The sequence below is a fragment of the Nonomuraea sp. NPDC049141 genome (assembly GCF_040648415.1).
Classification (GTDB): domain Bacteria; phylum Actinomycetota; class Actinomycetes; order Streptosporangiales; family Streptosporangiaceae; genus Nonomuraea.
This window is the reverse complement of sequence record NZ_JBEZDR010000019.1, coordinates 114,289-224,934: the sequence shown is the minus strand read 5'-3', so window position 1 is coordinate 224,934 and position 110,646 is coordinate 114,289. Positions and strand designations below refer to the sequence as shown.

116 protein-coding genes, 1 pseudogene and 1 riboswitch (2 of these 118 cut by a window edge) are annotated in these 110,646 nt (G+C 70.7%); of the genes and pseudogenes, 61 read left to right on the top strand and 56 right to left on the bottom strand.

The features are described 5' to 3' along the window. Positions 1-2,038: the 5' portion of a PQQ-binding-like beta-propeller repeat protein gene (locus AB0B91_RS44875; protein ID WP_358334236.1), read on the bottom strand. Its footprint begins 86 nt before the window's first position; only the first 2,038 of its 2,124 coding nucleotides appear in the window; the start codon lies at positions 2,036-2,038; its stop codon lies off the left edge, out of view. Positions 2,039-2,191: 153 nt separating this feature from the next. Between AB0B91_RS44875 and AB0B91_RS44870 the strand changes: the two genes are divergently transcribed. After that, entirely contained in the window at positions 2,192-3,091 is a 900-nt protein-coding gene (locus AB0B91_RS44870) for a ThuA domain-containing protein (protein WP_358334233.1), read from the top strand. Here the strand turns inward: AB0B91_RS44870 and aroQ are convergent, their stop codons facing one another. The 13 genes from aroQ to AB0B91_RS44805 all read right to left on the bottom strand — a co-directional run bounded on the left by aroQ (position 3,092) and on the right by AB0B91_RS44805 (position 14,728). After that, positions 3,092-3,547, bottom strand: a complete 456-nt coding sequence (aroQ, locus tag AB0B91_RS44865; RefSeq protein ID WP_358334229.1) for a type II 3-dehydroquinate dehydratase — start codon at positions 3,545-3,547, stop codon at positions 3,092-3,094. Between the two features lie 24 nt (positions 3,548-3,571). Continuing rightward, positions 3,572-4,864, bottom strand: coding sequence for an AAA family ATPase (locus AB0B91_RS44860; protein WP_358334226.1), 1,293 nt, complete (start codon positions 4,862-4,864; stop codon positions 3,572-3,574). Then, entirely contained in the window at positions 4,855-6,282 is a 1,428-nt protein-coding gene (locus AB0B91_RS44855; RefSeq protein ID WP_358334223.1) for a hypothetical protein, read from the bottom strand. The genes AB0B91_RS44860 and AB0B91_RS44855 overlap by 10 nt, the downstream gene beginning before the upstream one ends. Then, positions 6,279-7,379, bottom strand: coding sequence for a hypothetical protein (locus AB0B91_RS44850; RefSeq protein WP_358334220.1), 1,101 nt, complete (start codon positions 7,377-7,379; stop codon positions 6,279-6,281). Before AB0B91_RS44850 ends, AB0B91_RS44855 begins: the two co-directional genes overlap by 4 nt. Before the next feature lie 39 nt (positions 7,380-7,418). Then, entirely contained in the window at positions 7,419-8,225 is an 807-nt protein-coding gene (locus AB0B91_RS44845) for a hypothetical protein (RefSeq protein WP_358334217.1), read from the bottom strand. Between the two features lie 98 nt (positions 8,226-8,323). Beyond that, positions 8,324-9,010, bottom strand: a complete 687-nt coding sequence (locus tag AB0B91_RS44840) for a methyltransferase domain-containing protein (protein ID WP_358334215.1) — start codon at positions 9,008-9,010, stop codon at positions 8,324-8,326. A gap of 56 nt (positions 9,011-9,066) precedes the next feature. Next, entirely contained in the window at positions 9,067-9,654 is a 588-nt protein-coding gene (locus AB0B91_RS44835; protein WP_358334212.1) for a hypothetical protein, read from the bottom strand. Beyond that, positions 9,651-10,538 (bottom strand): PASTA domain-containing protein, encoded by an 888-nt coding sequence (locus tag AB0B91_RS44830; protein ID WP_358334209.1) that lies wholly within the window; start codon positions 10,536-10,538, stop codon positions 9,651-9,653. Before AB0B91_RS44830 ends, AB0B91_RS44835 begins: the two co-directional genes overlap by 4 nt. A gap of 118 nt (positions 10,539-10,656) precedes the next feature. After that, positions 10,657-11,418, bottom strand: a complete 762-nt coding sequence (locus AB0B91_RS44825; protein ID WP_358334206.1) for a class I SAM-dependent methyltransferase — start codon at positions 11,416-11,418, stop codon at positions 10,657-10,659. 109 nt (positions 11,419-11,527) lie between these two features. Beyond that, positions 11,528-11,956, bottom strand: a complete 429-nt coding sequence (locus AB0B91_RS44820) for a hypothetical protein (RefSeq protein ID WP_358334203.1) — start codon at positions 11,954-11,956, stop codon at positions 11,528-11,530. A 347-nt stretch (positions 11,957-12,303) separates the two neighbouring features. Continuing rightward, complete coding sequence (fmdA, locus tag AB0B91_RS44815) at positions 12,304-13,551, bottom strand: formamidase (protein WP_358334200.1); 1,248 nt, start codon at positions 13,549-13,551, stop codon at positions 12,304-12,306. Positions 13,552-13,633: 82 nt separating this feature from the next. Further along, on the bottom strand, positions 13,634-14,299 hold the full coding sequence (locus AB0B91_RS44810; RefSeq protein ID WP_358334197.1) for an AmiS/UreI family transporter: 666 nt from the start codon (positions 14,297-14,299) through the stop codon (positions 13,634-13,636). 153 nt (positions 14,300-14,452) lie between these two features. Further along, positions 14,453-14,728, bottom strand: a complete 276-nt coding sequence (locus AB0B91_RS44805; RefSeq protein ID WP_358334195.1) for a zinc ribbon domain-containing protein — start codon at positions 14,726-14,728, stop codon at positions 14,453-14,455. A gap of 364 nt (positions 14,729-15,092) precedes the next feature. Here AB0B91_RS44805 and AB0B91_RS44800 point away from each other — a divergent pair, with 364 nt between their 5' ends. Continuing rightward, on the top strand, positions 15,093-15,521 hold the full coding sequence (locus AB0B91_RS44800) for a hypothetical protein (protein ID WP_358334192.1): 429 nt from the start codon (positions 15,093-15,095) through the stop codon (positions 15,519-15,521). After that, positions 15,518-16,123 carry a TetR family transcriptional regulator gene (locus AB0B91_RS44795; RefSeq protein ID WP_358334189.1) on the top strand — a complete coding sequence of 202 codons (606 nt, stop codon included), beginning with the start codon at positions 15,518-15,520 and terminating at the stop codon, positions 16,121-16,123. Before AB0B91_RS44800 ends, AB0B91_RS44795 begins: the two co-directional genes overlap by 4 nt. On the opposite strand, the gene AB0B91_RS44790 is transcribed toward AB0B91_RS44795, so the two are convergent. From AB0B91_RS44790 to AB0B91_RS44770, 5 genes are read right to left on the bottom strand one after another with little or no spacing between them, the layout of a single operon-like run. Further along, positions 16,077-16,898 (bottom strand): ABC transporter permease, encoded by an 822-nt coding sequence (locus tag AB0B91_RS44790; RefSeq protein ID WP_358334186.1) that lies wholly within the window; start codon positions 16,896-16,898, stop codon positions 16,077-16,079. The two genes, AB0B91_RS44795 and AB0B91_RS44790, sit on opposite strands and share 47 nt — an antisense overlap. After that, on the bottom strand, positions 16,895-17,614 hold the full coding sequence (locus tag AB0B91_RS44785; protein ID WP_358334183.1) for an ABC transporter ATP-binding protein: 720 nt from the start codon (positions 17,612-17,614) through the stop codon (positions 16,895-16,897). Before AB0B91_RS44785 ends, AB0B91_RS44790 begins: the two co-directional genes overlap by 4 nt. 43 nt (positions 17,615-17,657) lie before the next feature. Continuing rightward, the gene (locus AB0B91_RS44780; protein WP_358334180.1) at positions 17,658-18,692 is read right to left on the bottom strand and encodes a phosphotransferase family protein; all 1,035 of its coding nucleotides are present in this window, start codon (positions 18,690-18,692) and stop codon (positions 17,658-17,660) included. Continuing rightward, positions 18,689-19,879, bottom strand: coding sequence for an acyl-CoA dehydrogenase family protein (locus AB0B91_RS44775; protein ID WP_358334177.1), 1,191 nt, complete (start codon positions 19,877-19,879; stop codon positions 18,689-18,691). The genes AB0B91_RS44780 and AB0B91_RS44775 overlap by 4 nt, the downstream gene beginning before the upstream one ends. A gap of 50 nt (positions 19,880-19,929) precedes the next feature. Continuing rightward, on the bottom strand, positions 19,930-20,523 hold the full coding sequence (locus tag AB0B91_RS44770) for a hypothetical protein (RefSeq protein ID WP_358334175.1): 594 nt from the start codon (positions 20,521-20,523) through the stop codon (positions 19,930-19,932). A 270-nt stretch (positions 20,524-20,793) separates the two neighbouring features. On the opposite strand from AB0B91_RS44770, the gene AB0B91_RS44765 reads away from it, so the two are divergent. The 4 genes from AB0B91_RS44765 to AB0B91_RS44750 all read left to right on the top strand — a co-directional run bounded on the left by AB0B91_RS44765 (position 20,794) and on the right by AB0B91_RS44750 (position 26,298). Next, positions 20,794-21,072 (top strand): CATRA system-associated protein, encoded by a 279-nt coding sequence (locus AB0B91_RS44765; RefSeq protein WP_358334172.1) that lies wholly within the window; start codon positions 20,794-20,796, stop codon positions 21,070-21,072. Further along, positions 21,059-22,228 (top strand): CATRA conflict system CASPASE/TPR repeat-associated protein, encoded by a 1,170-nt coding sequence (locus AB0B91_RS44760; RefSeq protein ID WP_358334169.1) that lies wholly within the window; start codon positions 21,059-21,061, stop codon positions 22,226-22,228. Before AB0B91_RS44765 ends, AB0B91_RS44760 begins: the two co-directional genes overlap by 14 nt. After that, entirely contained in the window at positions 22,225-25,887 is a 3,663-nt protein-coding gene (locus tag AB0B91_RS44755; RefSeq protein ID WP_358334167.1) for a CHAT domain-containing protein, read from the top strand. Before AB0B91_RS44760 ends, AB0B91_RS44755 begins: the two co-directional genes overlap by 4 nt. Before the next feature lie 69 nt (positions 25,888-25,956). Then, positions 25,957-26,298: a DUF6285 domain-containing protein gene (locus tag AB0B91_RS44750; RefSeq protein ID WP_358334164.1), complete on the top strand. Its 342-nt coding sequence runs from the start codon at positions 25,957-25,959 to the stop codon at positions 26,296-26,298. Between the two features lie 112 nt (positions 26,299-26,410). Here the strand turns inward: AB0B91_RS44750 and mctP (AB0B91_RS44745) are convergent, their stop codons facing one another. From mctP (AB0B91_RS44745) to AB0B91_RS44720, 6 genes are all read right to left on the bottom strand, one after another. After that, the gene (mctP, locus tag AB0B91_RS44745; RefSeq protein ID WP_358334161.1) at positions 26,411-28,021 is read right to left on the bottom strand and encodes a monocarboxylate uptake permease MctP; all 1,611 of its coding nucleotides are present in this window, start codon (positions 28,019-28,021) and stop codon (positions 26,411-26,413) included. Further along, complete coding sequence (locus AB0B91_RS44740) at positions 28,018-28,227, bottom strand: DUF3311 domain-containing protein (protein WP_358334158.1); 210 nt, start codon at positions 28,225-28,227, stop codon at positions 28,018-28,020. Before AB0B91_RS44740 ends, mctP (AB0B91_RS44745) begins: the two co-directional genes overlap by 4 nt. A gap of 140 nt (positions 28,228-28,367) precedes the next feature. Then, the gene (mctP, locus tag AB0B91_RS44735; protein ID WP_358334155.1) at positions 28,368-29,978 is read right to left on the bottom strand and encodes a monocarboxylate uptake permease MctP; all 1,611 of its coding nucleotides are present in this window, start codon (positions 29,976-29,978) and stop codon (positions 28,368-28,370) included. Then, complete coding sequence (locus tag AB0B91_RS44730) at positions 29,975-30,184, bottom strand: DUF3311 domain-containing protein (RefSeq protein WP_358334152.1); 210 nt, start codon at positions 30,182-30,184, stop codon at positions 29,975-29,977. Before AB0B91_RS44730 ends, mctP (AB0B91_RS44735) begins: the two co-directional genes overlap by 4 nt. A gap of 61 nt (positions 30,185-30,245) precedes the next feature. Beyond that, positions 30,246-30,938 carry a carboxymuconolactone decarboxylase family protein gene (locus AB0B91_RS44725; RefSeq protein ID WP_358334149.1) on the bottom strand — a complete coding sequence of 231 codons (693 nt, stop codon included), beginning with the start codon at positions 30,936-30,938 and terminating at the stop codon, positions 30,246-30,248. Next, positions 30,938-31,486 carry a VOC family protein gene (locus AB0B91_RS44720; protein ID WP_358014274.1) on the bottom strand — a complete coding sequence of 183 codons (549 nt, stop codon included), beginning with the start codon at positions 31,484-31,486 and terminating at the stop codon, positions 30,938-30,940. The genes AB0B91_RS44725 and AB0B91_RS44720 overlap by 1 nt, the downstream gene beginning before the upstream one ends. 77 nt (positions 31,487-31,563) lie before the next feature. Between AB0B91_RS44720 and AB0B91_RS44715 the strand changes: the two genes are divergently transcribed. Further along, the gene (locus AB0B91_RS44715; RefSeq protein ID WP_358334145.1) at positions 31,564-32,454 is read left to right on the top strand and encodes an SDR family oxidoreductase; all 891 of its coding nucleotides are present in this window, start codon (positions 31,564-31,566) and stop codon (positions 32,452-32,454) included. Here AB0B91_RS44715 and AB0B91_RS44710 read toward each other — a convergent pair. The 3 genes from AB0B91_RS44710 to AB0B91_RS44700 all read right to left on the bottom strand — a co-directional run bounded on the left by AB0B91_RS44710 (position 32,445) and on the right by AB0B91_RS44700 (position 36,446). Continuing rightward, on the bottom strand, positions 32,445-33,386 hold the full coding sequence (locus AB0B91_RS44710; RefSeq protein WP_358334142.1) for a WYL domain-containing protein: 942 nt from the start codon (positions 33,384-33,386) through the stop codon (positions 32,445-32,447). The genes AB0B91_RS44715 and AB0B91_RS44710 overlap by 10 nt on opposite strands. Next, complete coding sequence (locus AB0B91_RS44705; RefSeq protein WP_358334140.1) at positions 33,368-34,915, bottom strand: CocE/NonD family hydrolase; 1,548 nt, start codon at positions 34,913-34,915, stop codon at positions 33,368-33,370. Before AB0B91_RS44705 ends, AB0B91_RS44710 begins: the two co-directional genes overlap by 19 nt. Before the next feature lie 82 nt (positions 34,916-34,997). Beyond that, a complete protein-coding gene (locus AB0B91_RS44700) occupies positions 34,998-36,446 on the bottom strand; it encodes a glycosyltransferase family 39 protein (protein WP_358334138.1) in 1,449 nt (482 codons plus the stop codon). 294 nt (positions 36,447-36,740) lie between these two features. Between AB0B91_RS44700 and AB0B91_RS44695 the strand changes: the two genes are divergently transcribed. The 4 genes from AB0B91_RS44695 to AB0B91_RS44680 all read left to right on the top strand — a co-directional run bounded on the left by AB0B91_RS44695 (position 36,741) and on the right by AB0B91_RS44680 (position 41,849). Beyond that, on the top strand, positions 36,741-38,870 hold the full coding sequence (locus tag AB0B91_RS44695) for an anthranilate synthase component I (protein WP_358334136.1): 2,130 nt from the start codon (positions 36,741-36,743) through the stop codon (positions 38,868-38,870). Between the two features lie 89 nt (positions 38,871-38,959). Next, positions 38,960-40,117 (top strand): amidohydrolase family protein, encoded by a 1,158-nt coding sequence (locus tag AB0B91_RS44690; protein ID WP_358334133.1) that lies wholly within the window; start codon positions 38,960-38,962, stop codon positions 40,115-40,117. Positions 40,118-40,236: 119 nt separating this feature from the next. Beyond that, positions 40,237-41,067, top strand: coding sequence for an ATP-binding cassette domain-containing protein (locus AB0B91_RS44685; RefSeq protein ID WP_358334130.1), 831 nt, complete (start codon positions 40,237-40,239; stop codon positions 41,065-41,067). Next, positions 41,067-41,849: an ABC transporter permease gene (locus tag AB0B91_RS44680; protein ID WP_358334127.1), complete on the top strand. Its 783-nt coding sequence runs from the start codon at positions 41,067-41,069 to the stop codon at positions 41,847-41,849. Before AB0B91_RS44685 ends, AB0B91_RS44680 begins: the two co-directional genes overlap by 1 nt. On the opposite strand, the gene AB0B91_RS44675 is transcribed toward AB0B91_RS44680, so the two are convergent. Together AB0B91_RS44675 and AB0B91_RS44670 are read right to left on the bottom strand one after the other, a co-directional pair. Beyond that, a complete protein-coding gene (locus tag AB0B91_RS44675) occupies positions 41,846-42,340 on the bottom strand; it encodes a MarR family transcriptional regulator (protein WP_358334124.1) in 495 nt (164 codons plus the stop codon). The genes AB0B91_RS44680 and AB0B91_RS44675 overlap by 4 nt on opposite strands. Before the next feature lie 13 nt (positions 42,341-42,353). Beyond that, on the bottom strand, positions 42,354-42,704 hold the full coding sequence (locus tag AB0B91_RS44670) for a DoxX family protein (protein WP_358334121.1): 351 nt from the start codon (positions 42,702-42,704) through the stop codon (positions 42,354-42,356). Positions 42,705-42,858: 154 nt separating this feature from the next. Here AB0B91_RS44670 and thyX point away from each other — a divergent pair, with 154 nt between their 5' ends. Then, positions 42,859-43,641, top strand: a complete 783-nt coding sequence (gene thyX / locus AB0B91_RS44665; RefSeq protein ID WP_358334118.1) for an FAD-dependent thymidylate synthase — start codon at positions 42,859-42,861, stop codon at positions 43,639-43,641. 17 nt (positions 43,642-43,658) lie between these two features. On the opposite strand, the gene AB0B91_RS44660 is transcribed toward thyX, so the two are convergent. Together AB0B91_RS44660 and AB0B91_RS44655 are read right to left on the bottom strand one after the other, a co-directional pair. Beyond that, positions 43,659-43,967 (bottom strand): hypothetical protein, encoded by a 309-nt coding sequence (locus tag AB0B91_RS44660; protein ID WP_358334115.1) that lies wholly within the window; start codon positions 43,965-43,967, stop codon positions 43,659-43,661. Positions 43,968-43,970: 3 nt separating this feature from the next. Next, positions 43,971-45,050 carry an exo-alpha-sialidase gene (locus AB0B91_RS44655; protein WP_358334112.1) on the bottom strand — a complete coding sequence of 360 codons (1,080 nt, stop codon included), beginning with the start codon at positions 45,048-45,050 and terminating at the stop codon, positions 43,971-43,973. A gap of 170 nt (positions 45,051-45,220) precedes the next feature. On the opposite strand from AB0B91_RS44655, the gene AB0B91_RS44650 reads away from it, so the two are divergent. Further along, a complete protein-coding gene (locus AB0B91_RS44650; protein WP_358334109.1) occupies positions 45,221-45,499 on the top strand; it encodes a hypothetical protein in 279 nt (92 codons plus the stop codon). Here AB0B91_RS44650 and AB0B91_RS44645 read toward each other — a convergent pair. Further along, positions 45,422-45,991, bottom strand: coding sequence for a MarR family transcriptional regulator (locus AB0B91_RS44645; RefSeq protein ID WP_358334106.1), 570 nt, complete (start codon positions 45,989-45,991; stop codon positions 45,422-45,424). The two genes, AB0B91_RS44650 and AB0B91_RS44645, sit on opposite strands and share 78 nt — an antisense overlap. Before the next feature lie 139 nt (positions 45,992-46,130). On the opposite strand from AB0B91_RS44645, the gene AB0B91_RS44640 reads away from it, so the two are divergent. Next, positions 46,131-46,925 (top strand): helix-turn-helix transcriptional regulator, encoded by a 795-nt coding sequence (locus AB0B91_RS44640; RefSeq protein ID WP_358334103.1) that lies wholly within the window; start codon positions 46,131-46,133, stop codon positions 46,923-46,925. On the opposite strand, the gene AB0B91_RS44635 is transcribed toward AB0B91_RS44640, so the two are convergent. Next, positions 46,922-48,040, bottom strand: a complete 1,119-nt coding sequence (locus tag AB0B91_RS44635) for a globin domain-containing protein (protein ID WP_358334100.1) — start codon at positions 48,038-48,040, stop codon at positions 46,922-46,924. The genes AB0B91_RS44640 and AB0B91_RS44635 overlap by 4 nt on opposite strands. A gap of 323 nt (positions 48,041-48,363) precedes the next feature. Further along, positions 48,364-48,858 carry a CAP domain-containing protein gene (locus AB0B91_RS44630; protein ID WP_358334097.1) on the bottom strand — a complete coding sequence of 165 codons (495 nt, stop codon included), beginning with the start codon at positions 48,856-48,858 and terminating at the stop codon, positions 48,364-48,366. A gap of 502 nt (positions 48,859-49,360) precedes the next feature. Between AB0B91_RS44630 and AB0B91_RS44625 the strand changes: the two genes are divergently transcribed. The 9 genes from AB0B91_RS44625 to AB0B91_RS44585 all read left to right on the top strand — a co-directional run bounded on the left by AB0B91_RS44625 (position 49,361) and on the right by AB0B91_RS44585 (position 57,242). After that, positions 49,361-50,965, top strand: a complete 1,605-nt coding sequence (locus AB0B91_RS44625) for an ATP-binding protein (protein ID WP_358334094.1) — start codon at positions 49,361-49,363, stop codon at positions 50,963-50,965. A gap of 14 nt (positions 50,966-50,979) precedes the next feature. Then, positions 50,980-51,378 carry a roadblock/LC7 domain-containing protein gene (locus tag AB0B91_RS44620; protein ID WP_214634373.1) on the top strand — a complete coding sequence of 133 codons (399 nt, stop codon included), beginning with the start codon at positions 50,980-50,982 and terminating at the stop codon, positions 51,376-51,378. Further along, positions 51,375-51,731, top strand: coding sequence for a DUF742 domain-containing protein (locus AB0B91_RS44615; RefSeq protein WP_358334091.1), 357 nt, complete (start codon positions 51,375-51,377; stop codon positions 51,729-51,731). Before AB0B91_RS44620 ends, AB0B91_RS44615 begins: the two co-directional genes overlap by 4 nt. Beyond that, positions 51,709-52,305: an ATP/GTP-binding protein gene (locus AB0B91_RS44610; RefSeq protein ID WP_358334088.1), complete on the top strand. Its 597-nt coding sequence runs from the start codon at positions 51,709-51,711 to the stop codon at positions 52,303-52,305. The genes AB0B91_RS44615 and AB0B91_RS44610 overlap by 23 nt, the downstream gene beginning before the upstream one ends. Then, positions 52,302-53,498, top strand: a complete 1,197-nt coding sequence (locus AB0B91_RS44605; RefSeq protein ID WP_358334084.1) for a cytochrome P450 — start codon at positions 52,302-52,304, stop codon at positions 53,496-53,498. Before AB0B91_RS44610 ends, AB0B91_RS44605 begins: the two co-directional genes overlap by 4 nt. Continuing rightward, positions 53,495-54,718, top strand: coding sequence for a cytochrome P450 (locus AB0B91_RS44600; protein WP_358334081.1), 1,224 nt, complete (start codon positions 53,495-53,497; stop codon positions 54,716-54,718). The genes AB0B91_RS44605 and AB0B91_RS44600 overlap by 4 nt, the downstream gene beginning before the upstream one ends. Before the next feature lie 128 nt (positions 54,719-54,846). Further along, positions 54,847-55,533 (top strand): gamma-glutamyl-gamma-aminobutyrate hydrolase family protein, encoded by a 687-nt coding sequence (locus AB0B91_RS44595; RefSeq protein WP_358334078.1) that lies wholly within the window; start codon positions 54,847-54,849, stop codon positions 55,531-55,533. 9 nt (positions 55,534-55,542) lie between these two features. Next, positions 55,543-56,451, top strand: coding sequence for an alpha/beta hydrolase (locus AB0B91_RS44590; protein ID WP_358334075.1), 909 nt, complete (start codon positions 55,543-55,545; stop codon positions 56,449-56,451). Beyond that, complete coding sequence (locus tag AB0B91_RS44585; RefSeq protein WP_358334072.1) at positions 56,451-57,242, top strand: enoyl-CoA hydratase/isomerase family protein; 792 nt, start codon at positions 56,451-56,453, stop codon at positions 57,240-57,242. The genes AB0B91_RS44590 and AB0B91_RS44585 overlap by 1 nt, the downstream gene beginning before the upstream one ends. Here AB0B91_RS44585 and AB0B91_RS44580 read toward each other — a convergent pair. Both AB0B91_RS44580 and AB0B91_RS44575 read right to left on the bottom strand, forming a co-directional pair. Beyond that, positions 57,239-58,420 carry an acyl-CoA dehydrogenase family protein gene (locus AB0B91_RS44580; RefSeq protein WP_358334069.1) on the bottom strand — a complete coding sequence of 394 codons (1,182 nt, stop codon included), beginning with the start codon at positions 58,418-58,420 and terminating at the stop codon, positions 57,239-57,241. The two genes, AB0B91_RS44585 and AB0B91_RS44580, sit on opposite strands and share 4 nt — an antisense overlap. Positions 58,421-58,446: 26 nt before the next feature. Continuing rightward, positions 58,447-59,037, bottom strand: coding sequence for an SAM-dependent methyltransferase (locus tag AB0B91_RS44575; RefSeq protein ID WP_358334066.1), 591 nt, complete (start codon positions 59,035-59,037; stop codon positions 58,447-58,449). A 130-nt stretch (positions 59,038-59,167) separates the two neighbouring features. On the opposite strand from AB0B91_RS44575, the gene AB0B91_RS44570 reads away from it, so the two are divergent. The 5 genes from AB0B91_RS44570 (at position 59,168) to AB0B91_RS44550 (ending at position 63,702) form a co-directional block, all read left to right on the top strand. Beyond that, on the top strand, positions 59,168-60,844 hold the full coding sequence (locus AB0B91_RS44570) for a histidine kinase (protein WP_358334063.1): 1,677 nt from the start codon (positions 59,168-59,170) through the stop codon (positions 60,842-60,844). Further along, entirely contained in the window at positions 60,841-61,527 is a 687-nt protein-coding gene (locus AB0B91_RS44565) for a response regulator transcription factor (RefSeq protein ID WP_358334060.1), read from the top strand. The genes AB0B91_RS44570 and AB0B91_RS44565 overlap by 4 nt, the downstream gene beginning before the upstream one ends. A gap of 402 nt (positions 61,528-61,929) precedes the next feature. Continuing rightward, complete coding sequence (locus AB0B91_RS44560; RefSeq protein ID WP_358334057.1) at positions 61,930-62,517, top strand: phosphoribosylanthranilate isomerase; 588 nt, start codon at positions 61,930-61,932, stop codon at positions 62,515-62,517. A gap of 72 nt (positions 62,518-62,589) precedes the next feature. Continuing rightward, complete coding sequence (locus AB0B91_RS44555) at positions 62,590-62,817, top strand: hypothetical protein (RefSeq protein ID WP_358334054.1); 228 nt, start codon at positions 62,590-62,592, stop codon at positions 62,815-62,817. A 168-nt stretch (positions 62,818-62,985) separates the two neighbouring features. After that, positions 62,986-63,702: a GNAT family N-acetyltransferase gene (locus AB0B91_RS44550; RefSeq protein ID WP_358334051.1), complete on the top strand. Its 717-nt coding sequence runs from the start codon at positions 62,986-62,988 to the stop codon at positions 63,700-63,702. 451 nt (positions 63,703-64,153) lie between these two features. On the opposite strand, the gene AB0B91_RS44545 is transcribed toward AB0B91_RS44550, so the two are convergent. Further along, on the bottom strand, positions 64,154-65,512 hold the full coding sequence (locus AB0B91_RS44545; protein WP_358334048.1) for an MFS transporter: 1,359 nt from the start codon (positions 65,510-65,512) through the stop codon (positions 64,154-64,156). A 132-nt stretch (positions 65,513-65,644) separates the two neighbouring features. Between AB0B91_RS44545 and AB0B91_RS44540 the strand changes: the two genes are divergently transcribed. The 8 genes from AB0B91_RS44540 (at position 65,645) to AB0B91_RS44505 (ending at position 75,699) form a co-directional block, all read left to right on the top strand. Further along, the gene (locus AB0B91_RS44540) at positions 65,645-66,226 is read left to right on the top strand and encodes a CDP-alcohol phosphatidyltransferase family protein (RefSeq protein WP_219539338.1); all 582 of its coding nucleotides are present in this window, start codon (positions 65,645-65,647) and stop codon (positions 66,224-66,226) included. Positions 66,227-66,230: 4 nt separating this feature from the next. Further along, on the top strand, positions 66,231-68,735 hold the full coding sequence (locus tag AB0B91_RS44535) for a mannose-1-phosphate guanyltransferase (RefSeq protein WP_358334045.1): 2,505 nt from the start codon (positions 66,231-66,233) through the stop codon (positions 68,733-68,735). 273 nt (positions 68,736-69,008) lie between these two features. After that, positions 69,009-69,521, top strand: a complete 513-nt coding sequence (locus tag AB0B91_RS44530) for an FHA domain-containing protein (RefSeq protein ID WP_358334042.1) — start codon at positions 69,009-69,011, stop codon at positions 69,519-69,521. A gap of 64 nt (positions 69,522-69,585) precedes the next feature. Further along, entirely contained in the window at positions 69,586-70,248 is a 663-nt protein-coding gene (locus AB0B91_RS44525) for a MerR family transcriptional regulator (RefSeq protein ID WP_358334039.1), read from the top strand. A 109-nt stretch (positions 70,249-70,357) separates the two neighbouring features. Next, positions 70,358-70,828: a bifunctional nuclease family protein gene (locus AB0B91_RS44520; RefSeq protein ID WP_214634355.1), complete on the top strand. Its 471-nt coding sequence runs from the start codon at positions 70,358-70,360 to the stop codon at positions 70,826-70,828. Positions 70,829-70,976: 148 nt separating this feature from the next. Then, complete coding sequence (locus AB0B91_RS44515; RefSeq protein ID WP_219539342.1) at positions 70,977-71,597, top strand: MerR family transcriptional regulator; 621 nt, start codon at positions 70,977-70,979, stop codon at positions 71,595-71,597. 34 nt (positions 71,598-71,631) lie between these two features. Continuing rightward, a riboswitch (glycine riboswitch) is annotated at positions 71,632-71,726 on the top strand. Positions 71,727-71,881: 155 nt separating this feature from the next. Then, a complete protein-coding gene (gene gcvP / locus AB0B91_RS44510; RefSeq protein ID WP_358334036.1) occupies positions 71,882-74,719 on the top strand; it encodes an aminomethyl-transferring glycine dehydrogenase in 2,838 nt (945 codons plus the stop codon). Between the two features lie 182 nt (positions 74,720-74,901). Continuing rightward, complete coding sequence (locus tag AB0B91_RS44505; RefSeq protein WP_358334033.1) at positions 74,902-75,699, top strand: tetratricopeptide repeat protein; 798 nt, start codon at positions 74,902-74,904, stop codon at positions 75,697-75,699. A 104-nt stretch (positions 75,700-75,803) separates the two neighbouring features. Here the strand turns inward: AB0B91_RS44505 and AB0B91_RS44500 are convergent, their stop codons facing one another. Next, complete coding sequence (locus tag AB0B91_RS44500) at positions 75,804-76,151, bottom strand: hypothetical protein (protein WP_358334030.1); 348 nt, start codon at positions 76,149-76,151, stop codon at positions 75,804-75,806. An 81-nt stretch (positions 76,152-76,232) separates the two neighbouring features. On the opposite strand from AB0B91_RS44500, the gene AB0B91_RS44495 reads away from it, so the two are divergent. After that, positions 76,233-76,823, top strand: coding sequence for an alpha/beta family hydrolase (locus AB0B91_RS44495; protein WP_358334027.1), 591 nt, complete (start codon positions 76,233-76,235; stop codon positions 76,821-76,823). 68 nt (positions 76,824-76,891) lie between these two features. Here AB0B91_RS44495 and AB0B91_RS44490 read toward each other — a convergent pair whose 3' ends face one another. Together AB0B91_RS44490 and AB0B91_RS44485 are read right to left on the bottom strand one after the other, a co-directional pair. Beyond that, on the bottom strand, positions 76,892-77,089 hold the full coding sequence (locus AB0B91_RS44490) for a DUF5999 family protein (protein WP_214634349.1): 198 nt from the start codon (positions 77,087-77,089) through the stop codon (positions 76,892-76,894). Positions 77,090-77,291: 202 nt separating this feature from the next. Continuing rightward, complete coding sequence (locus AB0B91_RS44485) at positions 77,292-77,852, bottom strand: TetR/AcrR family transcriptional regulator C-terminal domain-containing protein (protein ID WP_358334024.1); 561 nt, start codon at positions 77,850-77,852, stop codon at positions 77,292-77,294. 113 nt (positions 77,853-77,965) lie between these two features. Here AB0B91_RS44485 and AB0B91_RS44480 point away from each other — a divergent pair, with 113 nt between their 5' ends. Then, entirely contained in the window at positions 77,966-78,364 is a 399-nt protein-coding gene (locus AB0B91_RS44480; RefSeq protein ID WP_358334021.1) for a hypothetical protein, read from the top strand. 60 nt (positions 78,365-78,424) lie between these two features. On the opposite strand, the gene AB0B91_RS44475 is transcribed toward AB0B91_RS44480, so the two are convergent. From AB0B91_RS44475 to AB0B91_RS44465, 3 genes are all read right to left on the bottom strand, one after another. Further along, a complete protein-coding gene (locus AB0B91_RS44475; protein WP_358334018.1) occupies positions 78,425-79,738 on the bottom strand; it encodes a sigma-70 family RNA polymerase sigma factor in 1,314 nt (437 codons plus the stop codon). 172 nt (positions 79,739-79,910) lie between these two features. Then, complete coding sequence (locus tag AB0B91_RS44470) at positions 79,911-80,291, bottom strand: hypothetical protein (protein ID WP_358334015.1); 381 nt, start codon at positions 80,289-80,291, stop codon at positions 79,911-79,913. A gap of 46 nt (positions 80,292-80,337) precedes the next feature. Then, on the bottom strand, positions 80,338-81,474 hold the full coding sequence (locus tag AB0B91_RS44465) for an AMP-binding protein (protein ID WP_358334013.1): 1,137 nt from the start codon (positions 81,472-81,474) through the stop codon (positions 80,338-80,340). Positions 81,475-81,522: 48 nt separating this feature from the next. Here AB0B91_RS44465 and AB0B91_RS44460 point away from each other — a divergent pair, with 48 nt between their 5' ends. The 3 genes from AB0B91_RS44460 to AB0B91_RS44450 all read left to right on the top strand — a co-directional run bounded on the left by AB0B91_RS44460 (position 81,523) and on the right by AB0B91_RS44450 (position 85,088). Then, positions 81,523-82,467: an o-succinylbenzoate synthase gene (locus AB0B91_RS44460; RefSeq protein ID WP_358334010.1), complete on the top strand. Its 945-nt coding sequence runs from the start codon at positions 81,523-81,525 to the stop codon at positions 82,465-82,467. Next, the gene (menD, locus tag AB0B91_RS44455; RefSeq protein WP_358334007.1) at positions 82,464-84,122 is read left to right on the top strand and encodes a 2-succinyl-5-enolpyruvyl-6-hydroxy-3-cyclohexene-1-carboxylic-acid synthase; all 1,659 of its coding nucleotides are present in this window, start codon (positions 82,464-82,466) and stop codon (positions 84,120-84,122) included. Before AB0B91_RS44460 ends, menD begins: the two co-directional genes overlap by 4 nt. A gap of 264 nt (positions 84,123-84,386) precedes the next feature. After that, a complete protein-coding gene (locus AB0B91_RS44450; RefSeq protein WP_358334005.1) occupies positions 84,387-85,088 on the top strand; it encodes a GAF domain-containing protein in 702 nt (233 codons plus the stop codon). Positions 85,089-85,180: 92 nt separating this feature from the next. On the opposite strand, the gene AB0B91_RS44445 is transcribed toward AB0B91_RS44450, so the two are convergent. Further along, positions 85,181-85,387: a hypothetical protein gene (locus AB0B91_RS44445; RefSeq protein ID WP_358334002.1), complete on the bottom strand. Its 207-nt coding sequence runs from the start codon at positions 85,385-85,387 to the stop codon at positions 85,181-85,183. Here AB0B91_RS44445 and AB0B91_RS44440 point away from each other — a divergent pair. Beyond that, positions 85,376-85,783 (top strand): hypothetical protein, encoded by a 408-nt coding sequence (locus AB0B91_RS44440; RefSeq protein ID WP_358333999.1) that lies wholly within the window; start codon positions 85,376-85,378, stop codon positions 85,781-85,783. The two genes, AB0B91_RS44445 and AB0B91_RS44440, sit on opposite strands and share 12 nt — an antisense overlap. Before the next feature lie 145 nt (positions 85,784-85,928). Here the strand turns inward: AB0B91_RS44440 and AB0B91_RS44435 are convergent, their stop codons facing one another. Together AB0B91_RS44435 and AB0B91_RS44430 are read right to left on the bottom strand one after the other, a co-directional pair. Further along, complete coding sequence (locus AB0B91_RS44435; protein WP_358333996.1) at positions 85,929-86,249, bottom strand: hypothetical protein; 321 nt, start codon at positions 86,247-86,249, stop codon at positions 85,929-85,931. 56 nt (positions 86,250-86,305) lie between these two features. Further along, a pseudogene (locus AB0B91_RS44430) lies at positions 86,306-86,458 on the bottom strand (IS3 family transposase); the annotation flags it as partial. Here AB0B91_RS44430 and AB0B91_RS44425 point away from each other — a divergent pair. Continuing rightward, complete coding sequence (locus tag AB0B91_RS44425; protein WP_358333993.1) at positions 86,394-86,726, top strand: hypothetical protein; 333 nt, start codon at positions 86,394-86,396, stop codon at positions 86,724-86,726. The pseudogene AB0B91_RS44430 and the gene AB0B91_RS44425 sit on opposite strands and share 65 nt — an antisense overlap. A gap of 262 nt (positions 86,727-86,988) precedes the next feature. Here the strand turns inward: AB0B91_RS44425 and AB0B91_RS44420 are convergent, their stop codons facing one another. From AB0B91_RS44420 to AB0B91_RS44400, 5 genes are all read right to left on the bottom strand, one after another. Then, the gene (locus AB0B91_RS44420) at positions 86,989-88,416 is read right to left on the bottom strand and encodes a WGR domain-containing protein (protein ID WP_358333990.1); all 1,428 of its coding nucleotides are present in this window, start codon (positions 88,414-88,416) and stop codon (positions 86,989-86,991) included. Positions 88,417-88,658: 242 nt separating this feature from the next. After that, positions 88,659-89,018 carry an STAS domain-containing protein gene (locus tag AB0B91_RS44415; protein ID WP_358333987.1) on the bottom strand — a complete coding sequence of 120 codons (360 nt, stop codon included), beginning with the start codon at positions 89,016-89,018 and terminating at the stop codon, positions 88,659-88,661. 484 nt (positions 89,019-89,502) lie between these two features. Beyond that, positions 89,503-90,087 carry a TetR family transcriptional regulator gene (locus AB0B91_RS44410; protein WP_358333984.1) on the bottom strand — a complete coding sequence of 195 codons (585 nt, stop codon included), beginning with the start codon at positions 90,085-90,087 and terminating at the stop codon, positions 89,503-89,505. Between the two features lie 13 nt (positions 90,088-90,100). After that, the gene (locus AB0B91_RS44405) at positions 90,101-91,090 is read right to left on the bottom strand and encodes an aldo/keto reductase (protein WP_358333982.1); all 990 of its coding nucleotides are present in this window, start codon (positions 91,088-91,090) and stop codon (positions 90,101-90,103) included. Between the two features lie 32 nt (positions 91,091-91,122). Beyond that, positions 91,123-91,488 carry a DUF6355 family natural product biosynthesis protein gene (locus AB0B91_RS44400; protein ID WP_358333979.1) on the bottom strand — a complete coding sequence of 122 codons (366 nt, stop codon included), beginning with the start codon at positions 91,486-91,488 and terminating at the stop codon, positions 91,123-91,125. Between the two features lie 118 nt (positions 91,489-91,606). Here AB0B91_RS44400 and AB0B91_RS44395 point away from each other — a divergent pair, with 118 nt between their 5' ends. Continuing rightward, positions 91,607-92,254 carry a DedA family protein gene (locus AB0B91_RS44395; RefSeq protein ID WP_358333976.1) on the top strand — a complete coding sequence of 216 codons (648 nt, stop codon included), beginning with the start codon at positions 91,607-91,609 and terminating at the stop codon, positions 92,252-92,254. On the opposite strand, the gene AB0B91_RS44390 is transcribed toward AB0B91_RS44395, so the two are convergent. Beyond that, on the bottom strand, positions 92,198-92,938 hold the full coding sequence (locus AB0B91_RS44390; protein ID WP_358333973.1) for a GntR family transcriptional regulator: 741 nt from the start codon (positions 92,936-92,938) through the stop codon (positions 92,198-92,200). The genes AB0B91_RS44395 and AB0B91_RS44390 overlap by 57 nt on opposite strands. A gap of 160 nt (positions 92,939-93,098) precedes the next feature. On the opposite strand from AB0B91_RS44390, the gene AB0B91_RS44385 reads away from it, so the two are divergent. The 4 genes from AB0B91_RS44385 (at position 93,099) to AB0B91_RS44370 (ending at position 96,472) form a co-directional block, all read left to right on the top strand. Continuing rightward, on the top strand, positions 93,099-93,851 hold the full coding sequence (locus AB0B91_RS44385) for an HAD family hydrolase (protein ID WP_358333970.1): 753 nt from the start codon (positions 93,099-93,101) through the stop codon (positions 93,849-93,851). Then, on the top strand, positions 93,842-94,612 hold the full coding sequence (locus tag AB0B91_RS44380; protein WP_358333967.1) for an inositol monophosphatase family protein: 771 nt from the start codon (positions 93,842-93,844) through the stop codon (positions 94,610-94,612). Before AB0B91_RS44385 ends, AB0B91_RS44380 begins: the two co-directional genes overlap by 10 nt. Before the next feature lie 193 nt (positions 94,613-94,805). Further along, positions 94,806-95,636, top strand: coding sequence for a helix-turn-helix transcriptional regulator (locus tag AB0B91_RS44375; RefSeq protein ID WP_358333965.1), 831 nt, complete (start codon positions 94,806-94,808; stop codon positions 95,634-95,636). A gap of 38 nt (positions 95,637-95,674) precedes the next feature. After that, positions 95,675-96,472 carry an SAM-dependent methyltransferase gene (locus AB0B91_RS44370; RefSeq protein WP_358333963.1) on the top strand — a complete coding sequence of 266 codons (798 nt, stop codon included), beginning with the start codon at positions 95,675-95,677 and terminating at the stop codon, positions 96,470-96,472. A 14-nt stretch (positions 96,473-96,486) separates the two neighbouring features. On the opposite strand, the gene AB0B91_RS44365 is transcribed toward AB0B91_RS44370, so the two are convergent. After that, positions 96,487-97,140, bottom strand: a complete 654-nt coding sequence (locus tag AB0B91_RS44365) for a GntR family transcriptional regulator (RefSeq protein ID WP_358333961.1) — start codon at positions 97,138-97,140, stop codon at positions 96,487-96,489. A gap of 68 nt (positions 97,141-97,208) precedes the next feature. On the opposite strand from AB0B91_RS44365, the gene AB0B91_RS44360 reads away from it, so the two are divergent. The 4 genes from AB0B91_RS44360 to AB0B91_RS44345 are packed head-to-tail and all read left to right on the top strand — an operon-like array spanning position 97,209 to position 100,840. Continuing rightward, the gene (locus AB0B91_RS44360) at positions 97,209-98,396 is read left to right on the top strand and encodes a CoA transferase (protein WP_358333958.1); all 1,188 of its coding nucleotides are present in this window, start codon (positions 97,209-97,211) and stop codon (positions 98,394-98,396) included. Continuing rightward, complete coding sequence (locus tag AB0B91_RS44355; protein WP_358333955.1) at positions 98,393-99,220, top strand: CoA ester lyase; 828 nt, start codon at positions 98,393-98,395, stop codon at positions 99,218-99,220. Before AB0B91_RS44360 ends, AB0B91_RS44355 begins: the two co-directional genes overlap by 4 nt. Positions 99,221-99,248: 28 nt before the next feature. Then, on the top strand, positions 99,249-100,586 hold the full coding sequence (locus tag AB0B91_RS44350; protein WP_358333952.1) for a TRAP transporter large permease subunit: 1,338 nt from the start codon (positions 99,249-99,251) through the stop codon (positions 100,584-100,586). Positions 100,587-100,603: 17 nt separating this feature from the next. After that, positions 100,604-100,840 carry a hypothetical protein gene (locus AB0B91_RS44345; protein WP_358333949.1) on the top strand — a complete coding sequence of 79 codons (237 nt, stop codon included), beginning with the start codon at positions 100,604-100,606 and terminating at the stop codon, positions 100,838-100,840. Here the strand turns inward: AB0B91_RS44345 and AB0B91_RS44340 are convergent. Next, positions 100,837-101,478 carry a TetR/AcrR family transcriptional regulator gene (locus tag AB0B91_RS44340; protein WP_358333946.1) on the bottom strand — a complete coding sequence of 214 codons (642 nt, stop codon included), beginning with the start codon at positions 101,476-101,478 and terminating at the stop codon, positions 100,837-100,839. The two genes, AB0B91_RS44345 and AB0B91_RS44340, sit on opposite strands and share 4 nt — an antisense overlap. Before the next feature lie 178 nt (positions 101,479-101,656). On the opposite strand from AB0B91_RS44340, the gene AB0B91_RS44335 reads away from it, so the two are divergent. The 7 genes from AB0B91_RS44335 (at position 101,657) to AB0B91_RS44305 (ending at position 107,126) form a co-directional block, all read left to right on the top strand. Beyond that, a complete protein-coding gene (locus AB0B91_RS44335) occupies positions 101,657-102,640 on the top strand; it encodes a sugar ABC transporter substrate-binding protein (protein ID WP_358333943.1) in 984 nt (327 codons plus the stop codon). Further along, a complete protein-coding gene (locus tag AB0B91_RS44330) occupies positions 102,637-103,680 on the top strand; it encodes an ABC transporter permease (protein ID WP_358333940.1) in 1,044 nt (347 codons plus the stop codon). The genes AB0B91_RS44335 and AB0B91_RS44330 overlap by 4 nt, the downstream gene beginning before the upstream one ends. Continuing rightward, positions 103,677-104,432 carry an ATP-binding cassette domain-containing protein gene (locus tag AB0B91_RS44325; RefSeq protein WP_358333937.1) on the top strand — a complete coding sequence of 252 codons (756 nt, stop codon included), beginning with the start codon at positions 103,677-103,679 and terminating at the stop codon, positions 104,430-104,432. Before AB0B91_RS44330 ends, AB0B91_RS44325 begins: the two co-directional genes overlap by 4 nt. Before the next feature lie 192 nt (positions 104,433-104,624). After that, positions 104,625-105,233, top strand: a complete 609-nt coding sequence (locus AB0B91_RS44320; protein ID WP_358333935.1) for an NYN domain-containing protein — start codon at positions 104,625-104,627, stop codon at positions 105,231-105,233. Positions 105,234-105,243: 10 nt separating this feature from the next. Further along, a complete protein-coding gene (locus tag AB0B91_RS44315) occupies positions 105,244-105,528 on the top strand; it encodes an alpha/beta hydrolase fold domain-containing protein (protein ID WP_358333932.1) in 285 nt (94 codons plus the stop codon). A gap of 582 nt (positions 105,529-106,110) precedes the next feature. Beyond that, positions 106,111-106,851: an alpha/beta hydrolase gene (locus tag AB0B91_RS44310; protein ID WP_358333929.1), complete on the top strand. Its 741-nt coding sequence runs from the start codon at positions 106,111-106,113 to the stop codon at positions 106,849-106,851. Beyond that, positions 106,848-107,126 carry an alpha/beta hydrolase gene (locus AB0B91_RS44305; protein WP_358333926.1) on the top strand — a complete coding sequence of 93 codons (279 nt, stop codon included), beginning with the start codon at positions 106,848-106,850 and terminating at the stop codon, positions 107,124-107,126. Before AB0B91_RS44310 ends, AB0B91_RS44305 begins: the two co-directional genes overlap by 4 nt. Positions 107,127-107,146: 20 nt before the next feature. Here the strand turns inward: AB0B91_RS44305 and AB0B91_RS44300 are convergent, their stop codons facing one another. Beyond that, on the bottom strand, positions 107,147-109,870 hold the full coding sequence (locus AB0B91_RS44300) for a BTAD domain-containing putative transcriptional regulator (RefSeq protein ID WP_358333923.1): 2,724 nt from the start codon (positions 109,868-109,870) through the stop codon (positions 107,147-107,149). Between the two features lie 81 nt (positions 109,871-109,951). On the opposite strand from AB0B91_RS44300, the gene AB0B91_RS44295 reads away from it, so the two are divergent. Further along, on the top strand, positions 109,952-110,646 hold the 5' portion of the coding sequence (locus AB0B91_RS44295; RefSeq protein ID WP_358333920.1) for a M23 family metallopeptidase. Its footprint extends 223 nt past the window's final position; only the first 695 of its 918 coding nucleotides appear in the window; it begins with the start codon at positions 109,952-109,954; its stop codon lies beyond the right edge, outside the window.

Genomic DNA, 110,646 nt, shown 5'->3' with positions numbered 1-110,646 from the left:
ACGACTGCCCCGGCATCAGCACGCCGCTGTCGAACTCGTACTCGAAGAAGGAGACGGCGGCGTGCGCGAAAGCGTTGTCCGCCGGATTGGTGAACGTGACGGCCGTCCCCTTGGGCACCCGCAGGTGCTGCGGCGACATGGCGTTCTGGGCGACGGTGTTCTCGGCCGGGCCCGGCCGCTGGTTTGCCGCGTCCCAGACGCGGCCCAGCGTGACCGTCGTGCCGGCGACGGCGGCGGTCCTGATGTCGTTGCGTTTCTTGGGCGGTACGGGCGCCGCCGCGGGTGCCACCTTGCCGCCGAGCTTGAACGCCCACAGGTGGTCACCGCGCGGGATGTCCGGGTACGGCAGCCCGTTTCCGCCCGCCAGGACCGCGATGTACTGCTCGCCGGCGATCTCGTAGCTGATCGGGCTGGTGTGCACCCCGGCGCCGCACTGGAAGCTCCACAGGATCTTCCCGTCGGTGTCGTCCATCGCGTGCAGCACCCCGTCGGGGCCGCCCTGGAACATCACCCGCCCGGCCGTGGTGAGGATGCCGTTGCCGTGCGCGAGTGACCACTCCCTGTCGAGGGTCCACACCGGCTTGTTGGTACGGGGATCGACGGCCGCGATGCCCCCCGCGAAGTACTCGCCCAGCGGGCGCGAGGTGTTGACCCGGCCGTCGCGGCTGTTGGAGAAGCCGGAGTTGATCAGCCCGTAGCCGACGTAGATCCAGCCCGTGTGCGGGTTGAACGACAGGTGCGCCCAGTCGGCGCCGCCGCCCGCGCCGGGAAAGATGATGGTCGCCCGGTCCCAGTGCGGCGTGTAGAGGCCGCCCCAGGCGTAGAACGGCACCGGCCTGGTCGCCTTGCCGAACTCCGGCGCCTGCGTGATGAACGGCTCACCGCCGGGGAACGGCTGCGTCGGCGCGGTCTTCTGGCGTAAGTCCTGGGGCACCGGCCGCTCCGTCACGCCGTGGACCGGCTCACCCGTCGCCCGGTCGAGGAAGTAGAACATGCCGGCCTTGCTGCCGTAGACCACGACCTTGCGCTTGTCGCGGCCGATCCGCACGTCCACGAGCACCGGCGCCATGACGTTGTCCAGGTCCCAGATGTCGTGGTGCACCGACTGGAAGTGCCACGCGCGCTTGCCGGTCTTGGCGTCGATGGCCACGATCGAGTTGGCGAACAGGTTGTCGCCACCCCGGCTCGAACCGTCCAGCCGGGGGTAGGAGCCGCCGAAGGTCCAGTAGACCAGCCCGAGGTCCGGGTCGATCGCGGGGTGGATCCACGGCACCGCGCCGCCGGTCTTCCAGGACTCGCCCTCCCAGGTGTCGTTGCCGAACTGGCCCTCGCCCGGACACGCCCAGAACGTCCACGCCACCTCGCCCGTGGCCGCCTTCAGGGCGTAGGCGCGGCCCCGGGCGCCGCCGGTGCTGCCCTGCATGCCGACGTAGATCAGCCCGTCCCAGTAGACGACCGCTCCGGCCAGGGTGCCGGTCAGGCCGCCGCACTGCCCGTTCTGGGGATCGCAGCCGCCGGTGTCGCCGCCGCCCTCGTCCTCGGTGATGAGCTGCCGCTGCCACACCACCTGGCCGCTCTCCTTGGCCAGGGCGTAGACGATGTTGGCGCCGGAGGTGGAGAAGACCAGGCCCTCGCCGAGGGCGACCCCGCGCATGTTCGTCTGCTTGGTGCCGAGGTTCGTCTTCCACTTCAGCGCTCCGGTCCTGCCGTCCACGGCGAAGACGTTCTGCTGGGTGGTCTGGACGTACAGGATGCCGTCCTGCACGACGCAGGTGCTCTGCTGGGGCGCGGCGGTGCTGCCGCCCTCCAGGTTGACGTGCCAGGCGCCGCCGAGGCGGTCCAGGTTGCGCGCGGTGATCTTCTTGAGCGGCGAGTGGTTGTGGTTGCCGAGGTTGCCACAGACCTTGGGGAAGTCGCTGCCCGCGCTGCCCAGGGCGGGGGACTGCTGTTCCGGGACGGGAGCGGGAGCGTCCGTACGAGCGGGCACGGCCAGTGCCGCGGCCGCGCCGATGAGGAAGTTACGTCGTTCCACTGGCACCACGCCTTCTTGTGGTCCACTAGATGGACCTATAGATCCGCTTAACGGACGCACAATAAGCCGGTGCGGCGGTGAAGACAAGACCTTGCCGGGTCTCGGACCGCTGGCTACGCTGTGGAACGATCGATCCACCTGGTGGACCCGGAGGTGCCCGTGAGACCCTCGACGCTCGTGACCGCCGCCCTGCTGCTGGCGGTCGGCTTACCCGCTTCAGCCGCCACCTCCGACGATCCCGCCCCCGCCGGCGGTGTGTGCCGGGGCACCGACGCCCGCTGCTACCACGACTGGGGCAACTTCGACCCGGCCAAGGGCTACCGCCTGCTCGTCTACACGCGCACGGCCGGCCCCCGCCACGCCCACCTCGGCACCGTGCTCGGGCCGGGTCTCAACCCGCCGCTCAACGACGACAACGTGGCCGTGAAGGCGGTGCTCAAGCTGGGCCAGGACAACGGCTTCGCGGTCGACTACACCGAGGACGTCACCCAGCTCGCCTCAGCCCAGAGCCTGCTGAAGTACAACGCGGTGATGTTCCTCAGCACGACCAGGGACGCGCTCGACGACGCCGCCCAGACCGCGCTGCGCCAGTACGTCAGGGCGGGCGGCGGCTTCGTCGGCGTGCACAACGCCTTCGGCACCGAGTACAACTGGCCCTGGTACGAAGGGCTGCTCGGCGAGTCCAACTTCTACGACCACGGCCCCGATCAGCCCGCCACCGTACGCACGGTCGATCGGCGCGACGCCTCGACCCAGGGTCTTCCGCCGGCCTGGACGTTCAGCGACGAGTGGTACAACCTCGTCCCGGCCCCCACCCGCGTCCGCGTCCTGGCCCAGGTCGACGAGAGCACCATGCTCAAGGGCACCCGCGGCAACCTCGGCCACCCCGGGCACGGCAGGGACCACCCGGTCTCCTGGTGCCAGTACTACGACGGCGGCCGGTCGTGGGTCACCACGCTCGGCCACGAGGTGCAGGCGTGGACCGGCGACCAGCGCTTCCTCGGCCACCTGACCGGCGGCGTCAAGTCGGCGATGGGCATGGCGCCCTTCTGCCGCTGATCACTTCTGGGTGGCGGCGTGGTGGAGGCCGCGCAGCGCCAGCACGTAGCCGTACACGCCGAACCCGACCACGATGCTCCGCGCGACCGGCGAGATGTAGGAGTGGTGCCGGAACGGCTCGCGCGCGTGCACGTTGGAGATGTGCAGCTCGATCACCGGCAGCTCCACGCCCTCGATGGCGTCGTGCAGGGCGACGGACGTGTGCGTGTAGGCGCCGGGATTGAACACCGCGCCGACGCACCGCCCGGCCTTGACCTCGGCCCCGGCCTCGTGGATCCAGTCGATGAGCTGCCCCTCGTGGTTCGACTGCCGGAACCGGAGGTCGAGGCCGAGCTCGGCGGCCTCCTCGCCGCACAGCTGCTCGACGTCGGCCAGCGTCGTGGTGCCGTACACCTCCGGCTTGCGGGTGCCGAGCAGGTTGAGGTTCGGGCCGTTGAGAACGTAGACGGATGTCACACATGCCTCACTTCATGGTCGTCGCTACACCCGGTGGCGGGCCAGGTGCTCCAGGACCGACTGGTTGGCCTCCCAGCCGTCGGGGAACTTCACCGGCACGCCCAGCCGTACCGGCTCCGCCGACGGATGGGCGTCGAGCAGCTCGGCGATGCCCGCCCTGGCCACCACCACGCACGCGTGCCGGTGCCGCGAGGCCAGCACGCACAGCCGCCCCGACTCCAGGTGGAACGCGGTGGCGTCCCGGCGGCCCGACAGCGGGTGCAGCACGATCGTCACGTCGTACTCGCGGCCCTGCAGCCGGTTGGCGGTGTCGACGGTGATGTCCGGCGGCAGTCCCGCGTTCCTGATCGCCGCCACCTGGTCGCGGTGCGCCGCGCCGACCGCGATCCGGTCGGCGGTCACCGGCCGCTCACCCTGCTCCGAGCCCGCCACCGCGCCGCGCTGCAGCAGCCGCTCGGCCAGCAGCGCCACCGCCTGCACGGCCTCGCCGTCGGTGCGCACCGTGTGGCGGTTGGGCAGCTCCAGCAGCGCCCAGCCGGAGCGGGCCGCCTCCTCCAGCGCCCGGTCGTGCACGGTGCCCATGCCGCCGGTGGCCAGCTCCAGCCGACGCTCGCCGGCCCCGGTGCCCGACCGGAACCCGGTGAACGGGTAGAACGCCCGCGACACCACCGGCGCGGCCGAGGCGGGCAGCCGCCACGACACCGGCAGCCGGTGCACCGGCAGGTCGGGATTGTGCCGCAGCAGCACCGAGACCGCGCTCTGCAGCGGGTCCCACGACAGGCCGGACCAGCGGTCGCCGTCCACGATCGAGAACGGGTCGAGCTGCCCGGGGTCGCCCACGAACAGCGCCCGCTCGAACAGCCCGGCGATGCGCAGCAGCTTGTCCGAGCGCATCTGGTACGCCTCGTCCACGATCGCCCACGGCCAGGTGCGGCCGGAGATCCACGCCCACTTGTCCGACGTGGCGATCATGATGTCGGGGTCGCCGAGATCCTGGATCCTCGTGCCGACCGTGACGCCGGGCAGCTCCAGCAGGCGCAGCGGCGGCACGTAGCCGCTCGCCGACAGCCGTCCGACCGTCAGATGGGGATGCCGCTCCGAGATCCGCGCCACCAGGTCGTCGACCTGCTCGTTGGTCTGGGCGACGATCATCAGCGGCTCGCCGGTCTCGGCCAGGTGGGCGGCGGCCCGGACCACGAGCGTGGACTTGCCCGCCCCCGGCGGGGAGTCGACCACCACACCGCGGTTCTTCGGCAGGTCGGCGAGCACGTTCCTGATGACCTGCTCCGGACTGGCCTCGTCCGCGGTCACGACCATTCCTCCCGGGCGTCCTCGTCGGTGGGGCGGTATTCCTGCGGCGGGCCGCCGTGCGTCCACGGCGTCGCCTCCGCGTCGGGCAGGCTCGGCGCGCCCTGGAAGTCGTCGGTGAGCGAGGTGTAGCAGACCCGCTCGCCCACCTCGGGCACCGCGCCGGGAGTGGGCGTCTTGCCGCGGCCCATGCCCTTGGTGATCTTCAGGGTGACCAGGCCGTCGCTCGCCTCCACCAGCTGGGCGCCCTGGCCGCGCCGCTGCGGGGTGCCGAGCGCGGTGCCGGGCGGCAGGCGTACGGGATCGTCGGTCTTGACCACCACGAGCGGGCGCAGCTTGCGCGAGCGGCCCTCGCCCTCGAAGTTCTCCGGCTCGGTCTCCATGACCTCGCCCGCGAACGCCTCGCCGGTCAGCCGGTACTCGGCCATGACCAGCGGGTCGTCATAGGCCCGCTGCACCTCGTAGGCGGCCTGGGCGCGTTCCATGCGGGCCAGCCGCGCGGCGGCGGCGATCGCGCCGTCATGCCTGGCCTGCGGCGGCCCGCCGTCCTCGATCTGCGCGGCCAGGCCGCTGAACGAGGCGCGGTCCTGCTCCCACCGCTGCGCCACGCTGGCCCCCTCGGGCAGGCCGCCGAGCAGGTCGATCGCCTGCCACATGAGCCGCCAGGTGGGTTCGAGCTGGGTGCGCAGGGCCTCGGTGACGCGTTCGGCCGAGCCCTTCTCGATCGCCGGCGCCAGCACCTCGGCGTCGAACCCCGGATCGGTGACCGGTCCCGCCGGCGGCCAGATCAGCGGATCCTCCGCGTCGTCGCTCGGCCCGTCGGTGATCCAGGCGAGCAGCGCGGCCAGGTTCGCGTCCTCGAGGCCGCTCTGCCCGCTCGCCCAGTGCCGGCCCAGCTCCTCGCTCGCGGCGAGCGTCAGCGACGACCCCGGATATCCGGCCCGCTCGGCGAACCAGGTCAGCCACCTGCCGAGCAGCGGAACCCCCGTGGGCACCGGGTAGGGCCCGTCGGCCCGGCGGAACCGGGTGGACCTGCCGAGCAGCCGGGTGAACGCCACACCCGCCTGGTTCGGCACGATCAGCTGCGGCGCGTCGAGCGCCCGCTCGTACGGATCGGCGTTCTTCCGCTCCACCGTCTCCATCTCGCTCAGGAAACTCTGGATGTACGGCAGCAGCAGCCCGGCCAGCTCGGCGGCCCAGGCGAAGCGCAGATCGCGGTTGCGCGGCTGGGTCACCACCAGCAGCCGGGGCTGGGCGCGGTCGGTGCCGAGCATGGCGGCCAGCGGCGCGGCGGCCTCGCCGGAGAGCTTGAGCGGGATGAACACCATCGGCCGCGCCGACAGGTGGCAGTGCCGGACGGTCGCGATGGGCTGCGCGATGCCCTCGTCGAGGGCCCGCAGCCGGGCGAGCGAGGTGAGCAGGCTCACGTCAGGCACTCTCTGCGCAGGCGTTCGGCGTTGCGCAGCAGCCGGGCGATCTCCTCCTGGCCCGGGGCCGGGTCGCGGGTGCCGTCGGCCAGCCCGAGCGCCTCGCCGACGGAGGCGACGCCGCCCAGCTCGTCGCGTACGTGGCGGCCCAGCAGGTCGGAGGCGCCCTCCTGGCGGGCCTCGTCGCGGCAGAAGAAGCACAGGTCGCAGGTTGACAGGCAGTCGGGCGCGTACCGGGCGTCGGTCCCGCGCAGCGCGTCGGCCAGCTCGGCGGCGGACCGGGTCGGCAGCCCGTCCTCGCCCGGCAGCAGGTCGAACGTGACGTCCTCGGGCAGCACGTCGAGCAGCCGGTCGAGGCCCGTCATCCGGTCGAGCTGGCGTTCCAGCACGGCGAGCTGCGGGCGTACGTCCACCAGTGTGGCGACCGGCCGGTTGGCGAAGTTCTCCGGGCAGACCAGCACCACCTCGTGCGAGACCCGCAGCGGGTCGTGCCCCAGCTCGCCGAGCAGCCGGCGCAGCGCCAGCACGTACACCGCCGCCTGCCGGGCCGCGGCGGCCACCGCGGCCGGGTCCGCCTGCCCGTCGATCACCGCGAACGACTTGATCTCCACGATGTGGAAGCGCCCGCCGAGCTGGAACGCCACCACGTCCGGCTCCAGGTAGGCGGCGTGCCCGGCGATCTCCAGACTGAGCAGCGGGTGGTCGTAGACCGTCCCCGCGTCCTGCCCCTCGGACACCGCCCGGTCGAACAGCGCCCTGGTGTGGGCGTGGCGCAGGTGCGCGCCGACGTTCTCCACGTCGTGGTAGGCCACCTCGGCGATCGGCAGCCCGAGCTGCTCCCGCAGCATGCGCAGCAGCTCGGCGCAGCCGTCGGCCTTCACCAGCGCCTCGAACATGTTGCCCCGGGTGATCGCGAACGGCGACTGGCCGAACGGCGCGGGGAAGCCCAGGTGCCGGGCCGCGGCGTCCTTGTCGATCCCGGCGCCGTCCATGAGCGCTCTGCGCGAGCAGCCGGGGTTCGCCGCGAGCGCGGCGATGGCACGGGCGTCGTGCGGCTTCGGTGGCGTCGTGCCTCGCAGCGCGTCAAGCCGGTTCATCGGCCGCCTCCCGTATTGCTGTGGCGTTCAGTGTCGCCCTCACCCGGTGATCTCCTTCTTCGCGACGGTGCTCAGCGTAGCGGCGCCGAACAGCCGAGCCGTGTCACCGAGCTGCGATGCCGCGCGTTCGGCCAGCTCAGCCCGGTCGTGCGTGTCGCGCTCCGCGTGCACCGCGAGCTCTGCCCGTGCCGCCTCGATCACCCGATCGGGGTCGGGCGGCCCCAGATCGCCGTCGGCGGCGCCGGGGATGTTACGCGCCATCCTGGACAGCAGCCGCGCGGCCCCCGGCTGGAGGTCCCCGAGCTCCGCGTGATCGGGATCGAGCTGCCCGGCCACCGCGATGGCGCAGGTCAGGAAGTCGACGCGGGGGCTGAGCGGGCCCACCATCCGGCGCGCCTGCGGCCACGTGCTGACCGCCAGCAGCCCCCGGGCGGGGGAGAGGCGGTCCGTCAGCGCCGCGCATAAGTAGAACGGCCTGCCGTACGGGGAGGCCTTGAACGAGCGGGCCTCGTCGCGGCGCAGGCTGGTGAGCTGGTTGCTCCGCAGTGTGCCGCCGCAGAACGCCAGCCCCACGGCGACGATCAGCCTCGGCTGCGCGCAGGCGCCCAGCAGGGTGAGGCCCTGATGCACCTGCTCGCGCACGGTCACCAGGCGTGGCGCCACGGGCTCGGGATCCGGGTCACCGGCCGGGGCGGCGCTCACCAGGGCGTCCCACGTACGCTCCACGCCGCGGAGCTCGGCGCGCAGGGTCCTGGCCGTGGCCGTGTCCTTGACCCGCATGGCCCTGCGCACACCGGCTCGGAGCTCATCGATCCGCCTCTCGAGATCATCCAGCCGGTCACTCATGGCGCGAGCGTAGCAAGAGTTCCAGTCTTTCCCAGTAATTTCCGGATATCACTCGCGCGCCAGCTTATATTGATCTACATTGTAAAGGGCGGGCCCGGTTACGCGGCAGGAACGGCCAGCACCCACTCGCGGTCGTCGGTGAGGAAGCGGTCCAGGTGGAGGCCGGACTCGGCGAGGGCGGCCCGGAGGTCGTCGTCGCTGAGCCGCCGGGAGGTGAACGACTGTGTCCACACCTGATCCCCGTGCACGTACCGCATGGTCGCGCTGAACAGCCCCGGCTCGACCTCCTCGTGCGCCGCCAGCGTGATCGTGATGTCGCCGTCGGTCCGGCCCGTGCCGGCCTGCCGGGCGTCGTGCTTCTCGGGCGGCGTCCACTGGATCAGCACCGCCCCGCCGGGTGCCACGTGCCGCGCGCACGCCGACAGCAGCGCCCGCCTGCCGGCCTCGTCGGCCGTGTGCACCAGGTACGACGCGAGCATGACCGCGTCGAACCGCCGCTCCAGCCGCAGGTCCTGGATCCGGGACAGCACGGTCTCCGCGCCTCTGACGCGGGCCAGCATCTCGGCCGACTCGTCCACGGCCACCACCTCGAAGCCGTGCTCCAGCAGCGCGTGCGTGACCCGGCCCACGCCCGACCCCAGCTCCAGGACGGACCCGCCGGACGGTGTCACCTGCCCGACGATCTCCGCCTCCCCTCGAGGTCTCAACCGCGTGTAGAACTCCACGGGGGAGCCGTCGGGGGTGATCGAGCCGGGTCCGGTGCCGGAGTGGGGGAAGATCGTCATGCTCTCGAACCTAAGGCATGAGACCGGCTTCCGCCGTGCCCCGCCCTGCTGATCGGTCAGCTCGCCTTGAGCAGGGGGTAACCCTCTCCGAGGTCGCGGTTGATCGGCAGCGTGACCAGCGCGCAGTCCTTCCTGGCCACCTCCACGCCCTGGATCGCGCAGGCGATGGAAGCCGTGCAGTCACCCCCTGTCAGGAGCATGAGCCGGCCGGCGCGCACGCCCGCCTGCACCATCGTGACATGCAGGATCAGATCCACGCCGAACGTCACCCGGCCCATCGGCTGCCCGTTGACCCGCACTTCTATGTACGGCTCGTGATGGGAGACGACCTCGTGCTCGGCCAGCGGCACTACTTCGCCCTTGCCCGGATCATCCAGGCTTCTGCGAGCGGCGGCCCGCAGGTTGCGGTACTTCGCCCAGCCGGTCAGCAGGACCGACCCCAGGTCGATGCCCTGCAGCAGCTCGGCACCGGCCTCGCCGGCCTTGTGCGCCAGTTCGGTGGGCGGCATCCGGACCTGCCGCCTGATCTCGTCGAGCACCTGGCGGTTGTCCACGGCCCGCGACAGCTCCTCGGCCGCGCGGTCCGGATCGGCGTAGAGGAGCAGGTCGGTGGTGCTCGGGTGGGTGGTGAAGGCGGCGGTCACCGTACGATCTCCCTGATCTCCTGTCGGCCCTGATCGTGGTGGCACACGAACGTGACCCCGGCCGTGGGCGCGGGGTCACGGACCTCCACCCCCGGGGACGGATCCACGCACGGCACGCAGACGACGGAGGCCGGGGCGGGCCGAGGCCCGCGAAGGACCCGGCGTACCGCCCAGGCCGCCGCGGCCCCCGCCACGGCGGCGGCCGCGGGCACCAGCCATCCGGGCGGCTCCGTGCTGCTCGAGGCGTCCGACTTGCTGGGGTCCGGGCCGACCGTCGGCCTGGTCGGCGTGGCGGGACTCAGATGCAGCGTTACGGTGCTGCCTTTCGGCACCCGCCTGCCGGGCTTGGGATCCTGGGAGGCCACGACGGGCGGATCGGCGGCCTCTCCCTCGGCCACCGCCGAGAAGAGCCCTCGGCCCTGTATCTCGTGCTCCGCCCGACCCAGCCGGTCACCGACCACGTCGGGGACCTCCACGTACTCCACCAGCAGGATGACCACGGTGGAGCCGCAGGGGGCGTCTCCTCTTGGGATCTGCCTGCGTACGATCCAGTCGTCCGCCGCGCCGGAGGGCCTCGCTTCCATGGCGAAGCCGCCCTGCTTCAGCTCGGCCTTCGCTTGGTTCTTGGTCCTCCCCACGACCCCGGGTACGGGCCCGCTTCTCGGCCCGTACCCGGGGTCCGGATCGCCTAGAGGCGCGCACTTCTGCGGCGCAGGTGTGTCCGGGCCAGTTGGCGTGATCGTGTCGGTGTCTGTGGGCGTTTTGGTGGGCTCGTCCGTCTGCGTGTCCGGCGGGGCCGGCGGGGCCGGCGACGAGGCCATCGCTGGCCCCGCCGCCAGCGCGATCATGCTCACGGCCAGCGCTTTCGCGACCTCGAACCGCATGGTCACCCCCTGGCCCTCAGTATCGGAGGCACTGCGGGCCGGTCGGCCGTGGCATGAGCAGTCCCGTACTCAACTCGGAGGAACACGCGTCCCGCGTTGTGGAATACAGGGCAGCCGCCTACGACCTCCTGGTGATGCGGATCTTCGACTGCTTGTGCCGGAGCTGTTCCCAGTCGTCCATGAAGGTCGCGTCCAGGCTGTACCGGTCCGCCAGAGCCACGAGGGTCTCGGTGCGGTAGTAGAAGTCCTCGCGCAGCACGTGGTGCTCCTTGCCCTCGGCCCGGTCGAAGGTGAAGTCGAACCACCCGTCCGGCTTCATGACCCGGCTCACATGGGCGAAGCACTCCTCGATGACGTTCAGCGGCGAGTGCGAGAAGACGCTGTGGGCGTGCACCACGTCGAAGTGGCCGTTGGGCAGGAACGCGAAGCGCAGATCACGGACCGGGGTCAGGTGCGGCAGCTTCTCGCGCAGGCCGTTCGCCACGACCGTCTCCTGCGCGGCGAAGAGGATGTCGGGGGAGATGTCGAGGCCGTAGTAGTTGCCCGTGTCCAGGTAGTCGATGAACAGGCGGCCGGCCCGCAGATTGCCGCAGCCGATCTCCAGCATCGTGAAGTCGGGCTTGAGGCCGTGCTTCTTCAAATAGTCGAACTGCATGCGCCCGAGCGCCAGCCAGCGCCGGTGCGTGTGGGAGCCGACCGCGCCTTCGGGACTGCAGGCGGTGTCCGACTTCATGACGGCCCGGTAGTAGGAGACGTGGTCGGGGTTGCGCAGCCGCAGCCAGGTGTCGCGGGTCAGCCGGCGCAGATGCGGCAGGACCTTGTGCGGGTGCGTGAGCGCGTAACGGGCTTGGTAGGCCAGGCTGGAACGGTTGTGTTTCACGGTGGACCGCCAGAGGAGATTCCTATGAAGCACTGGGAATCTAGGCGGCGCCGTACGCGCGCTCAATCACCGCCGCTTATGCGGCGGGCAAAATGAGTGCGGTCTCGCCTCACGGCAGGCCGGCGATGGCGCACGCCCGGCACGGGGGGCGCCCGCAGATGCACTGCATGATGGCGTCGAGAACGTCGTGGTCGTGATACAGGCACTGGTCATTGCAGGTGTGGCGCGGAACGAATCCCGCCTGGATCTCGTCGGGCCACGGCTCTTCGCCTTCGCGGCAGCGGACGAACTGTGCGGGGTCATCCGAGTGCAGCCCGTGCATACGGTCCCGGGCCTGGGTCTCCAGGGTTCGCGTCTCCGCCACCATGGTCTTGAGCTGGGCGGCGAGGTCGACGTACCGGTCATCGCCGGTTCGTACGTGCGCGGCCCGCAGCGCCATCACCGCATTGCCCAGGAATCGGCTGGCGTCCTGGAGGTCGGTGGTGTGGTGCAGTTGGATGCCGGTCACGCTTCGGACCCACACGGCGTCGTTGGTCATTGATCAATCCTCCGGAGCGACAGGCGCACGCCTGCTGGGAATTGCCCCGTTTGGTGGACATGTCGGGGTTTGCGAATACACGTGATGATAGCCAGATTTTTGCGTATTTTTCGGGCTGGGCACGGTGGGTTGACCGTTGGCAGGGTGATGGCGACCCGGGGGGAGGCGTGCCGAAACGGCTTCTGGCCTGGCGTGGAAGGCGCGCTCGTCAATTGGATCGCACGCTGGCGTGGTAAACGACTCTTGGGGAAGAACAGGGGAAGATATTAATCGCCGCTGGGGTGTGGATCACGGCCACCGCGTGCGCGGTGGCCGTTCTCGTTCTCAGGCGCCGCTCGCGGTGGTGGTCAGCTCGTCACGGCGCACTGTCCGCGCTCCTTCCTGGCGGGACCCTCGGTGTTCGGACGGATGTCGAAGTCGAAGATCGCGGTGGGCAGGTAGAGCGAGCAGCAGGCGTTGGGAATGTCGACGATTCCGCTGACCCGCCCCTCGATCGGGGCCGAGCCGAGGATCAGGTAGGCCTGTTCGCCGGTGTAGCCCCACTTCTTGAGATACTCGACGGCGTTGAGGCATGCCCTGCGGTAGGCCACCGTCGCGTCGAGGTAGTAGTTGGTGTCGGTGTCGTGGTCGACCGAGATCCCGATGAACGAGAGGAACTCGGAGTAGCGCGGCTCGACGTTACCGGGCAGGAAGAGCGGATTGGTGGTGACACCGTACTTCTCCATGCCGCCCTTGATGAGGTCGACGTGGAAGTCGATGTAACCGCCCATCTCGATCGCGCCGCAGAAGGTAATCTCGCCGTCGCCCTGGCTGAAGTGCAGGTCACCTCCGGAAAGTTTCGCGTCCTTCACCAGGACCGGGTAGAACACCCGGGCTCCGCGGGTGAAGTTCTTGATGTCGTGGTTGCCGCCGTTCTCCCGTGCAGGCACGGTACGTGCGCCCTCCGCGGCGACCCGCCGCGCCACCTCACCGCTTGCCGTACCGGCGATGACGTTGTCGGCCAGCGGTGGCAGGCCGAGTGGCGGGACCCGTTGCGGATCGGTGTCGATGAGCGCCTGCTCCCTGCGGTTCCAGGAGGCGAGCAGCTCGGCCGACGGCGCGGTGCCGAACAGTCCGGGGTGGGTGATGCCGGTGAACCGGACACCTGGCAGGTGACGGGATGTGGCCACCTGGCCGTGGAAGTCCCAGATCGCCTTGTACGCGTCGGGGAAGTAGTCGGTCAGGAAGCCGCCGCCGTTCGCCTTGGCGAACACACCGGTGTACCCCCATCCCTGTCCTGGTGCCTCCCCGACCTGCTGCGGAACCGCGCCGAGGTCAAGGATGTCGACGATCAGGAGATCGCCCGGCTCGGCTCCGTCCACCCCGATGGGTCCGCTCAGCACGTGCGCGACGCTCAGGTCGACATCGCGTACGTCGTTCGCGGAATCGTTGTTGCCTATCTGGGCGTCGGTCCATTCCCTGCATTCGACTCGGAACTCATCTCCGGGGCGCACCATGTCGGCCACCGGAATATCTGGGTGCCATCGATTGTGTCCCGGTATTTTCTGGTCGCGCATGGACATCGATTGATCGATGCTGAATACGACGTTTGGCATGATGAATGCCTTTCTTTGGATACGGGTGCCGTCAGGGATGTGCGCATCGACCACCTCCTTCTCGCCGTCGCGGGTCTTCTCGTCAGGTCCAGCGCGGGCGATGCGTCCGGTCGCCGGCGCCCATCGCCTCGTCGCTCGGGCTCGGTGCCGCCGCGGCGGGTTCACGCCCGCGTGTCAGCGGCCACAGCCCGATGAAGACCACCACGCCGAACACGGCGAGGATGAAGGCGATGAGGTTCGTGTTCCGCCAGTACCCGGTCAGGATCATGAACGCGGGGATCGCCGCCGTGACCCACCCCTGGATCGCCGTGACCCAGCCCGTGTACCTGGTGATCTGCTCGTGTTTCAACCCCAGCAGCACGAAGAAGAGGAACCACAGGAACCCCCAGTAGAGCCAGATGACCCCGAACGCCGGATCGCCCAGGAGCCGGAAGTTCGCGAAGGAGTATCCGAGTGCCATGATGGCCACGAACAGGGAGAAGTAGCCGACTCCTGTGGAGTCGAAACCGCCCAGCAGGTTGATCCCGACGTACAGATAGGTGAAACCGAACAGATAGATCCCGGACGCGCCGAGGATCTGCGCCGGGTTCACGAGATTGGTGATGATCAGCAGCGTGGGCGTGATCACCTGCAGGCCCCCGACGAAGAGGTTGAAGACGCCTGCCGCGCGTGGATCGATCTTCTTCAGCAGCATCATCCCGTTGATGAAGAGCACTGCTCCCACGTAGAGAAGTCCGACGGCTCCCATGAGTGACGCACCTCCTGGTGTAGTGGTGCGGCGGCGGCATTCACACCGGACGGCCCGTGTGACGGTCGCCGCATCCGGATCGGCGGAGCCGCGTGTGTGATCGGTTCACACCCACGTGGCCGCGTTGTTTCTGTTGATCAAGTTTTCTGTTGATCAAGGCCGAGGCAGGCGGGGCAGCGCTGGATGCGGCGGCTGTTCGCGCCGCTTGGGAGGCGCGCTCGTGACAACCTCGGGTGCTTCCTGGCTCCGCTCCTCGCGGGTGAGCGCGGCAGCCACTGCCGAGGGCACCCGGCTGAGGTACGGCGAGGAGAAGACTCGAGGGGATGGACGCTGACACGCGGGACATTCGCCCATCGCCGTGGCGGTCCCGATCGGTAGGCGTACGTCAAATCTTCCGCAATCGGGGCAGCGATACTCATACGTTGCCATAGGCATCCCTCCGCAAAGACCTAACTCGATCTTCTCCGGCCTTTGGCGTCCCAAAATCAGACAACCTCTGCCTACACTCCATGTCAAGGTCGTCATATACCGTTGCAATTTCCCCGGAAAACCGGCTCTGAGCAGAAAAGGGGGCAAGAATAGCAGGACCGTGCTCGCAGAGGCGATAAACGTGGTGAGACTTTTAACCTTGCGCCGCGCATAATTGCCTGGTCGCCTGCGAGAGTTTGCCGGACGTTTGACGGATCCGGACGCATGCAGGAGGCCGGTGCCACCGGCCCGGCTGCCACCGAAACGGGCGGAATAGCTGGCGTGGGCCGACATGGGAGGCGGGTGGCCGGGGGACGATGCTGCTGTGTCCCGTGAGGTGCGTCATCTGATCGGCGTCGTGGCGGGTCTGGCCGCGCTGCCCCTCGTCTACTACCTGACCGAGGCGGGGGCCAGGGCCCTGCGGGCGGCGTACGCCGCGTTCCGGCCCGCGCCGGTAGGCCTCGGTTACCTGACGGCCGTGGCGGCCATCGTGGTGTTGCTCGCCGCCTGGTCGTGGCTGTCGCCGCTGGCCGCGCTGGCCTGCGGGCTGCCGCTCACCGCCGCCGCCGCGCTGTTCGCGTTCGACCTCGACCTGGCCATGAAGCTGGCGGGCAGGCTGCCGACCTTCGAGGTGCCCGCCGGCGAGCCGCCGGGCACTCTGGCCGGCGTGACGGGCCTGTACGCCGTCATCGGCGTCCTGCTGGTGCTGTCGGCGCTGCTGCCACGTAGCCGGCGATCTATCCTGGGCGGATGAGCGGACGGGACCCGGATCGGCGCAGGGCGCTGCTGGACGCGGCGGACCGGGTCATCCTGCGTGAGGGCCCCGAGGCGTCCATGGCCGCGATCGCCGCCGAGGCCGGCATCACCAAGCCGATCCTCTACCGCCACTTCGGCGACAAGAGCGGCCTCTACGAGGCGCTGGCCGACCGCCACGTGCGCACGGTCATCGCCCAGCTGCGCCCGGCCTTCGCCGAGGTCGCGACCGATCTGCGCGGCCGGGCCAGGACGACGATCACCGTCTACCTGGACCTGATCTCGGCCAACCTCAACCTCTACCGGTTCCTGTTCCACCGGGCCAGCGCCGAGGACACCCGGATGCGCTCCCACATGACCGCGCTCGTGCGCAGTCTCGGCGAGGAGCTGGGCGCGGTGCTGGCCGCCGAGCGGGTGGCGGAGCCGGTACGCGCCCAGGTGCTCGGCCACGCCTTCGTCGGCATGGTGCAGACCACGGGCGACTGGTGGCTGGAGCATCCGGAGGTGGATCGGGCGGAGGTCGTCGAGGGCCTGGTGGACGTGATCGTCGCGGCGGTCAGTCACCGAAGCGGGAGAGCCTCCCATGCCGCCGGGCGTGGTTGAGCGCCCACCCGAACACCGCCAGCGCGCCCGCCAGATAGACCGCGTTGAGCCCCAGCGCCCACACCATCCGGTCCCACGGCAGCGCACCGCCCGACATGACCGTCCGCATCCCCTCGAAAACATGCGAGGCGGGCAGGAACCACGCCACGGCCCGCACCGGCGCGGGCAGCACCGACAGCGGGTAGAAGATCCCGGCCAGCGGCTGGACGAAGAAGACCAGCGACCAGGCGATGACCTGCGCGTTCTCCCCGAAGCGGAGCACCGCCGAGATGCCGACCAGCCCGAGCGACCAGCCGAGCAGGAGCAGTACGCCCATGAACGGCACCAGCCCCACACCCAGGCTCGTCACCCCGAACCCGTAGAGCACCAGCGCGAGGCCCGCCATCACGGCGACCGCGAACACCACCTTGCCCAGCGAGAACAGCATCAGCCCGATCAGGTATTCGACGCTGGACAGCGGGCTGACCTGCACGTTGAGCAGATTGCGCGCCCAGATGTCCTCCAGGAAGGCCAGCGAGATCTCGTTGCTCGCCTTCTGCAGCACCTGCCAGAGCAGCACCGCGCCGATCAGGAACGCCACCACGAAAGGGACCTGCTGCGTCCTGAGGAAAAGCGTGACGAATCCCCACAGCAGCAGCTCGATGGTCGGCCAGAACAGGATCTCGAACATCCTGATCGGGCTGCGCCGCAGCGCGGCGAAGTCGCGCCGGATCACGCCGGAGATCCGGCTGCGCCGGGCGGCGAGGCTGAGCGGGGGCAGGGTGAGGGTCGTCATCCGCGGGCCACCTTCAGGAACACCTCTTCCAGGTCGTCGACCTCGTAGTGGCTCGCCAGCTCGCCGGCGGTGCCGGTGGCCACGATCCGGCCGTCGGCCATGAAGTGGATCCGGTCGCACATCCGCTCGACCTCGCGCATGTTGTGCGAGGTGATCAGCATGGCGCTGCCGGTCTCCTCGGCCAGGCGGGACAGCAGGCTACGGATCCGGTCGCCGACGTCGGGGTCGAGGTTGGCCGTGGGCTCGTCGAGCACCAGCAGCCGGGGCGCGTTGAGCAGGGCTTTGGCCAGTTGCACCCGGGTGCGCTGCCCGGAGGACAGATCCATCATCCGGCGGCCGCGCAGCGGCCCCAGCTCGAACAGCTCGATCATTTCGTCGACTCGCGCCGCCGGCCGCCGCAGCGCGTAGAGGCGGGCGAACGCGTCGAGCACCTCCCGCACCAGCAGCGGTCCGGGCAGGTCCACGTAGCTGGCGGCGAAGTTGACCCGGCTCAGCACCTCGATCCGGTGCCGCGCCAGGTCCTGGCCGAACAGGCGGACGCTCCCCGAGTCTGGCGTGATCAGGCCGAGCAGCATGTGGAGTGTCGTCGACTTGCCCGCGCCGTTGAGCCCGAGCAGCCCGGTCACCTCTCCTTCTCCGACGGTGAGGCTCAGGTCGCGGACCGCCGTCACGGGTCCGAACCGCTTGACCAGATGAGTCGCCTCCAGGATGGCCACCGGACCAGGGTGCGTTCCGTACGCGGGCGCTCGCAACGGGTTTTCAGCCGAGCAGCCGCAGCAGGTCCCACTCGTTCTCGCACACCCGGCGCCCGATCGCGGCCAGCTCGACGGAGCGCGCGCCGCCGCGTAGATGGCGCATCGTCTGCATGACGCAGATGACGCCCCACTTGAGCACGCCGAACGTCTCCCACCAGCGCAGCGCGTCACGGTCGACGGGCCGCCCGCCTGCCTTCTCGTACGAGGTGATCAGATCGTCGTAGTCGCCGAAGCCGCCGACCGGCAGCGGCGAGCCGAACCGCCACGCTTTCACGCACAGCCAGCCGAGGTCCTCGACCGGATCGCCCGCGTGGGCCAGCTCCCAGTCGAGCACCGCCCGGATGCCCTCCGGGCCGACGATCAGGTTGCCGTTGCGGAAGTCGCCGTGCACCACGCTCCGCCGCGATTCCGGCGGCCGGGTCGCCGCCAGCCGCCGGAACGCCAGCTCGAACACGGGATGCGGCTCCCCGGCCTGATCGAGCACCTCCCGCCACTGCCGCAACGGATCGTCGGTGACCTGCGCGAGCGGACTGCCTGAGGCGGCAGCGAGTGGACTGCCTGAGGCGGCAGCGGGCGAACCGCCTGAGGCGGCGGCGGGCGCATCGGCCGAGGCCGCGACAGAGGGCAGCGCGGACAGCGGCATCCGGTGGATCGCCGCGAGCGCCTCGCCGCACTGGGCGGCCAGCCGCGGCCGGGCGGCCGCGTACGCCTCGTCGCGCAGGATCCTGCGCGGGATCGTCTCGCCCGCCACCCGGGTCATGAGGATGTACGACCGATCGGCCGCCACGATCCGCGGCACAGGCACCCCGGCTTCGGCGGCGGCCCGCATCAGCGTCGCCTCGCTCGCCAGGCTGCCACCGGCCTCCAGAGCCGCGCCGGGGGAGTCGAGGCGCAGGATGAGCTCGTGCCGTTCGTCCCGGTCGAGCACGTCGAGCGCCCACGTCTCGCGCGAGGCCCCGCCGGGCAGCTGCGCGCTGAAGGGCACCGACGCGCCGGGCCCGAAGACCTCACGGACGATCGAGTGGACCGCTTCCGTCATCGCAGCCCGAACTCCCAGTTGCCGCCCGCCGCGTAGGCGCCGAGTATCCGCCGCCCCACGGAGTCGATGTGCACCTCGTCCGGCCCGTCGTAGATCCGCCCGGCCCTGGCGTGCCGGTACATCCGGTCCAGCGGGGTGTCCGGAGTCAGCCCCGCCGCGCCGTACACCTGGATGGCCCGGTCGATCACGTTGTGCAGCATGCGCGAGCCCACCACCTTGATCGCGCCGATCTCGACCCGGGCGTCGGAGCCGGAGTCGATGGCCCGCGCGGCGTCGAGCGTGAGCAGCCGCGCGGCCTGGATCTCCGCGTAGGAGTCGAACACGTGCTGCCGCATGAGCTGCTTGGCCGCCAGCGGCTCACCGAACGCGGTCCGCTCGTGCATCCGGCGGCACATCAGGTCGAAGGCCCGCTGCGCCTGGCCGAGCCAGCGCATGCAGTGGAAGATCCGCCCGGGCCCCAGGCGCTTCTGCGCGATGACGAACCCGTGGCCGCGCCGCCCCAGGAGGTTCGAGGCGGGCACCCGGACGTTGTCGTAGCGGACCTCGCAGTGCGCGCCGTCCAGTCCCAGCACCGGCGTCTCACGGATGATGTCGTAGCCCGGCGTGTCGGTCGGCACCAGGATCATGGAGAAGGCCAGATGCGGCGCCGCGCCGTCCTCCGTCCGGCACATCACGGTGGTGTACGCGGCCCGGGACGCGCCGGTCGTGAACCACTTGTGCCCGTTGATCACCCATTCGTCCCCGTCGAGCACGGCGGCCGTCCTGATCTGCGTCGGGTCGCTGCTCGACACGGAGGGCTCGGTCATCGCGAAGCTCGGCGAGATGTCGCCCCGCACCAGCGGATCCAGGTAGCGTTCCCGCTGCTCGGCGGAGGCGTGCTCGTACAGCATCAGCGAGTCCTGCAGCGTGTACGTGCCCAGCGCGATCTGCCCGAACTCGCTACGCCCCTGCACCTCGTTGACGTACACGTAGTCGAGGAAGGGCAGCCCGCCCCCGCCCAGCTCGCGCGGGTGGCCGAGGGCCCACAAGCCCTCCTTCTTGGCCTCCGCGCGCAGCTCGTCGAGCGCCGCCCCGGCAGCGGGCCCGCCCTGGTGGAGCACGTTCTCGGCGGGCTCGACCCGCTCGGTCATGAAGGCGTGTACGGCATCGCGGATGGGACGAACGCTGTCAGGGACGGCGAAGCTCATGAAAGGATCTCAACCGATAATCGTTGCCCGGTCAACGGATTCGGTCGCGTTCAGCACACGCCGGGCAGCCTGCACACTTTGCCGGCCATCTTCCTGGCTTTCTTGGTCAGGCCGCCGGGGCTGTAGTCTCCCTCGTCGGTCGTGTAGATCATCAGTGCTCTGCCCTTGCGCGCGACAAGACCGGTGACCGTCGGGTCGTCGTAGCCGCCCTGCCGGGTTTGGTACCCCATGCCCAGGGCCTCATCGCCCACCTTGGCCTTACTCGTCCGCCACTGGATCGAGAGTTTTCGCGACGACGGGTCGCCCTTGCGCGCGCATCGCTTCACCTCGGCGCGCAGACGGGTGAGCACGGCATGGGCGGCACGCGGGCTCTTGTAGATGATGAGCTGTTCGGAAGAGCTGCTGGGGGCGCTGGTCCCGAGCGTGATCGTGCGGGCCGCCAGCCGGCCGCCATCGACGGCGCGCCGGTGCCCGCACGGGTTCACCTCCAACGGCCTGGTGAGTTCGTCGCTGATCTCGTAACTCATTTCCGCGGCATCGGTAGAGCTCAGAGGCGTACGCGCGGCGCGCTCCATGAGCAGGAAGTTCTTCGGAATCTCGGTCACTGTCGCCGGGGACAGGGCCAGCGCCAGGGAGAGGGCCACATGGATCATGAAGGGTTGGACGCGGATATGGGCGAAATTGTTCGCACCAGGACGTCGCCCGCAAAGCTATACAAAACGGACTAAAAGGAATAATCTCGACACGCCTCAGTCGGGGGCGCCTGAGGCCCAAAGCCCACATGCCCCGGCCTCATCAGGGGTCGGGGCGCCTGGGGTCGCCTCCTCGTTATCGCATCGTGTCGGCATGCTCGCTGGTCGTGATCGCGGGCGACATGCACACTTGAGTCGGGATCGCCCGATGGGAGGCTCGGCGTGCACGATGAGGCGGTGGCGCTGCTGCGCGAGGCTCTCGGCTGGGAGTTGCCCGAGGCGAGGTGGGCGGACGTGGACGCGGCCGTGCGCGGGCTGGCGGCGTCGGCCGACCCGGACGCGGAGATCGGCCACCTGGAGCTGGCCGGGCCCGTGCGCATCGCCACCAAATACCCCGGAGAACCGGTGACCCCGATGCCCGAGCCGACCCGCGAGCGCGTCAACGAGCTGATCCACACCCTGTCGGCCCCCGTCGCGGACCGGGCCGATGAGGCCGGGTGAGCCTGCCCCAGGGCTGATCGTCCACGTGTTCGTGGCCGCGTCCGGGCCGGAGGCGGCCACGGGCGAGCGGCGGTTGCGCCACGTGTGGGACGCGCTCGGTGACCGGTTGCACATGCCCGCCGAGACCGTGGGCAAGGCCGAGGTGCGGACGGCGCCCGGCGAGCCGCTGTGTCAGGCGGTGCTGCGGCTGGAACACGACACGCACTGCCTGAGCGTGGCGTTGACGGGCGGTTCGTGGAAGGAGCTCGACGCGCTCTGGGCCGGGTGCGCCGGGGCGGACATCGGCGAGTGGGCGCTCGGCGAGTGCCGGCTGTTCGTCGCCTACGGCCGTACGCGGCGGGCGGATCGGGTCCTGGCCGCCTTGCCGCAGCCGTACACGATGGGCCGGATGGCCGCCAGGGACGGCATGACTCTGTGGGAGGTCGGCTACGAGCAGGACACGCGGAGCCGGCGCGCGTTCGCGGTGATCGCGCCGCGCAGGCTGGAGACCCGCCTGGACGCGTGGGCGTGGACGGCGGGCGACGACCGGATGGCGCCGTTCGCCCGTTACCTGATGCACGTCGCCAAGATCCGTTACCACCTGCGCGTCTACGCGGACGGAGCGAGCGTACGGGCGGCGCGCCGCCGCGTCGACGAGCAGGTCGACGCGACGATGGCGCTGCTCGGGGACGCCGGGTTGACCTCGGCCCGGCGCGAGCTCACCGAGCGGCAGACGGCGGCGGCGGGGCTGATCTGGGCCGCGACCCGGTTACGCGAGATGCGGCGGAGCGTGGAGATCGCGCTGCACAACATGCGAGCCCAGGCGCTCGACGACGACCTGGCGCTGGCCGACTGGTTCCTGCGGCGCCTCGACGACGACCTCGCCTACGCCGAGGCGACCCGGGAGCGGGCCCGCGAGATCGTGGCGATCGCCGACATCGTGCTCGCTGAGCGGCTGCAGCTGCGAGCGGAGACGACCGAGCGCCGCTGGGAACGCTTCGGCGTCCTGAGCGCCTCCGTCATCGGCAGCCTGATCATGATGCTGACCGCGGTGCAGTCACTGAACTACCGCGTCCCCATACCCGAGTCCGTGAAGCCCTTCATCGTGGCCACCCTGGCCCTGACGGCCTTCGGCGTGACCGCGTTCGGCGTCGTGAGATGGCGGAGGAGCCGGTGAATCCAGCCGAGCACATCAACCGATACCTCCTGACCGGCGACACCAAGGCCCTGGAGGACGGGATAGCCGGATACCGCAAGGCGGTGGCGCGCGACCCGGACCCGCTGCTGCTCAGCTCGTACGGCGACGCCCTGAGCATGCGCTACGACCGGCTCCGGAACGAGCAGGACCTCCTCCAGGCCATCGACCTGCACCGCCGTGCCGTGGCGGCTCTGGCCGGACGGCCCGAACTGGCCGAGGCCCAGGCGGCGCTGGCGGGCGTGCTCGGCGGCCATGTCAAGACCGGCGGCGGGCACCTCGGGGAAGCCCTGGAGCTGTACGAGGCGGCGCTCGGCGGCCGGCTCGAGGACCGGCCGCTGGTGCTGGCCAACTACGGCATGGCCTGCATGCTCAGCCACATGGGCACCGGCGACCGCGACCACCTGCTGCGCGGCATCGACCTGCTGCGCCGGTCGGCGCAGGCCACAGACCGGTCGAGCGACAGGTATCTGTGGCGGCTGGCCAAGCTCGCCAACGCCCTGGTGCTCGTCGCCCACGAGGACCCGGCCAGGGCCGAGGAGCTGAAGGCGGCGCTCGATGAGGTGCGGGCCCGCTACGGCGAGGCTTCCGAGCCGGTCAAGCAGGAGATCACGGTCCTGCTGGGCGCCATCATGTCGGTGGACGAGATCCCGGTCATCACCCCCGAGATGATGGAGCGGCTACGGAACGCGGCCGTCGGCGAGTCGTTCCTCGGCCCCGACGGCCGCTCGCGCTACCTCGCGGGCATGGGCGGCATGCTCATCGAGGACGTCCGCACCTCCGGCCGCCTCGACCGGGCCGACCAGGCGGTCGAGATGCTCCGCCAGGCCGTGGCCCAGGCGCCGCCGGACCACCCGGAGCTGCCGCAGCTGCTGCTCTCGCTGGGCGCGGTGCTGGGCCTGCGCATGGAGTTCAGCGGCACCGTCGACGACCTCGACGAGATGATCGACGTCCTGAGCCGAGGGGTGGCGCTCGTCCGCCCCACCGACCCGAACGCCGGGATGTTCCGCTCGGATCTCGGCAACGCGCTGATGCTGAAGTTCCGGTTCGGTGGCCGTCCGAAGGTGCTCGACGACGCCATCGACTGTTACCGGCGGGCGCTCGAGGACGCACCGCAGCACCCGGAGCGCGCGATGGCACTGACCGGACTGGGGTCGGCGCTCTTCTTCAGGCACGAGCTCACCGGCAACCTGGCGGAGCTGGACGAATCGGTGAGCAGTCACCGCGCGGCCACCTCCATGACGGGCCCCGACCATGCCAACTACGCCCTGTACCGCGCCAACCTGGGCGGCGCGTTGCAGCAGCGCTACCAGCGGACCCGCCGGGGCGAGGACACGGAGGAGGCCGCCTCCGTCCTGCGTGACGCCTTGGCCGCCACGCCGCCGACCAGCCCTTACCGTCCCAGCTATCTCGGCAATCTGGCCTCCGTGCTGGCGGAGCGGTACAAGTACACCGGCCAGACGCCCGCGCTGCGGGAGGCCGTGGAACGGATGCGCGAAGCCGCCCGTACGGTGCAGCCCGGCAACATCCAGCGGCCCGGCGTCTTCAACACCCTCGGCATGGTGCTCCTGCTGACGGACGACGGTCTCGACGAGTCGATCGACGTGTTCCGCGCCGCCAAGGCCGCCGCCGCGCCCGGGACCGCGCTGTACACCCGCGCGACCGTCAACCTGGGCGGCGCCCTGCTGATCAGAGCTTTGTCGCCACGGATCACCAGGGCGACGCTGGCCGCGATGATCGCGGAGGCGCTGGGGGAGCCGGCCCCCAGGGGCGCCGTCGAGGAGATCCCTGACCTGGACGAGGCCATTGAGCTGCTCACCGAGGCCGTCAGGGCCAAGCCGGCGGGCGGGCCGGCCGCGTACAGCCAGCTCGGGGGTGCGCTGCGCAAGCGGTACGCGATGACCGGCCGGGGCCGGGACCTCAGGCGGGCGCTGCGGACGATGCGGACCGCCGTGGCGACCTGCGCGCCGGACGACCCGGACGCCTCGATCGCGCTGTTTCACCTGGCGGGAGCGCTCACCGACCAGTGGCGGATGACGGGCGCGCCGGCGCCGCGCGACGGAGCGCTCGCCCGCTACCGCGAGGCCGCTCAGGTGGAGACGGCGGCGGCGGACTGGCGGGCCGCCGTCGGGCAGCGGTGGGGCGAGTTCGCCATGGAGGCGGGCCTGGTCGAGGAGGCGGTCAGGGGGTTCGCCACGGCGGTGGCCGCGCTGGACGAGGCGGCCTGGCGCGGGCTCGGCCGCGACGATCAGGAGCGCGTGCTGCGGGACTACGAGGGGCTGGCCCGCGACGCGGCGGCGGCCGCGATCCGGGCGGGCGACCCGGGCGCCGCGCTGGAGCTGCTGGAGCAGGGCAGAGGCGTCATGCTCACCCAGGTCATCGACAACCGTACCTCCCGCGACGTCCTGTACGCCGCCGCGCCCGACCTGGCCGACCGGCTCGGCGAGGTGCAGGACGCCATCGACGCCGCCGAACGCATGGACCTGGCCGACGCGCCGGCGCTCCCACCCGACGCTCCCGCCGTCGACCGCGAACGCCGCCTCGACCAGCGCCACACGCTGCGCCGGCGCCGCCAGGAGATCCTCGCCGAGATCAGGGCGCTGCCGGGCTTCGCCGGCTTCCTGCGGCCGCCGCGCCACGAGAGCCTGCTGCGGGCCGCCGACGCCGGGCCCGTCGCTGTGGTGAACGTGAGCCGCTACGGCTGCGACGCGCTGCTCGTCACTGCCGAAGACATCCGCGTCGTGCCTCTGGACGTCACCGCCGCACAGGTCGGGGCACGGTCCTCGGAGTTCGCAAGGGCGATGGACACCGCGATGGACAACGAAGCGGTCGTGACCTGCCTCGACTGGCTCTGGGAGCACGTCACCGGTCCAGTGCTGGACGCGCTGGGCGAACCGCCGTCCAGGATGTGGTGGTGCCCCACCGGCCCGCTCACCCTGCTGCCGCTGCACGCCGCCGGCCGGGCCCCCGACCTGGTCATCTCCAGCTACACCCCCACCCTGCGAGCCCTGCTGCACGCCCGCGAACAGTCCGGGCCGGCCGCCGGCCGCCAGGTGCTACTCGTCGGCGTCCCCGCCGTCGACGGGGCGGCCGTGCTGACAGGCGTGGAGAAGGAGCTGGCAGCCGTACGCCGGCACCTGCCGCAACGGCTGGAGCTGACCGGCGCGGACGCCACCCGCGACCGGGTCCTCACCGCGCTGGACGAGAGCGCCTGGGTCCACTTCGCCTGCCACGCCGTGCAGGACCCCACCGATCCCTCCAGCGGCCGGCTGCTGTTGCACGGGCCGCCGCTGACCGTAAGGGACCTGGCGGCCCGCCGCCTCGACCGGGCCGAGCTGGCCTTCCTCAGCGGCTGCGAGACCTCGCGCGGCGGCGACGTACTGACCGACGAGGCGGTCAGCATCGCGGCGTCGGTCCAGCTCGCCGGGTTCCCGCACGTGATCGGCTCGCTGTGGCCGATCAGCGATCTCCACGCTCCGGCCGTCGCGGAGGAGGTGTACACCGTGCTGACCGCAGGAGGCACCCGCGAGCCGCACCCCGACGCGGCGGCCACCGCGCTGCACCTCGCCGTACGCTCGCTGCGCCGCCGCCGCCCGGGGTTTCCGATCTTCTGGGCGGCTTACGTGCACGTCGGATCCTGAAGACTCCGATCGCGGCCCGTCCCGGCGGCTGGGACAAGACACAGACGACCAACGGATAAGGAGTTCCCTATGGCAGCCCCGCACGATGTCCCCTCGGCGGCCCAGTTGGTGGCGGCCGTCCGCGACTTCCTGACCGACGACGTGCTGCCGGCCGTCGAGGGCCGGGTGCGCTTCCACACGCGCGTGGCGATCAACGTGCTCGGCATGGTCGAGCGGGAGATCGAGCTGGGCCCGGCCCAGGCGGAGGAGCACGAGCGGCGGCTGGCCGGGCTGGGGGTGGCCGACGACGCGGAGCTGGCGGCGGCGGTGCGTGCGGACCGTTTCGACGACTCGGCCCTCGTCGAGGCGCTCAGGGACGCCGTACGGGCCAAGCTGGAGGTGGCCAACCCCGGATATCTCGGCGACGGCTAGCCGATTGCCAACGGCGGGTGGCACCCACGCGCCGGCCCGCCGCGTGACCGGCCCTTACCGGCCGTGGCCGGTTCCCGGTTGGGAACCGGCCGTTGACCAACCTGGAAGGCGATCAGTGCGATGCCGCCAGGTCCAGGTCCTTGACCTTGGGGTCGCCCTCGTCCGCGAAGTAGTCCTCCCGAGACGTCGCGTCCTCGCCGTCGGCCACCTTCAGCGCCCGGAACAGCAGCGTGCCGAGCACCGCCACGATCAGGTTCACGGCCAGCGCCAGGAAGCCCGCGTAGATCGTCATCTTGGTGTCGAGGCCGAGGTTCGACAGCCCGAACGCCGACCCGCCGAAGTGGGCCTTGCCGGTCGCCGGGTTCGGGACCAGGTACAGCATCCAGATGCCCGCGCCCATGCCCAGCGCCCAGCCCGCGATCAGGCCGCCCTTGTGGAACCAGCGCGTGTACAGGCCCAGCCCCACGGACGGCAGCGTCTGCAGGATGATCACGCCGCCGATGAGCTGCAGGTCGATGGAGAACTGCGGGTCGAGCAGCAGGATGCAGAGCACCGCGCCCACCTTGACCACCAGGGACACCAGCTTGGAGACCTTGGCCTCCTGCGCGTCCGTGGCGTCCTTGCGCAGGTATTCGCGGTAGATGTTACGGGTGAACAGGTTCGCCGCCGCGATCGACATGATGGCCGCCGGGACGAGCGCGCCGATGCCGATGGCCGCGTAGGCGATGCCCGCGAACCAGTCGGGGAACATCTGGTCGAACAGCGCCGGGATGATCGTGTTGTTGTCCACCTTGCCGGTCGCGCCCACGACTCCCTTGGTGCCCGCCGCGATCGCCATGAAGCCGAGCAGCGCGATCAGGCCGAGCAGGAAGCTGTAGGCGGGCAGCGCCGCCATGTTCCGCTTGATGACGCCGCGGTTCTTCGAGGCCAGCACGCCGGTGAGGCTGTGCGGGTAGAGGAACAGCGCGAGCGCCGAGCCGAAGGCCAGCGTGACGTATTGGAGCTGGTTGTTGGCGTTGAGCGTGATGCCGTCGCCGGGCGCCGGGGTCGCGTCGAACTTGGCCTTGGCCGCATCGAAGATCGACCCCCAGCCGCCGAGCTTGGCCGGGATGTAGATGACCGCCGCCAGGATCACGATGTAGATCAGCGTGTCCTTGACGAACGCGATCAGCGCCGGCGCCCGCAGCCCCGACTGGTAGGTGTACGCCGCCAGGATGGCGAAGGCGATGATGATCGGCAGGTGCCCGGTGATGCCCATCGTCTTCAGCACGGCCTCGATGCCGACGAGCTGCAGCGCGATGTACGGCATGGTCGCCACCAGGCCGGTGATCGCGATGATCAGCGCCAGCGTCGGCGACCCGAACCGGGCCCGGACGAAGTCGGCCGGAGTGACGAACCCGTGCACGTGCGACACCGACCACATCCGGGCCAGCACCAGGAAGACCAGCGGGTAGACCACCACCGTGTACGGCAGGGCGTAGAAGCCCAGCGCCCCGGCCCCGAACACCAGCGCGGGCACGGCCACGAAGGTGTAGGCCGTGTAGAGGTCGCCGCCCACCAGGAACCAGGTGATCCAGGAGCCGAAGTTCCGGCCGCCCAGCCCCCACTCGTGCAGGCTCTCGATGTTCTCGGGCCGCCGCCATTTGGCCGCCACGAACCCCATGACGCTCACCGTGAGGAACAGCAGCGCGAAGACGACCAGCTCGGTCACGTTGGCGTTCACTTGGTCATCCTGTAGACGATCGTGGTGCAGCCGACGCCGACGAGGATGAAGGCGATCTGCAGCCAGTAGAACAGCGGGAAGCCGAGCAGCCGGGGCTCGTCGGCGTTGAACAGGAAGGTCATCAGCGGCAGTGCGATGGGCAGGACCAGCAGCCAGTTCCATGGGCTGCGGTCACTGCGCGCCTGCCCGGGTTCCCGGGTTGTCATCGACCCCTCCGAAACATGAATCAGGAGCCGGCCCACGGTCTGAACCGGCCCCTGACCAATCGTCAATGGAGGGAGATTAGCTTTACGAGGGGATTAATCCCAATGTCTACAGGGTTACGGTTTGGCCTAAATGCGGAGAGTCACGTCGTTCCGGACAGGTTGAGGTCCTTGATGCGCGGGTCTCCCTCGTCGGCCGTGTAGTGCTCGGGCGAGGTGCCGTCGGGTCCATCCGCGACCTTGAGCGCCCGGAACAGCAGGGTGCCGAGCACCGCGACGATCAGGTTGACGGCCAGCGCCAGGAAACCCGCGTAGATCGTCATCTTGGTGTCGAGGCCCAGCTTGGCCAGCGGGAACGCCGAGCCGCCGAAGTGCTCGTGTTTGATGGCCGGGTTGGCGATGTTGTAGAGCATGAGGAAGCCGCCGGCCATCCCGGCGGTCCAGCCCGCGATCAGGCCGCCCTTGTGGAACCAGCGGGTGAACAGGCCGAGAGCGACCGACGGCAGCGTCTGCAGGATGATCACGCCGCCGATGAGCTGCAGGTCGATCGAGAACTGCGGGTCGATCAACAGGATGAACAGCACCGCGCCGACCTTCACCACCAGCGAGGTGACCTTGCTGACCCCGGCCTCCTGGGCGTCGGTCGGGTTCTTGTTGATGTACTCGCGGTAGATGTTGCGGGTGAACAGGTTCGCCGCCGCGATCGACATGATGGCCGCCGGGACCAGCGCGCCGATGCCGACGGCCGCGAACGCGACGCCCGCGAACCAGTCGGGGAACATCTGGTCGAACAGCTGCGGCACGACGGTGTTGACGTCGGTGCCGATCGGCTTGATGCCCGCCGAGATGGCCATGTAGCCGAGCAGCGCGATGAGCGCCAGCAGCAGGCTGTAGGCGGGCAGGGCGGACATGTTCCGCTTGATCACGTCGCGGTTGCGCGAGGCCAGGACGCCGGTGACGCTGTGCGGATAGAGGAACAATGCCAGCGCCGAGCCCAGCGCCAGCGTGACGTACTGGAGCTGGTTGTTGGCGTTGAGCAGGATCCCGTCGTTGGGCGCCGGGGTGGCCTGGAACTTGGCCGCGGCGTCGCCGAAGATCTGGCTCCAGCCGCCCAGCCGGGCCGGGATGTAGATGATCGCGACGAGGATGACCAGGTAGATGAGGATGTCCTTGACGAACGCGATGAGCGCGGGCGCCCGCAGCCCCGACTGGTAGGTGTACGCGGCCAGGATCACGAACGCGATGATCAGCGGCAGGTCGCTGAGGAACCCGCTGCCGGCCACGCCCATCGTCTTCAGCACGGCCTCGATGCCGACGAGCTGCAGCGCGATGTACGGCATGGTCGCCACGATGCCGGTGATGGCCACCAGCAGCGCCAGCGTCGGCGACCCGAACCGCACCCGCACGAAGTCGGCCGGCGTGACCAGGCTGTGCACGTGCGACACCGACCACAGCCTGATCATGATGAAGAACACGATCGGGTACGTGATCACCGTGTACGGCACCGCGAAGAACCCGGCGGCACCCGCGCCGAACAGCAGGGCGGGCACGGCCACGAACGTGTAGGCGGTGTAGAGGTCGCCACCGATGAGGAACCAGGTGATCCACGACCCGAAGTTGCGCCCGCCGAGCCCCCACTCGTTGAGGCTGGCCAGGTTGTCGGGCCGGCGCCACCGGGCGGCGACGAAGCCCATGCCGCTGACCACCAGGAACAGGGTGGAGAAGATGATGATCTCGGTCAGGTGCTCGCTCACCGCTGCCTCCTGCGCTTCGTCATCTGGTAGACGAGCGTGGTCGTGCCGACGCCGAGGGCGATGAAGGCGATCTGCAGCCAGTAGAACAGCGGGAAGCCGAGCAGGCTGGGCTCGGCGGAGTTGTACAGGAACGGCATCAGGGGGATGGCGATGGGGATGAGCAGCAGCCAGTTCCAGGGGCTGCGGTCACTCTTGTCATCGGGCAAGGCGGTCTCCTAAGGGGAGATGCGGCTCTTGCCCCGGAGACTAATGACGTGATTATTTCGGTCAGGTCACTGATCGACGAGTGGTCGGCTCCTCGCGACGAACGGTCAGTTCGGCGGCGACTTCGGCGGCGACTTCGGCGGCGACTTCGTCGGCGATATCGCGCATGCCGTAGTCCTCGGGCGCGGGCACCTCGACGATCGGGTCGGGCCGGTCGTCGAACTCCAGCCGCAGCGCCCTGGCCATCGTGGCGTGCATCTCGTACAGGCAGGTCACGTAGGTGAGCTCCAGGATCTGCTCGTCCGGCAGGTGCGCGCGGAGCACCGCGAACACCTCGTCGTGCACCCGCCCGCCGTCGAGCACGAGCCCGTCGGTGTAGGCGAGCACGGCCCGCTCCAGCTCGCCGAACACGTCGCTGACCTGCCAGTGCGCGACCGCCCGCACCTTTTCCTCGGGTACGCCGAGGGCCCGCAACTGCTTGCAGTGCTGGGAGAAGACGAACTGGCTCTGCCGCGCCCACCCCGCCCTGGTCTGGCCGAGCTCACGCAGCACCGGGTCCAGCGCGGACTCCCGGTAGAGCTGGAAGCCCTTGACGGCGTGCCGGAAGATCTTCGGGTCGAGCGCGAACACCGTCCACCAGTCGCCGGGCGAGCCCGTCGCCGTGCCCGCCCGATCCGGCGAGAACAGCTGGTCGTAGAAGAACACCACCAGCGGGTCGGTCATCTCCTCGCGGGGCACCGGCCGCAGCCGCGGCATCAGACGGTCCGCTCGGCGGCGGTCCTCGGCTCGTGCCGTACGTCGCCGGGCTGCCCGACCGGCCGGGTCCAGGCGGCGAACTCGACCAGCACCCCGTCGGGATCTTTGAAGTAGATCGACCGGACGAACACGCCGTCGTGCATCTTCGGCGCCACGCCGAACTCACTGTCGTCATGGTTGAGCAGCACGCCGACGTCGATGCCCTTGGCGACCAGCCGCTCGCGGTACTCCTCGATCCGCTCGGGCGGCACGTCGAAGGCGATGTGGTTCATCGACCCGACGGCCGACAGCAGCTCGCCCCGGTCGGGCAGGTTGCGCGGCGCCGACACGCCGGGCACGCCCTCGGGCGCGTCGGGGAACCAGAAGAAGGCCAGCGCGTTGCCGCCGCCGCAGTCGAAGAAGAAGTGCTGCCCCCAGCCCATCGGCAGCTCGATCGTCTTGATCAGCGGCATGCCGAGCACACCGGAGTAGAAGTCGACGGTCTGCTTCATGTCCGAGCAGACCAGCGCGATGTGGTTGACCCCGCGCAACTCGAATTCGCTGTTCATAGTAACTCCTTACTTATCACAGGGCTCCGGCGGAAAACATGACAGGAGATGTCCTCTTTCCGGGCGAACATGGCCCCATGATTGCTCTGGTGGCGGGCGCGACCCGCGGAACGGGACGAGGAATAGCGGTCCAGCTGGGCGCGGTCGGCGCGACCGTGTACTGCACCGGCAGATCGACGCGTGAGGGTCGCTCGGAGCTGAACCGGTCCGAGACGATCGAGGAGACGGCCGAACTGGTCACGCGGGCCGGCGGCACCGGCATCGCGGTCCGGGTGGACCACCTGGATCCGGCCCAGGTCAAGGTGTTGGCCGAGCGGATCGACCGCGAGCAGGGACGGCTCGACGTGCTGGTCAACGACGTGTGGGGCGGCGAGCCGCTGTACGAGTGGGACACGCCGGTGTGGAAGCACGACCTGGCCAACGGATTGCGGCTGCTCAGGCTGGCGATCGACACGCACCTCATCACCAGTCACCACCTGCTGCCGCTGCTGATCCGCAACCCGGGCGGCCTGGTGGTCGAGGTGACCGACGGCACCACGGACTACAACGACACCCACTACCGGGTCTCGCCGTACTACGACCTGGCCAAGGTGTCGGTGAACCGGCTCGCCTTCAGCCAGGCGCACGACCTGGAGCCGCACGGCGGTACGGCGGTGGCGCTCACGCCGGGGTTCCTGCGCTCGGAGGCCATGCTGGAGTTGTTCGGCGTCACCGAGGAGACCTGGCGCGAGGCCAAGCCCGACCCCGCGTGGGCGGTGTCGGAATCACCGGCCTACGCCGGTCGCGCGGTCGCCGCCCTGGCCACCGATCCCGACAAGCGGCGCTGGTCGGGCAAGTCGGTCTCCAGCGGTGAGCTGGCCCAGGTGTACGGGTTCACGGACCTGGACGGCAGCAGGCCGGACGTGTGGCGGTTCATCACGGAGGTGCGGGAGGCCGGAAAGGAGGTCGACCCGGAGGACTACCGGTAGAGGGCCGCGAGCCGGGCCGCCGCTTCGGCCACCAGGGCGCGCAGCTCCGGTGGCCCGAGCACCTCCGCCTCCGGCCCGAACCGCAGCACCTGCCCGTAGGCCACCCGCACCGACTCCACCCCCAGCCGGACCGTCCCGTCGGGCTGCAGTGAGGCCAGCGCGCCGGGCAGAGCGGCCGGGTCGGCGATGTGGCGCAGCAGGCGCACCCCCGCCTCGCTCAGCCGCAGCGTGACCGTCTCGCGCAGCAGCGACCGGCTGAACGCCGCGGACTGCCCGGCCCAGAAGGCCGCCAGGTCGAAGCCCGGGTCACGCTCGAAGACCCGGGCGAGCACGCCGATCTCCCCGAAACGGTCCACCCGGAAGATCAGGAACCGCTCGCCGCTCCGCGCCGCCAGATACCAGGCGCCCGCCTTGAGCACGAGCCCGTACGGCTCCAGCGTCCGCTCCGCGTCCTTGTAGACGGCCGTCACCGAGAGGTCCCGCCAGACGGCCCTGGCCAGCGGGGCGAGCGCGGCGGGCGGCGGGGAGTCGCCGGCGAACCAGCCGGGCGCGTCCAGGTGGAAGCGCTGCGCGGCCGTCGCGGGCGCGTCGCGCACGCCGGGGGACAGCGCCGCGGCGGCCTTCAGCCGGGCCGTCGCGGCCACCTCCTCCAGCCCCATCTCCCGCAGCGCCGCCGGCACACCCGACAGGAACAACGCCTCCGCCTCGGCCCGGTCGAGCCCGGTCAGCCGGGTACGGTAGCCGTCCAGCAGCCGGTAGCCGCCACCGCGCCCCCGGTCGGCGTAGACCGGCACCCCCGACTCCGCCAGCGCGAGCACGTCGCGGTGGATGGTCCGCTCCGACACCTCCAGCTCCTTGGCCAGCTCCGCCGCCGTCATCCCGCCGCGCCCCTGCAACAGCAGGAGCAGCGACATCAATCGCGCGGCGCGCATGGCAGGACGGGCAGCAGCATGGCCGAGGGGTGCTCGGGGGAGTGGAACACCTCGACGTCGGCGGGCACCATCTCGCCGCCGAGCCCGAGCGGCCGGCCGGTGCCCGGATTGCGGTCGATCGTCGGGTACGCCCCAGCGGCCACCTGCACCCGGATCCGGTGGTCGCGCGCGAACCGATGCCCCACCGGCCACAGGTCCACCAGCACCCGCCGGATGTCCCCCGGCAGGTCGGGACCCAGCCGCCGCACACCCTCGCACACGTTGAGCGAGCGGCCGTCCGGATGCACGTCGCAGACACGCACGACCACGTCCACGTACGGCGTGCTCGACCTGACGAACAGCTCGGCGCCGACCGGCCCGACCAGCTCCACGTCCGACTCCAGCGCGGGAGAGCTGTAGACCAGCACGTCGCGCCGCGCCTCTAAGCGCCGCTGGTCGCGCGGCCTGGAGTCGGCCAGCAGCACCGGCCCGCCGATCACCGGCGTCGGATGGTCCGGGTGGTAGCGGAACCGGTCCGGCTCACCCTCCTCCGGCGGTTCGGTCCCGAGCCCGAAGCCGCGCCGCAGGTGCCAGCGCTCCTGCCGCATCCCTGGCACCGGCCAGTCGGGGTAGTCGCGCCACTCCTCGGCCCCCGTCACGTACAACCGCACCGGCTCGGCCCGCAGCCCGGACCGGTCGCCCAGCAGGTGCGCGCGGAACCAGGCCAGCGCGTCGGCCATGGAGGGCCGCCCGTGCCGGGCGTCCACGTGGTACCAGGGCCCGATCGTCAGGTACGGCCGGCGCCCCGCCGCCCGCATCGCCTGATAGTCCTTGAGCTGCCACGGCAGGAACACGTCGTACCAGCCGCCCAGCATGGTGACGGCCGCCTCCACCTCGCCGACCTTCGGGGAGAAGTCACGCTTGTCCCAGTACGGCACCGCCGGGTCGGCGTGGTGCGCCAGGAGGTCCTGAAAGAACGGCAGCGGCCGCCCCGCCGTCACCAGATCCAGCTCGGCCACCGGCCGCCCGGACAGGACGGCCCTGCGGGTGAGCCGGGGCGCCGTCAGCATCGCCGTACCACCGAAGCGGCGCGACATGGCGTCGGTCAGCGTGGTCCAGCTCAGCGCCGACTCCAGCGCGAACGCCCCGCCCACGTAGGCGGCGTCCCTGAACTGCGAGGCGGTGATCTGCGTGGCCATGGCCTTCAACTCCGGCCCGGCGTCGGCCGCGATGGCCCACTGGGTGTAGCCGAGATAGGAGGGGCCGAACATCGCGAACGACCCGCCGTACCAGGGCTGCTCGCGCATCCAGGCCACGGTGGCCAGGCCGTCGTCGTGCTCGTCGCCGAGAGGGTCGAGCGTGCCGCCCGAGCCGAAACCGCCCCGGCAGCTCTGGATCACCACCTGGAAGCCGCGCCTGGCGAAGCCCCGGCCGTACACCCAGCTGAACACGCCCCGCCTGCCGTACGGCGAGCGGATCAGGATCACCGGCGCCCGGTCCGACCTGACCGGCGCGTAGTGGTCGGCCAGCAGGGTCACTCCGTCGGGCATCGGAACGGGAAGGTCACGCCGGACCCGCACTCGTCGCATTACCTACCAGTAACAGATGCCCCAGGGGCGCGATACCCCGGGGTCAGTCGAAGTGCCGATAGGACGGCCAGGCGACGCTCCACGGCTGCTTGAGCCCCCGGCACAGGAAGATGCCCATGCCCTGCAGTTCGTTGTCGAGACCGACGCCGTTGTCGACGCGGTCCTTCTGCTCGCAGCTTCGGTACTGGAAGTCCCTGCCGCGCGGGCCGATGTTCACCATCACCGCCACGTCGGCGCTCTCGGGCGGCGGGCCGTACTCGTGGAGCTGGTTCTGGCCGCTGTAGACGCGCGGGATCCCGGCACGTACGAGCGCGCCGTGCTCGCCGTAGCTGCCGGTCATGACAATGGCCCGCGCCCGGTCCGCCGGCGGCAGCGACCCCAGCACGTTCGTGACCTTGGCCGCGAACTCCGGCCAGCCGATGGACTCGCGCACCACCTCGTTGATCGCCGGCACCGGCGTCGCGCCCACCGTGTCGACCGGGATCAGCGGCAGCGCGATCACGGCCGATCCCAGGCCGTTCAGCACGAGGGCCACGCCGGCCGGCCGTACCTTGCCCGGCCCCGCCGCCTCCACGCTCACGCAGCCCGCCGCGAACAGCAGCAGGATCAGGCCCGCCGTGTAGTCGAAGCGCCCGCCGCTGATCAGCGTTGCCGCCGCCGCGGCGGGATAGGCGACGGCCAGCGCCCGCACCCGCCGGTCGCGCCACAGACGCAGCCAGCCGAACGCGCCGATGACGGTCACGACCGGCCCGAACAGCGTGAGCTGCATGGGTACGAACAGCGCCCGCAACTCGCCGCCCCGATCGGCGCTCAGCGCCGCCGCCATCGTGAGCTGCGGCCAGTCGTGGGTGGCCTGATAGAGCAGGTTCGGTACGGCCAGCGCCACCGCGATCAGCGCGCCACCCCACAGCCAGGGGCCGGCCAGCACCCGGCGCGGCCCCACGGCCACCAGCCCGGCCGCCAGCCCCAGCAGCAGCATGACGATCAGGTACTTGTTGTAGGTCGCCAGCCCGACGATCACGCCGACGGCCGGCCACCACCGTGGCTGCTCGCGCATCAGCGCCTTGGTCATGAACAGGATGGCCGCCGCCCAGAACGGCAGGTCGAAGCTGAGCGTCAGGATCGCGTGCCCGGCGATCAAGGTGTAGCCGCCGGTCGCCGTGCCGAGCGCGGCCAGGATCTGCGCGACGCCCCGGCCGCCCAGCTCGCGCGTGATCAGCGTGACCAGCACGACGAGGAGCGCCGCGGCCAGCGCGGGCAGCACCCTGATCCCGAAGAGCGTGTCGCCGAACACGGCGATCGACAGCTTGGCCGCCATCGGCGCGAGGGGAGGCTGGTCGACGTAGCCCCAGGCCGGATGCTCGGCCAGCACGCGGAAGTACAGCTCATCGCGGTGATATCCATAACGGCCGCTGAGGAGCAGCAGAACCGCGAACAGCAAGATCGAGATCAACGTGACCGTGCGCCACGCCAGTAACGGAGGCCGTTCCATGATTGCTGAAGCTAGCCGCTCCTCAGCAGGAGCACACCCCTTATTTTTCCGGCATTTCCCTCAGGTAGCACCCGTCCGGCGCGGGCGCGTTGCGTGATCATCGCGCGCCGGTTACCCTTGCCACATGCGAATCTCGTTGCAGCTTCAGTGGTGGCGCCGCTCCTAGGCGGCGCGTGATTCGCATTCCTCAACGGACGGCCGCCCCGGAAGGCGGCCTTTCTCGTGTCCGCCCCCGGGGCATCAGCGTTTGAACCATCGGGTTTTGAACCATCGGGTTTTCGACAAGGGGCAGCAGTGGAGACGAGCGGATATACCACCGCCGGGGGCATCGGCGTCGAGCGTGAGGTACGCCAAGTGCCGGAGGAAGCGCTCGAAGAGATCGTGACGGCACTCGGAGAGAGGCGCGGTGGCGCCTTCTCCTCCGGGATGGACTACCCGGGTCGCTACAGCCGATGGGCCTTCGGCTACGTCGACCCCTGCCTGGAGCTGGTCGCCAAGGGCCGCCGGATCTCCGCCAGGGCGCTCAACGCGCGCGGCAGGGTCGTGCTGCCCGCCGTGGTCTCCTGCCTGCTGGCCGCGGGCAAGCCCGTCGAGGAGCCGACCGCCGACTTCGTCGAGGTGCACGTGCCCGAGTCGGCGGACCTGCTCACGGAGGAGATGCGCAGCCGCCGGCCCACCGTGTTCACCGCGATCCGCGAGGTCATCGCCGCCTTCCGGGGCGACGACCCGCACCTGGGCCTCTACGGCTCCTTCGGCTACGACCTGGCCTTCCAGTTCGAGCCGATCAGGCAGGAGCTCGTCCGCCCCGACGACCAGCGCGACCTGGTGCTGCACCTGCCCGACCGGCTGGTGGTGATCGACCGCCAGCGCGAGACCAGCGTCGAATACCGCTACGAGTTCACCGTCGACGGCGCCACCACCCGCGGCCTGGAGCGCACCGGCGCGTCCGTGCCCATCACCGAGCCCGCCGAGGTGCCCGCCGACCCGAAGCGGGGCGACTACGCCAAGGTCGTGGCCGCCGCCAAGGAGAAGTTCAAGCGCGGCGACCTGTTCGAGGTGGTGCCCGGCCAGGTCTTCCACGCCACCTGCACCGACCCGTCGGCCTTCTTCCGCGGCCTGCGCCACAGCAACCCGGCCCCGTACGAGTTCATCATCAGCCTCGGCGAGGGCGAGCACCTGGTCGGCGCCTCGCCCGAGATGTACGTCCGGGTGAGCGGCGACCGCGTCGAGACCTGCCCCATCTCCGGCACGATCGCCCGCGGCAGCAACCCGATCGAGGACGCCGAGGCCATCCGCACCCTCCTGACCAGCGTCAAGGAGGAGTCGGAGCTGACCATGTGCACCGACGTCGACCGCAACGACAAGTCGCGCATCTGCGTGCCCGGCTCCGTCCGGGTCATCGGCCGCCGCCAGATCGAGCTCTACTCCCGCCTGATCCACACCGTCGACCACATCGAAGGCCGGTTGCGCCCCGAGTTCGACGCCCTTGACGCCTTCCTCACTCACATGTGGGCCGTCACGGTCACCGGCGCGCCCAAGACCTGGGCCATGCAGTTCATCGAGGACCACGAGGCCACCACCCGCAGGTGGTACGGCGGCGCCATCGGCTTCATCGGCTTCGACGGCTCCATGAACACCGGCCTGACCCTGCGCACCGCCCAGATCAAGAACGGCCTGGCGACCGTCAGGGCCGGCGCCACCCTGCTGTTCGACTCCGACCCCGAAGCCGAGGAGCGCGAGACCGAGCTGAAGGCCAGCGCCCTGCTCGGCGCCCTGGCCGCGGTCAACCAGCCGCACGCCCAGCCGGTCGCGCCCACCCGCGAGCAGCCGGGCCAGGGCATGAAGGTGCTGCTCGTCGACCACGAGGACTCCTTCGTCAACACGCTCGCCGACTACTTCCGCCAGGAGGGCGCCGAGGTGGTCACGCTGCGCCACGGCTTCCCGGCGGCCATGCTCGACGACCTGGCGCCCGACCTCGTCGTCCTGTCGCCGGGGCCCGGCTGGCCGTCCGACTTCGGCATGTCGGCGCTCATCGACCAGATCTACGCCCGCGACCTGCCGGTCTTCGGCGTCTGCCTCGGCCTGCAGGCGATGGTCGAGCACGCGGGCGGCTCGCTGGAGCTGCTCGACTACCCCGAGCACGGCAAGCGCGGCCAGGTCACCCGGCTGGGTGGCGGCGACGCGCTGCTCGACGGCCTGCCCGAGGAGTTCGTCGCGGCCCGCTACCACTCCCTGCACGCCAAGCGGGCGGGCGTGGTCGGCTTCACCCCGACCGCGGTCACGCCGGACGGCAACGTCATGGCGATCGAGGACACCGAGCGGCGCCGCTTCGCCGTGCAGTTCCACCCGGAGTCGATCCTCACCGCCGAGGGCGGCGCCGGCGCGAAGGTCATCGCCAACGTCCTCCGTCTGGCCCGCCGGTGAGGACGCCTGCCCAAAGGTGAGGATCTAGCGCGTCTTTCCGGTAGGTAAAACGGCAACGGGGGCGTGCGGAGAGCACTTAGAGTCTCCGCATGCTCCCCGTAGATCTACCCGATACGGTGCGTGACGCCCTCCTCGCCCCGCTCGTCGACCACCACTGTCACGGGGTGCGCCGCGACGACCTGTCCAGGGCCCAGTTCGAGCTGCTGATCAACGAGGGCGGCTGCCCGGCGCCGCCCGGCACCACCCACTTCGACGCGCCGATCGGCGCGGCCATCCGCCGCTGGTGCGCGCCCGTGCTCGACCTGGAACCGCACACCCCTCCCGCCCTCTACCTGGCCCGCCGGGCCGAGCTCGGCGCCGAGGAGGTCAACCGGCGGCTGCTGCGGGCCGCCGGGGTGGGGGCGTTCCTGGTCGACACCGGCACGGAGGGCGCCGAGCTGCTGACCGCCGCCGAGCTGGCCCGCCACGGCGACGCGGCCGCGAACGAGGTCGTCAGCATCGAGCAGATCGAGCACGACGTGGCCGAGATGGCCCAGCTGGCCCTCGACTACATGGACAGCCTGGCCGAGGAGCTCACCGCCAGGGCCGCCAGAGCCGTGGGGATGGCGACGGTCATCGGCTACCGGTGCGGCCTCGACTTCGACCCGTCGAGGCCCAGCAGGGGCGCGGTCATCGCGGCGGCCAACCGCCGGCTGTCCGACCCCAAGGAGCCGCTGACCGACCCGATCCTGCTGCGTTACCTGCTGTGGACCGCCGTCGACGTGGCCAGGGAACGCGGCCTGCCCGTGCAGTTCCACGCCGGCTTCGGCGACCCCGATCACGGGTTCCACCCGGGCCCGCATCGCACCGATCCGGCCAGGATGACCACGTTCGTCAAGGCGCTGCAGCCGATCGGCGTGCCGGTGGTGCTGCTGCACTGCTACCCGTTCCACCGCCAGGCCGCCTACCTGGCCGGTGTCTTCCCGCACGTCTACGTCGACGTCGGCCGCGCGCTGACCTACAGCGCCGCCGGGTCCGCGCGGATCATGGATGAGCTGCTGGAGCTGGTGCCCTTCCACAAGCAGCTCTTCGGCTCCGACTGTCACGGCGTGGCCGAGACCGGCCACCTGGGCGCCCTCTACTTCCGCCGGGCCCTCGCCGCCGCGCTCAAGTCGCGGCTCGACGCGGGGGAGTGGAGCGCCGCCGACGCCGCCCGGGTGGCTCACATGATCGGCTCCGGGAATGCCCGCCGGGTATACCGGCTCTGAATTCCTCCTTGGGTAGGAGGCGCGAATCATCCCAAAGTCGTGATAATGGCCACACGATGAGTGCGATCGAGATTCGAAACCTTTGCAAGGCATTCGGACCGGTACGCGCGGTCGACGGGGTGTCGTTCACAGTGGAGCCGGCGACGATCACCGGCTACCTTGGCCCGAACGGGGCGGGCAAGACCACCACCCTGCGCAGCCTGCTCGGGCTGTGCACCGCCGATTCCGGCACGGCGCTGGTCAACGGCCGGCGCTACGTCGAGCTGCCGCATCCCCTCAGCGAGGTGGGCGCGGTGCTCGAAGCCACCAACTTCCATCCGGGCCGTACGGCCCTCAACCATCTCCGGGTGCTCTGCACGGCGGCCCGGCTGCCCCGCGAGCGCGCCACGGAGGCGTTGGAACAGGTCGGCCTCGCCGACGTGGCCGACAAGCGGGTGCTGGCCTTCTCGCTGGGCATGCGGCAGCGGCTGGCGCTGGCCACCGCGCTGATCGGCCGTCCCAAGGTGCTCATCCTCGACGAGCCCGCCAACGGGCTCGACCCGGCGGGCATCCAATGGTTACGCGGTTTCCTGCGTTACCTGTCCCACGAGCAGGGCGCCGCCGTCCTGGTCTCCAGCCACGTGCTGGCCGAGGTCGAGCAGATCGTCGACAACGTGGTGATCATCGCCAAGGGCCGGCTGGTCCGGCAGGGCAGCCTGGACGAGCTCGTCTCCAACGGTGACGCGGCCGTCAGGGTACGCACCACGCGCGCCGACGAGCTCGTCCCGGCCCTCGAACACGCCGGAGCCACGGTTGAGCGGCATGACGGGTTCCTGCGCGTGAGCGGCCTCGACTCCGAGAGCATCGGCCAGATCGCGCTCGACGCGAAGGTCGTGCTGAGCGAGGTCGCCCAGGAGCGCTCCGACCTGCAGCAGGTCTTCCTGGAGCTGACGGGGGAGGGGCAGGGCTGATGACGCTGATCAAGGCAGAGCTGCTCAAGCTCCGGACCACCAGGCTCTGGTGGGTGATGCTGGCCGTCACGATCGCCTACGTGCTCCTGCAGCTCGGTCTCACGATCGGGTTCGCGGGCCAGAGCGGCGGGCCGAACGGCCAGCCCATCTTCCCCGGCAGGGACACCGTGCCCTTCCAGGAGCTGATGTGGGGGCTCGGGGCGAGCGGCGCGCTGTTCCCGATGATCCTCGGCGTCGTCATGATGACCGCCGAATACCGGTACCAGACCATCACCACCACGTTCCTCACCACGCCGAGGCGTGAGCGCGTGGTCATGGCCAAGCTCGGTGCGGGGGTGGTCGTCGGACTGGCCTTCGGGCTGGTCGTGCTGGCGCTGACCGCCGTCGCGGTGGCCGTGTCCGTCCCGCTGTCCCACGGTGAGCTGGTCCTGTCCGCGAAGATCCTGCGCATCGCCGTGGGCGTGCTGGCCGTGCTGGTGCTCTACACACTGTTCGGTGTCGGGCTCGGCGCGCTGATCAAGAACCAGCTCGGCGCGATCGTCGCCGCGGTGGTGTGGGTGTTCATCGTCGAGGGGCTGGTCAACGCGATCCCCGCGTTGCGGCCCGTCGGCAAGTGGACGCCGGCCGGCGCGGGCGGCGCGGTGACCGACAGCGGCGTCGATCTCGGGCTCGGCACCGACTATCTGCTGCCGGCCTGGGCCGGCGCCGTGGTGCTGCTCGGCTACGCGGTGCTCTTCTCGGCCGTCGCCTCGGCCACGACGATCCGGCGGGACATCACCTAGCCGCACCCTGTGGGGCCGGGGCCGGCCTGCTCTTTCGGGCGGCCGTCCTCCATGCAGGCGCCGAGCTTGGCCCCGACGCTCTGCATGGCGTCGGCCAGCGCGGCGACCTGCTCGGGCGTGAGGTGGTCGAACAGCACCTCACGCAGGGCCCGCGCGTGCTCCGGGGCGATCGCGGCGACGACCGCCCGCCCCTCGTCGGTGATCTCGGCGACACTGGCCCGGCCGTCGTTCTCGTCGGGCCGCAGCCGTACGTAGCCGCGCTCGACGAGCTTGCTCACCCGGTGACTGAGCCGGCTGATCGAGACGTTGCCCAGGGTGGCCAGGTCGCTGAGCCGCAATGGCCCGGTGGCCAGCATGTTGAGCAGGCCGTACTCGATGTGGACCAGGCCGTAGGTGCGGAACGTACGCTCCACCTGCGGAATGCCCACGAGCATCACCGCGAGCAGGCCCTGCCAGGCCCGCTGCTCGTCATGGTCGAGCCCCTCGACCAACGGACCCCCAGCGTCAGAATCGGCCGACCGCGACGATGACCACCATCGCCAGCAGTACCAGGTTAACGGCGAAGCTCTCCTTGCGCCTCCGGTGCACCTGGGCGGCGACGATCATGGTGATGCCGAGGCCGACCGCCGCCAGAGGTGTGAGGATCGGGGCGATGCCGGTGGCCCAGGGCAGCACCAGGCCGAGCGCGCCGAGCATCTCCACCGCGCCGATGGCCCTCATCTGCGGCTGGCTGAACTCCTCCACGTACGGCATGCGAGCCTTGAACTTGTCCTTGGGTTGGGTGAGCTTCATGAAGCCCACGGCGAGGAAGAGGACGGCGAGCAAGGCCTGGAGGATCCAGAGGACGACATTCATAAGTTGTCCCTTCAAGTTATTCGAGGGCTCCGACTGTAGGCCCAAAAAGTTGAAGCGACAAGTGTTTAGCCGGACCCCGTGCCGAGTCGCGCGCGGGTCCGCGACCTGGTTTGCTGGGGCCATCACATCGCCTAACCCGAGCGGGGGCTCTTCCATGCGCACCGTCGAACCCGAGGTGTTCCTCGTCGCCCGTCCTGATCTCGACTACGACGAGCTCGCCCGCTACCTGGGCGAGGTCGGCGGGGAGAGCTGGCTGGAGCGGCTCGACCGGGGCGACCTCGACGCACAGAACCTGGCGGAGTTCGCCGGGCGCCTCTGCTACCGCTCCTTCGAGCCCGGACTCAACCCCAATGTGGTGCGCATCCGCGAGGATCAGGGCGACTACCTGCGCAACATCCTGGCCAGCGCCCACGGCTCGGTGCTGGAGCACCTCAACTTCAGCTTCGTGCTGCACAACGTCAGCCGCGTGCTCACCCACGAGCTCGTCCGGCACCGGCCCGGGGTGGCCATCTCGCAGGAGTCGCTGCGCTTCGTCCGCCTCGACGAGCTGCCGTTCTGGTTCCCCGAGTGGGCCCAGTCCGACCCCGAGCTGATGAAGCGGGCCACGGCCCTGCTGGAGCAGATGGAGCAGTTCCAGGTCTGGATGGCCGGACACTTCGGGCTCGACGAGGAGGGCGTGCCGTTCTCGGAGAAGAAGCACCGCACCTCGTTCATGCGCCGCTTCGCCCCGGAGGGGCTGGCCACCGGCCTGGTCTGGACGGCCAACGTACGCACGCTGCGGCACACGATCGAGGCGCGCACGGCCGTGGGGGCCGAGGAGGAGATCCGCCTGCTGTTCCAGCACATCGGCGAGCTCATGGTCAAGGAGGCGCCCGCCCTGTTCGGCGACTACGTCATCCAGGACGGGGCCTGGGTCCCGGGCTGGCGCAAGGTTTGATCGATCGGCAGGTGTGATCAGGCCAGCGCGGGCATGACGTAGACCTCGGCGCCCGGCGGCAGCGCGCAGTCCAGGCCGCCGAGGCCGCGGGCGTTCTCGCCGCACACGATCATGTGGATGTGCCGGCGGATGCGGCCGCAGTCGTCACGCAGCCGCTCCTCCAGCAGCGGATGCGTACGGCGCAGCATGTCGAGCGCGGAGCCGAGGGTCGGCGGGGCGTCCTGGTCGGCGGCGACGGCGAAGACCTTCACCTCGCTGTTGCCGCTCACCCAGCGGCGCAGCGAGTTGGGCAGGACGAAGACCACCATCATCACGTTCTTCGCCATGGGCTACAGCACCGCCGCGCGCACGCTGAGCACGTCGGGCAGGTGCCGGGCGACCGCCGACCAGGTGTCGCCGTCGTCTCGCGACCAGTGGACCTCGCCGTCGCGGGTGCCGAAGAACACCCCCGCCTCGCCGGCGGTCATCGCGTCACGCAGCACGCTCGCGTGCACCGGCCCCTCGGGCAGCCCGCGCTCCAGCGGCTGCCAGGTCTCGCCCGCGTCGTCGCTGCGGAAGACCCGGTAGTGGTGATCGACCGGAGTGCGGTCGATGTCGGCGTTCAGCGGCAGCACGTAGACCGTGTCGGGCCGGGCGGGATGGACCGCGATCGGGAAGCCGAAGTCGGACGGCAGCGACGAGCCGATGTCGTGCCAGGAGCCGCCGAAGTCGTCGCTGCGGTAGACGCCGAAGTGGTGTTGCAGGAAGAGCCGCTCGGGCCGGTCCGGGTGCATGCCCACCCTGTGCACGCACTGCCCGTATTCGGGATACTGCTGCCCCTCCGGCATGAACGGAGCGCGGATGCCCTGGTTGGCGGCCTCCCATGAGCGGCCGCCGTCGGTGGTGCGATAGAAGCCGCCCGTCGACACCGCGATACCCATGATCTTGGGGTCGGCCGGATGGCTGATGATCGTGTGCAGGCACAGCCCGCCGCCGCCCGGTTGCCAGTGCTGCCGGTGGGGGTGCTCCCACAGGCCTTCGACCAGCTCGTAGGTGACTCCGTGGTCTTCCGAGCGGAACAGCGCGCCCGGCTCCACCCCGGCCCAGACCACTCCGGGCTCGGCGGGCGACGGCGCGAGCTGCCACACCCGGGTCAGCGTCGCGCCTGTCTTCTCGGGGAACGCGATGGGGGGACGCTCCGCCTCCTGCCAGGTCTCGCCGAGGTCGTCGGAGTACATCACCGAAGGGCCGAAGTGGCCGTACTCGATGCCCGCGAGGATCCGGGGCGCGGTGCCGCGCGTGTCGATGGCCACCGAAGTCACACCGACGGTGGAGAACTGGATCGGCGCGACCTCGAACGGGCCGCCGTCCGCTGAGCGGGCGAGGAACAGGCCCTTGCGGGTGCCGATCGCGAGCACTGCGTCGCTCATGTCAAGCTCCCATCGCTCCCGTGTTCGCTTCTGGCCATCGTGCCACGCCCTGACCAGGAGCGCCGAGGACTGGGCTATTTGCTGCGCGATTACGCAAGCGGTAAGTGAGCTGCGCCATCCTGCGTGTGGAGTTTTCATGAAATTCGTGAAATTAGTGTAGCTTGACCGGCATGACGCACGCGATCTCCGTGTCCGGCCGTCGCGAGCTCGTCGGCGCGGGGGTGGCCGGCAGGCACGCGCCGCTGACCGCGGTGCTGGCCGTGGTGTCCGCCGCGAACCTGCTGATCGCCGTCCTGATGTCGGTGGTGCCGATGAGCGGTGGCCTGCCCGCGGGCGGTTCCGTCGCGCTCGGGCAGACCTCGGCCGCCCCGCTACTGGCCCTGACCGCCGTCGCCGCCGCGCTGACCGCGCTCGGTGTCATCGGGCTGCGCAGGCGCGACCTCGGCTGATCGGCGGTCCTTCTGGGCCGCGTTCTGCTCCTGCCACCTGCGCATCAGCTCCGGCACCTCGCTGCGCAGGAAGGCGAAGAAACGCTGAATCTCATCCAGCCGCTCACCGGTCGGCGTATCGGTGCCGAACACCGCCAGCCCGTCGCGCGCACCCTCCTCGAAGCGGCGGTAGATCTCATCGCTCGACGAGGTCGCCTTGAACCAGGCCGCCTGGTCGACGCGGTAATGGTCGCGACGCTGCCCCGGGTCACGCTCGCGAGTGATCATCCCGACCCGCAGCAGGTACTTCACCGCACCGGAGATCGCCGGCGCGCCGACGCCGAGCTGGTCCCCGAGCTCGGCGGCGGTACGCCTGCCCGCCCCGGAGACCAGCAGCGCGGCGAAGACCCGGGCCGCCATCCGCGGATAACCCGACTCCGACATGATCATGGCGAAGCGTTCCATGAACCGCTCGCCTTCGCTCTCCCGATCACCGTCGAACGTCTCGGCCATGCCTGCCTCTCCGTGTCGCCCCGCCTGGTCGTTTACATCATGCTCAGAGTTGCGAAATTTCGCGAATCGAGCGAAGGAACCATCTGCTTTATGTGGGAGGTAATCGCCCTGCTTCCCTCCCCTCGATAGCGTTGCGGGCATGGGTGCGCTCGCTATAGAAGATGAGTCTTTCGGAGATCTGCTGCGATCCTGGCGGCAGCGGCGGCGCGTGAGCCAGCTCGATCTGGCGATCGAGGCCGAAGTGTCGGCCCGCCACCTCAGCTTCCTCGAGACCGGGCGCGCCCGGCCGAGCCGCGAGATGGTGATGAAGCTGTCGGAGGAGCTGGAGGTGCCGCTGCGCCACCGCAACCGGCTGCTGGTGGCGGCGGGCTTCGCGCCGGTCTTCCCCGAACGCGAGGCGCGCGCCCCCATCGTCCGGCAGGCGCTCGACAAGATCCTCGCCGGGCACGAGCCGTACCCCGCGCTCGTCGTGGACGCCGCCTGGAACCTGGTGGCGGCCAACTCGGCGGCGGCCATGTTCATGGACGGGGTGCCGGAGGAGCTGCTCAAGGAGCCGGTGAACGTGATGCGGCTGTCGCTGCACCCCGAGGCGATGGGCGGCCGGCTGGTCAACCTCCCGGAGGTCCGCGCCCACCTGCTGCACCAGTTGCGCCGGCAGGCGGAGGCGTCGGGCTCCGGGCAGCTGGCCGAGCTGCACGACGAGCTGGCCGCCTACACCTACCCCGGCGTGGACCTGAACGTGGCGCACGTGCCGGGACCGGCCGACATCCTGGTGCCGCTGCGGATCAGGCACGGGACGCGGATCCTGTCGATGTTCACCACGATCGCCACGTTCGGCACGCCGCTGGACGTCACGGTCGCCGAGCTCGCCATCGAGACGTTCTGGCCCAACGACGACGAGACCGCCGCCGCCTTCCAGCAGCTCTCCTCTTAGCGTTCGCCCTGCACGATGTCGCGGTGGATGCGTGACAGGGGTACGCCGTCGATCTGCAACCGCCGGACCGTCTCGTTGACCATGGCGGGTGGCCCGCACACGTACACCTCGTGCTCGGCCCACGAGTGGAAGCGCTGCGTGACCTCCGGCAGCCGGCCGCGCATCCCGTCGTAGGAGGGCTGGCCGGACACCACCGGCAGCACCCGCAGCCAGGGGAAGGACGACTCCATGCGGATGAGGTCGGGCAGGTCGTACAGCTCCGCCGCCGTCCGCGCGCCGAACAGCAGGTGGATGTTGGGACGGCGGCCCGAGTTGATGATGTGCTCGATGATCGCCTTGATCGGCGCCAGCCCGGTGCCGCCCGCCACGCACAGCACGTCGCGGGGGCTGCGGTCGTACAGCGTCATCGTGCCCATCGGCGGCCCCAGCATGATCGTGTCGCCGACGCGGGTGTCCCTGATGAGGGCGGTGGACACCCAGCCGCAGGGGACCGAGCGCACGTGCAGCGTGATCGTGTTGTCCACGCGCGGCGCGTTGGCGATGGAGAACGTGCGCCAGACGCGCGGCCACCGCGCGACCTGCACGTTGACGTACTGGCCCGGCGTGTACGGCAGGCGCTGTGTCGGCCGCAACGTCAGGACGGCGATGTCCTCCGTACGCAGGTCATGGTCGACGACCTCGGCCAGCCACCACGCGGGCGAGACCCCGGAGTCGGACTCGGCCGACTCGATCATGAGATTGGCCGCGACGGTGTACGCGGCCACCCAGGCCGCTTCGATCTCCTCGTGCCAGATGTCGGCGGCGAACCGCTTGATGGTCGCCAGCAGGGCGTTGCCGACCGCGGTGTAGTGCTCCGCGATCACGCCGTACTTGCGATGGTCCCGCCCGAGCTGGCCGAGGAAGGACGCCAGGCTGTCCGGGCTGTCCAGGCTCCACACGATGCGGGTCAGTGCGCTGAAGAGCCGGTCGCGCTGCATGTCCATGGCCGGGGGGAACATGCCCCGCAGGTGCGGACTCTCGGCGAACAGCCGGCCGTAGAAGTAGGCGGTGGCCTTGTCGGCCACCGGCTCCACGACGGCGAAACTCTCCTTTACCAGGCGTGGATTCAACGACATGAAATTAACCCCACCCTTTGGCCGGAATATCATTCCGGTCGTGTCGTTACACCTCCCTGACGGCTCCGGGTGATGAGCGCTCGGCGGGCCCCGGCTCTACCGATCGCTCGAATTCGAGTCTTACACCACCTCCTGGGCGTCACAACCGTTTCGCCCCGATACAGTGCTGACCAGAACTTTCCGTGACGGTAACGTGATTTTCCGCATTCATTTGGGGTAGATTCCGGTCATCAAAAGTGAAAATATGTCGTATTCGCATAGTGTGACGCAGGCGATCGGGCCGTAGGGGGAGCCGCCGGCTGGCACGGCTCCCGGACCGGAAGTCAGGCGGGCCGTACGTTCTCCGGGAAGCGTCCGGGCTTATTGCCGGGCTCCTCGAAAACGAAGATGATGTACGTCTCGAAGAAAACCTGTCCCTGTCCGGCCACTCGTCCGGCGCCCATCCTCCGACTGCCCTTCCACACCAGTTGGGTGAAGTGACCGCAGTCGGCGACGTTTTCCGGGTCGGCGAAGTCGTAGCCTTTGATTTCGTCGTACCATTCAGCAACCGCTTTCCCGGCGCCGAGCGGCCGCTTTTTCGAGCCGGCGCCCCAGAAGAGGTTCTCGCCGGTGCCTTCTCGCAGTCCGTCGTGCCCCGCCTCCGTGTCCGGATATTCCGATCGCGACGCCGCGCGGGACCTCGCGTACTCGACCAGCTCCGGGTCCAGGACCAGCGGTGGGGCATGATGCTTGGCACGATGGGCATTGGCCTCGGCCAGCGCCTCCGCGAGGAAGCCGTCGCTCGTCGCATCGGGGAGAGGGGGGCGTAAGCCTGCCATCGTCAGTACCTCGTTCGCGACCGGCCGGAGGCGAATAAGGCATTGTTCGTACGCACAATGAGTCCCCTTCCTGTGGTTCTGCGCTTTCCCATGGATTGTGGGCGACGGGATTTGCCGCTTCAAGGGGCATAGGGGCCCAGATGTCATCAGGAAACGTTTTCGGGTGGTCCTTATCGGGCTATTCCTGGCTGGAAGGGAAGACGCGCTTCATTGACAGGGCGGGCCGGGAATGTGTCAGGCGCGCCACTGCCCGCGAACGGGACATGTCCGGACAAATGAGGATAAATGGCACCTTTGTGATATATCTGACACGCGGCCGGGAATGGATTGACTGATTCTGTAGAGTCGGAATAATCGGATCTTGGCGGATGCGTCGCCACTGGGAGTGACGCAGGGGCAACGGACTGGAAGGGGAGGTGCCGCTTGCTTCGGCAGAGGGGGTATCCATAGCCGCCTCCCGCCTGAGACCAGCGCATACTCCAGCCCGTTCGCGAAGGTGACCATGGCTCGTTCCCAACCCCCACCGCCCCAGGCCCCGGCACGTCCGGTCCGGTCACCTCAGACGCCGGCGACCCCGCCACCGGCACCGGCGCCTCAGGCCGCGTGGCTCTGGCCGGCGGCGCTGGCCCTGCCCGTGGTCGCCGCCTGTTGCGCCTTCACCGCCCTGCTCCTCGACAGCCGCTCCGGCGTCGTCTGGGCCTGCGTGGGGGCCGCGGCGCTCGCGCTCACCACCGTCGCCGCCGTGGCGGCGCTGCGCCAGACCCACCATGAGGCCGTGCGCGCGATGAGCCGGCGCGAGAGCGCCATGCAGCAGCGCGAGGCGGAGTTCCAGCGCCACCTCCAGCAGCGCAACACCCAGTGGAGCAAGCACGTGGCGGCCCGCTCCAAGGCTCTGCAGGAGGCGATCAAGCACCTGGTGGAGGCGCGGATCCCGGCCGTGATCGCCCAGGACGCGGTGCCCCCGCCGTACCAGAGCCCCGGGCTCGACGAGGACGCGGCCGAGCTGCTGGAAGACGTGCTCGACGCGGTCGGCGGCGCCGCCAAGGAGGACCGCGAGCGGCAGGAGTCGCTGCGGCTGGCCCTGCTGGCGCTGGCCCGGCGCGTGCAGACCTCCGCGCATCGCATCCAGGAGAACGTGTCCGTGATGGCCGAACGCCACCCCGGCAACCCGGACGTGCTCGAGACCAGCATGCAGGTCGACCACGCCGCCGCCCAGCAGGGCCGCCACGCGCAGAGCCTGGCCGTGCTGTGCGGCGAGTGGCCGGGCCAGCAGTGGCCCAATCCGCTCGCGCTGGTCGACGTGGTGCGGGCCGCGGCCTCCAGGATCGTCGCCTACAAGCGGGTGGAGGTGTCGGGCGACCCGGACACCGCCGTCGCCGCCCACGTGGTCGAGCCGCTCATCCACCTGGTGGCCGAGCTGCTCGCCAACGCCACCCAGTCCTCCCCGCCGGCGACCACGGTGCTCGTGGCGGTACGCAACGTGCAGCGCGGTGCCGTCATCGAGATCGACGACGGCGGCGTCGGCATGGACGACCACCACCTGGAGCAGGCCCGCGAGATCGTCTCCGGACGCAGGCCCGTCGACGTGGGCGAAGTGGGGGAGATCCCGCAGACCGGCCTCGCGGTCATCGGGCACTACGTGCGCCGCCACGGGTTCCTGGCCGACCTGTTGCCCTCGCCGTACGGAGGGGTGCGCGCGGTCGTCCTGGTGACCAGCTCGATCGTGGAGACGCTGGAACCGGCGCAGGCGCCGCCCCGAGCCCGCCCCCCGCGCCACGAGGCCCAGCCGATCGACCCCGCCCAGGACCACCTCGTCCAGGACCACTTCGCCCAGGAACACCCCACGCTGGACGATCCCGAGCCGGACACCTCCGGCGAGCACGCCGCCGGGACGGGCGGCACAGCGAGCGGCACGACAGAAGGTACGGCGGGCGGCGCGCTGCCGCGCAGGCGCTCCCGCCGCGGTGAGGCGAGCTCCGACGCGACGGACCCGGGCGGTGCGCGCTCGGCCGCCGCGGAGCGGCCCGCGACTCCGGAACAGGCGGGCGAGTGGATGGCCGCCTTCTTCGACCACGACCCCGGCACCGGGGAACACGACGACCGATGACGAACGGGGTACCGATGCACCAAGACCAGGACTGGATGATCGCCGAGGTCGTCTGGGTCCCAGGGGTCCGCCATGTGGTCGTCCTCAGTTCCGACGGCCTGCTGAAGGCCCGCTCGGCAGGTACGGACAGAGACGTTGCCGACCGGCTGTCGGCCGCCTGCTCCGGACTGCAGTCGCTGGCCCAGAGCGTCGGGCGCGAGTTCGGCGGCGGCAACCGGGCCGTCAGGGAGCTGATGGTGGGCTTCGAGGGCGGCTTCCTGTTCGCCCGCGCCGCAGGGTCCGGCTCCCACCTGGTGGTCATCACCGATCCGGTGGTCGACCCGCGGCTCATCGCGCAGCAGATGCAGGCTCAGGTCATCAAGATCGGCGAGAGGAACTTCAGTACCCCCGCACGCGGGGCCACCCGCAGATGAGCGGCGAGTACCAGGACAGCGCGGTGCGGCCGTACGTGCTCACCCAGGGCCGGGCCCGCCCGACCCGCAACACCATCGGCCTCGACACGCTCCTCGTCGTGGCCGACGCCGGCAAGCCGCTGCCGCCCTCGGCCACCCGCCAGGCGCGCGACCTGCTGCGCATGTTCGGGCGGCTCCTCTCGCTGGCGGAGGCGGCCGCGCACCTGCGGCTGCCGCTGAGCGTGGCCGGGATCCTGGCCTCCGACCTCGTCGACTCCGGCCACCTGATAGCCCGCTCCCGCATCCCCGAGGCCGGGCGCCCAGATCTGACAACCCTCCAGGAGGTGCTCAATGGGCTCCGCAGGCTCAGCTGACCGCTACCTGCCCGACACCGTGCAGCAGGCGGTCAAGATCCTCGTGGTCGGCGACTTCGGCGTCGGCAAGACCACGATGATCGGCGCGGTCAGCGAGATCGAGCCCCTGCGCACCGAGGAGACCATGACACAGGCCAGCGTCGGGGTGGACGACCTGGCCGGGCTGGACGGCAAGACCACGACCACGGTGGCCATGGACTTCGGCCGCATCACGCTCAGCCCGTACACGGCGCTCTACCTGTTCGGCACGCCCGGCCAGCGGCGCTTCTGGGACCTGTGGGCCGGGCTCGGCGAGGGCGCCGTCGGCGCGCTCGTCCTGGTCGACACCCGCCGCATCGAGGGCAGCTTCGAGGTGCTCGACCAGCTCGAACTCCGCGGCGACCTGCCCTTCGCCGTCGCCGTCAACCATTTCCCCGACTCCACCCGCCACAGCCCGCAGGCGCTGCGCGAGGCGCTGGACCTGGAGCCCGGCACACCCATCGTGAACTGCGACGCCAGGAGCCGGTCCTCGTCGGTGGACGCGCTGATCGCCCTCGTCAAACACGCGCTGGCCATGCAGAAGGGCCCCTCATGATCCCCCTGTCCGCCACCACGACCTGCCCCGACCCGCACGGCGTCTTCCGCGGGCTGCGCCGCGAATGGGGTGACGTCGCCTGGGTGGAGCTCGAACCGGGCGTCGGCGCCTGGCTCGTCATGGGCTACCAGGAGCTGCTGACCATCACCCGGCAGGAGAAGCTGTACTCGCGCGACGCCCGCCACTGGCGGCTCTTCCAGGAAGGCGTCGTGCCGCCCGACTCGGGGCTGGGGCCGATGATGTTCTGGCGGCCCAACGTGATCGGCGCCGACGGGGCCGAGCACCGCCGCCTGCGCCGCCCGATCGACGACGGGGTCGCCGCGATCGACCAGCGCCGCATGCGCCGCTCCGTCGAGGCCATGTGCCGGCAGCTCATCGAGGACTTCGCCGAGCGCGGCGGCGCCGACCTGGTCGGCGACTACGCGGCCGTCGTCCCGATGCTGGCCATCGCGGGGCTGTTCGGCCTCGACGCCGGTCAGGGCCACGAACTGCTGGCCGCTCTGCGCGCCCTGTTCGGCAGCGCCGAGGACTCCCAGGCGGGCAACAGGAGGTTCGAGGAGATACTCGGTGGCCTCATGAAGGCCAGGAAGGAGGCCCCGGCCGACGACCTGACCAGCCACTTCCTGGCCCACGCCGACCTGCGCGACGAGGCCGAGGTGCTGCAGTCGATGGTGGTGATGATCTCCGCCGCGCAGGAGACGACGACCACGTGGATCGCGCAGACGTTCCGGCTCATGCTGACCGACCCGCGCTTCGCGGGCCGGGTGCGCGGCGGACGCCTCGGCGTCGACGACGCGCTGGACGAGGTTCTCTGGCGCGACCCGCCCATGACGAACATGCCCGCCCGGTACGCCCTGCGCGACACCGAGCTCGGCGGCCGGCGCATCGCCCGCGGCGACGCCCTCATCCTGGGCCTGTCGGCGGCCAACGACGACCCGCGCGTCCACGGCGGCGCGACGGAGATCGAACTCGGTAACCGCGCCCACCTGGCCTGGAGCGCGGGCCCGCACGTCTGCCCGGCCCCCGTCCCCGCCCGGCTCATCACCCGCACCGCGGTCGAGACGGCCCTGCACCTGCTGCCCGACGTACGCCTCGCGGTGGACGCCGCCGAGCTGACCCCGCACCCTTCACCGTGGACCCGCTGCCCCGCCTCGCTGCCCGTCCACTTCAGCGCGCTTGGAGACCGTTCATGATCCCCGTAGTCACCCTGGACCCCGCCGGGACCGACCACCACGGCGAGGCCGCCCGGCTGCGGGAACTGGGCCCCGTCGTCCGCGTCGTCCTTCCGGGCGGCGTCGAGGCATGGTCGGTCACCCATCACGCGCTGCTGGCCGACCTGCTGACCGATCGCAGGGTCAGCAAGGACTGGCACAACTGGACGGCCATCCGTGACGGCGACATCGCCGACGACTGGCCGCTGATCGGCATGGTCAAGGTCACCAACATGGTCACCGCCGACGGGCCCGAGCATCATCGGCTGCGTAAGTTCGTCACCCGGACGCTCACGCCGCGCCACGTCCAGAGCCTGCGGCCGCGCATCGCCGGGATCGTCGGCACGCTGCTGGACGACCTGCCCTCGCACGTGCGGCCGGACGGGACCGTCGACCTGCGTCAGCACTTCGCCTACCCGGTGCCCATGCAGGTGATCTGCGAGCTCGTCGGAGTGCCGGAGGAGGACCGCCCCGAGCTGCGGGAGCTGGTGGACAGCATCTTCCGCTCCACCACCGCGCCGGAGGAGGTGCTCAAGACCCAGCGCGACATCTACCTGCTGCTGAACCGGCTCGTCGCCGCGCGCCACGCCGAGCCCGGCGACGACCTGATCAGCGCGCTGATCGCCGCCCAGCGCGACGACCCGGAGCGGCTGTCCGACGAGGAGCTGGTCGGCACCCTGTGGCTGATGCTCGCCGCCGGGCACGAGACCACGCTCAGCCTGATCGTCAACGGCGCCCGCGCGCTGCTCACCCACCCGGACCAGCGCGCGCTGGCGGTGGCCGGCGGCGAGGAGACCTGGTCGGCCGTCGTGGAGGAGACGCTGCGCTGGGACGCGCCCATCGGCAACTTCCTGGCCCGCTACCCGCTGGAGGACATCGAGATCGGCGGCGTCACCATCCCCGCCGGAGACGCCATCCTGGCCCCGTACAGCGCGGTGGGACGCGACGAGGCGCAGCACGGCTCCGACGCCGCGCGGTTCGACATCACCCGCGAGCAGCGCCGGCACCTGGCCTTCGGCGGCGGCCCCCATCTGTGCCTGGGCGCCCCGCTGGCCCGCCTGGAGGCCACCGAGGCGCTGCCCGCCCTCTTCCGCCGCTACCCCGGCCTGTCGCTCGCCGTCCCGCCCGCGGCGCTCGTCCCCGTGCCGTCCCTGTTCTCCAACTCCGCGGCGGAGCTGCCGGTCGTCCTGACAGTGCCCTGACTTCGCGCGATACCGCACAGGATCTTCCGGAGAGGTGACATAACCGAAATGGTGTACGCCATGATGGGCGTGCGGCCGTCGTCACGACCGGCGGCGGCACGGACTCCACCAGGCACTCTGGAGATCGCATGTCCCGACCGCTGATCGGCATCACCGCCTACTTCGAAGCAGCCCGCTGGGGCGACTGGGTGCGGGAAGCGGTGCTGTCGCCCCCGTCCTACGCCAAGGCCGTCGAGCGCGCCGGTGGCGCCCCCGTGGTGCTGCCGCCGCTGAACCTGCACGCGATCGACGCCTACGTACGCGGGCTGCAGGGCGTGGTGCTGGCCGGCGGGATCGAGGTGGGCGGCGGCGCCTACGGCGAGGAGCAGGACGAGCGGGTGCCCGAGGCGCAGGGCCACCGCGACAGGTTCGAGCTGGCCCTGGCCCGCGCCGCCGTGGAGGCCGACGTGCCGATCCTGGCCGTCGCCCGCGGCATGCACGTGCTGAATGTCGCCCAGGGCGGCACGCTGATCCCGTGGCTGCCCGAGGTGCTCGACAACGAGCGCCACGCCGAGCCGGGTGTGCCGCACGTCATCCAGGTGAGCGTGTCCAGCAAGCTCGGCAAGGCGGTGGGCGACAAGGTCGAGGTGGTCGCGCCGCACACCCAGTCGGTGCGCAGGCTGGGCACCGGGCTGCTGGCGGTGGCCTGGGCCGAGGACCAGATCGTCGAGGGCATCGAGCTGCAGGGCCACCGGTTCGGGGTCGGCGTGCAGTGGCACCCCGAGCGGAGCGAGGACGACCGGCTCTTCGATGCGCTCGTGGAGGCGGCCCGCTAGGCTTCGATCATGCCACTGCACCCCCAGGCGCAGGAGTACATCGAGCGCTACCTGTCCGGCCCCGGCCGGGCCGGGCTGGACCTGGCCGGGATCCAGGAGGCCCGGGTCCGGGACGACTTCGCGCGGGAGCGCGGGCCGCTCACCCAGCTGGCCTTCGTCCGCGACGAGAGCGCCGAGGGCGTGCCGATCCGCGTCTACCGCGCCGACCGGGGCGACGGCGCGCTGCCCGTGGTGGTCTACTTCCACGGCGGCGGCTGGATGACCGGCGGCATCAAGCGCAGTGACGCGCTCGGCCGCGACCTGGCGCTGCGCACCGGCGCGGTGATCGTCTCCGTCGGCTACCGGCTGGCCCCCGAGCACCCGTTCCCGGCCGCGGCCGACGACGCCTGGGCCGTGGTACGCGACATCTTCGCCCGCCCCGCCTTCTACCAGTGCGACGGCGGCGTCGCCGTGATGGGCGAGAGCGCGGGCGGCAACCTCGCCGCCGTGGCCGCCTGGCAGGCCCGCGACGCCGGGCTGCGCCTGGCCCACCAGGTGCTCGTCTACCCGGTCCTCGACGCGGCCATGGACACCCCCAGCCACGCCGAGTTCGCCAAGGGCTTCGGCCTCGACGCCGACGACCTCGCCTGGCTCCTCACCCAGTACGCCGGCGCGGCCGACCCGGAAGATCCGCTGCTGTCCCCGCTGCGGCTGCCGTCGGTCGCGGGGCTGGCGCCCGCGACCGTGGTGACCGCCGAGTGCGACGTGCTCCGCGACGACGGCGAGCGTTACGGCACGCGGCTGGCCGAGGCCGGGGTGCCCGTCGAGACCCGCCGGTTCGATGGGGCGATCCACGGCTTCTTCGGCCTGCCCGGCCTGTTCGACCAGGCCGTCGAGGCCCGCGACTACGTGGCCGCCCGGCTGCGGGAGGCATGGTGATGGACGGGAGCGCGTACGAGAAGCTCAAGATCGACACGCCCGCCGACGGCGTGCTGCGGATCACGATCAGCGAGCCCCGCAGGCGCAACGCCGTCGACATGACCGGCCACCGCGAACTGGCCGAGATCTGGCGCGACGTCGACCGCGACGACTCCGTCAGGGCGGTGATCGTCAGGGGAGAGGGCGAGGCCTTCTCCGCGGGCGGCGACCTGTCGATGATCGAGGAGATGACCCGCGACCACGCCACCAGGCTGCGCGTGTTCGCCGAGGCCCGCGACATCGTCTACAACGTGCTCAACTGCGCCAAGCCGATCATCTCCGCCGTGCAGGGGCCCGCGGTGGGCGCCGGGCTGGCCGTCGCCCTGCTGGCCGACATCTCCGTGGCCGGGCGCACCGCCCGCATCATCGACGGCCACACCAGGCTCGGCGTAGCGGCCGGCGACCACGCCGCGATCGTCTGGCCGCTGCTGTGCGGGCTGGCCAAGGCCAAATACCACCTGCTGCTCTGCGAGCCCGTCACCGGCGAGGAGGCCGAGCGGATGGGCCTGGTGAGCCTGTGCGTCGACGACGACCAGGTGCACGACAAGGCCATGGAGATCGCCCAACGCCTCGCCGCCGGCTCCCAGGAGGCCATCCGCCTCACCAAATACTCCCTGAACAACTGGCTGCGCATGGCGGGACCCACCTTCGACGCCTCGCTCGCCATGGAGTTCCTCGGCTTCAGCGGCCCCGACGTGGTGGAGGGCGTGCGGGCGGTGCGCGAGAAGCGCCCGCCGGAGTTCCGTCCCTAGAAGCTGCGCGGCAGCCCCAGCACCTGCGTCGCGAGATAGTTGAGCAGCAACTCCTCCGTCACGGGTGCCACCTTCCCGATGCGGGCGTCCGTGAGCAGCCTGGCCACCGGATATTCCAGCGAGTACGCCATCCCGCCGTGCGTCTGGAACGCCGCGTCGGCCGCCTCCCACGCAGCCTGTGAAGCGGTGAGCTTGGCGATGTTGGCCTCGGTGCCGCACGGCAGGTGCCGGTCGAACGACCACGCGGCCTTGTAGAGCATCAGGCGGGCCAGCTCGATCTTGGCCTTGACCTGGGCCAGCGGGAACGCGATGGCCTGGTTGGCGCCGATCGGCCGGCCGAACACCTCGCGCTCCTTGGCGTACTGCACCGCGACCCGCAACGCGACCTCGGCCCCGCCGAGCGCGGAGGCGGCCAGCAGGATCCGCTCGGGGTTGAGGATGTCCCACAGCACGGCCGCGCCCTGGTCGATCTGCCCCACCACGCTGGAGGCGGGCACCCGCAGGTCGTCGATGAACACCATGTTCGACGGCGTCGTGTTGGCGCCCAGCTTCGGGATCGGCTGGTAGGACAGCCGCCCGGCCGCCACCGCCGCCGGCACGTTCACCAGGAAGACCGTCAGCCCGTGCGTGCGCGGCTTGGCCTCGGCGGCCGGGACGGTCCTGGTGACCAGCAACATCCAGGTGGCCCGCTGGACGCCGGTGATCCAGATCTTCTGCCCCTTGATCACGTACTCGTCGCCGTCGCGTCTGGCCGCCGTCGTGATGGCCAGCGCGTTCGAGCCCGCGTCCGGCTCGGTCAGCGCGAAGCACGTCTCCAGCTCACCCGTGGCCAGCCGGGGCAGCAGCTCCGCCCGCTGCTCGGCCGTGCCGTGCCTGGCCAGGGTGAGCGCGCCGAACCCTGGCGTCAGCACGTACGTGAACGCCGAGCCGCCCGCCGCGCCCGAGGCCGCCAGCGTCTCCGTCGCCACCGCCAGCTCCAGCAGCCCCTGCCCGCCACCGCCGAACTCCTCGGGCACGGCCAGGCCCAGCCAGCCGCCCTTGGCCAGCTCCGCCCAGACCTCCTCCGGCCAGCGCTTGTCCGTTTCGCAACGCTGCCAGTAGTCCAGGTCGTAGCGCGAGCAGATGTCGCCGATGCCGCGCTGAACGGCCAGGGCGCTGTCGGGAAGGGTGAAATCCATCACACCATCGTAGAAGTAAGTTCTGTTCAGGGTCGAGGTCTGCGGGCGTGGAACACGAACGCCGGAGGCGCGTTGCGCCACACCGTACGGCCCGGCACGACCTCCTCGAACCGCTCGGCCAGCAGCGCGCGGAAGCGGCGCGCCGAGCTCATCGGGATGGCGTGAATGTAGGAGAACGTGGTGAACGCCCCGGACGGGCTCATCGCCGAGGACACCGCGCCGAGCAGCCCCCGCTGCAGGTCCTCGGGGAACGCCGCCCACGGCAGCCCGCTGATCACCACATCGGCCTGCCGCAGGCCGCGCTCGCCGAGCAGGCGGCTGAGCTCGGTCGCGTCATCATGCACGACGTCCACGACCGGGAATCGCCGGGCCAGCAACGTCGCCAGCTGCTGGTTGACCTCCACGGCCAGGTGGTGACCCCGCCCGGTCAGCCGGCGCTGGATCTCTGCGGTGAAGGGCCCCGTGCCGGGGCCGAGCTCGACCACGGTAGGCTCGCCGCGTTCCGGCAAAGGCGCGCACACGGCCGCCGCGAGCCGTCGCGAGCTGGGCGCGAACGCCCCGATCTTGGCCGGAGCACGAAGGAACTGGCCGAGCAACAACGCGGTGTCATTAGGCATACCCCAAACGGTAAGGGAAGTCTCCCGCTTGTCTCATCCGCCGACGGGGCGATGATGCGGCCACTAGGAGGAGACGGGGTCCTCCGTCCGGAGGATCGGAACGCGCGCCCCGCCCGGATACCGTGGGCGGATGCGATGGCGTGGTGTGCCGCTCGACCTCCTGCTCGCGGCCGCGGGCACCGCTCTCGACCTGATGTTGTCGGCCAAGGGCGGGGGCTCCGCGCTGCTGCCGGGCAACGAGGTGATCCCGATGGCCGTGGCCGTGGGCGCGCCCATGGGCCTGGTCAGGCGCGCGCCGCTGGCGGTGAGCCTCTACCTCGCCGCGTTCCTCGTCTTCACCGACCAGGTGGGGTCGTTCACCGCCAACACCGCCCAGATGCTGCTGTGCGTCGCCATCGGCCTGGTCGCCTACTACTCGGGCTGGCGGCCGACCTGCGTGGCGCTGGGCGCGGCCATCGCCGCCACCGCGACGAACCTGGCCGACCCGGGCATCGCCCTCACCACGAACTCGTGGATGTACTCGGTCCTCGTCCCCACCTTCCCCGTCCTCATCGGCACCTACCTGCGCGGCCCCGCCGGGCGGCTGAAGGACGGCGACATCTCGCCGGACGTGCTGCTGGCCGGCGGCGGGGTGGCCTTCACCGTGCTGAGCACCTGGACCGACTGGCACAGTGGCAGCCAGCCGGTCTGGGTCGTGGGGCTGTTCGCGGTGCTCGGCGGGCTGTCGCTCGGCGTCGCGCGGCGTTTTCCCGGGCTGGTGTTCATCTTCCAGAGCGTGCTGCTGATCGCCGCCGACCAGTACCTCCACGAGACGGTCAACACCTGCCTGATCCTGATGCTGATCGCGCTGTGCGTGTTCGCGATGCGGATCGCCTCCTGGGCCTGGATCACGGTCACGTACGTGATCTGCACCATGCTCGCCTCGCTCGCGATCGTCGAGGACTCGACCGAGGTCACCGCGTTCCGCGTCGCCATCCTGATGGCCCTGGTGACCACCCCCGTCGCGATCGGCCGCTACCTGGGCGTCAGGCAGGCGGCCGCCGAGGCCGAGCGGCTGCGGGTGCGCGAGTCGGCGCGGCTGGCGGTCGCCCAGGTCCGCGCCGACCAGCTCCTCGAGCGGGAGAACATCGCCCGCGAGGTGCACGACATCGTGGCCCACCACGTGGGCGCGATGGTCCTGCGCGCCGGCGCCGCCCGCTACGCCGCCCCCGAAGGGCCCGTCGCCGACGCGCTGGCCGACATCCGCGAGACCGGCCACCAGGCGCTCGAAGACCTGCGCGGGCTGCTCGACGTGCTGCGCGACCCCGGCCGCCGGCCCGACATGCCCGCCGACCCCGCCGAGGTCATCCGCGAGTCCGCCGAGCGGATGACCGCCGCCGGCCTCCAGGTCGAGCTCGAACTCGACCCCGCCACCGCGCACGCCCCCCTCGTGGCCCGCGCCTCCGCCGCCCGCATCGTCCAGGAAGGTCTCACGAACGTGCTCAAGCACGCCGGTCCCGGCACTCAGGTGAGCGTCGCCGTCACCACCACCGGCCAGGCACTGACCGTACGCGTACGCAACGGCCCCCCGCCCACCATCATCGAACGCCTGCCCTCATCCGGCCGCGGCCTGGCCGGCATGCGCGAACGCGTCCGCGCACTCGGCGGCACGCTCACGGCGGGCCTCGACCAGGACGGCGGCTGGCTGCTCACGGCCGACATGCCCATCGCCTCGCCTGCCTCCCCGACCACCTCCCCGCCTGCTGAGCGCCCCACGGGGTGCATCACCGACCTCATCACCGGGGGCCTCACCGGGGGCGCCACGTGATCCGCGTCCTGGTCGCCGACGACCAGGCGCTGGTCCGCGCGGGCGTACGCATGCTGCTGCAGGTCGCGGGCGACATGGAGGTCGTGGCCGAGGCCCAGGACGGCGCCGAGGCCGTACGCCTGGCCGAACAGCACCTGCCCGACGTGATCCTCATGGACCTGCGCATGCCCAGGGTCGACGGGCTGGAGGCCAGCAGACGGGTCCTCGCGGCGCGGCCGGCCACCAGGATCGTCGTGCTCACCACGTTCGCCGAGGACTCCGACGTGTACGCCGCCCTGCGCGCGGGCGCCGTCGGCTTCCTGGTCAAGGACGACGAGCCCGAACGCATGGTCGACGCCGTACGCCGGGCCGTGACGGGCGAGCAACTCCTGGGCCCCTCGGTGCTACGCCGGGTCGTCGCCCGCTTCCTGGCCGCGGAGGAGGAGACGACCATGCCGATCCCCGCCGTGCTGACCGACCGCGAACTGGAAGTGCTCGCACTGGTCGGCACCGGGCTGTCCAACGCGGAGATCGCCGAGGAACTCCACGTGGGCATCACCACGGTCAAGTCCCACATAGCCGCCGCCATGGACAAGCTGGGGCTGCGCAACCGGATCCAGGCCGCGGTCGTCGCCCATCGCAGCGGCTTGGTGGACGCGGCGTTCCGGCCGGTACGTCATCCCCGGGGCGGAGCCGTCGAATAATCCCACGGGCTGACGCCCGTACGGGCCTTGACCTGCGACCATGTGGCCCTCACCGCCTCCCCCGCTCCCTCGGAAGGACCACCTGAACGCCGGCCCCCCGCCGCGGCCGCCCAAGAGCATCCCACCGCTCAAACTCACCACCACACCGCCTCCCGGCCCCGACCTTGCCCGACCCTGCCCTCGACCCCGCCCCCGGCCCTACCTGGCCTGGCCTGGCTCCGATCCCGATCCCGCCCCCAACCCGCCCCCAACCCGCTCCCAACCCGCTCCCAACCCTGACCCTGGCCCGGCCCGGCCTGGACCTGGTCCGGGCTGCTGGCTTGGGCTCCGGTCTGGCCCCGTCTGGACTCCGGCTTGGGCCACGGTCGCCGTGGGTCGCCTGGCGCCGCTAGGGTCGTCGGTGTGTACGTGAAGATCTGCGGGTTGAGCGAGCCCGAGCACGTGGCGGCCGCCATCGAGGCGGGCGCCGACGCCATCGGGTTCGTGATGACCCGGAGCCCCCGCGAGGTGACGCCCGAGCGGGCCGCTGAGCTGGCCGCGGCGGTGCCCGCCCACGTCCTCACCGTCGGCGTGTTCCGCGGCGAGCCCCCCGAGACCGTCCGCGCCGCCACTCTCGTCTCGGGCGTGCGCGGCATTCAACTGCACGGCAAGCACCCGCACGGCGACTTCACCGCGCTGAAGGACCTCGGTCACACCCTGATCAGAGCCGTCGACTTCACAGCCGACCTACGCTGCGGCGCCTACGACGAGGACCTGCTCATCGTGGACGCCCCCCGCCCCGGCTCCGGAGAGCCATGGGACTGGTCGGCAGTGCGCGGCCACCCCTCGGGACACTGGCTGCTGGCGGGCGGCCTCAACCCCTCCAACGTCGCCGAGGCCGTCGCCGCCGCCGAGCCGTGGGGCGTGGACGTGTCCAGCGGCGTCGAACTGGCACCCGGCAAAAAGGACTCCGACCTCATCCGCCGCTTCATCACGGCGGCCCGCCCATGACCGACCTCATCGACGACCCTGGCGCCCCCGGCACCGGGTCCGTGACGATCGCCGATCGCGGTCCTGTCGGCGATGCTGATGGGAACTCCGGCGGTGATCTCGGTTGCGACCCCGGCGGCGTTCCCGGTAGTGACTCCGGTCGTGGTACCGGCGGCGACGGCTGGTGAGAGCTCCGGCGGCGGTCCCGGTAGCGGCTCCGGCGAGGACCCCGTTGGTGACGCCGGTGATAGGTCCGGTGGCGATCTCGGCAGTGACCACGGCGACTACGCCGATGAGAACTTCGTCGGCGGTCCGTTTTGACGACCTCAGGGTGACTCTGTGGCCGACTCCAGGGATGGCTCCATGACTGACATCGACTCCGGAACTGACGGTCCCGGAACTGACGGCCCCGTGACCAATGGCCCCGGGATTGAGGGCCCCGGTCTGGGCGCCGGTCCTCTGCAGGATTTCGCCCGTACCGTCGCGTTCATGCACGACTTCGCTCGCCGCAGGGCGGGGCGGACCGTCGAAGTGCCCGGTGGGTTCGCCGTGCTCAACGAGCGCTACTCCGGCTCGTACGATGACAACAAGCTCGTCGTCTGGTCCGGCACCGACCCGGGCGCGGTGCTGAAGGCGGCCGACCAGGTGCTCGCCGAGCGCGCGTACCGGCTCGTCAACGTCGACGACGACCGCCTGGGCCAGGCGTACGCGCCCGCTTTCGAGGCCGCGGGCTACACGCACGAGATCAACGTGGTCATGGTGTTCCGCGGCACGTTCCCGCACGACGCGGCGCCCGTTGAGCATCTCGATCTGCCCGCGCTGCTGCCCACCCTCCGGGCCGGCTGGCGCGAGACGCTGCCCGAGGCCGCCGACGAAGTGATCGACCAGCTCGCCAGACGAGTCGAGGAACGACTGCGCGGCGCCGACACGGTGGGTTTCCGCGGCGTACGAGCCGAGAACGGCGAGCTCGCCGCCAGGGCCGACATCTACACGCACGCCGGCGTCACGCAGATCGAGGACCTCTACACCGGAGACCGCCACCGGGGCCGGGGCCACGCCCGCACCCTGATGAGGGCGCTCCTCGCCGAGGCGGCGGCCAGCGATCTGGTGTTCCTGGTGGCCGACGCCGGCGACTGGCCCAAGAACTTCTACGAACGGCTCGGCTTCCAGGCAGCAGGCCACACCCACAGCTTCCTCCGCACCTGACCAGCCACCGGCCTCAGCGGTCCGCTCCAGCCACCAGCCTCGGCCACCAGCCTCGGCCACCAGCCTCGGCCCTGGCGTGGTCCTGGCGTGGCCTGTCAGTCCCGGTGGTTGGGCAGGGCTCTGGGCGGTTCTACGCGACTGGCTTGTGTCCCGGGGTCTCGCAGGTGGGTGGGGCGGTCCCGGGTGGTCCGGCGCGCCCCAGACGACCTGGCGCGGTCTCAGGTAATCCAGTGCACCCCAAGACCCTGGCCTGGTGCGTCACCGGGCGGTTCGCTGCGGGCTCTGGTGGGGTGGCGTGACCTCGGGTGGTCGGGTATGCCCCGTGAGGCTGGTCTGGTGCGTTGTCGGGTGGTGCGGTATGGCCTTTGGGTGGCGTGGTGTGGTCGGGTGCAGCCCGAAGGCTCTGCTCTGGTACGCCACCAGGTGGTCCGGTGTGATCTCCGCCGGGTGGTCAGACCAGGGTCTTGTGGTGGTGGTGGTGGTGGCGGGTGGTGAGGCCGAGGGTCAGGGTGAGAGCGGTCACCCCGAGGTAGGCCGCCCCGGCCAGCGCCGCCGCCCCATGCAACCCGCCGATGAAGCGTGGCCCGCCCGGAGTGCCCGCCAGCGCGCCGAAGACCGCGACACCGATCGCGCCGCCCGCCTGGCGCGCGGTGTTGTTGATCGCGCTCACCAGCCCCTCCCGGCCGGGCGGCGGGTCGCTCATGGCCAGGGCGACCACGCTGGGCGTCAGCAGCGCCGCGCCGAGTCCGATGACGGTCAGCGCGGGCAGCATGACCAGGTACGGCGAAGCCGCCCGTACCGGCAGCAGCAGTCCCATTCCCACCGCCAGCGTGACGAGCCCGGCGAGCATGACGGGGCGCGGGCCATGGCGGCCGGCCAGGCGGCCGAACGGCGCGGACAGCAACGCCAGCGGCGCGAACAGCGGCAGCAGGGCCGCGCCCGCCGTCATCGGGGACTGCCGCAGCACACCCTGGAGGTAAAGGGTGATCAGCAGCATCATGCCGTTGATCCCGAAGTTCATGATCGCCGAGCCGATCGTGCCGACCGCGATCGAGGGGCGGCGCAGCAGTCCCAGCGGCAGCATCGGCGACTCCCGCCGGTGCTCGATCACCACGAACGCGGCCAGCAGCGCCGCGGCGACCGCGAACAGCCGCCAGTCGGGCCCCTCGCGCCCCGCCTCGATCACCGCGTACGTCAGGACCAGCAGCGCCCCCGCGCCCGCCACGGTGCCCGGCAGGTCGACCGGCCGGGGCTCGGGAACGTCGGCCGGAGCCACCCGGAGCACCGCCACGAAGATCACCACGATGAGCGGCACGTTGATCGCGAAGATCGCGGGCCAGCCGAACGTCTGGACCAGCACCCCGCCGAGCAGCGGCCCGGCGGGCAGGGCCACGCTGCCCACCGCGGCCCAGACCCCGATGGCCCTGGCCCGCTCCTTGCCGCCGGGGAAGGTGCGGGTGATGACCGCCAGCGTGCCCGGCAGCAGGAGCGCGGCGCCCACACCCTGCACGGCCCGCGCCGCCACCAGGGCGCCGATGCCGGGCGCGAGCGCGCAGCCCGCCGAGGCCACGCCGAACAGCGCGAACCCCGCCAGCACCACCCGCCGGTGTCCGAAGCGGTCGCCCAGCGTGCCGCCCGTCAGCAGCAGCCCGGCCAGCGCGATCTGGTAGCCGTCGACCACCCATTGCAGGTCGGCGAGCCCGGCGTGCCGGTCGGCCGCGATGGACGGCAGCGCCACGTTCACGATGGTCACGTCCAGCAGGACGACGAACAGGCCCGCGCACATCACGATCAGGACGTTCCTCTTCATCCTTGCCTTCTGCGCGGTGACGGATGGCCCTAACCTCTCGCGACGAGCGGATCGAGCGGATCGAGCGGATCAAGCGGATCGGGCGGATGTCGACACCGCTGCCGGGAAAGGCGAGGCAGTAGGGTCGGCAGCGTGAGCGAAACTTCCGCCGAGGATCGGATCTGGACGGTTCCGAACCTGCTGAGCTTCTTGCGCCTCCTCGGCGTACCTGTCTTCCTCTGGCTGGTATTGGGGCCCAAGGCGGACGCCTGGGCGATCGTCGTCCTCGCGGTCGCCGGGTTCACCGACTGGCTCGACGGCAAGATCGCTCGAGCCTTCAACCAGATGAGCAGGCTCGGCCGGATCATCGACCCGGCGGCCGACAAGCTCTATGTCTTCGCCACGATCCTGGCGCTGTTGCTGCGCGATGTCATTCCGTGGTGGCTGGTGGCGATCATCCTCGGGCGCGAACTGTTCGTCGCCTGTTTCATTCCCGTACTTCGGAAGAGCGGTTACAAGGCACTTCAGGTGCATTTCTTGGGCAAAGCCGCCATGTTCAACCTCATGTACGCCTTCCCTCTGCTCTTCCTCGCGTCCCACACTGGGTGGTATGCCGATATAGCACGAATTGTCGGATGGGCATTTGCGCTCTGGGGAACGGGCCTGTACTGGTGGTCGGGGGTGCTCTATGTGGTGCAGGTGCGCCGGCTCGTAGCCGCGGCCAAGGAGGAGTGATCGGGTGAAGGCGGTCGTCATGGCGGGTGGAGAGGGCACTCGGCTGCGTCCGATGACGGCCAACCAGCCCAAACCCCTGCTGCCCGTGGTCAACCGTCCGATCATGGAGCACGTGCTGCGCCTGCTCAAACGGCACGACATCACCGAGACCGTGGTCACCCTCCAGTTCCTGGCCGCGCTCGTGCGCAACTACTTCGGCGACGGCGACGAACTCGGCATGAGCTTGCAATACGCCACGGAAGACGTTCCCCTTGGTACGGCGGGCAGCGTGAAGAACGCCGCGGCCCGCCTGCGCGATGACCGATTCCTGGTGATCTCCGGCGACGCCCTGACCGATATCGATTTGTCGGATATGGTCCGTTTTCATCGTGAAAAATCGGCGCTTGTGACCATCGGTCTGAAACGGGTGCCGAACCCCCTCGAGTTCGGCATCGTGATCGTCGACGAGGAGCACCGCGTCCAGCGCTTCCTGGAGAAGCCCACCTGGGGCCAGGTCTTCTCCGACACCGTCAACACCGGCATCTACATCATGGAACCCGAGGTGCTCGACGCGGTCGCCTCGGGCGAGCCCGTCGACTGGTCGGCCGACGTCTTCCCCAGTCTGCTGGAGCGTGGCGCCCCCATCTACGGCTACGTCGCCGAGGGCTACTGGGAGGACGTCGGCACCCACGAGAGCTACCTCAAGGCCCAGGCCGACGCTCTGTCCGGCCGGGTCGCCGTGGACATCGGCGGCTTCGAGGTGTCGCCGGGCGTCCGGGTGGCCGAGTCGGCCTCGATCGACCCCGACGCGGTGCTCAAGGGCCCGCTGCTCGTCGGCGAGTACGCCAAGGTCGAAGGCGGCGCCGAACTGCGCGAGTACACCGTGCTCGGCAACAACGCGGTCGTCCGCGAAGGCGCCTTCCTGCACCGGGCGGTCGTCCACGACAACGTCTACCTGGGCCCGGGCGCCCACCTGCGTGGGTGCGTGATCGGCAAGAGCACCGACGTGATGGCCGGGGCCCGGATCGAGGAGGGCGCCGTCATCGGTGACGAGTGCGTCATCGAGCCCGAGGCGTACATCTCCAGCGGCGTCAAGGTCTACCCGTTCAAGACCATCGAGGCCGGCGCCGTCGTCAACACCAGCGTCATCTGGGAGTCCCGCGGCCAGCGCAGCCTGTTCGGCCCCCGCGGCGTCAGCGGCCTGGTCAACGTGGAGATCACCCCCGAGCTGTGCGTACGACTGGCCAGCGCGTACGCCACCACCCTGAAGAAGGGCGAGCACGTCGTCACCTCGCGCGACTCCTCCCTGGCCGCCAGGGCGCTGAAGCGGGCCGTGATCGGCGCGCTCAACGCCAGCGCCATCAACGTCCTCGACCTGGAGGCCGCGCCGCTGCCCGTGACCCGCTTCCACACGGCCAGGGAGTCGGCCGCGGGCGGCATCGCGCTGCGCACCACCGCGGGCGACCCGCAGAGCATCGACATCGTCATCATGGACGACCGCGGCGCCGACCTGCCGCCGGCCGCCCAGCGCAAACTGGAACGGGTCTTCTCACGCCAGGAGTTCCGGCGCGCCTTCCCGGGCGAGATCGCCGAGCTCCGCTTTCCCGCCAGGGCGGTCGAGGACTACGCGTACGAGCTGCTGCGCTGCGTGGACATGACCGGCATCAGGGACATGAAGGTCGTCGTCGACTGCGCCGGAGGCACCTCCTCGCTGGTCCTGCCCACGCTGCTCGGCCGGGTCGGCGTCGAGGTGCTCACCGTGAACGCCCGCCTGGACGACATCTCGCCCACGGAGACGCTCGCCGAGCGCCGCCGGGACCTCCAGCGCCTCTCGGAGCTCGTGAGCTCCTCCAGGGCGGCCTTCGGGGTGCGGTTCGACCCCGTCGGCGAGCGCATCGCGCTGGTGGACGAGATGGGCCAGCTCATCGGCGAGGAACGCGCCCTGCTCGTCGTGCTCGACCTGATCGCCGCCGAGCGCCGGGCCGGCCGGGTGGCGCTGCCCGTGACCACCACCAGGGTCGCCGAGCAGGTCTGCCGCTTCCACGGTGTGCAGGTGCGGTGGACCTCCACGGCGGTCGACGCCCTCACCTCGGCCGCGGTGGACGACGACATGATCTTCGCGGGGGACGGGCGGGGCGGTTTCGTGGTGCCCGAGTTCGGTCCGGCGATCGACGGGGTGGCGGCGTTCATGCGGCTGCTCGGCCTGGTCGCCCGCACCCGGCTCTCGCTCAGCCAGATCGACGCGCGCATCCCCGAGGCCAAGCTGCTCAAGCGCACGGTGCCGACCCCGTGGGCGGCCAAGGGCGCCGTCATGCGCTCGGTCATCGAGGCCGCCGAGGCCGAGCCGAACGGCTACCGCATCGACACCACCGACGGCGTGCGGGTGGCCTCGGACGACGGGAGCTGGGTGCTGATCCTGCCCGCCGCCACCGAGCCGGTCACCGATCTGTGGGCCGAGGCCGCCGACGTGGACACCGCCCAGTCCCTCCTGGAGCGCTGGGCCCATCTGGTCGAGGAGGCCTCCTCGTGATCCGGAATTCGCGCTAGACCGTCACATAGGGTAACTCTGGTGGATAGGTGGCGGTGGAACGTACAAGATCGTAATGTTGAAACGCGCGGCGGCATGGACCTTGAGGCTCGGGCGGCGGTAACTTTGTCACCGTCCGAACCCGTCGTCCAGCGCCTCGCCTTGACCTTTGCCGCTGATCAGCGTAAGTTGCGGCATTCGCAAACTTGAAGAGCGAAGCGAGGCGCGTCCAGATCCCCGTTGCCGCGTCTTCGCGGTAGGAGGCCGAGCCGATCGATGCCGAGCGTCTACTGCACGCAGTGCGGGCACGCCAACCCCGAGGATGCCCGTTTCTGTTCCCGTTGTGGGTCACCGCTGACCAGAGCCGAGGTCGCCGGGGACACCACATCGACGATCTCCGTCGCGGGAATCGAGGCGTACGAGGCTGAGACCGGTGACATGCTCCTCGCCGAGCGCGCACTGGTGGAGCAGCTGCCGCCGGGCACGGCGTTGCTCACGGTGACCAGGGGGCCCAACCAAGGAAGCCGGTTCCGGCTCGACAAGGAGCTCACCACCACGGGGCGACATCCCGAAAGCGATATCTTCCTTGACGACATCACGGTCTCCCGCCGGCACGTGGAGTTCTACCGCCTGCGTGGCGGCCAGTTCTCCGTGCGCGACGTGGGCAGCCTCAACGGCACCTACGTCAACAGGGAACGCATCGAGGAGGTGCCGCTGCATTCCGGTGACGAGGTGCAGATCGGCAAGTTCCGCCTCGTCTTCCTGATGCGGACCGCCGCCGGCGCATGAGCGAGCGCAGCGAGCGACTGGTGGGAGCAGCCGAGCGCAGCGAGCGGCCGTCGGAGGGAGCCGCATGAGCGCGCAGGCGGCACGCTCGCACATGAGCATCGGGGAGGTGCTCGCCATGCTCCAGGGCGAGTTCCCCGATGTGACGATCTCCAAGATCCGGTTCTTGGAGGGCGAGGGGCTCATCGAGCCTGAGCGCAGCCCGTCGGGTTACCGCAAGTTCACTCACCTGCACGTCGAGCAGCTCCGCTACATCCTCACCGAGCAGCGCGACCACTATCTGCCGCTGCGGGTGATCAAGGACAAGATGGCCGAGCACTTCGGCCGTCCGCGGGCCTTGACCGACCGGCCGGAGCGGCAGGAAGTACGGCTGAGCCGTGCCGAGCTGCTGGAGGCGGCCGGGCTCGACGAGGAGACGCTCGCCGAGCTCGAGGACTACGGGCTGCTCGCGGCGACGGCCAGGCGCTACGACGAGGAGGCGCTCAACGTGGCGCGCAGCGTCGGCGCCCTGGCCCGGTTCGGCCTGCGCGCCCGGCATCTACGCGCGGTCAAGGCCGCGGCCGAGCGCGAGTGCGGGCTGGTGGAGCAGACGATCGCGCCGATACTCAAACGACGGGCCCCAGGGGCCATCGGAGAGGCCGACGAGGCCGCCAGGGAGCTGTCGGCGTTGCTGCTCGACCTGCATGCCTCTCTCGTCCGCACGGGCGTGCGAACCGTTCTAGGCCGATGACCGGACCAGCGGGACATACAAGGCCCCTCGGGTGTTACGTTGAAATGCAGAAGCGGACCGGCCAAATAGCTGTGCCGGGGTCGCCGACCAGTCGAATATGGAGCAGCCCGTGTTGCAGATGGAGGTCGTGGGTGTTCGCGTAGAGATGCCCACAAATCAGCCGATCGTCTTGCTCAAGGAGGCACACGGGGAGAGGTTCCTGCCGATTTGGATTGGGATGACCGAAGCCACGGCCATCGCGCTGGCCCAAGCGGAGGAGCCTCCAGCCCGTCCGCTCACGCACGACCTGTTCAGGGACGTGCTGAGCGCTCTTGGCGTGGGTCTGCGCGCGGTCAACATCGTTGCGCTGCGTGACGGGATCTTCTTCGCCGATCTGGTGTTCTCCAACGGCGTAGAGGTGAGCGCGCGCCCGTCCGACTCGATCGCGCTCGCGCTCCGCACCGGAGCGCGTATCTTCGCCAGCGAAGAAGTCGTCCAGGAAGCCGGGGTGATCATCCCGGACGACCAGGAGGATGAGGTGGAGAAGTTCAGGGAGTTCCTTGACACGATCACCCCCGAAGACTTTGGCCGGGCGGGGTAGGTATTTCAGTGCATTTACGCTTCACGACGCGCCGAGCCGGATCGTTGACTGCGCATGGTCACGGTCCTACGGTGCAAGTGAAACCCGTGGTCGCGCTTTTACGAACCCCCAGATCAGGCCACGGGATGAGAGAAAGCCGGAGGTCCGCGTGGCGGTCAGCAGCGGCGAGGGAAAGACGACCGGCCAGGAAGATCCGGTGCGGCGTGAGAGTGCGCGGCAGCGTGCCGGAGAGCAGGGGCTGCTCTTCGACGAGCAGCCCGCGTCGCTGCCGGCAGACATCGGATACCGTGGCCCGACGGCGTGCGCGGCGGCCGGCATCACCTACCGGCAGCTCGATTACTGGGCGCGCACGGAGCTGGTCCAGCCGACGATAAGAGCCGCGCACGGCTCGGGCTCGCAGCGGCTCTACAGCTTCCGCGACATCCTGGTGCTCAAGGTCGTCAAGCGGCTCCTCGACACCGGAGTCTCCCTCCAGCAGATCCGTACGGCCGTACAACATCTGCGTGACCGCGGGGTGGGCGACCTCGCGCAGATCACGCTCATGAGTGACGGCGTCAGCGTCTATGAGTGCACCTCGGCCGACGAGGTGATCGATCTGCTCCAGGGCGGCCAGGGCGTGTTCGGCATCGCGCTCGGCCGGGTCTGGCGAGAGGTCGAGGGCTCCCTCGCGGAGCTGCCGGGGGAAAGGGCGGCGGTCGAGGACAGCGTCCCGGCCGACCACCCCGCTGACGAGCTGGCCCAGCGGCGGCGCGCGCGCCGCATAGGGTAGCAATTGGGTAGTAACCTGTAGAGCGCAAGGCTGATAACCCCATGCGGGAGAGTCCCCGGGCTGGTTCCCGGGGCGCCGAAGGAGCAACCCTCCCCGGAATCTCTCAGGCACCTGTACCGCGCGGGGTAGGCAACTCTGGAAAGCAGGTGCGCCCGCCAGGCGCACCTCACCGACGGTGCAAGCCCACATGGGGTGAAGCTCTCAGGTCGCCATGACAGAGGGGGAGATCCGGCACTCGCCCGCGCCCTGGCGCCGGTCTCCAAAGCCCTCGGGAGGCACCTCGCATGACCGATCTGTCAGTTCCGCCGTTCTCGACCCGGCACATCGGCCCGTCCGAACCCGAGCAGCAGCGCATGCTCGAGGCCGTGGGTTTCGAGTCCGTGGCCGACCTGGTGGCGGTGGCCGTCCCGGAGTCCATCAGGATCAAGGACCGGCTCGCCCTGCCCGCCGCGGCCAGTGAGACCGAGGTCATCGCCGAGCTGCGGGCCATCGCGGGCCGCAACCGGGTGCTCACCTCGATGATCGGCCTGGGCTACCACGACACGATCACCCCTGCGGTGATCCGCCGCAACCTGCTGGAGAACCCGGGCTGGTACACCGCCTACACCCCCTACCAGCCGGAGATCTCGCAGGGCCGCCTGGAGGCGCTGCTCAACTTCCAGACCGTCGTCACCGACCTGACCGGACTCGCCGTCGCGGGCGCCTCGCTGCTCGACGAGAGCACGGCCGCCGCCGAGGCGATGACACTGGCCAGGCGCGCGGGCAAGTCCAAGAGCCAGGTGTTCGTCGTCGACGCCGACGCGCTGCCCCAGACCAAGACGGTGCTGGCCACCCGCGCCGAGCCGCTGGGCATCACGCTCGTGGAGGACACGCTCGACGGGGAGCTGCCCGAGTGCTTCGGTGTGCTCGTCCAGTACCCGGGCGCCTCCGGCCGGCTGCGCGACTTCCGCGCCGTGGCCGAGCGGGCGCACGCGGCCGGCGCGCTCGTCGTGGCCGCCGCCGACCTGCTCGCGCTCACCCTGGTCACCGCGCCCGGCGAGCTCGGCGCCGACATCGCGATCGGCTCCTCGCAGCGCTTCGGCGTGCCGTTCGGCTTCGGCGGGCCGCACGCCGCCTACATGTCCGTACGCGAGGGACTGCAGCGGCAGATGCCCGGCCGCCTCGTGGGCGTCTCCGTCGACGCCGACGGCGCGCCCGCCTACCGGCTGGCCCTGCAGACCCGCGAGCAGCACATCAGGCGCGAGAAGGCCACCAGCAACATCTGCACCGCGCAGGTCCTGCTCGCCGTCATCGCCGGCATGTACGCCGTCTACCACGGGCCCGACGGGCTGCGCCGCATCGCCGCCCGCGTCCACCGGCACGCCGCGGCGCTGGCCGAGTGCCTGCGCCGGGGCGGCGTCGAGGTCGTGCACCGCGAGTTCTTCGACACCGTGCTGGCCAGGGTGCCCGGCCGGGCCGCCGAGGTCGTACGGCAGGCCGCCGAACGCGGCGTCAACGTGTGGCAGGCCGACGCCGACCACGTCTCGGTGGCCTGCGACGAGAAGACCACGGCGGCCGACCTCGAGCAGGTCGCCGCCGCCTTCGGCGCCAGTGGGCCGGTGGCCGGCCTCCTCGCCGACGAGGGACTGGACACGCTGCCCGGCTCGCTGACCCGCGAGTCCGGCTACCTCACCCACCCCGTCTTCCACAGCCACCACTCCGAGACCGCGATGCTGCGCTACCTGCGCAGGCTCCAGGACAAGGACATCGCGCTCGACCGCTCCATGATCCCGCTCGGCTCCTGCACGATGAAGCTGAACGCGACCACCGAGATGGAGCCGATCACCTGGCCGGAGTTCGCCGGGATCCACCCCTACGCGCCCACCGCGCAGGCCGAGGGCTACCGCCACCTCATCGAGACCCTGGAGGAGTGGCTGGCCGAGGTGACCGGCTACGACGCGGTCTCCATCCAGCCGAACGCCGGCTCCCAGGGCGAGTTCGCCGGGCTGCTCGCGATCCGGGCCTACCACCGCGACCACGGCGACGACCACCGCGACATCTGCCTCATCCCGTCCTCCGCGCACGGCACGAACGCGGCCAGCGCCGTCATGGCCGGCATGCGCGTCGTGGTCGTGGCCTGCGACTCCGAGGGCAACGTGGACCTGGCCGACCTCGACGCCAAGATCGACAAGCACCGTGACGGACTGGCCGCGATCATGCTCACCTACCCGTCGACGCACGGCGTCTTCGAGGAGACGATCACCGAGGTCTGCGCCAAGGTGCACGACGCGGGCGGCCAGGTGTACGTCGACGGGGCCAACCTCAACGCGCTGGTCGGGCTGGCCAAGCCGGGCGAGTTCGGCGCCGACGTCTCCCACCTCAACCTGCACAAGACGTTCTGCATCCCGCACGGCGGCGGCGGCCCCGGCGTCGGCCCGGTTGCGGTCCGCGGCCACCTCGCCGCCTACCTGCCGGGCCACCCGCTGCGCGCCGGCTCGCCCGTCGGCGCGGTCTCCGCGGCCCCCTACGGCTCGGCGGGCATCCTGCCGATCTCCTGGGCGTACGTCAGGATGATGGGCGGCGACGGCCTGGCCGCGGCCACCGAGCAGGCGATCCTGTCGGCCAACTACCTGGCGCGGCGGCTGGCCCCGCACTACCCGGTGCTCTACACCGGGCGCGGCGGGCTGGTGGCCCACGAGTGCATCGTCGACCTGCGGCAGATCACCAAGGAGACCGGCGTCACGGTCGACGACGTGGCCAAGCGGCTCATCGACTACGGCTTCCACGCGCCGACCATGTCGTTCCCGGTCGCCGGCACGCTGATGATCGAGCCGACCGAGAGCGAGGATCTGGCCGAGCTCGACCGGTTCGTGGACGCGATGGTCGCCATCAGGGGCGAGATCGCGCGGGTCGCGTCGGGCGACTACGACCGCGCCGACAACCCGCTGCGCAACGCCCCGCACACCGCCGAGGCCGTCGCGGCCGACGAGTGGAGCCACCCCTACAGCCGCACCGAGGCGGTCTACCCCCTGCCGTCGCTGCGCGAGGGCAAGTACTGGGTGCCGGTGCGGCGCATCGACCAGGCCTATGGTGACCGCAACCTGGTCTGCTCGTGCCCGCCGCTGGAGGCGTACGAGGACTGACCGGATCGCCGCCGCGACGTGACCGTGTGGCCCTCTCCGCCGCTGCGCTCGGTGGAGAGGGCCACGCTCGTTCGTCGGTGTCCGGAGTTTTCATCCCTTGTCACCCAGCCAAGGTGGCCGCTGAGAAGACATGATCACCGGAAGTCGTTAGGCTCGGTCCGACCGTCGCCTAAGGAGCTCTCTTGACGTTCTCAGAGCTGCAGGTCCCGCCTCTGGACACCGCCCGCCGCCTGGCCGAGGACGGTGATCTCGACGGCGCGGTGGCCATACTCACCGAGCTGGTCGCCGACCCCGACGGGCCCGACCGGGCGCAGGCCGCCGTGGGCCTCGCCGTGGTGCTCGACGAGCGGGGCGACCACGAGGCGGCGCGGGCGGCCGCCAGGGTGGCGCTGGCCACCGGGCATCCGGAGTTCGCCGCGCAGGCGGCCTGTCACCTCGCGCAGGGCTTCGAGCGGGAGGGCAGGGCCGAGCAGGCCAGGGGAGCGTGGCAGGCCGTCCTGGGCGTCGGCACGGCCGCCTACGTCCCGCTGGCGCGTCTCGCTCTGGCCCGGCTGGCCGTGGAGGCGGGCGACTACGACGAGGCGGAGGACGAGCTGCGGGCCGCCCTGGCCGTCGCCGGGCCGGACGTGGCCGCGCACGCCGCGCAGCAGCTGGCCGACCTGCTGCTGGAGCGCGGGGAGCCGGGGGAGGCGGCTGAGGTGCTGCTGGAGGCGCTCGAGGTGGCCCCCGAGGACGAGGTGGCCCGGTTGCGGGTGCAGCTCGGCATAGCGCACCTGGAGCTCGCCTGCGCGGAGTTCGCGGGGGCGGTGGAGGACGGTGGTGACGCGCCGACGAGCGCTCTGGCCATCGAGCTGCTGGCCAGGACCCTGCCGTTGCGTGGCCGCACCGACGACGCGGACCGCGTCTGGACGTACGGGCTGGAGCACGCGGACGAGACGCTGGCGGCAGAGGTGCGCCTGCGTTACGACCGCGACGCCTGACCTGCGGCAGAGGTGCGGCCGCGTCACGACCTGGAGGCCTGACCGGCGGCGGAGGCGCGGTCGCGCCGCAGCCGACCGCGGCCCAGGACGCGGAGGCGTGGTGGTCAGCCGCGGCGCATGATGGCGGCGGCCGCGGCGACGTTGATCAGGACGATGGCGAGCCAGGCGATCGCCAGGCCCAGCCCGCCGCCACGGGCGCCCGCGATGGCCGTCAGCGGGATGCCGATGCCCATCGACCCCAGCGCGATCGGGATCATCGCCGCTCCAGGGCTCTTGGTCCTGCCCGAGCCGGCGCCGTGGGCATGGAGCTCGGCGCGCACCCGCGCCGCGATCGTGGCGTCGAGCCGCTCCACGAACGACTCGACCAGGGCGGCTTCGTATTCGGGGCCGAGGTCGCGGCGGGCGTCGAGCGTCGCCTGCAGGTCCTCGCGGATGGGGCGCATCTCTGGCATGAGGCCATCATCGCGGCTACACGGCACGCCGTCATCAGCCCTGAGGGCTAAGGCGAAGTCATCCCCAGGTACGGTTCTGACATGCGGTTCATGACGCCGCGCGGTCCGGCGCTGGTCGAGTTCGACGAGGTGGAGCGGCCCCGGCTGCTGCTGGTGCTGACCCACGGGTCGGCCGGGGGAGTGGACGCGCCCGATCTCCTGGCGGTGCGCGACGCCGCCCTGGGCGCGGGGGCCGTGGTGGCCAGGGTGACGCAGCCGTTCCGGCTCGCCGGGGCGCGCGCGCCGGGCTCCGCCGCACGGCAGGACGAGGCCTGGGAGGCCGTGCTGGGCGAGCTGCGGGCGCGGTGGCCGGGGCTGCCGCTGGTGCAGGGCGGCCGGAGCAACGGGGCCAGGGTGGCCTGCCGTACGGCCAAGGCGGTCGGCGCGGTCGCGGCGGTGGCGCTGGCGTTCCCGCTGCATCCGCCGGGCAGGCCCGAGAAGTCCAGGGCCGGGGAGTTGCGCGAGGCGGGCGTGGACGTGCTGGTGGTCAACGGCGACCGGGATCCGTTCGGCGTGCCCGACGCCGCCGACGCGGCCCGCCTCGTGGTGCTGCCGGGCGAGGGGCACGAGCTGAAAAAGGACCCCGCCCGGGTGGGCGAGGTGGTCGCCGAGTGGATCGCCGGCTACGTGTGAGCGGCGCGGCTCAGGGGTGCCTGCGAGTGGGGTCGCCGCTCAACGGGCGCTTCGCGCGAGCGGGTGGCTCAGGCGGCGCCGACGAGCGGGTCCGGGCGGTGCGGAGCGATGGCGGTGCCGCCAGGCAGGAGCTCCCCGGTGTCCTCGAAAAGGACGACGCCGTTGCAGAGAAGGCTCCACCCCTGCTCGGGGTGGCAGGCGAGGGTACGTGCGGCCTCGCGGTCGGGCGCCTCGGCTGCCGGACAGGCCGGGTCGTGCGGGCACATCGGCGTGCCTCCGATATCTCGTGAATGGCTCCCGCGGATAGGTAGGGGCGGGAACTGTGTGGGTGCTGTCTTTCTTTCAAGTGTGCGGCGTATGTCACACGTTCGGACATAGTCCGTTAGGACTGTTACAGGAGGATGCGAAAGTGTGACCTTCGACACAGCGTGCCTTATACAGGATAACGGTCCAAGCTCGACACGCCCACTAGCTTTGCAAGCCTCGCAACAAGGCGTCGAGGCCGCGCTCGAAGTCGACGTCGGCGCGCTCGTCGCGCCTGGTCCACTCGTCGACCTCGGGGTCGGCCCAGCCTGACTGCTGGACCTCGACCGCGACGCTGCCGAACACGAAGGCCCGCAGCGCCCGCACCGCCTCCTGGGCGTCCGCCAGGCCCGCGTCGGCGAGCTGCTCCGTCTGCTCCCTGATGGCCAGCGCCGTGCCGCCCTTGGGCGGTTTGGTCAGCGCGAGCGCCAGGACGCCGGGGTGCTCGCGCAGCAGCTCACGACCGGCCCGGCACCACGACCTGGCCGTCTCCTGCCAGGTGGGGCCCTGCTCGACGTGGACGGCGGTGACGTGCTCGGCCAGCGCGTCCATCAGCGCCTCCTTGCCCCGGGGCAGATGGTGGTAGATGGCCATCGCCTCCACCTGCAGGGCGTCGCCGAGCCGGCGCATCGTCAGGCGCCGCAGCCCCTGGGAGTCGGCGATGTGGAGGGCGGCGTCGATGATGCGCTCGCGGGAGAGCGGCACCGGCGGTCTCTTGGCGGGCATGGAGATCATCTTACTATGTAAAGGGCGCCGCGTGGGTCCGATTATGGCGCGTGTCGCGGACAGGCGTACCCTGGTCGCTTGATACGAGCTGATTGGGATGAGGGGCAGAGTCGATGGCGTTTTTCCGTCCGCGGGTGAGCCGCGAGGCCGAGGTCCGCTACCACGCGGACCTGGAGATCTCCAAGAGCTTCCCCGAGCTGCTCGACAAGGCTCGGCAGAGCGAGCAGCTGCTGCGCGACCTGCGGGCCGCCGCCGCGGATGAGATCGAGTTGCTCGCCGCCGGGCAGGCGTTCGACAAGGCGCTCAGCGAGGCGCTGCGGGCGGCCGAGAGCGGGCAGCGGGCCACGTTCGGGGTCAAGGCCTATGACGACCGCATCGCCCGCCGCAAGGCCAAGGCGACGCCCGACGGGGCCATGTGGACCGCCGAGGTCGACCGGCTGCGCACGCTGCGCGAGGACAACCGGCTGTGGGGCATCCCGCGCGTGCCGCGCCCGGTGCCCGCCTCCCGCTGACTCTTCAGCGGAGGACATGACAAAGCCCCGGCACGGGAAGTGCCGGGGCTTCGTCGCGGATCAGCTGGCCCAGTCGAGCAACGGGCGGGTGTTGCTCGGGTGGCGCAGCTTCGAAAGCGATTCCTTCTCGAGCTGCCGGATGCGCTCCCGGGTCAGGCCCAGGTGCTTGCCGATCTCGTCGAGCGTGTGCGGCTTGCCGTCCACCAGGCCGAAGCGCAGCGCCATGATCTTCGCCTCGCGCGGCGAGAGGTTGCCGAGCACGCCGCGCAGCTGGTCGCCCAGCAACTGGCGGTCGACGATCTCCGACGCCTCGGGGGAGTCGACGTCCTCGATGAGGTCACCGATCGTGGTCTCGCCGTCCTCGCCGATCGTCGCGTTCAGCGAGATGGGCTGGCGGCTGGTGCGCAGCAGTTCCTCGATCTGGTCGGGCGTCTTGTCGAGCTCGACCCCCAGCTCCTCGGGGGTGGGCTCGCGGCCCAGCCGCTGGTGCATGTCGCGCTCGATGCGCGACAGCTTCGAGAGCATCTCCAGCACGTGTACGGGCAGGCGGATCGTCCGGGCCGAGTCGGCGAAGCCACGCTGGATGGCCTGCCTGATCCACCACATGGCGTACGTGGAGAACTTGAAGCCCTTGGTGTAGTCGAACTTCTCCACGGCCCTGATCAGGCCCAGGTTGCCCTCCTGGACCACGTCGAGCAGGGACATGCCGCGGTCGGTGTACTTCTTGGCGACCGAGACGACGAGCCGGAGGTTGGCCTCCAGCATGTGGTCCTTGGCCGCCTTGCCGTCCTCGATGACCAGTTCGAGGTCGTCGCGGGCGGCGGCGGACAGGCCGGTCGTGGTCTCCAGCTTGTACTCGGCGTACAGGCCGGCCTCGATCCGCCTGGCCAGCTCGACCTCCTGCGCTGCGGTGAGCAGCGTACGGCGGCCGATCGACTTGAGGTAGGTGTGCACGGAGTCGCCCATGACCGACTGGTTGTCGTCGAGGTCGAGCGTCTCGGACTCAAGCTCGGCATCGTCGGCGCTCGCGGCGTCCGGGCTCAGGACGAGGTCCTCGGGGGCGTCCTCATCCTGCTCCGCGGAGTCCGTCTTTGGCTCCGCGGCCTTGGAGACGGTAGACTTCGCCCGCTTGGTCGTGGTCTTGCGGGCCGGCTTGCGTGCGGCCGACTTGCTGAGGGACGGCTCGTCCTCGGCGGCCAGGCTGACACCCGCCTCAGCGAGCTCGCGCAGTATCGAACGGCCGCTCGAGGGGCTGATGCCGGCCTCGGCGAACGCGTTGCGCAGCTCCGCCAGAGAAAGGTGACCCTGAGCTCGCCCTCGGTCAAGCAGCTGGTCGAGGGTCGTGGGCGGGGTCGCCACGGCGGTTCGGGGCATGAGGACACCTCCTCCATACGGAGTCGAATCGATCAGTCGAAGGTTGTGGTGGGGCGACTGCGGCCGCTCGGCGCACCAGTATCCATAACGCCGTTGAGCGCTATTTGTTCCCGGAGGGACAAAAAAAGGGGCGGACCACCCTAAAGGCGACCCACCCCAGGCCCGGGAGAGGTCACCCTCCGGGGGTGATCTCGCCCGCTGTCGCCTCGGGCATGGGCATGGGCTGCGCGTCCTCCATGCGCTTGTCCGTCCAATACTCGAGGACCTTCTGCGGGTCCGGGTTGAGCTCCTTGGACACCACGGTGCCATCGCTGGGGCCATCGCTCGGCTCGGGCGAGGCGGTCAGCTCGGCGAGGCGCTCGGCCGGTATCTCATCGGCAGAGGTCGGCTCGGACGGCGGCTGGCTGGACGGGTCCTTCTCCACCACTGCTCTGGTCTCCTTGGCGACCTGTTCGAGCCTGCCCGCCGAGGCGGCCGCCGCGACTGAGGCTCCGCCGACGACGATCACGCCGACGACCGCCGCGGATGCCCACATCTTGCGGGTCTGGTTCATGAAGGGCTCCCTCCTGCTCTCATCCATAAGACGCACCCGCAACGGATCAGGTTCCTGTCCTAAGGCTTACGAGATCGGTTTTACCATTCGGTAGCAGTGGCAACCGGGACATCAGTCGCAGTTCGCGCGGCGCGGCGTAGGCGGGGAGCCGGTCGGTGGCATAGGCGCGGAGCTGGTCGAGCGTGAGCGGGCCCGCGGGGTCGGCGGGCACCACGACGGCGACGACGATCTCTCCCCATTCGGGGTCCGGCCGGCCGATCACGGCCACGTCGGCCACCTCGGGGTGGCCGCCGAGCACTTCGGCCACCGAGGCGGCCACCACCTTCTCGCCGCCGGTGTTGATGACGTCGTCGGCCCGGCCCAGCACGCGCAGCCGGCCTCCGGTCAGCTCGCCCAGGTCGGAGGTGACGTACCAGTCGCCGTCGAAGGAGGCGGGCTCGCCGAAGCGGTAGCCGGAGAACAGCACCGGGCCGGCGACACGGATGCGCCCGTCGTCGCCGATTTTGAGATCTACATTGTAAAGGGCCCGGCCGTCGTACACGCAGCCGCCGCTCGTCTCGCTCATCCCGTACGTCGTGACCACCCGAGCGCCGAGCGCCTGGGCCTCGGCGACCAGGCCGGCCCGCGGGGCGGCGCCGCCGAGCACGATAGTGCGGAACACCGACAGGTCGGCGTTCATCTCGACCAGCCGGTGGAGCTGGGTCGGCACCAGTGACACGTGTTCGGCGCCAGAGGCGAGCACCTCGCGGGCGTCGAAGCGCGGGTGGATGATCGGCTCGCTCTCGCAGAGCAGGGCGCGGACCAGCACCTGGAGGCCCGACACGTGGGACGGCGGCAGGCAGCAGAGCCAGCGCTCGCCCTTGACCGCCTCCAGGCGCCGCAGCGAGGAGGCCGCCGAGGTGCGCAACGCGGTGGCCGACAGCATGACGCCCTTGGGCGTCCCGGTGCTGCCGCTGGTGGCGATCACCACCGCCACGTCCTCCGGAACGCCCTCGCCGCCGGCCTGCGGTACTCCGTTGACGTGGGTCGGCCGGAGCGTGTCGGCGGCGCTTCCGGCGGGCAGGGGGAGGATCGCCGGGCCGTCTCCGGACAGAGCCTCACGGACCGCCGCGAACAGCTCGGGCCCTGGAGTTCCTACCATGGCGTGCAACGGCCGGTCCGGATGCGACGGGTTCCTCAACATGCTCGTAAGGTTAATGGCGACAGGTCGGACAGCGGTGCAGGGAGGGTCGTGACGCGTTCTCCCGTGCTTTTCCGGGCTCCCGTCGTTTTCCGGGTGGCGATGCGCACTCGTTTCCGGGGTCAGACCGTCAGAGAAGGGGTCCTGCTGCACGGCCCGGCCGGTTGGGGTGAGTTCTCGCCGTTTCCCGAGTACGGTCCGCGCGAGTGCGCCCGCTGGCTGGCGTGCGCCCGCGAAGCCGCCTTCGAGGGCTGGCCGGAGCCGGTGCGCGACAGCGTGCCCGTCAACGCCACCGTGCCCGCCGTGCCCGCCGAGCGGGCCTTCGAGCTGGTACGCGGCTCGGGCTGCGCCACGGCGAAGGTCAAGGTGGCCGAGCGGGGCCAGACGTTCGCCGAGGACCTGGCCAGGGTGGAGGCGGTGCGTGACGCGCTCGGCCCGGCGGGCAGGCTGCGCGTCGACGCCAACGGCGCCTGGGACGTCGGCGAGGCCGTACACCATCTCAAAGAGCTCGACCGCTTCGACCTGGAGTACGCCGAGCAGCCCTGCGCCACGCTCGACGAGCTGGCGGCGGTGCGCCGGGCCGTCGACGTGCCGATCGCGGCCGACGAGTCGATCCGGCGCGCCGAGGACCCGCTGCGGGTCAAGGCCGCGGAGGCGGCCGACATCGCGGTGGTGAAGGCGCAGCCGCTGGGCGGGGTGCGCGAGGCGTTGCGGGTGGTGGAGGCGTGCGGGCTGCCCGCGGTGGTGTCGAGCGCCGTGGAGACCTCGGTGGGGCTGGCGGCTGGGCTCGCGCTGGCCGCCGCGCTGCCGGAGCTGCCCTACGCGTGCGGGCTGGGCACGATGCCGCTGCTGACGGGTGACGTGGTGGACGATTCGCTGGTGCCCGTGGACGGACGGCTGGCCGTACGACGTCCTGCGGTGAATCCTGAGCTTCTGTCGGCATATGAAATTGAATCCCCCTCGTGGCTTCGCCGGATGCAGGAGGCGTCACTGTGAACCCCGCTACCGCGCTGGCCACGGTCCTGGTCGATGAGCTGGTGCGCTGCGGCCTCACCGACGTCGTGGTCGCGCCCGGCTCGCGGTCGGCCCCCCTGGCCCTGGCGCTGCACGCCGAGTCGCGGGTGCGGCTGCACGTGCGCATCGACGAGCGGTCGGCCTCCTACCTGGCGCTCGGGCTGGCCAAGCGCGCCGAGCGACCGGTCGCGCTGATCTGCTCGTCCGGCACGGCCACCGCCAACTTCCACCCGGCCGTCATCGAGGCGAGCGAATCGGGCGTCCCGCTGCTCGTGCTCACCGCCGACCGCCCGCCCGAGCTGCGCGGCACCGGCGCCAACCAGACGATCGACCAGGTCAAGCTGTACGGCTCGGCGGTCCGCTGGTTCGCCGAGGTCGGGGTGCCCGAGGACCGGCCGGGGCAGGTGGCCTACTGGCGGTCGCTGGCCTGCCGGGCCTACCAGCGCGCCTCCGGGCCCGCCACGCCGGGGCCGGTGCACCTGAACCTCGCGTTCAGGGAGCCGCTGATCCCCGACGGCGACACCTCGTGGTGCGAGTCGCTCGACGGCGACGCCAACGGCCCCTGGGTGCGCGCCCGGGTCGCGCCGCCGCCCATCGCCCTGCACATCCCGCCGACCCGGCGCGGCGTGCTCGTGGTCGGCGACGGCGCCGCGAACGTACGCCGCTACGTCGCCGCGGCCGGCATGGCGGGCTGGCCGGTGGTGTCGGAGCCCAACGGCGGCGGCCGCTACGGCGACCATGCCGTGTCCACCTACCACTACCTGCTCGGCACGCCCGAGTTCGCCGACGCCCACCGGCCCGACGTGGTGGTCACGCTCGGCCGTCCCGGGCTGTCGCGGCCGCTGCTGTCGTGGCTCGGGCGGGCCGAGGAGCACATCGTGGTCGCCACCGACCTCGACCGCTGGCCCGATCCGACCCGGTCGGCGACCCAGGTCGCCCAGGCGGTGGAGATCCCCGTCGCCTCGGGTGACGACACGTGGCTGCACGCCTGGCGGCAGGCCGACCAGGCGGCCAGGACGGCCATCGACGAGGTGCTCGACGCCTCGGGCACCAGCGAGCCCCGGCTGGCCCGCGACCTGGTGGACGCGATGCCCAACGGGGCGCTGCTGTTCTGCGGCTCGTCGATGCCGATCCGCGACCTGGACCAGGCGATGCGGCCCCGGCGGGGGCTCCGGCTGCTGGCCAACCGGGGCGCCTCGGGCATCGACGGGCTGGTGTCGTCGGCCATGGGAGCGGCGCTGGCGCACAACGGGCCGTCGTACGCGCTCATGGGCGACCTGTCGTTCCTGCACGACCAGAACGGGCTCGTCCTGGGCCCCCGGGAGCCGCGGCCGGACCTGTGCCTCGTGGTGGTGAACAACGACGGGGGCGGCATCTTCTCGCTGCTGCCGCAGGCCGCGGTCAGGGATCCGTTCGAACGGGTCTTCGGTACGCCGCACGGCGTCGATCTCGGCTACGTGGCGGCTTCGACGGGCACGCCGTACCAACTGGTGGAGGACCTGTCCGACCTGCCCAAGGCGCTGCGCGGCGAGGGGCCGCGCCTGGTGGAGGTCCGTACGGACCGGGAGGCGAACGCCGTGGTGCACGCCCGCCTGCGCGAGGCCGCCCAGGCCGCGGTCCGGGACTGCCTGACCTGACCTGATCCGCAGGCCCCAGACGACCTCAGCCTGAGGACCCCCGGTCTGCGGATCCTGGGCCTGGGGACTCCGGCCCCCCAACCCCGGCCCCCCAACCCCGGCCCCCCAACCCCGGCCCCCCAACCCCGGCCCCCCAACCCCGGCCCCCCAACCCCGGCCCCCCAACCCCGGCCCGCCGACCCCAGTACACCGGCCCCCGTCCACCCATCCCCGAGCCGCGGATAATGGCGGGGACGATGCTGATCGAGTCGAGGCGGGTTCGAGGTGGCCGGCGACGATGAAGACCGGATCTGGGCGTTGATCGCGGGCAGCGCCAGGCGGCGGGGTTCGCCGGTGTCCGTCCAGGACGTCTGCGTCGCCGGCGTGGAGGCGGTCGCGGTCAGCGGGGCCGGGGTGTCGCTGGTCGTGCACGAACGGCTGGAGCCGGCGCATCTGGCGGGCAGGCTCGGTCGCGAGCTGCTGGAGGCCGAGCTGGCCACCGGCGACGGGCCCTGCGTCGAGGCGGTGTGGGGGAGCGGGCCGGTGCTGGTTCCCGACATGGCGGCCTGCGAGGGGCGCTGGCCGGCGTTCAGCGAGGTCGCCCGGGTGGGGGCGGTGTTCGCTTACCCGCTGGTGATGGGCGCCGTCAAGGTGGGAGTGCTGGTGCTGTGCCGGGACCGGCCCGGCGAGCTGGCCCCCCGCGAGCAGGGGGACGCGCTGATCCTCGCCGGCGCCGCCCTGACCCTGCTGCTCGGCGGCCGCGGCCGGATGAGCGGTCATAGGATGCCGCCGGCCGCGTCGCCGGCGCTCGGGGTGGAGATCTACCAGGCCGCCGGGATGGTGTCGGCGCAGCTGGACATCTCGGTGGAGGAGGCGCTGCTGCGGCTGCGCGCGTACGCCTTCACCCACGACGAGCCCCTGAGCCGGGTGGCGCGGCGGGTGGTGCTGCGGCGGCTGCGGTTCAGCCCTGATCCGTCCGGCAGGTGATTCCGCCGATTTTCGCCGGGCTTGCCGTATCCTGCGGCTGTGGCAACCGAGTCGGCGCAGCCGCGTTCCGCGATGGCGGAAACGGAGCCCGCTCAGCGGCGTCCCTCGCCCGTGGAAACGGTGCCGCCGCCGCCCGGTTCGCCGACCGTTCGGTCGACGCCGTCACCGACGGCCTCGGCTGGCTCCTCGGTGACCTCGGCGGCGGCTTCTGGATCGGCCGGGCCGGGGTGGCGGCAGCCGTACGCTCCCTCGACGCGGGCGCTGAGCCTGGCCCTCTGGTCCACCTTGTGACCAATCACTTCGGCGTCCCTGCCCCCGCCGCACCCGAGCGCGCCCGGCACCTCGCCGAGGTCATCGTCCGGCTCGCCCAGAAGGACCGCATGACCCTGGCCTCCGCTGCCCCCCTCGTCTCCCGGGCGGCCCTCGCCTCCGACCCCCTCGCCACCCGCATCGCGCTCCAGGCCGCCGAACACCTCGCTTCCGCTGCTGCCCGGCTGCACCGCACCGGCCCGATCGTGGTCGGCGGCAGCGTTCTGACCAGCGAAGGACCCGTCCGTTCCGCCGTGCTGGCGCGTCTGTCCGGCAAGGTCGTCACCGCTCGTGACGGTGCCGGCGCGGCCGGTTGGCTCGCCGCCCTCGACCACCAGGGCGATGCGTTGAACTCTCATCGCCGGTTCACCGGATCGACGTCCTGACCCCTCCTGCTCGGCGTCGCCGGTTTCCATCGGCTCGCCGCGGCGAGAGCACCACGACGTTGCCCGTGGCCAGAGCGGGTCCGAGCTTCGGCGATCGGAGGGTTCCACGTCGGCGGGTCCGGCCTCGTGCTCGGAGCCCGCGCCCCTACAGGGTGATGTCCTCGCCCTGCTTGAGGGCGGCGACCTCATAGGTCTCGGCGGAGGTCGCGTCCAGGAATCGGGAAACCTCATCGGGCCGCGTGTCATAGAAGCCGTCGATGTGGAATCCGTCGTAGTGGATCGGCACCGCGATCCTCGCGCCCAGCAGGCGCGCAGCCACGGCCGCCTGGCCGGCGTCGAGCGAGGCCGGCCAGGGACTCGGGGGCTGACAGTGCGGGAAGCACACGGTCGGCCCGTTGATGGGAGTGAGCACCGCGTCGAACGGCCCGAACCGGTGGGCGGCGCGCCACCAGTAGCCATGAAACATGCTGTCGCCCAGGTGCAGCACGCGCTTTCTGAACCGCTCCGGGATCGGTGGAGACTCTACGGGTTGACTCCCGCCGCCGGTTGGGGCCGGTGTTGAGCGTAGTAGACGGCCTCGTGTTCGGTGGGCGGGACGTCGCCGATCGCGGTGTGGAGTCGCTGGCGGTTGAACCAGTCGACCCATTCGGCGGTGGTGAACCGGACCGTCTCCCGCGGCCAGTCGGTCATTCTCAACGGCATCACCCGTGACCCGGACGGCGACCGGTTGACCAGCACCTGGTGGCAATACAGCGATGCGGACGCCTACCCTGGCACCGTTGCGCTCCCTCAGACCTCGCAAGCGCGCCACCACATCGTGAGCTTCCGCGTGCCCCAGGACGCGCTGCCCGGCCAGACGATTCACCTGATCCTGCAGACAACGGACAACGGCTCGTCAACGCTCACGTCGTACCAACGTGTGGTGCTCACAGTGAAGGGCTGAAACCGGCGGGACGTGAAGGCGCTCCGCTCGCCGGATAGGAGCGCCGGATTGCTGCGACGATCCCCCCGCGAAACCGTGCGTGCCGCTCCTCGCGGCACGCTGATGCGGTGCTGGAGTGCGTCGGCACCGCCGAGGAGCTGTTCTACTCCCGCGTCGGTCTGCGCCCGCCCCGGTGCGCGCCTATCTGCCCGACCTGATTCAGCGAACCTTCGACGGCCGGATCGAGCCGGGCAAGGTCTTCGACCTGACCCTGCCGCTGGGGTCACACGAGGCGCTTGATCTCCCCGTACGCACGGTAGAAGCCGCCCCGCCCGGCAGGCCGTACCCCTTCGACGAGGTAGCGGGCGCCCGCCTCCCGGATGTCCTTCGGGAACTGCACATTCCACCCCTCGTACCCCGGGCTGATCACGCGCACCCGCAGCCGCTCGCCCTGCTGCTCGCACTCCACGACCACGCCGTCGCCGATGTGCGTGGTCGTCTCCACCACGACCGACGGCTCCACCACCGCCAGCGACGCCGCCGCCTTGACGTCCACCGGCTGGGGGACGGTGCCCTGGCGGGCCGCGGCGATCGCCGCCTCGCTGGCGTCGATGCAGGCCAGCGAGCCGTCGGTGGTGACGATGTAGAGGCGGTCGTCGAGGAACTGCATGGAGAAGGCCGACCCGCAGCCGGTGCCGAGCTTCCACAACCGCTCGCCGGAGGTGTCGAAACAGTAGATGGAGGAATGGCTGTCGCCGGCGAACACGTGGCGGCCACCCGGAGACGTGGCGCACGAGTAGACGGGGGCGTCGCACCGGTAGACGGCCTCGACGCGGCCGTCACCCTTGGCCAGGCGATGTACGGTGTGGCGGGCCGTGCCCGCGTACACGGAGTGGGCCTCCTGCCAGCCGAACAGGACGCCGTCGGCCGTCCGGTTCTCCCACACGAGCGAGCCGTCGGAGATGTCGTAGCGGGCGACGCCGCCGGAGTGGCCTCGGTAGACGGCGTCGTCGTCGCACCTGACCATCCAGGCCGACTCGCCGCCGCCTGGACGCGCCCACTGGAACTCGTCCTCGTAGTCGATCGCGGTGACCCGGCCGGCCCGGTCGGACACGCCGAGGACGCCGTCGTGGACGTCCAGCCAGTAGATGTCGACGTCGGCCGCGATCTCGTAGGCGGCCCGGGGCACCTTGCCGCTCAGGTCGTACACGCGGCCGTCGTCGCAGCCGGCGTAGATCCAGAAGTCGTCGGCGACGATGCACTTGACGCCGTCCGGAAGCCGGAAGCGGCCCGTCACGGTGCCGGAGTGGGCGACGGTGTAGACGTCGCCGCGCTGGTTGCCGACCCAGCAGCGCTGCTCGTCCACGAAGATGCCGAACGCGGCGGCACCGCTGTTGAACCGCCACAACACGGGCGCCTGCCGGGCGGTCGAGCGGGTGCTCGCGATCGCCCTGCGGGTGATCGCCCGGCGCTGGCGCACCCCGCGCACGGCCGGCGCGTAGCCCTTGCGGGTCTTCTCGCCGATCTTCTTGGCCGCGGCCGCCTGGGCCTTCGCCGCGGAGGGGAACGCCGCGACCTTCGTCTGGCCGCTCTCGCCGATGCGCCCGTAGGTGATCGTCACCTCGGTGCCGGCCACGGTCACCTCGTAGAACTTGTGTGATCCGCTGCCGTCCTCCGACAGCTCCAGGTACGTCATGTCTGCGGTCTCCATGTGCCGAGCTTGATCAACTGCCCGGGACACTAGAGCACGGGGGCGACAAAGTCGCGTTTTTCCTGTTCATGAGGCTGCTGGGCCCTTGCGGGGCGTGGCGGATGATTTGCCGCCGACATTCCTCAGCCCGCCTGCGCCCTACGACCTGGCCGGTGCCCTCGTCGAGGGTGGCGGCCCGCGAACTGCGTAGTGCCACGGTTGACCGGGTTCACGGACCGGCGAGGAGGACCTGTGTTCGGTTCCTAAAGGGCCTTGCAGGTTCCGGGGGGTTGGGGGCGTATGGGGAAGTGCGCGGCTAGTCCGGTGATCAGGAGCAGCCGCTTGACCTGTGGCGAGATCCCGGACAGGAGGAACGGTGTCGCAATGCGTCGCGCGTGATCGTTGATGCTCACCAGAGCGCCCAAACCGGCCGCGTCGATGAACGACAGCCCGCTCAGCTCCATGACGACCTCGTCGATCTTCCGGTGCCCGTGGTACGTCTGCCGCAGGATGTCGAGCAGGTGGTCACGTAGGACCGAGGTGGTGGCGATGTCTAGCTCCCCGGAGACGTGCACGATAACTGTCGCCCCCTGACGGCTTGTCGTCAGGTGCAGTGGCTCCATGGGCTCGGCTCCCCTGTTGTGTTCCCACACTGGAACATCTGCCGACTGGGGGAGCCGTCTCCCCATGAGGACCCTCGCGAGTCCGGAGACATACCCGGCCGCCAATTCGACACCTGACGTGGCGCGGGGTCCGGACGTCACGAGGAATCGCAAATGCGATTTGTACCAGATGTGTGGATTATTACTTTGTGTAGCCGTGTGCTTCCAGAACGAAGTGTACAAGTCCGTAGCTGCTCGCAAGGCCAGAGCCGTGATAACAACCGAAAATGATGACCGCACTTCCGTAACAACACTGACCTGCGTCGTTGGCAAGGCGGGCAACCTTCGCAATCGACCCATTTGCCCCCTCCGGGGTGGACGGGTTTTCTGGGCGCCGCTCGATGCGGGTGGTCGGTCGACCGTGGGAAGCGGAGGGCCGGTGGGGTTCGAGTTGGCGGACCTTAGTGATCGCGCTTGGATCGCCCCTGAGCGGATGAGCTCCCGGTCAGCGCGGGCAGAGGCCCAGCCAGATGAGTGTGCACAGCGTGTCGAAGGCGTCCTCGATGCCCGGCTGGTCCCAGTCGGCCGCGTGCACGGGGTCGTGGAAGCGGATCGTGGCGTCGAACACCGCTCGCGCCGTCGCGGCCGGGTCCGGGGTGACGAGTTCGCCCTTGGCCAAGCCGGTGGTGATGATCTGCTGGAGCTGGCCCACGAGGTCCGCGACGTGCCGCTCGATCACCTGACTCGCCTCGCCCACCAGCACCGTGTACGTCGCGAACAGCTCCGGGTCGTCGAGCGCCTTCTTGCGCTTGGCCGCGAACAGCGCCGACAGCCACGCGCGGAGCCGTACATCGGCCGGTCCGTCCGCCGCCATGACGGCGGTGAGCAGCGTGTGCGACTCGTCCAGCCACCGCTGCGTGACTGCCTCCCGCAGCGCGGCCTTGCTGGGAAAGTGCCGGTACACGCTGCCGTGACTGACCCCGAGTGCCCGGGCGACGTCGACGACCGTGGCCTTGGCGGGGCCGTACCGGCGGAGGACGTCCTGAGCCGCGGTGAGGATCTGGTCGGGCGTCAGGATGCCATCTGTCATATATCCAATTCTGTCAGTGCTCGCTGTCCAGGTGGGCCATCTGCGGAGCCGCGTAGCGGTCGCCGGCGGCGGCGTCGGCGGGAATGGCGGCCTCGATGCGGGCCAGGTCATCGGCCGTGAGCGTCACGTCGAGGGCGCCCAGGGCTTCGGCGAGGCGGTCGCGGCGGCGGGCTCCGACGAGCGGCACGATGTCGGTGCCCCGCGCGCCGACCCAGGCGATGGCCAGTTGCGCGACCGTCGCCCCCTTGGCCTCGGCCAGCTCGCGGAGGGCTTCGACGAGCGTGAGATTGTGCGCCAGGTTGTCGCCGGAGAAGCGGGGGCTGGCGGCGCGGAAGTCGTTGCCGGCCAGCGCGCGGTCCTTCGACCAGTGGCCGCTCAGCAGCCCGCGTGACAGCACGCCGTACGCGGTGATGCCGATGCCCAGCTCGCGGCAGGTGGGCAGGATCTCGGCCTCGATGCCCCTGGACAGCAGGGAGTACTCGATCTGGAGGTCGCTGATGGGGTGGACGGCGTGCGCGCGCCTGATCGTCTCGGCGCCCACCTCCGACAGGCCGATGTGGCGGACGTGGCCCTTGGCGACCTCCTCGGCGATGGCGCCGACGGTCTCCTCGATGGGGACGCTCGGGTCGACTCTGGCGGGGCGGTACACATCGACGTGGTCGGTGCCGAGGCGGCGCAGGGTGTAGGCGAGCGCGGTCCTGACGGCGGACGGGCGGGCGTCGTAGCCGAGCCAGTTGCCGTCGTAGTCGCGCTGGGCGCCGAACTTGACGCTGATCTGTACGGAGTCGCGGTCGCGGCCTTCCAGCGCCTGCCGGATGAGCAGCTCGTTGTGACCCATGCCGTAGAAGTCGCCGGTGTCGAGGAGGGTGATGCCGGCGTCGAGGGCGGCATGGACGGTGGCGATGGACTCGCTCTCGTCGGCCGGGCCGTAGAGGTCGGACATGCCCATGCAGCCAAGGCCGAGATCGGACACCCGTGGTCCGTTGTCTCCCAGAGTTCTCATGCTGACCACTATGGCATTACAGATGACAGATTTCAATATCTGTCATTTGCTCTGCCTTCCTTGGGTCCGGGCCGTGCCGGCGGCCCGATCGCCGACTGCTGGCAGGTGCCGATCACGTGAGCCCACAAGATCTCGTCGGCCGGGCCGAGCGGCCTGTTCTCCCAGGGACGTGAGCAGTACGTCCACTCGTGCGTGTTGTCCACTCTCTCGACCATCACCAGGCCCCTGCGGCGATCGCAGTGGTGGTAGTAGGCGACGTCGCCCCTGGTGTAGTAGTCGGACGGCACGCACACACGGGCGACGGCGTGGGCTGTTCCATCGAGGGCGGTGCCGGTGGAGAGCGCGAGCGTGGCACCGATCACGATGGCCGCCACGGCGGCTGGCGACTTTCTCATCATTTTTCGTCCTTCCCCGGCCTAGGGAACGTGGGCGGCTTCAGTCTGGCACGACAGGGATACTCTCCGTGATGGTGTTCGCCGTGGTTCGCCGGGCCGCCCGCCGAGCTAGGGTTGCCGAGTGCACATCGACGAACTGCTGCAGGCCATTCCGCCCGGGTGGCTCTGCGCTCTGGTCGGCCTGGTGATCGGGATCGAGAGCCTCGGCATCCCGCTGCCGGGCGAGATCGTGCTGGTCAGTGCCGCGCTCCTGGCCGCCAAGGGGGTCGTCAGCCCGGTGTGGGTGGGCGTCTGCGCGAGCGCGGGGGCGATCGTCGGCGACTCCATCGGGTACGCCATCGGGCGCAAGGGCGGCAGGCCGCTGTTCGAGCGGCTCGGGCGCCGATTCCCCAAGCACTTCGGGCCCCGCCACATCGGCAAGGCCGAGCACTACTTCGACAGGTTCGGGGTGTGGGCCGTGTTCGTCGGGCGGTTCATCGCGTTGCTGCGCATCCTGGCCGGTCCGCTGGCGGGGGCGTTGCGCATGCCGTACTGGAGGTTCCTGGTCGCTAACGTGCTCGGCGGGATCGTCTGGGCGGGCGGCACCACCGCGGTGATCTTCTATCTCGGGGTGGTCGCCGAGAAGTGGCTGAAGGGGTTCTCGTGGGTGGGGCTGGTGGCGGCGGTGCTGTGCGGCATCGCCACCACCTGGTTCGTCAAGCGGCGGGCCGCCTCAGCGCTCGATGAGGGTGACCTCGAGGGAGTAGAGCGAGGCCCGATAGACGTGTGAGCCGTGCTCGACGGCCCTGCCCTGGTCGTCGTAGGTGGTGCGGAGCATGGTGAGGAGCGGGGCGCCGCGCCGTTCGTCCAGCAGCTTGGCCTCGGCCTGGGTGGCCGCGCGGGCGCCGATGCGCTGGTTGGCGACCCGCATCCGCACACCCGAGCCGCGCAGCAGCTCGTACAGGCCGCGCCCCTCCAGGTCGGCCGCCGTCAGCTGGGCCAGGCCCAGCGGCAGCCAGTTGTGGAGCACGGCCAGCGGCTCACCGGCGGCGAAGCGGAGCCGTTCGAGGTAGAGCACCTCGGAGCCGGGTTCGACGCCGAGGATGGCGGCGATCTCCTCGGGCACCGGCCGGGGCTCCAGGGCCAGGACCTGGGTCGCCGGTTCCTGGCCCGCGCGGCGCAGGTCGTCGTACAGGCTGGTGAGCTCGACCGAGCGCTTGACCTGGCCGTGCACCACCTGGGTGCCGACGCCGCGCTTGCGGACCAGCAGGCCCTTGTCCACCAGATACTGGATGGCCTGGCGGATGGTGGGCCTCGACAGGCCCAGCTTGTCGGCGAGCAGGATCTCGTTGTCCAGCCGGGAGCCGGGCGCCAGGTCGCCTCGCCGGATCGCCTCGGCGATCTGCTCGGCCACCTGGAAGTAGAGCGGCACAGGGCTGGAGCGGTCCAGCTCGATCGCCAGGTTCGCGGTCATGCTGATCAGATTAACCGAGGTCAGAATGTCCTGACAATTAGCGCCGCTCAGAAATATGACATCATGTCTTGACATAATGGTGCTGGCTCGCCGCCCGCCCCTTCGTCCGGAGCGGTGGGCCGCCCCGCCGACGGCGTCCGAAGGGGAGGGGGAGCGGCCGATGAGGGCCCTGCTGCTGGACTTCGGCGGTGTGCTCGTCGAGGGCGTCACGCGTCCGTCGTGGGCCGCCGAACTGGCCGGGGAGGTGCACCGGCGGTTGATCGGCGCCGGGTGTACCGAGCTGGGCGCGGCCGACGCGGAGATCGACATCAGGGCGGGCGTGGCGGCCGACAAGTGCTGGAAGGACGCCATGTCCAGGCCGCGAGCGCCCAGGGAGCTGACGCACCGCGAGTTCTGGAGCGACTTCGTCGCCGCCGACTGGCCCGAGGCCGCCCGTGCCGTGGTGACGGCCGAGGCCACCGCCCTGTGCAAGCGGATGGGCGAGCTGCGGCAGCACTGCGAGCTGCGTCCCGGCATCCCCGAGTTACTGGCCGCCTGCCGGGCCAGGCAGGTGCCGGTGGCGGTGGTGAGCAACGCGCGGTGCGGGGTGGTGCACCGCGACTTCCTGGCCGCCCGGGGCGTCGAGGTGGCGCAGCAGGTCTACAGCGACGAGGCCGGCGTCAGGAAGCCGAACCCGGAGATGATCTGGATCGCCACCCGCGCGCTCGGCGTCGATCCGGCGGACGCCTGGTACGTCGGCGACAACCTCGACAGAGACGTCGTCTGCGGCCGGCGCGCCGGAGTGGGCATGACCGTGCTGATGACCTCGAAGAGCACGGCCCGCATCCCGTACCGGGTACGACAGCGCCCGACGGCCATCGTGGACGACGCCTTCGCCCTGATGGAGAAGCTATTGGAGGAGACATGGACGTGACACGGTTGCTCGGCACCGCCTCGGAGGCGGCCAGGGCGGTCGGACCGAGGCTGCGCGAGGCGTTCAGGTCGCGGCCCCCGGTCGCCACCAAGCGTGACTTCCACGATCCGGTCACCGAGCATGACCGGGCCGCGGAGGAGACGATCCGCGCCGTCATCACCGCCCATTGGCCAGACAGTGCGATCGTGGGCGAGGAGGGCGGTGTCACCGGCTCCGGCGAGCTGCGCTGGTATGTCGACCCGATCGACGGCACCGCCAACTTCGCCGTCGGCCTGCCGTTCTTCTGCGTCTCCATCGCCGCCGCGGTGGACGGCGAGTTGGTGGCGGGCGTCGTCTACGACCCGGTGCGCGAGGACGAGTTCACCGCCTCCACCGAGGGCGCCTGGTGCAACGGCACGCCGATCCGCAGCAAGGGAGCGGTGACCGACCGGGAGGCGATGCTGCTGTCCAGCTATCCCACGCCGCTGGACCTGGCGGCCGAGGGCGAGCAGGCGCTGCACCGCTACGGCCGCTTCCTGGAGTCGTTCGCCGCGGTGCGCCGGCCGGGCAGCGCCGCGCTCAAGCTCGCGCACGTCGCCGCCGGGTGGGCAGACGCCGCGTACGGCACGCACTCCAGCCCTTGGGACGTGGCGGCGGGCGCCCTGCTGGTACGCCAGGCGGGCGGCGTCTACATCGGCGATCCGCTGGAGAAGGGTGACTATCTGGCCTGCGTCGGCGGCTTCGACCTGCGCGGCTCCGTCCTCGCCGAAGTGGCGCCCTGATCGGTCCGGCGCTCATCGCGCGGTCCACCGAGCTGACCCGGATCAGCAAGTGACCTGGGCGCCGACCTGCGCCGTATGCATGCGAGAGAAGATCGCCTAGGGTGGCTCTCGTGCATCAGCCGTCGATTAGTCACAACAAGCCAGGAAGAGGCGAAACTTTTCGCCGGTCGCGCGGGCGGCTCGCCGTATGCATATGAAGGTCGTGGCCGAGCGGCTGCGGTGCCTGCGCGGCGCGCGTGGGCTGTCGATGAAGGCGGCCGCCGACGCGGCCGGGCTGAACACCTCCACGATCTACCGCATTGAACACGGCTTCGTCGCGCCGCGCGAGTCGACCGTGCGCCTCCTGCTGGCCCTGTACGGCGAGCAGGCGCACGAGCGGGCGTTGCTGTCGCTGCTGCGCGGCGAGCGCCCGCCCGGCTGGTTCGACGCGCCGCGGGTGCCGCTGTGGCTGACCGGCTTCCTCGAACTGGAGGACCAGGCGCAGGTCATCTACACCTACGGCCCACAGCACGTCCCAGCGCTGCTGCAGACCCGCGCCTACGCCGAGGCCGCGGTCCGCGCCGCCCACCACCCCGGCGTCACCCCCGAGCAGGTCAACGGCGGCGCCGACCTCATCATGCGCAGGCAGGAGCTGCTCGAGCGGCCCGGCGGCCCGCACCTGTGGGCGGTGCTCGACCGCAAGGCGCTCCTCGACCCGCCGCTGACCCGCTCCGGCGACCGGCTGGAGCAACTGGACGCGCTGGTCTCGGCCACCAAGCAGCCCACCATCGCCGTGCAGATCGCCCGGCCCAGCGCCGACACCGGCTACCTCTACCACGGCGCGCCGTTCACCCTGCTGCGCTTCCCGGAGCGGGACAGGCCCGACATGCTGGTGCTGCACCTGCTGCACGGGCCGGTTCTCGTCGAGGACCGGCGGCAGGCGGAGGACTACCAGCAGGCGTTCGCCCGGCTGTCGGTGTCGGCCTTCCGCGTGGACGACACCTTCGACGTGCTCGACACGGTCCGCGGGACGCTCGCCGGCTGAGAGGATGGGACTTTTCAAGGCGGCTCGACGGAGGCGACGTGGCGACCGAAGGCGACAGCCCGGTCACGTCCTTGGCGGGTGTCAGCACGGCCCGGATGTACGACGCCGCCCAGGGCGGCAAGCAGAACTTCGCCGCCGACCGTGCGGCGCTCCGGGCGGCGCGGCGGATCAGCGCGGACGCGGGCACCGCGCTCGTCGCGCACCACCAGCACGTGGGCCGGGTGGTCCGCCACCTGGCCGAGGCAGGCGCCGAGCAGTATGTGCTGGTCGGCACCGGGCTGCCCGGCCAGGGCCACGCCCACGAGGTCATCCATGAGATCTACCCGATGGCCCGGGTGGTCTACGCCGAGTGCGACCCGTACATGCTGGCGTACGCCGAGGCGATCATCGGCCGTGGCACCGACCGGGTCAGGATCGTCGGCTGCGACCTGTCGCGGCCGGCCGGCCTGCTGGACGACCCGGTGGTGCGTACGTTCGTGGACTGGGAGCGGCCCGTGGTGGTGGGCGTGCTGTCCACGCACGAGATCCCCGGCGGCGACACCGCCCAGCTCGCCAGGCTGCGCGCGGCCATGGTGCCCGGCAGCCACCTGTGGCTGACCGTGATCAGCCTCGACGGCTACGACGACGCGGTACGCCGGGCGGTGGCGGCCAGCCATCGCGAGCTCGGCCTGGTCATGCACCTGCGCACCCGTGAGCAGGCGCTGGCCCTGTTCGACGGCCTCGACCTGCTGGATCCCGGGCTGGTCTGGGTGCCGCAGTGGCGTCCCGACGGCACCGAGGTCGAGATCGCTCCGGCTCGTACGGGCTGGCTGGGGGGAGTGGCCAGGATCAGGTGAGCACTGATGCCCGGTCAGTGCCCCTTGCGAAAGTCGCCGGCCTGCCGGACGTGCTCGATCATGATGCGCTCGGCCGCGACGCCGTCGGCGCCGTCGAGCGCGGCCAGGATGCCCTCGTGCGCGTCGAGCTGCATCTTGACCTGCTCGGTGTCGAGCCACAGTGAGGCCTCGGCGGGCACGGGGAGGCTGTCGCGCACCGCTCTGGCGTGCTGGCCGAGGAAGGCCGGGCCGCCGATGTCGGCGATGCGCAGGTGGAAGAGCCTGCTCTGCTCGCCCAGCCGGTCGTTTCTGCCCTCCTCGGCGTCGCGGACCATCGAGGCGTGCAGCTCGCGCAGCGCGGTCAGGTCGGCGGTGGTGATCCGGGAGGCGGCCAGGCGGGCGCCCAGGCCCTCGACGACCGCGCGCAGGCCGTAGTACTCCTCCACCGCCTCGTCGCCCAGGTCGACCACGGTCGCGCCGTGATGGGCCTCGTAGCTGATCAGCCGGTCCTTCTCCAGCCTGCGCAGCGCTTCGCGGACCGGGGTGACCGAGACGCCCAGCCTGCGGGCCACCGCCCCGGCGCGCAGGGCGGTGCCACCGGGGATCCTGGCCGTGCGGATCTCGTCGAGCAGCACGCTGTAGACGTATTCGGCCTTGCTCATGGGCGGCCGCGGCTCGCTGGTCGGCATGTCCATCAGTGTCCCGCAATTCAAGACGACGGTTGACCTATGAGATATTTCTTATAAGTTACATGTTCATGACTCCCCTCGCTGACCTGCGGGTCATCGACGCCGCCACGTTGTTCGCCGGGCCATCCGCCGCGATGATGCTCGGTGACTTCGGCGCCGACGTGATCAAGATCGAGCATCCCCGCCGCGGCGACCCGTCACGCGGGCACGGCGCCTCGGTCGACGGGGTGGGCCTGTGGTGGAAGACGCTGTCGCGCAACAAGCGCGCCGCCGCGGTCGACCTGTCGCGCGCCGAAGGGCAGGAGATCCTGCGCCGCCTGGTCGAGCGTTCCGATGTACTGGTCGAGAACTTCCGCCCCGGCACCCTGGAACGCTGGGGCCTGGCCCCCGGCGACCTCATGGACATCAACCCGCGCCTGATCGTGGCGCGGATGACCGGCTTCGGGCAGTTCGGCCCGATGGCCAAGCAGCCCGGCTTCGGCACGCTGGCCGAGGCGATGAGCGGGTTCGCGGCCATGACCGGCCAGCCGGACGGCCCGCCCACGCTGCCGCCGCTCGCCCTGGCCGACGGCATCGCCGGGCTGGCCATGTCGTACGCCGTCATGGTCGCCCTGCGCGCCCGCGAGCAGAGCGGGCGCGGCCAGATCATCGACATGGCCATCATCGAGCCGATCCTGGGCCTGCTCGGGCCGCAGATGAGCGCGTTCAAGGCGCTCGGCGTCGTGCCCCAGCGCACCGGCAACCGCTCCAGCAGCAACGCGCCGCGCAACACCTACCGCACCCGCGACGGCCGCTGGCTGGCCATCTCCACCAGCGCCCAGCCCATCGCCGAGCGCGTGGTCACTCTGGTCGGCCGGCCCGACCTGGTCGAGCAGCCCTGGTTCGCCAGCGGCCACGGCCGGGTCCAGCACGTCGACGAACTCGACGAGGCCGTCGCCTCCTGGATTGCCGAACGCGACGCCGAAGAGGTCGTCGCCCGCTTCGAGGAGGTCCAGGCGGCCATCGCCCCCATCTACGACGTCTCCGACATCGCCGAGGACCCGCAGTACGCGGCTCTGGACACCTTCATCGAGGTGCCGGACGAGGAACTGGGCTCGGTCACCATGCAGAACGTCCTGTTCCGCCTGTCGGACACGCCCGGCGCGGTCACCTGGCCGGGGCGGCGCCTCGGCCACGACACCGACCAGGTGCTCGGCGAGCTCGCCTACAGTCCCGAGGAGATCGCCCGGCTGCGCGAGGACGGGGTGATCGCATGAGCGTCCCCGTCACCTGGCTGTACGTCCCCGGCGACCGGCCCGAGCGGTTCGACAAGGCCGTCGCCTCCGGGGCCGATGTGGTCATCATCGATCTGGAGGACGCCGTCGTGCCCGCCCGCAAGGACGAGGCCAGAGCCAACGCCGTCGCCTACCTGGCGCGCCGTACCGGATCCGCCGAGGTGCACGTCCGGATCAACGACCTGGCGAGCGGGCGCGGGCGGGACGACCTCGCCGCGCTCGGTGGCCTGGCAGGGCTCGACGCGGTCCGGCTGCCCAAGGTCGAGTCGGCCGGCGTGCTGGACGGGCTGGCCGTCAAGGCGTACGCGCTGCTGGAGTCGGCGGCCGGGATCGTCGCCGCCCACACCATCGCCGCCCACCCGGCCGTGGCGGGCGTCGCGCTCGGCGAGCAGGACCTGGCGGCCGAGCTGTCGATCACCGACGAGACGGCCATGAACCACCTGCGACTCCAGGTCGTCCTGGCCGCCGCGGCCGCGGGCCTGCCGCCCGTGCCGATGTCGGTCTACCCCGATGTCCAGGACGAGGCGGGCCTGGCGGCCTCCTGCCGGGCGGGCCGCGCGCTCGGCCTGTTCGGCAGGACCGCCATCCATCCGCGCCAGATCCCGGTGATCAGGCGGGCGTTCAGCCCCACGCGGGAGGAGACGGACCGGGCCACCGAGATCGTCCAGGCCGCCGAGGAGGCCGAGCGGGCCGGGGCAGGCGCCGTCGCGCTGCCGGACGGACGCTTCGTCGACGCGCCGATCGTCGCCAGGGCCCGCCGAACCCTCGCCCTCGCCGAGCGCCTCGCGCCCGAGGACTTTTCTTAACCGTCCCCCCATTGGAGGCAATTTCGTCATGGGCAGCGCCGTCTGGGCACTCCTCGCCTACATCGCCATCATCGTCGTCTGGAACGGCGTGCTGAAACGCAACATCGGTGAGGCGATGCTCATCGGGTTCCTCGGGGTGTGCCTGTTCGGCGGTACCGGATTCTTCGGCCTGGCCTGGGCGGGCATCTCCGACGCGCTGGCCGAGGAGGTCGTGTTCGCCGCCCTGGCGTTCGTGTTCATGGGCTACCTGCTCACCAAGCTGGGGTTGATCCAGGAGCAGGTGACGGTGCTCAACTCGATCTTCGGGCGGCTGCGCGGCGGCGCCGGATACGTCTCCACCTCGGCCGCGGCGCTGCTCGGCGGGCCCGCCGGCTCCGGCTCCGGCATCGCCGCCTCGGTGGGGTCGGTGACGATCCCGTGGATGACCAGGTCCAACTGGCGGCCCGACCTGGCCGCCGCGCTGGTGGCGGGCAACGCCGGGCTGGGCATCTCGATCCCGCCGAGCTCGTCGATGTTCCTGCTGCTCGGCTCGGCCGCCGTGGCGCCGGTGCTGACGGCCGACCAGTTGTTCGTGCCGGCGCTGGTCGGCGGGCTGTGGACCGTGCTCTACCGCTTCATCGTCGTGTTCGTCTGGGTACGGCGCCACCGCATCGAGGCCACCGACGCCGCCGACCTGATCCCGCTGCGGGCCGCCCTGCGCGCCGGATGGGCGTCGCTGCTGGTGTACGCGGGCATCGCCGTGCCGGTGGTCCTGACGCTCGACTTCGGCGTCAAATGGATGGAATCACGCGTCGGCGAGGCCGCGGACGACATCAGCATCGTCGTCTGGATCCCCGTGCTGACCGTGCTGGCCACGCTCGCTGTCGCCTGGAAGCGGCTGCCGCGCACCGGGCGCGCCTGGAGCGAGCTGCTCGGCGACATGGCCCAGCGGTACGCGGTGATCGGCGCGACGCTGTTCTTCGCCTTCGCGGCCGCGGCCAGCCTGGGCGAGCTCGGCCTGGTCGACCAGCTCACAGCGATCATGAAGGAGCTGGACGCGCCGGCGGTCGTCATCGCCACGCTGGTCGGGCTGCTGATCGTGATCATCGCGGCGCCGCTGACCGGGACCGCGACGATCGCCGCCGTCGGCGGTGTGGCCTTCAGCGCGCTGACGGCGGCCGGAGTCGCGCCGGTGGCCGCGGCCACCGCCATCATGATCTTCGCCTCCACCGAGGGCGCCTCGCCTCCCGGCGCGGCCCCGATCTACATCGCCAGCGGCATCGCCGGCATCGACCCGGCCAGGATCTTCGCCCGGCTCATCATCTGGTTCGTCGTCCCGGTCCTGGCCCTCGGCGTGCTGGTGGCGACCGGCGTGCTGCCGATCTGATCGAAAGGACCCTCGCAGTGGACACCCTCAAGCGCGCGACGATGACCCTTTTCAAGATCGGGCTGGTCGTGTTCCTCGCCCTCGGCGTCGCGGTGGTGCTGGCCCAGGCCGCCGGCCTGGTCGCCGGTGACCCGGGGCTGGTCTCCGGCGCCGTGTCGAACCTCGGTATGGCGATGACCGTGGCGGCCGGGGTCACTGGGCTGCTCGGCTTCATGATGTCGTACCTGTTCAAGTGGAAGGCGGGGGAGGACTAGGCGGAGCCGGGCGCCCAGCGGGCCTGCAGCTCGGCGTCCTCCGGCGGCGGGCCGGGCAGCGGCCGCTTGTCCGGCGGCAGCCGCAGCGAGTCGAGCACCAGCGCCAGGTAGCGGTGCCTGAGCTGCTCGGTGCGCCCGTGGTCGCCCAGCTTGACCGAGGCGAGCTGCTCGAACAGCAGCGCCACGTCCGACACCGTGATGTCCGGCCGGAGCACCCCCGCCCCGGACGCCTTGCCGTGCACCTGGATGGCCAGGTCACTGGCCCGCATGGCGGCCTGATAGAGCTCCTCCGTCGGCTGGAACGTCCCGGCCAGCGCGATCGTGAGAGAGTGGGTGTCGGCGTCGACGATCTCCCGCATGTAGGTGGCGAAGGCGTCCCAAGGGTCGCCCTGGTCGGCCATCGCCTTCTCCGCGGCGGCGATGTACAACGTCAGCCCGTCGAAGCAGAGCTTCTGCAACAGGGTCTCCTTGCTGGGATAGCGCCGGTAGAGGGCGCTGATCCCGACGCCCGCCCGCTCGGCCACGGAGGCGATCGGGGCACCGGGATCGGCGGTGAACACCGCCCGTGCCGCCTGGAGGATCAACTCGTCGTTGCGGGCGGCCTGTGCCTTGCGGCCGCTCATCGGTGCAGAGGTCATGCGCCCAGCATACGGGAACAGATAATTCCGTTCTACTAATCTGCGTGGGCGCGTGTGGGCCGATCTTACGTCCTGACATCACGGCCAAAAGATGATCAGACCATTAGTCCGCATGTCTATACAAAGAGATGACATTGGGGTAGAACCAGGGCGAGCCCGTTGGTCTTGGAGGTGTCGGATGAGACGAATCCCGATCGTGGTGGCGTTGCTGGGCGCTCTGACGTTGAGCGGCTGCTCCTCGGCGCAGCAACCCGGCGCGCAGAGCGGTGCCCCCGCCGCCGGATCCGCGCCCGCCGCGGCGAGTGGCGGCACCTTCGCCGTCATCACCCACGCCGGACCCGGAGACTCCTTCTGGGACGTGGTCAAGAACGGCGCCGAGGCCGCCGGTAAGCAGTACGCCGCGAAGGTCACCTACCAGGGCGACGGCGACCCGGCCAAGCAGTCGCAGCTCATCGACCAGGCGGTGTCGGAGAAGGTCGACGGACTGGTGGTGTCCATGGCCAACCCCGACGCGCTCAAGGAGTCCATCGGCAAGGCCGTCGCCGCCAAGATCCCCGTCGTGACGATCAACTCCGGCGGTGACTCCTCCAAGGCGTTCGGCGCCATCACCCATGTCGGTCAGTCCGAGGAGGTGGCCGGGCGCGGCGCGGGCGAGCAGCTCAAGGCCGCCGGTGTCACCAAGCTGCTGTGCGTCATCCACGAGGCCGGCAACGTCGGCCTCGACCAGCGGTGCAAGGGTGCCGAGGCCACGCTCGGCGGCACGGTCGAGCGGCTGCAGGTCGACGTGAGCAACCTGGCGGACGTGACCTCCAAGGTCACCGCCAAGCTCCAGTCCGACAAGCAGGTCAACGGCGTGCTCACGCTCAACCCGGCGGTCGCCGTCGCCGCCCGCGACGCCATCAAGGACGCCGGGACGCAGACCAAGCTGGGCACGTTCGACCTGTCGGGCGACGTGGTGAGCGCGATCAAGGACGGGGACATCCTGTTCGCCGTGGACCAGCAGCAGTATCTGCAGGGTTACCTGCCGATCGTCTTCCTCTACCTGTACAAGAACAACCTCAACACCGTCGGCGGCGGCCTGCCGGTCAACACCGGCCCCGGCTTCGTGACCAAGGACAACGCCGAGCAGGTGGCCAAGCTGGCCGAAGCCGGCACCCGATGACCGTCGCCCCCACTGTCTCCTCCGACGAACGGATCGGCAAGGTCGGCCTGGCACGCCGGCTGCTGATCCGCCCGGAACTGGGCGCGGTCGTCGGCCTGATCGCGGTGTTCGTGTTCTTCGCCGCCCAGTCGCCGGTGTTCCGGTCACCCGCCGGCATCGCGAACTGGCTCGACCCGGCCGCGACACTCGGCATCATGGCCGTCGCGATCGCGCTGCTGATGATCGGCGGCGAGTTCGACCTGTCGGCCGGCGTGCTGACCGGCACGACCGGGCTCATCCTGGTCACGCTCGCCACCCGCTACGGCTTCGACGTGTGGACGGCCATGCTCGTCGGGCTGGTCGTCGCGCTGGTCATCGGATTCGCCAACGGGATGATCGTCACCAGGACCCGGCTGCCCAGCTTCATCGTGACGCTCGGCACGTTCCTCATGCTGCAGGGCATCAACCTGGGCGTCACCAAGGCGCTGACCGGCACCGTCCAGGTCAGCGGCCTGCGCAGGGCCCAGGGCTACGAGCTCGCCCGGACGATCTTCGCGGGCACCATCGAGATCGGCGGCACCTCCTTCCGCGTGGCGATCCTGTGGTGGGTGTTCGTCACCGCCGCGGCGACCTGGGTGCTCATGCGGTCCAGGGTGGGCAACTGGATCTTCGCGGTCGGCGGCAACGAGCAGGCCGCCCGCGCGGTCGGCGTGCCCGCCGCCCGTACCAAGATCGCGCTGTTCATGACGACCGCGGTCGCCGCCTGGCTGGTCGGCTCGATCCTGGCCCTGCGGTACACATCCGTGCAGGCCAACATCGGCATCGGGCAGGAGTTCATCTACATCATCGCCGCCGTGATCGGCGGCTGCCTGCTCACGGGCGGGTACGGCTCGGCGATCGGCGCGGCCATCGGCGCGGTGATCTTCGGCATGGCCGACAAGGGCATCGTCTTCCTGGGCTGGGACGCCGACTGGTTCAAGTTCTTCCTCGGCGCGATGCTCCTGCTGGCCACACTGGCCAACCGCCTGGTCCGGCGGTACGCCGAGGAGGTGAAGCATTGATCATCCAGACGCGCGACATCGGCAAGGCCTTCGGCTCGGTGCTGGCGCTGCGCGATGTGTCGATGAGCGTCGAGGCGGGCGAGGTCACCTGCGTCCTGGGCGACAACGGCGCCGGCAAGTCGACGCTCATCAAGATCCTCGCCGGGGTGCACCAGCACGACACCGGGTCGTTCCTCGTCGACGGCTCCGAGGTGCGCTTCGGCAGCCCGCGAGAGGCGCTGGATCGCGGCATCGCCACCGTCTACCAGGACCTGGCGATGATCCCCCTGATGTCGGTCTGGCGGAACTTCTTCCTCGGCTCCGAACCCCGCAAGGGCCTGGCCTTCGACGTGGCCACCGCCCGCCGGGTGGCCCGCGAGGAACTGCGGGCCATGGGCATCGACATCCGCGACGTCGACCAGCCCGTCGGCACGCTGTCCGGCGGCGAGCGGCAGTCGGTGGCGATCGCCAGGGCCGTCCACTTCGGCGCCCGCGTGCTCATCCTCGACGAGCCCACCTCGGCGCTGGGCGTCAAGCAGGCGGGCGTCGTCCTGCGGTACATCGCCCGGGCCCGCGACCGGGGGCTCGGCGTGGTGTTCATCACGCACAATCCCCACCATGCCTATCCGGTGGGAGATCGGTTCCTGCTGCTCAACCGGGGGACGAGCCTGGGCGAGTACGGCAAGGGGGACATCACGCGGGAGGAACTGACCGGGTTGATGGCGGGAGGGGCGGAGCTGGAGCAGTTGTCGCATGAGCTGGACCGGGAGTGAGACTCGGCCTTGCCGTAATGCGGCGGTAATCGGGGCCGGATTCGTGTTCTGCTGGGCGGCAATCAGGCGTCCAATGCATTGCTATCGCCAACGTTTGTGATGCGTCTGCGGTTGAGCCGGCCGCGCCCCTGGGAGTCTCGGGCAGGCCGGCAGGCCGTACATCTCATTCATCGCAACGAGGGGGACACGACCATGGCTACCGGATACGGAGCGGCCAGCACCGTCCTGAACAGCGACAGCAGATGGATCGCCTACATCGACGCGGCCAACCTGTACTACGGGATCTGCGCGACGGCGGGCCCGGACTACTGGCGCGTGGACGTCGTCAGGATGTGCGACCAGGTGCTGAAGAAGTACAACGGCACGCTCACCAAGGTGAAGTACTTCACCACCGCGCTGAGCGGCCAGGCCGGGGTGGATCAGCGGAAGTTCGAGCAGGACACCATCAGCGTCTACGCCAAGCAGTTCCAGCCGTTCATGGGGCAGGCCAAGTACGACGACAAGACCGGCAGCTTCAAGGAGAAGCAGGTCGACGTGCGGCTGGCGGCCCAGCTGGTCGGCGACCTGTGCACCGGCGAGTGCGAGGCGGCGCTGGTGGTCAGCTCCGACTCCGACCTGGCCGCGGCGATCCGCGAGGCGAGGTACTACGCGCCGGGGAAGACCATCGTGGCGGCTCATCCCGACGGCGTACGCTCCGGCGCCTACACCGGGGTGGTCAACGAGGCCATCCTGATCGACGCCGGTCTGTACAGAAATGCCGCGCGCCTGGACGTCACGCTCGAAAGGTCCCGCAGGAAGTAGACCGACCCGCGTGCTCCCGCCGTCCGGCCCGACCGGACGGCGGGAGATCTACTTTGTAAAGGGCGTGCTGCGCGGCATGCCCGACACGCTCATCGTGACCGCCGAACACGACGCGTTGCGCGACGAAGGCGAAGCCTACGCCCGTCGACTGGCGCAGGCCGGCGCGCACGTGGTGCACCGCCAAGAACCTGGCCTGGAGCACGGCTTCATCCAGAACATGGACCTGACCTCTCCAGAAGCGGCCGCCGCCCACAAGCGGCTGTTCGACGACATCGCCGCCCTGATCCACAGCTGAGCCAGCCGTACTCCGAGCCCGAACGCGGCACCACCGTCGCCTCGGCGGTGGTGGCGTTGGCCTGCCCTCGGTGATGATCGCGACCTGCTACTTGTACGGGTCGCCGTCGGGCAGCCAGGCGTGCGGCGCGTGGATTCCGTGGTCGCCGACCCCCGTCGGTGAGGGCGTCGACGGCGGCCAGGACGGCGGCGCGGACTTCGCCGCGGCGCCAGACCAGGGACCAGGTCCAGTAGGCCTCCGGTGCGGTCAGCGGGCGCAGGACCAGGTCGGGCGGTAGCCACCGGCGCCCACCTGCGGTTTCCCCGCTCGGTCGCCCTGCTGACCGCCGGGTACTCCATCGGCCGGATCCTCGGACCACTCGTCGTCACCCCCTGGTGCTGGTCGTCGCCGCGGTGGTCCTGCGGATCGGGTTCCCCCACCACACGGAGTAGGTAGGGAACATCGTCCCTGGTAGCAGGCGTACGCTGGACATTCGACAGGCGCCGCTCCCGCTCTCTTGACGCGACATGGCGCCGGTGTCTCGGCGGGTTACGGCCCCTGACGACCGAGGCGATTCAGGTGGCGCCCCCAGGGAGGGCTCAGATGATCAACAGACGAGCTTTCGGCAAGATGGTGGGCGCGGGAGCGGCCGCGGCCTTGCTCGGGAACCGCCCCAGTCTCTCCTGGGCGGCAACGCCCCACGAGCCCGCGCTGAGGAACACGTCCTTCGGTCCGCTCAAGCAGATCAACGCCGGCGTCCTGAATGTCGGCTACGCCGAAGCGGGTCCCGCCGATGGCCCCGCGGCCGTCCTGCTGCACGGCTGGCCCTATGACATTCACAGCTATGTCGACGTCGCGCCTTTGCTGGCGGCGGAGGGCTACCGGGTGATCGTCCCGTATCTGCGCGGCCATGGCACCACGCGTTTCCTCTCGGACAAGACATTCAGAAACGCCCAGCAGGCGGTGATCGCGCTCGATGTCATCGCTTTGCTGGACGCCCTCAAGATCGAGCAGGCGACCCTCGCCGGTTTCGACTGGGGATCGCGGACGGCGGACATCATCGCGGTGCTCTGGCCGCGGCGCTGCAAGGCCCTGGTCTCCGTGACCGGCTACCTGATCACCAACCGGGAGAGCAACAGGAAACCGCTGCCACCGAAGGCCGAGTGGGCGTGGTGGTATCAGTATTACTTCGCCACGGAGCGGGGCCGACTCGGCCTCGAGGAGAACCGGCACGATTGGCGAAGCTCATCTGGAAGTTCAACTCCCCGACGTGGGATTTCGATGATGCGACGTTCGATCGCACCGCGGCGGCCTTCGAAAATCCGGACTACGTCAGCATCGTGATCGGTAATTACCGATGGCGGCTGAGTCTGGCCGAAGGTGACCCACGATATGACCGGCTCGAAAAGCGGCTTGCCGAAGGCCCCGTCATCGCCGTACCCACGATCACCCTGGACGGTGAGTCCGATCCCTTCACGCCCGCTGGGGACGGCGCGGTTTATCGCGGCAAGTTCTCCGGCAAGTACGCGCATCGGACCCTGCGCGGAATCGGGCACAACGTGCCACAGGAAGCGCCGCAGGCCTTCGCCGCGGCCGTCGTCGACGTCAACGGTCTCTGATCGACCAGGAGGAGAGCTGGTCAGACGGCTTCCGCGGCGAGGGAGCCCCTGAGCGCCACGGCCTCGCTCAGGTAGTCGCGGGCCAGCTCGGCCCGGCCCGCCGAGCGGTGCAACTCGCCGAGGAGTTCGGCCGAGGACGCCTGCCCGCTGCGGTCGCCGAGCTGCTTGAAGACCGCCCGCGAGCGTTCGAGGCCCGTGGAGGCGGGGACGAGATCGCCGCGCGCGGCCTGGAGCCCTGCCAGCCGCTGCAGAGCGTAGGCGCCGCAGTGCGGGTCGCCGAGGCTTTCGAAGATCTCCAGCGCGCGCTCGACGTGGTGGCCGCCGAGCTGGATGGACACGCAGCCCTCGCGGTGGACGTCGCCGAGCTCCTGGGCCAGGCGCAGCGCCTGCCCCAGCCAGCGCGCCGCCTGAACGGGGTCGCCGGACTTCAGCCAGACCCTGCCGATGGCCTGCCGGGTGAACGCCTCGCCATTGAGATCGCCCGTCGAGCCGAACATCACCAGGGCGCGCCGGAAATGCGACAGCGCGATGGGATGCCGGCCGCGGAACTGCGCGACGGCGCCGAGCCCGCAGATGGAGGTGGCCTCCGCCCGGGTGTCGCCGAACTCGCGGAAGGCCCGGCGAGCGCGGGCGAACATCTCCTCCGACTCGGCGTAGCGGTCCTGGTAGAGGCAGACCTGCGCGAGTCCGCGGAGCATGGCGGCCTCGCCGTAGGTGTCGCCCGCGGCCCTGGCGGCCGCCAGCGCGGTGCGGTGGGTGCGCTGCCAGGTGTCGAAGTGGCAGCGAAGGTCGAGGTAGGGGACCATCGCGGCGGCCAGTCCCCACGCCTGCTCGGCCATGCCGGCCGCCGCGGCCAGGCTCACGGCGTCCTCCAGCGCCCCGTGTTCGACCTCGAACCAGGCCACCGGGTCGGCGGTGAGCCTGTCGAGGGTGCCGCGCGGCAGCAGCCAGCGTTCCGCGGCGGCCGAGCTGAGGGTGAACACCGTCGTCGGCAGCTTGGCGGTGGCCAGCTCGGTGGTCGCGGTCCATCCGGCGACCACCCTGGCGAGCGCGGCGGGATCGGGATCCTGTTCGAGCGCGTGACATCGGACCAGATCGGGAAGCTGGTAGCGCGGCTGGCCGAGCCGGTCGGTGCCGACCAGCCGTAACAGGTCGGCGTCCATGAGGGAGTCGGTGACGTCGTCCGCGCGATGCCTGTCGAGCACGGCGTCGACCACCCAGCCGGGTATCGGCGCGCCGCTCAGCCTGCCGAGGGTGTACAGGGCGCGGGCGGCCTCGCCCGGCAGGCCCCGGTAGCTGTGGTCGAGGCCCGTACGCACGTCGAGGTCGCCGATGCGCAGCTCGCCGATCCTGCGGTGCTCGTCCATGAGCCGGCTCTGGAACACCGCGAGCGGCCAGCCGGGCCGCGCCGCCAGCCGGGCCCCCGCGATCCGTACGGCCAGCGGCACGAACCCGCACGCCCGCACGATCGCCGCGGCCGCCTCCGGCTCCCGCGCCGTCCTGGCCTCGCCGACGATCCCGCTCAGCAGATCCTCGGCCTCGTACCTCGACAGCGGCTTCAGCTGGATCTGGAGCGCGCCGGGCAGCGCGGTGAGCTTCGTCCTGCTGGTCACGATCACCGACGGCCCGCGGCCCGGCAGCAGGGGCCGTACCTGCGAGGCGTCCATGGCGTCGTCGAGCACCACGAGCATCGGGCGGTCGGCGAGGATCGAGCGGTACAGAGCCGAGCGTTCGGCGGGGGAGTCGGGGATCGAGGCCGCGCCCATCGCCCTGAGCGCCTGGGCGAGCAGGTCGGCGGGGTCGTTGGCGGCCAGGCTGAGGAACAGCTGCCCGGCGGGGAACCGGTCCGCGAGGGCGTAGGCGTTGTGGACGGCCAGCGCGCTCTTGCCCGAGCCCGGCGGACCCGAGATCACCGCGAGGGAGAACGGGCCCGCGAGCGCCACCGACTCGTTGACGCGGCCCACGAAGTCGGGCACGTCAGGGGGAAGCTGCCTGGGGACGGGCACGACCGCCTCGCTCACCCGCACCGCGCTCGCGGCCACGACCGGCGGCGGGCCGCCGTCGAGCACCTTGGCCTGCGCCTCGCGCAGCCCCGCTCCCGGCTCCACACCCAGTTCGGTGACCAGCTGCCGCCTGATCGTGGTGTAGCAGGCCAGCGCCTCCGCTTGCCGGCCGCTCCAGTGCAGGGCGAGCATGAGCTGCCCCCACAGGTCCTCGCGGAAGGGATGTTCCGCGCACAGGGGACGTAGCAGGGCGACGGCCTCGCCGTACTCTCCCTGTTCGAGGCGGGCGGTGATCAGCTCGCGGGCGGCGGCCAGCCGTACCTCGTGAAGGAGGGCGAGCCTGCGCGTCCACAGCGGATGCTCCGGCAGGTCGGACAGCGGCGCACCGCGCCACAGCGCGAGCGCGGCGGCCAGCGAGCCGGGGTCGCGGCGAGCCACCAGGTGCTCGAACCGCAGCAGATCGAGGTCCTGGGGGACGACGTCGATCAGGTAGCCGGCGCCCTCGGCGCGGATGCGCGCGCCGAGAGATGAGCGCAGGGAGCTGGCGTAGGTGCGCAGGTTCGCCTGCGCCGAGCGGGGCGGGCGTTCCCACAGCACCTCGGCCAGCAGGTCCGCGCTGACGAGATGGTTGGCGTCGAGAAGCAGCGTGGCCAGCAGCATGCGCGGCTTCCTGCCGGAGATGCGCAGTGGCCGCCCTCCGGCCAACGCCTCCAGCGGGCCGAACACCTGGAAGGACACCATGGCAGCCTTCTGTATGTTTTTTGTACGGATCATTCCCAATCTGGGCCCTAACAAGACACATTCGGTGCAGAAGGGGTCCAAGTGAAATTCGGAGTAGTCGCGGTCGCGGCCTTAGCCCTGTTCTTCAGCGTCGCCGCCGCCGACCCGGGCGATGAGGGCGGCGACCCGCCCAACCAGGTGACGGCGGATGTGAGCATCATGGCCACCAACTTCCAGCTGCCCTTCCCCTGCGGGCAGTCCTGGACCGGCAACTCCAGCGGGAGCAGCGCCCACGTGTCGTGGGAGATCGACTTCAACAGGGGCAGCACGGCCGACGCCGACCTCGGCGACCCCGTGGTGGCCGCCGCGGCGGGCACGGTGGTCATCTCCGCCCACCAGGGCTCCACCAACGGCTACGGCAACCTCGTCAAGATCGACCACGGTGGCGGCTGGGCGACCTACTACGCGCACCTGAACGTCCGCTCGGTCAGCGAGGGCGACACCGTCGCCCAGGGACAGAAGATCGGCACCGTCGGCAACACCAGCAAGCCCGGCAACAACATCTCACCCCACCTCCACTACGAGGTACGGCTCGGCAGCAACTATCCGTCCAACATCCAGAAGGCCGTCTTCAACGGTACGACCTACGGCTACCCCATCCAGACGCTGACCTCCAAGAACTGCGGCAACACCACCAACCCGTACACCCCGCAGGAAGTCTGCGGCGACGGCTACAGCGTGATCGACTCGGCGGCCCTCGGCACCTCGGGCAAGGTCTACCTGCTCTACAACAGCTC

Coding starts and splice junctions, on each gene's coding strand:
- AB0B91_RS44860 (WP_358334226.1), bottom strand. CDS start 4,864: ATGGTCGTGACCGCGGACGAGGCCAGTCCGGAGCAGGTCATCAGGAAC.
- AB0B91_RS44850 (WP_358334220.1), bottom strand. CDS start 7,379: ATGAACCGGCTTGACGCGCTGCGAGGCACGACGCCACCGAAGCCGCAC.
- AB0B91_RS44845 (WP_358334217.1), bottom strand. CDS start 8,225: ATGAGTGACCGGCTGGATGATCTCGAGAGGCGGATCGATGAGCTCCGA.
- AB0B91_RS44840 (WP_358334215.1), bottom strand. CDS start 9,010: ATGACGATCTTCCCCCACTCCGGCACCGGACCCGGCTCGATCACCCCC.
- AB0B91_RS44830 (WP_358334209.1), bottom strand. CDS start 10,538: ATGCGGTTCGAGGTCGCGAAAGCGCTGGCCGTGAGCATGATCGCGCTG.
- AB0B91_RS44820 (WP_358334203.1), bottom strand. CDS start 11,956: ATGACCAACGACGCCGTGTGGGTCCGAAGCGTGACCGGCATCCAACTG.
- fmdA (WP_358334200.1), bottom strand. CDS start 13,551: ATGCCAAACGTCGTATTCAGCATCGATCAATCGATGTCCATGCGCGAC.
- AB0B91_RS44810 (WP_358334197.1), bottom strand. CDS start 14,299: ATGGGAGCCGTCGGACTTCTCTACGTGGGAGCAGTGCTCTTCATCAAC.
- AB0B91_RS44805 (WP_358334195.1), bottom strand. CDS start 14,728: ATGGCAACGTATGAGTATCGCTGCCCCGATTGCGGAAGATTTGACGTA.
- AB0B91_RS44795 (WP_358334189.1), top strand. CDS start 15,518: ATGAGCGGACGGGACCCGGATCGGCGCAGGGCGCTGCTGGACGCGGCG.
- AB0B91_RS44790 (WP_358334186.1), bottom strand. CDS start 16,898: ATGACGACCCTCACCCTGCCCCCGCTCAGCCTCGCCGCCCGGCGCAGC.
- AB0B91_RS44780 (WP_358334180.1), bottom strand. CDS start 18,692: ATGACGGAAGCGGTCCACTCGATCGTCCGTGAGGTCTTCGGGCCCGGC.
- AB0B91_RS44775 (WP_358334177.1), bottom strand. CDS start 19,879: ATGAGCTTCGCCGTCCCTGACAGCGTTCGTCCCATCCGCGATGCCGTA.
- AB0B91_RS44760 (WP_358334169.1), top strand. CDS start 21,059: ATGAGGCCGGGTGAGCCTGCCCCAGGGCTGATCGTCCACGTGTTCGTG.
- AB0B91_RS44750 (WP_358334164.1), top strand. CDS start 25,957: ATGGCAGCCCCGCACGATGTCCCCTCGGCGGCCCAGTTGGTGGCGGCC.
- AB0B91_RS44740 (WP_358334158.1), bottom strand. CDS start 28,227: ATGACAACCCGGGAACCCGGGCAGGCGCGCAGTGACCGCAGCCCATGG.
- AB0B91_RS44725 (WP_358334149.1), bottom strand. CDS start 30,938: ATGCCGCGGCTGCGGCCGGTGCCCCGCGAGGAGATGACCGACCCGCTG.
- AB0B91_RS44720 (WP_358014274.1), bottom strand. CDS start 31,486: ATGAACAGCGAATTCGAGTTGCGCGGGGTCAACCACATCGCGCTGGTC.
- AB0B91_RS44715 (WP_358334145.1), top strand. CDS start 31,564: ATGATTGCTCTGGTGGCGGGCGCGACCCGCGGAACGGGACGAGGAATA.
- AB0B91_RS44710 (WP_358334142.1), bottom strand. CDS start 33,386: ATGCGCGCCGCGCGATTGATGTCGCTGCTCCTGCTGTTGCAGGGGCGC.
- AB0B91_RS44705 (WP_358334140.1), bottom strand. CDS start 34,915: ATGCCCGACGGAGTGACCCTGCTGGCCGACCACTACGCGCCGGTCAGG.
- AB0B91_RS44700 (WP_358334138.1), bottom strand. CDS start 36,446: ATGGAACGGCCTCCGTTACTGGCGTGGCGCACGGTCACGTTGATCTCG.
- AB0B91_RS44690 (WP_358334133.1), top strand. CDS start 38,960: ATGCTCCCCGTAGATCTACCCGATACGGTGCGTGACGCCCTCCTCGCC.
- AB0B91_RS44680 (WP_358334127.1), top strand. CDS start 41,067: ATGACGCTGATCAAGGCAGAGCTGCTCAAGCTCCGGACCACCAGGCTC.
- AB0B91_RS44670 (WP_358334121.1), bottom strand. CDS start 42,704: ATGAATGTCGTCCTCTGGATCCTCCAGGCCTTGCTCGCCGTCCTCTTC.
- thyX (WP_358334118.1), top strand. CDS start 42,859: ATGCGCACCGTCGAACCCGAGGTGTTCCTCGTCGCCCGTCCTGATCTC.
- AB0B91_RS44660 (WP_358334115.1), bottom strand. CDS start 43,967: ATGGCGAAGAACGTGATGATGGTGGTCTTCGTCCTGCCCAACTCGCTG.
- AB0B91_RS44655 (WP_358334112.1), bottom strand. CDS start 45,050: ATGAGCGACGCAGTGCTCGCGATCGGCACCCGCAAGGGCCTGTTCCTC.
- AB0B91_RS44650 (WP_358334109.1), top strand. CDS start 45,221: ATGACGCACGCGATCTCCGTGTCCGGCCGTCGCGAGCTCGTCGGCGCG.
- AB0B91_RS44645 (WP_358334106.1), bottom strand. CDS start 45,991: ATGGCCGAGACGTTCGACGGTGATCGGGAGAGCGAAGGCGAGCGGTTC.
- AB0B91_RS44640 (WP_358334103.1), top strand. CDS start 46,131: ATGGGTGCGCTCGCTATAGAAGATGAGTCTTTCGGAGATCTGCTGCGA.
- AB0B91_RS44635 (WP_358334100.1), bottom strand. CDS start 48,040: ATGTCGTTGAATCCACGCCTGGTAAAGGAGAGTTTCGCCGTCGTGGAG.
- AB0B91_RS44630 (WP_358334097.1), bottom strand. CDS start 48,858: ATGGCAGGCTTACGCCCCCCTCTCCCCGATGCGACGAGCGACGGCTTC.
- AB0B91_RS44625 (WP_358334094.1), top strand. CDS start 49,361: ATGGCTCGTTCCCAACCCCCACCGCCCCAGGCCCCGGCACGTCCGGTC.
- AB0B91_RS44620 (WP_214634373.1), top strand. CDS start 50,980: ATGCACCAAGACCAGGACTGGATGATCGCCGAGGTCGTCTGGGTCCCA.
- AB0B91_RS44615 (WP_358334091.1), top strand. CDS start 51,375: ATGAGCGGCGAGTACCAGGACAGCGCGGTGCGGCCGTACGTGCTCACC.
- AB0B91_RS44610 (WP_358334088.1), top strand. CDS start 51,709: ATGGGCTCCGCAGGCTCAGCTGACCGCTACCTGCCCGACACCGTGCAG.
- AB0B91_RS44605 (WP_358334084.1), top strand. CDS start 52,302: ATGATCCCCCTGTCCGCCACCACGACCTGCCCCGACCCGCACGGCGTC.
- AB0B91_RS44600 (WP_358334081.1), top strand. CDS start 53,495: ATGATCCCCGTAGTCACCCTGGACCCCGCCGGGACCGACCACCACGGC.
- AB0B91_RS44595 (WP_358334078.1), top strand. CDS start 54,847: ATGTCCCGACCGCTGATCGGCATCACCGCCTACTTCGAAGCAGCCCGC.
- AB0B91_RS44590 (WP_358334075.1), top strand. CDS start 55,543: ATGCCACTGCACCCCCAGGCGCAGGAGTACATCGAGCGCTACCTGTCC.
- AB0B91_RS44585 (WP_358334072.1), top strand. CDS start 56,451: ATGGACGGGAGCGCGTACGAGAAGCTCAAGATCGACACGCCCGCCGAC.
- AB0B91_RS44580 (WP_358334069.1), bottom strand. CDS start 58,420: ATGGATTTCACCCTTCCCGACAGCGCCCTGGCCGTTCAGCGCGGCATC.
- AB0B91_RS44575 (WP_358334066.1), bottom strand. CDS start 59,037: ATGCCTAATGACACCGCGTTGTTGCTCGGCCAGTTCCTTCGTGCTCCG.
- AB0B91_RS44570 (WP_358334063.1), top strand. CDS start 59,168: ATGCGATGGCGTGGTGTGCCGCTCGACCTCCTGCTCGCGGCCGCGGGC.
- AB0B91_RS44555 (WP_358334054.1), top strand. CDS start 62,590: ATGCTGATGGGAACTCCGGCGGTGATCTCGGTTGCGACCCCGGCGGCG.
- AB0B91_RS44550 (WP_358334051.1), top strand. CDS start 62,986: ATGCACGACTTCGCTCGCCGCAGGGCGGGGCGGACCGTCGAAGTGCCC.
- AB0B91_RS44545 (WP_358334048.1), bottom strand. CDS start 65,512: ATGAAGAGGAACGTCCTGATCGTGATGTGCGCGGGCCTGTTCGTCGTC.
- AB0B91_RS44530 (WP_358334042.1), top strand. CDS start 69,009: ATGCCGAGCGTCTACTGCACGCAGTGCGGGCACGCCAACCCCGAGGAT.
- AB0B91_RS44525 (WP_358334039.1), top strand. CDS start 69,586: ATGAGCGCGCAGGCGGCACGCTCGCACATGAGCATCGGGGAGGTGCTC.
- gcvP (WP_358334036.1), top strand. CDS start 71,882: ATGACCGATCTGTCAGTTCCGCCGTTCTCGACCCGGCACATCGGCCCG.
- AB0B91_RS44500 (WP_358334030.1), bottom strand. CDS start 76,151: ATGCCAGAGATGCGCCCCATCCGCGAGGACCTGCAGGCGACGCTCGAC.
- AB0B91_RS44495 (WP_358334027.1), top strand. CDS start 76,233: ATGCGGTTCATGACGCCGCGCGGTCCGGCGCTGGTCGAGTTCGACGAG.
- AB0B91_RS44490 (WP_214634349.1), bottom strand. CDS start 77,089: ATGTGCCCGCACGACCCGGCCTGTCCGGCAGCCGAGGCGCCCGACCGC.
- AB0B91_RS44485 (WP_358334024.1), bottom strand. CDS start 77,852: ATGCCCGCCAAGAGACCGCCGGTGCCGCTCTCCCGCGAGCGCATCATC.
- AB0B91_RS44480 (WP_358334021.1), top strand. CDS start 77,966: ATGGCGTTTTTCCGTCCGCGGGTGAGCCGCGAGGCCGAGGTCCGCTAC.
- AB0B91_RS44475 (WP_358334018.1), bottom strand. CDS start 79,738: ATGCCCCGAACCGCCGTGGCGACCCCGCCCACGACCCTCGACCAGCTG.
- AB0B91_RS44470 (WP_358334015.1), bottom strand. CDS start 80,291: ATGAACCAGACCCGCAAGATGTGGGCATCCGCGGCGGTCGTCGGCGTG.
- AB0B91_RS44465 (WP_358334013.1), bottom strand. CDS start 81,474: ATGTTGAGGAACCCGTCGCATCCGGACCGGCCGTTGCACGCCATGGTA.
- AB0B91_RS44435 (WP_358333996.1), bottom strand. CDS start 86,249: ATGTTTCATGGCTACTGGTGGCGCGCCGCCCACCGGTTCGGGCCGTTC.
- AB0B91_RS44420 (WP_358333990.1), bottom strand. CDS start 88,416: ATGGAGACCGCAGACATGACGTACCTGGAGCTGTCGGAGGACGGCAGC.
- AB0B91_RS44415 (WP_358333987.1), bottom strand. CDS start 89,018: ATGGAGCCACTGCACCTGACGACAAGCCGTCAGGGGGCGACAGTTATC.
- AB0B91_RS44410 (WP_358333984.1), bottom strand. CDS start 90,087: ATGACAGATGGCATCCTGACGCCCGACCAGATCCTCACCGCGGCTCAG.
- AB0B91_RS44405 (WP_358333982.1), bottom strand. CDS start 91,090: ATGAGAACTCTGGGAGACAACGGACCACGGGTGTCCGATCTCGGCCTT.
- AB0B91_RS44400 (WP_358333979.1), bottom strand. CDS start 91,488: ATGATGAGAAAGTCGCCAGCCGCCGTGGCGGCCATCGTGATCGGTGCC.
- AB0B91_RS44390 (WP_358333973.1), bottom strand. CDS start 92,938: ATGACCGCGAACCTGGCGATCGAGCTGGACCGCTCCAGCCCTGTGCCG.
- AB0B91_RS44385 (WP_358333970.1), top strand. CDS start 93,099: ATGAGGGCCCTGCTGCTGGACTTCGGCGGTGTGCTCGTCGAGGGCGTC.
- AB0B91_RS44380 (WP_358333967.1), top strand. CDS start 93,842: ATGGACGTGACACGGTTGCTCGGCACCGCCTCGGAGGCGGCCAGGGCG.
- AB0B91_RS44375 (WP_358333965.1), top strand. CDS start 94,806: ATGAAGGTCGTGGCCGAGCGGCTGCGGTGCCTGCGCGGCGCGCGTGGG.
- AB0B91_RS44365 (WP_358333961.1), bottom strand. CDS start 97,140: ATGCCGACCAGCGAGCCGCGGCCGCCCATGAGCAAGGCCGAATACGTC.
- AB0B91_RS44360 (WP_358333958.1), top strand. CDS start 97,209: ATGACTCCCCTCGCTGACCTGCGGGTCATCGACGCCGCCACGTTGTTC.
- AB0B91_RS44355 (WP_358333955.1), top strand. CDS start 98,393: ATGAGCGTCCCCGTCACCTGGCTGTACGTCCCCGGCGACCGGCCCGAG.
- AB0B91_RS44350 (WP_358333952.1), top strand. CDS start 99,249: ATGGGCAGCGCCGTCTGGGCACTCCTCGCCTACATCGCCATCATCGTC.
- AB0B91_RS44340 (WP_358333946.1), bottom strand. CDS start 101,478: ATGACCTCTGCACCGATGAGCGGCCGCAAGGCACAGGCCGCCCGCAAC.
- AB0B91_RS44335 (WP_358333943.1), top strand. CDS start 101,657: ATGAGACGAATCCCGATCGTGGTGGCGTTGCTGGGCGCTCTGACGTTG.
- AB0B91_RS44330 (WP_358333940.1), top strand. CDS start 102,637: ATGACCGTCGCCCCCACTGTCTCCTCCGACGAACGGATCGGCAAGGTC.
- AB0B91_RS44320 (WP_358333935.1), top strand. CDS start 104,625: ATGGCTACCGGATACGGAGCGGCCAGCACCGTCCTGAACAGCGACAGC.
- AB0B91_RS44310 (WP_358333929.1), top strand. CDS start 106,111: ATGATCAACAGACGAGCTTTCGGCAAGATGGTGGGCGCGGGAGCGGCC.
- AB0B91_RS44300 (WP_358333923.1), bottom strand. CDS start 109,870: ATGGTGTCCTTCCAGGTGTTCGGCCCGCTGGAGGCGTTGGCCGGAGGG.